At 64.9% G+C, this 108,690-nt stretch carries 126 protein-coding genes (2 of these 126 only partly in view); 77 read left to right on the top strand and 49 right to left on the bottom strand.

Annotated features, from left to right (window positions below; translation table 11 throughout):
* Positions 1-5, bottom strand: the 5' end (the start) of a protein-coding gene (locus BSY18_RS03205; RefSeq protein ID WP_054136118.1) for a CsbD family protein. It extends 178 nt beyond the left edge of the window; the window shows 5 of its 183 coding nt (coding positions 1-5); the start codon lies at positions 3-5; the stop codon falls past the left edge of the window.
* 51 nt (positions 6-56) lie between these two features.
* Entirely contained in the window at positions 57-485 is a 429-nt protein-coding gene (locus tag BSY18_RS03200) for an EVE domain-containing protein (protein ID WP_069049630.1), read from the bottom strand.
* Between the two features lie 68 nt (positions 486-553).
* Between BSY18_RS03200 and BSY18_RS03195 the strand changes: the two genes are divergently transcribed.
* Positions 554-1,492 (top strand): isopenicillin N synthase family dioxygenase, encoded by a 939-nt coding sequence (locus tag BSY18_RS03195; RefSeq protein ID WP_069049629.1) that lies wholly within the window; start codon positions 554-556, stop codon positions 1,490-1,492.
* Between the two features lie 131 nt (positions 1,493-1,623).
* Here the strand turns inward: BSY18_RS03195 and BSY18_RS03190 are convergent, their stop codons facing one another.
* The 3 genes from BSY18_RS03190 to BSY18_RS03180 are packed head-to-tail and all read right to left on the bottom strand — an operon-like array spanning position 1,624 to position 4,595.
* A complete protein-coding gene (locus BSY18_RS03190) occupies positions 1,624-3,090 on the bottom strand; it encodes an SPOR domain-containing protein (RefSeq protein WP_069049628.1) in 1,467 nt (488 codons plus the stop codon).
* A 41-nt stretch (positions 3,091-3,131) separates the two neighbouring features.
* A complete protein-coding gene (locus BSY18_RS03185) occupies positions 3,132-3,851 on the bottom strand; it encodes a hypothetical protein (protein WP_069049627.1) in 720 nt (239 codons plus the stop codon).
* A 27-nt stretch (positions 3,852-3,878) separates the two neighbouring features.
* Positions 3,879-4,595 carry a ParA family protein gene (locus BSY18_RS03180; protein WP_054136113.1) on the bottom strand — a complete coding sequence of 239 codons (717 nt, stop codon included), beginning with the start codon at positions 4,593-4,595 and terminating at the stop codon, positions 3,879-3,881.
* Positions 4,596-4,862: 267 nt separating this feature from the next.
* Here BSY18_RS03180 and BSY18_RS03175 point away from each other — a divergent pair, with 267 nt between their 5' ends.
* A complete protein-coding gene (locus tag BSY18_RS03175) occupies positions 4,863-6,074 on the top strand; it encodes an SPOR domain-containing protein (RefSeq protein WP_236823435.1) in 1,212 nt (403 codons plus the stop codon).
* A 53-nt stretch (positions 6,075-6,127) separates the two neighbouring features.
* On the opposite strand, the gene BSY18_RS03170 is transcribed toward BSY18_RS03175, so the two are convergent.
* The 3 genes from BSY18_RS03170 to rplU all read right to left on the bottom strand — a co-directional run bounded on the left by BSY18_RS03170 (position 6,128) and on the right by rplU (position 7,619).
* Positions 6,128-6,667, bottom strand: coding sequence for a GNAT family N-acetyltransferase (locus tag BSY18_RS03170; protein ID WP_069049626.1), 540 nt, complete (start codon positions 6,665-6,667; stop codon positions 6,128-6,130).
* A 181-nt stretch (positions 6,668-6,848) separates the two neighbouring features.
* Positions 6,849-7,124, bottom strand: coding sequence for a 50S ribosomal protein L27 (gene rpmA / locus BSY18_RS03165; RefSeq protein ID WP_026091630.1), 276 nt, complete (start codon positions 7,122-7,124; stop codon positions 6,849-6,851).
* A 27-nt stretch (positions 7,125-7,151) separates the two neighbouring features.
* Positions 7,152-7,619 carry a 50S ribosomal protein L21 gene (rplU, locus tag BSY18_RS03160; protein ID WP_054136111.1) on the bottom strand — a complete coding sequence of 156 codons (468 nt, stop codon included), beginning with the start codon at positions 7,617-7,619 and terminating at the stop codon, positions 7,152-7,154.
* 301 nt (positions 7,620-7,920) lie between these two features.
* Between rplU and BSY18_RS03155 the strand changes: the two genes are divergently transcribed.
* The 3 genes from BSY18_RS03155 to BSY18_RS20895 all read left to right on the top strand — a co-directional run bounded on the left by BSY18_RS03155 (position 7,921) and on the right by BSY18_RS20895 (position 10,574).
* Positions 7,921-8,460 carry a hypothetical protein gene (locus BSY18_RS03155; protein ID WP_054136110.1) on the top strand — a complete coding sequence of 180 codons (540 nt, stop codon included), beginning with the start codon at positions 7,921-7,923 and terminating at the stop codon, positions 8,458-8,460.
* Between the two features lie 87 nt (positions 8,461-8,547).
* The gene (locus BSY18_RS03150) at positions 8,548-9,450 is read left to right on the top strand and encodes a hypothetical protein (protein ID WP_069049625.1); all 903 of its coding nucleotides are present in this window, start codon (positions 8,548-8,550) and stop codon (positions 9,448-9,450) included.
* A gap of 149 nt (positions 9,451-9,599) precedes the next feature.
* Positions 9,600-10,574 (top strand): glycine-rich domain-containing protein, encoded by a 975-nt coding sequence (locus BSY18_RS20895; protein WP_069049624.1) that lies wholly within the window; start codon positions 9,600-9,602, stop codon positions 10,572-10,574.
* A gap of 78 nt (positions 10,575-10,652) precedes the next feature.
* On the opposite strand, the gene BSY18_RS03140 is transcribed toward BSY18_RS20895, so the two are convergent.
* Genes BSY18_RS03140 through surE form a run of 3 tightly spaced genes read right to left on the bottom strand, consistent with a single transcriptional unit; the run spans position 10,653 to position 13,678 of the window.
* Positions 10,653-11,702, bottom strand: a complete 1,050-nt coding sequence (locus tag BSY18_RS03140; RefSeq protein ID WP_069049623.1) for a potassium channel family protein — start codon at positions 11,700-11,702, stop codon at positions 10,653-10,655.
* An 8-nt stretch (positions 11,703-11,710) separates the two neighbouring features.
* Positions 11,711-12,844 carry a M23 family metallopeptidase gene (locus tag BSY18_RS03135; protein ID WP_069049622.1) on the bottom strand — a complete coding sequence of 378 codons (1,134 nt, stop codon included), beginning with the start codon at positions 12,842-12,844 and terminating at the stop codon, positions 11,711-11,713.
* Positions 12,845-12,895: 51 nt separating this feature from the next.
* Positions 12,896-13,678 carry a 5'/3'-nucleotidase SurE gene (gene surE, locus BSY18_RS03130; RefSeq protein WP_069049621.1) on the bottom strand — a complete coding sequence of 261 codons (783 nt, stop codon included), beginning with the start codon at positions 13,676-13,678 and terminating at the stop codon, positions 12,896-12,898.
* 267 nt (positions 13,679-13,945) lie between these two features.
* On the opposite strand from surE, the gene sseA reads away from it, so the two are divergent.
* The 3 genes from sseA (at position 13,946) to BSY18_RS03115 (ending at position 17,492) form a co-directional block, all read left to right on the top strand.
* Positions 13,946-14,782 carry a 3-mercaptopyruvate sulfurtransferase gene (gene sseA, locus BSY18_RS03125; protein WP_054136105.1) on the top strand — a complete coding sequence of 279 codons (837 nt, stop codon included), beginning with the start codon at positions 13,946-13,948 and terminating at the stop codon, positions 14,780-14,782.
* Positions 14,783-14,949: 167 nt separating this feature from the next.
* Positions 14,950-16,179 (top strand): cystathionine beta-lyase, encoded by a 1,230-nt coding sequence (gene metC, locus BSY18_RS03120; RefSeq protein WP_069049620.1) that lies wholly within the window; start codon positions 14,950-14,952, stop codon positions 16,177-16,179.
* Complete coding sequence (locus tag BSY18_RS03115) at positions 16,176-17,492, top strand: mechanosensitive ion channel family protein (RefSeq protein ID WP_069049619.1); 1,317 nt, start codon at positions 16,176-16,178, stop codon at positions 17,490-17,492. The genes metC and BSY18_RS03115 overlap by 4 nt, the downstream gene beginning before the upstream one ends.
* A gap of 124 nt (positions 17,493-17,616) precedes the next feature.
* Here BSY18_RS03115 and BSY18_RS03110 read toward each other — a convergent pair whose 3' ends face one another.
* The 4 genes from BSY18_RS03110 to BSY18_RS03095 form a co-directional block, all read right to left on the bottom strand.
* Positions 17,617-18,372 (bottom strand): hypothetical protein, encoded by a 756-nt coding sequence (locus tag BSY18_RS03110; protein WP_083231282.1) that lies wholly within the window; start codon positions 18,370-18,372, stop codon positions 17,617-17,619.
* 167 nt (positions 18,373-18,539) lie between these two features.
* Entirely contained in the window at positions 18,540-19,094 is a 555-nt protein-coding gene (locus tag BSY18_RS03105) for a GNAT family N-acetyltransferase (protein WP_069049618.1), read from the bottom strand.
* A gap of 159 nt (positions 19,095-19,253) precedes the next feature.
* Positions 19,254-19,751, bottom strand: coding sequence for a glycine zipper 2TM domain-containing protein (locus BSY18_RS03100; RefSeq protein WP_069049617.1), 498 nt, complete (start codon positions 19,749-19,751; stop codon positions 19,254-19,256).
* 345 nt (positions 19,752-20,096) lie between these two features.
* Complete coding sequence (locus BSY18_RS03095; protein ID WP_069049616.1) at positions 20,097-21,230, bottom strand: zinc-binding dehydrogenase; 1,134 nt, start codon at positions 21,228-21,230, stop codon at positions 20,097-20,099.
* 97 nt (positions 21,231-21,327) lie between these two features.
* Between BSY18_RS03095 and BSY18_RS03090 the strand changes: the two genes are divergently transcribed.
* A complete protein-coding gene (locus BSY18_RS03090) occupies positions 21,328-21,870 on the top strand; it encodes a pseudouridine synthase (RefSeq protein ID WP_069049615.1) in 543 nt (180 codons plus the stop codon).
* On the opposite strand, the gene BSY18_RS03085 is transcribed toward BSY18_RS03090, so the two are convergent.
* The gene (locus BSY18_RS03085) at positions 21,871-23,037 is read right to left on the bottom strand and encodes a cupin domain-containing protein (RefSeq protein WP_069049614.1); all 1,167 of its coding nucleotides are present in this window, start codon (positions 23,035-23,037) and stop codon (positions 21,871-21,873) included.
* A 41-nt stretch (positions 23,038-23,078) separates the two neighbouring features.
* Positions 23,079-24,131: a phage shock protein operon transcriptional activator gene (gene pspF / locus BSY18_RS03080; RefSeq protein ID WP_054136096.1), complete on the bottom strand. Its 1,053-nt coding sequence runs from the start codon at positions 24,129-24,131 to the stop codon at positions 23,079-23,081.
* A gap of 162 nt (positions 24,132-24,293) precedes the next feature.
* On the opposite strand from pspF, the gene BSY18_RS03075 reads away from it, so the two are divergent.
* The 10 genes from BSY18_RS03075 (at position 24,294) to BSY18_RS03030 (ending at position 28,100) form a co-directional block, all read left to right on the top strand.
* Positions 24,294-24,494: a hypothetical protein gene (locus tag BSY18_RS03075; protein WP_054136095.1), complete on the top strand. Its 201-nt coding sequence runs from the start codon at positions 24,294-24,296 to the stop codon at positions 24,492-24,494.
* Between the two features lie 132 nt (positions 24,495-24,626).
* Complete coding sequence (gene pspA / locus BSY18_RS03070; protein WP_054136094.1) at positions 24,627-25,322, top strand: phage shock protein PspA; 696 nt, start codon at positions 24,627-24,629, stop codon at positions 25,320-25,322.
* Between the two features lie 4 nt (positions 25,323-25,326).
* A complete protein-coding gene (gene pspB / locus BSY18_RS03065) occupies positions 25,327-25,629 on the top strand; it encodes an envelope stress response membrane protein PspB (RefSeq protein ID WP_054136093.1) in 303 nt (100 codons plus the stop codon).
* Positions 25,626-26,033: an envelope stress response membrane protein PspC gene (gene pspC, locus BSY18_RS03060; protein WP_054136092.1), complete on the top strand. Its 408-nt coding sequence runs from the start codon at positions 25,626-25,628 to the stop codon at positions 26,031-26,033. The genes pspB and pspC overlap by 4 nt, the downstream gene beginning before the upstream one ends.
* A 50-nt stretch (positions 26,034-26,083) precedes the next feature.
* Entirely contained in the window at positions 26,084-26,404 is a 321-nt protein-coding gene (locus BSY18_RS03055) for a hypothetical protein (protein ID WP_069049613.1), read from the top strand.
* 53 nt (positions 26,405-26,457) lie between these two features.
* Entirely contained in the window at positions 26,458-26,727 is a 270-nt protein-coding gene (locus BSY18_RS03050; protein ID WP_231562345.1) for a hypothetical protein, read from the top strand.
* A gap of 29 nt (positions 26,728-26,756) precedes the next feature.
* Positions 26,757-27,011 carry a hypothetical protein gene (locus tag BSY18_RS03045; protein WP_054136089.1) on the top strand — a complete coding sequence of 85 codons (255 nt, stop codon included), beginning with the start codon at positions 26,757-26,759 and terminating at the stop codon, positions 27,009-27,011.
* 32 nt (positions 27,012-27,043) lie between these two features.
* Positions 27,044-27,313, top strand: coding sequence for a hypothetical protein (locus tag BSY18_RS03040; RefSeq protein WP_054136088.1), 270 nt, complete (start codon positions 27,044-27,046; stop codon positions 27,311-27,313).
* A gap of 51 nt (positions 27,314-27,364) precedes the next feature.
* Positions 27,365-27,607: a hypothetical protein gene (locus BSY18_RS03035; protein ID WP_054136087.1), complete on the top strand. Its 243-nt coding sequence runs from the start codon at positions 27,365-27,367 to the stop codon at positions 27,605-27,607.
* A 55-nt stretch (positions 27,608-27,662) separates the two neighbouring features.
* Positions 27,663-28,100: a SufE family protein gene (locus BSY18_RS03030; RefSeq protein ID WP_069049611.1), complete on the top strand. Its 438-nt coding sequence runs from the start codon at positions 27,663-27,665 to the stop codon at positions 28,098-28,100.
* A gap of 34 nt (positions 28,101-28,134) precedes the next feature.
* On the opposite strand, the gene BSY18_RS03025 is transcribed toward BSY18_RS03030, so the two are convergent.
* On the bottom strand, positions 28,135-28,578 hold the full coding sequence (locus BSY18_RS03025; protein ID WP_150126193.1) for a hypothetical protein: 444 nt from the start codon (positions 28,576-28,578) through the stop codon (positions 28,135-28,137).
* Between the two features lie 383 nt (positions 28,579-28,961).
* Between BSY18_RS03025 and hslO the strand changes: the two genes are divergently transcribed.
* From hslO to queC, 3 genes are all read left to right on the top strand, one after another.
* A complete protein-coding gene (gene hslO / locus BSY18_RS03020; protein ID WP_069049609.1) occupies positions 28,962-29,864 on the top strand; it encodes an Hsp33 family molecular chaperone HslO in 903 nt (300 codons plus the stop codon).
* Between the two features lie 176 nt (positions 29,865-30,040).
* The gene (locus tag BSY18_RS03015) at positions 30,041-30,457 is read left to right on the top strand and encodes a DUF3617 domain-containing protein (RefSeq protein WP_069049608.1); all 417 of its coding nucleotides are present in this window, start codon (positions 30,041-30,043) and stop codon (positions 30,455-30,457) included.
* Positions 30,458-30,640: 183 nt separating this feature from the next.
* Positions 30,641-31,324: a 7-cyano-7-deazaguanine synthase QueC gene (gene queC / locus BSY18_RS03010; RefSeq protein WP_431521357.1), complete on the top strand. Its 684-nt coding sequence runs from the start codon at positions 30,641-30,643 to the stop codon at positions 31,322-31,324.
* A 114-nt stretch (positions 31,325-31,438) separates the two neighbouring features.
* On the opposite strand, the gene BSY18_RS03005 is transcribed toward queC, so the two are convergent.
* Positions 31,439-31,771 (bottom strand): hypothetical protein, encoded by a 333-nt coding sequence (locus tag BSY18_RS03005; protein WP_150126192.1) that lies wholly within the window; start codon positions 31,769-31,771, stop codon positions 31,439-31,441.
* Positions 31,768-32,472, bottom strand: a complete 705-nt coding sequence (gene lipB / locus BSY18_RS03000; RefSeq protein WP_069049606.1) for a lipoyl(octanoyl) transferase LipB — start codon at positions 32,470-32,472, stop codon at positions 31,768-31,770. The genes BSY18_RS03005 and lipB overlap by 4 nt, the downstream gene beginning before the upstream one ends.
* A 109-nt stretch (positions 32,473-32,581) precedes the next feature.
* Between lipB and BSY18_RS02995 the strand changes: the two genes are divergently transcribed.
* Positions 32,582-33,343: a glycerophosphoryl diester phosphodiesterase membrane domain-containing protein gene (locus tag BSY18_RS02995; RefSeq protein WP_069049605.1), complete on the top strand. Its 762-nt coding sequence runs from the start codon at positions 32,582-32,584 to the stop codon at positions 33,341-33,343.
* Here BSY18_RS02995 and BSY18_RS02990 read toward each other — a convergent pair.
* On the bottom strand, positions 33,340-33,927 hold the full coding sequence (locus tag BSY18_RS02990; RefSeq protein ID WP_069049604.1) for a GNAT family N-acetyltransferase: 588 nt from the start codon (positions 33,925-33,927) through the stop codon (positions 33,340-33,342). The genes BSY18_RS02995 and BSY18_RS02990 overlap by 4 nt on opposite strands.
* 67 nt (positions 33,928-33,994) lie before the next feature.
* Here BSY18_RS02990 and BSY18_RS02985 point away from each other — a divergent pair, with 67 nt between their 5' ends.
* Together BSY18_RS02985 and BSY18_RS02980 are read left to right on the top strand one after the other, a co-directional pair.
* Positions 33,995-34,276: a BrnT family toxin gene (locus BSY18_RS02985; protein ID WP_069049603.1), complete on the top strand. Its 282-nt coding sequence runs from the start codon at positions 33,995-33,997 to the stop codon at positions 34,274-34,276.
* Positions 34,236-34,526 (top strand): helix-turn-helix domain-containing protein, encoded by a 291-nt coding sequence (locus tag BSY18_RS02980; RefSeq protein ID WP_150126191.1) that lies wholly within the window; start codon positions 34,236-34,238, stop codon positions 34,524-34,526. The genes BSY18_RS02985 and BSY18_RS02980 overlap by 41 nt, the downstream gene beginning before the upstream one ends.
* On the opposite strand, the gene BSY18_RS02975 is transcribed toward BSY18_RS02980, so the two are convergent.
* The 3 genes from BSY18_RS02975 to BSY18_RS02965 form a co-directional block, all read right to left on the bottom strand.
* A complete protein-coding gene (locus tag BSY18_RS02975; RefSeq protein WP_069049601.1) occupies positions 34,527-35,222 on the bottom strand; it encodes a hypothetical protein in 696 nt (231 codons plus the stop codon). It lies immediately after the preceding gene.
* 69 nt (positions 35,223-35,291) lie between these two features.
* Positions 35,292-35,690 carry a bactofilin family protein gene (locus BSY18_RS02970; RefSeq protein ID WP_054136075.1) on the bottom strand — a complete coding sequence of 133 codons (399 nt, stop codon included), beginning with the start codon at positions 35,688-35,690 and terminating at the stop codon, positions 35,292-35,294.
* A 28-nt stretch (positions 35,691-35,718) separates the two neighbouring features.
* Positions 35,719-36,903 (bottom strand): M23 family metallopeptidase, encoded by a 1,185-nt coding sequence (locus BSY18_RS02965; RefSeq protein WP_335617678.1) that lies wholly within the window; start codon positions 36,901-36,903, stop codon positions 35,719-35,721.
* A 258-nt stretch (positions 36,904-37,161) separates the two neighbouring features.
* On the opposite strand from BSY18_RS02965, the gene BSY18_RS02960 reads away from it, so the two are divergent.
* The 13 genes from BSY18_RS02960 (at position 37,162) to BSY18_RS02900 (ending at position 47,514) form a co-directional block, all read left to right on the top strand.
* Positions 37,162-38,442: a glutamate-5-semialdehyde dehydrogenase gene (locus BSY18_RS02960; RefSeq protein ID WP_069049599.1), complete on the top strand. Its 1,281-nt coding sequence runs from the start codon at positions 37,162-37,164 to the stop codon at positions 38,440-38,442.
* Positions 38,443-38,485: 43 nt separating this feature from the next.
* The gene (locus BSY18_RS02955; protein WP_069049598.1) at positions 38,486-38,776 is read left to right on the top strand and encodes a CopG family ribbon-helix-helix protein; all 291 of its coding nucleotides are present in this window, start codon (positions 38,486-38,488) and stop codon (positions 38,774-38,776) included.
* Positions 38,776-39,060, top strand: coding sequence for a type II toxin-antitoxin system RelE/ParE family toxin (locus BSY18_RS02950; RefSeq protein ID WP_054136072.1), 285 nt, complete (start codon positions 38,776-38,778; stop codon positions 39,058-39,060). Before BSY18_RS02955 ends, BSY18_RS02950 begins: the two co-directional genes overlap by 1 nt.
* Positions 39,057-39,701, top strand: a complete 645-nt coding sequence (locus tag BSY18_RS02945; RefSeq protein WP_054136071.1) for a nicotinate-nucleotide adenylyltransferase — start codon at positions 39,057-39,059, stop codon at positions 39,699-39,701. Before BSY18_RS02950 ends, BSY18_RS02945 begins: the two co-directional genes overlap by 4 nt.
* A 256-nt stretch (positions 39,702-39,957) precedes the next feature.
* On the top strand, positions 39,958-40,272 hold the full coding sequence (gene rsfS / locus BSY18_RS02940) for a ribosome silencing factor (protein ID WP_150126357.1): 315 nt from the start codon (positions 39,958-39,960) through the stop codon (positions 40,270-40,272).
* 49 nt (positions 40,273-40,321) lie between these two features.
* Entirely contained in the window at positions 40,322-40,744 is a 423-nt protein-coding gene (locus BSY18_RS02935; RefSeq protein WP_069049597.1) for a 23S rRNA (pseudouridine(1915)-N(3))-methyltransferase RlmH, read from the top strand.
* Between the two features lie 6 nt (positions 40,745-40,750).
* Positions 40,751-41,959 carry a murein hydrolase activator EnvC family protein gene (locus BSY18_RS02930; RefSeq protein ID WP_069049596.1) on the top strand — a complete coding sequence of 403 codons (1,209 nt, stop codon included), beginning with the start codon at positions 40,751-40,753 and terminating at the stop codon, positions 41,957-41,959.
* A 243-nt stretch (positions 41,960-42,202) separates the two neighbouring features.
* The gene (locus tag BSY18_RS02925; RefSeq protein WP_069051658.1) at positions 42,203-43,576 is read left to right on the top strand and encodes a S41 family peptidase; all 1,374 of its coding nucleotides are present in this window, start codon (positions 42,203-42,205) and stop codon (positions 43,574-43,576) included.
* Positions 43,577-43,633: 57 nt separating this feature from the next.
* Positions 43,634-44,140, top strand: coding sequence for a disulfide bond formation protein B (locus BSY18_RS02920; RefSeq protein ID WP_054136067.1), 507 nt, complete (start codon positions 43,634-43,636; stop codon positions 44,138-44,140).
* On the top strand, positions 44,137-44,685 hold the full coding sequence (locus BSY18_RS02915; protein WP_069049595.1) for a demethoxyubiquinone hydroxylase family protein: 549 nt from the start codon (positions 44,137-44,139) through the stop codon (positions 44,683-44,685). The genes BSY18_RS02920 and BSY18_RS02915 overlap by 4 nt, the downstream gene beginning before the upstream one ends.
* 80 nt (positions 44,686-44,765) lie before the next feature.
* A complete protein-coding gene (locus tag BSY18_RS02910) occupies positions 44,766-45,359 on the top strand; it encodes a hypothetical protein (protein WP_054136065.1) in 594 nt (197 codons plus the stop codon).
* Positions 45,360-45,475: 116 nt separating this feature from the next.
* Complete coding sequence (locus tag BSY18_RS02905) at positions 45,476-46,003, top strand: PH domain-containing protein (RefSeq protein WP_054136064.1); 528 nt, start codon at positions 45,476-45,478, stop codon at positions 46,001-46,003.
* Entirely contained in the window at positions 46,000-47,514 is a 1,515-nt protein-coding gene (locus BSY18_RS02900; protein WP_069049594.1) for a PH domain-containing protein, read from the top strand. Before BSY18_RS02905 ends, BSY18_RS02900 begins: the two co-directional genes overlap by 4 nt.
* Here the strand turns inward: BSY18_RS02900 and BSY18_RS02895 are convergent.
* Positions 47,507-48,016 (bottom strand): DUF2306 domain-containing protein, encoded by a 510-nt coding sequence (locus BSY18_RS02895; protein ID WP_069049593.1) that lies wholly within the window; start codon positions 48,014-48,016, stop codon positions 47,507-47,509. The genes BSY18_RS02900 and BSY18_RS02895 overlap by 8 nt on opposite strands.
* A gap of 98 nt (positions 48,017-48,114) precedes the next feature.
* The gene (locus tag BSY18_RS02890) at positions 48,115-48,294 is read right to left on the bottom strand and encodes a DUF1674 domain-containing protein (protein ID WP_054136061.1); all 180 of its coding nucleotides are present in this window, start codon (positions 48,292-48,294) and stop codon (positions 48,115-48,117) included.
* A 152-nt stretch (positions 48,295-48,446) separates the two neighbouring features.
* On the opposite strand from BSY18_RS02890, the gene htpX reads away from it, so the two are divergent.
* The 5 genes from htpX (at position 48,447) to purH (ending at position 55,033) form a co-directional block, all read left to right on the top strand.
* Positions 48,447-49,328: a zinc metalloprotease HtpX gene (gene htpX / locus BSY18_RS02885; protein ID WP_171900162.1), complete on the top strand. Its 882-nt coding sequence runs from the start codon at positions 48,447-48,449 to the stop codon at positions 49,326-49,328.
* A 218-nt stretch (positions 49,329-49,546) separates the two neighbouring features.
* Positions 49,547-50,833, top strand: a complete 1,287-nt coding sequence (locus BSY18_RS02880) for an RsmB/NOP family class I SAM-dependent RNA methyltransferase (protein ID WP_069049592.1) — start codon at positions 49,547-49,549, stop codon at positions 50,831-50,833.
* Positions 50,834-50,928: 95 nt separating this feature from the next.
* On the top strand, positions 50,929-51,591 hold the full coding sequence (gene rpe, locus BSY18_RS02875; RefSeq protein WP_069049591.1) for a ribulose-phosphate 3-epimerase: 663 nt from the start codon (positions 50,929-50,931) through the stop codon (positions 51,589-51,591).
* Positions 51,588-53,438 carry a heparinase II/III family protein gene (locus BSY18_RS02870; RefSeq protein ID WP_083231280.1) on the top strand — a complete coding sequence of 617 codons (1,851 nt, stop codon included), beginning with the start codon at positions 51,588-51,590 and terminating at the stop codon, positions 53,436-53,438. The genes rpe and BSY18_RS02870 overlap by 4 nt, the downstream gene beginning before the upstream one ends.
* A 5-nt stretch (positions 53,439-53,443) precedes the next feature.
* A complete protein-coding gene (gene purH / locus BSY18_RS02865) occupies positions 53,444-55,033 on the top strand; it encodes a bifunctional phosphoribosylaminoimidazolecarboxamide formyltransferase/IMP cyclohydrolase (RefSeq protein WP_069049590.1) in 1,590 nt (529 codons plus the stop codon).
* Positions 55,034-55,207: 174 nt separating this feature from the next.
* Here purH and BSY18_RS02860 read toward each other — a convergent pair whose 3' ends face one another.
* The 6 genes from BSY18_RS02860 to BSY18_RS02835 form a co-directional block, all read right to left on the bottom strand.
* Positions 55,208-56,137, bottom strand: coding sequence for an electron transfer flavoprotein subunit alpha/FixB family protein (locus tag BSY18_RS02860; protein WP_069049589.1), 930 nt, complete (start codon positions 56,135-56,137; stop codon positions 55,208-55,210).
* Positions 56,134-56,883 (bottom strand): electron transfer flavoprotein subunit beta/FixA family protein, encoded by a 750-nt coding sequence (locus tag BSY18_RS02855; RefSeq protein ID WP_054135454.1) that lies wholly within the window; start codon positions 56,881-56,883, stop codon positions 56,134-56,136. The genes BSY18_RS02860 and BSY18_RS02855 overlap by 4 nt, the downstream gene beginning before the upstream one ends.
* 288 nt (positions 56,884-57,171) lie before the next feature.
* Positions 57,172-58,371: an ADP-forming succinate--CoA ligase subunit beta gene (gene sucC / locus BSY18_RS02850; RefSeq protein ID WP_069051654.1), complete on the bottom strand. Its 1,200-nt coding sequence runs from the start codon at positions 58,369-58,371 to the stop codon at positions 57,172-57,174.
* A 161-nt stretch (positions 58,372-58,532) separates the two neighbouring features.
* Positions 58,533-58,871, bottom strand: coding sequence for a hypothetical protein (locus tag BSY18_RS02845; RefSeq protein ID WP_069049588.1), 339 nt, complete (start codon positions 58,869-58,871; stop codon positions 58,533-58,535).
* Complete coding sequence (ppa, locus tag BSY18_RS02840) at positions 58,871-59,410, bottom strand: inorganic diphosphatase (protein ID WP_054135455.1); 540 nt, start codon at positions 59,408-59,410, stop codon at positions 58,871-58,873. The genes BSY18_RS02845 and ppa overlap by 1 nt, the downstream gene beginning before the upstream one ends.
* A 57-nt stretch (positions 59,411-59,467) precedes the next feature.
* Positions 59,468-61,429: a M61 family metallopeptidase gene (locus tag BSY18_RS02835; protein WP_069049587.1), complete on the bottom strand. Its 1,962-nt coding sequence runs from the start codon at positions 61,427-61,429 to the stop codon at positions 59,468-59,470.
* A gap of 258 nt (positions 61,430-61,687) precedes the next feature.
* Between BSY18_RS02835 and hisS the strand changes: the two genes are divergently transcribed.
* From hisS to BSY18_RS02815, 4 genes are all read left to right on the top strand, one after another.
* Positions 61,688-62,935, top strand: a complete 1,248-nt coding sequence (gene hisS / locus BSY18_RS02830) for a histidine--tRNA ligase (protein WP_069049586.1) — start codon at positions 61,688-61,690, stop codon at positions 62,933-62,935.
* Positions 62,936-63,077: 142 nt separating this feature from the next.
* A complete protein-coding gene (gene prfA, locus BSY18_RS02825) occupies positions 63,078-64,166 on the top strand; it encodes a peptide chain release factor 1 (RefSeq protein ID WP_054134381.1) in 1,089 nt (362 codons plus the stop codon).
* A gap of 184 nt (positions 64,167-64,350) precedes the next feature.
* Positions 64,351-65,196, top strand: a complete 846-nt coding sequence (gene prmC / locus BSY18_RS02820) for a peptide chain release factor N(5)-glutamine methyltransferase (RefSeq protein WP_069049585.1) — start codon at positions 64,351-64,353, stop codon at positions 65,194-65,196.
* Between the two features lie 309 nt (positions 65,197-65,505).
* Entirely contained in the window at positions 65,506-66,402 is an 897-nt protein-coding gene (locus BSY18_RS02815; protein ID WP_236823434.1) for a DUF4167 domain-containing protein, read from the top strand.
* Positions 66,403-66,507: 105 nt separating this feature from the next.
* On the opposite strand, the gene sciP is transcribed toward BSY18_RS02815, so the two are convergent.
* Entirely contained in the window at positions 66,508-66,807 is a 300-nt protein-coding gene (gene sciP / locus BSY18_RS02810; RefSeq protein WP_017670538.1) for a CtrA inhibitor SciP, read from the bottom strand.
* Positions 66,808-66,814: 7 nt separating this feature from the next.
* Positions 66,815-67,234, bottom strand: a complete 420-nt coding sequence (locus BSY18_RS02805) for a hypothetical protein (protein WP_150126190.1) — start codon at positions 67,232-67,234, stop codon at positions 66,815-66,817.
* A 140-nt stretch (positions 67,235-67,374) separates the two neighbouring features.
* On the opposite strand from BSY18_RS02805, the gene mnmA reads away from it, so the two are divergent.
* Together mnmA and BSY18_RS02795 are read left to right on the top strand one after the other, a co-directional pair.
* Complete coding sequence (mnmA, locus tag BSY18_RS02800; protein ID WP_069049582.1) at positions 67,375-68,511, top strand: tRNA 2-thiouridine(34) synthase MnmA; 1,137 nt, start codon at positions 67,375-67,377, stop codon at positions 68,509-68,511.
* Between the two features lie 80 nt (positions 68,512-68,591).
* Positions 68,592-69,899: an alginate export family protein gene (locus BSY18_RS02795; RefSeq protein ID WP_083231278.1), complete on the top strand. Its 1,308-nt coding sequence runs from the start codon at positions 68,592-68,594 to the stop codon at positions 69,897-69,899.
* An 11-nt stretch (positions 69,900-69,910) separates the two neighbouring features.
* On the opposite strand, the gene BSY18_RS02790 is transcribed toward BSY18_RS02795, so the two are convergent.
* Entirely contained in the window at positions 69,911-70,282 is a 372-nt protein-coding gene (locus BSY18_RS02790; RefSeq protein WP_069049581.1) for a hypothetical protein, read from the bottom strand.
* 29 nt (positions 70,283-70,311) lie between these two features.
* Between BSY18_RS02790 and BSY18_RS02785 the strand changes: the two genes are divergently transcribed.
* Positions 70,312-71,433, top strand: a complete 1,122-nt coding sequence (locus BSY18_RS02785; protein ID WP_083231603.1) for a serine hydrolase domain-containing protein — start codon at positions 70,312-70,314, stop codon at positions 71,431-71,433.
* 57 nt (positions 71,434-71,490) lie between these two features.
* On the top strand, positions 71,491-72,102 hold the full coding sequence (locus BSY18_RS02780) for a twin-arginine translocation pathway signal protein (protein ID WP_069049579.1): 612 nt from the start codon (positions 71,491-71,493) through the stop codon (positions 72,100-72,102).
* A gap of 64 nt (positions 72,103-72,166) precedes the next feature.
* On the opposite strand, the gene BSY18_RS02775 is transcribed toward BSY18_RS02780, so the two are convergent.
* Together BSY18_RS02775 and pdxH are read right to left on the bottom strand one after the other, a co-directional pair.
* Positions 72,167-72,976 (bottom strand): PhzF family phenazine biosynthesis protein, encoded by an 810-nt coding sequence (locus tag BSY18_RS02775; RefSeq protein ID WP_069049578.1) that lies wholly within the window; start codon positions 72,974-72,976, stop codon positions 72,167-72,169.
* Positions 72,973-73,551, bottom strand: a complete 579-nt coding sequence (gene pdxH / locus BSY18_RS02770) for a pyridoxamine 5'-phosphate oxidase (protein ID WP_069049577.1) — start codon at positions 73,549-73,551, stop codon at positions 72,973-72,975. The genes BSY18_RS02775 and pdxH overlap by 4 nt, the downstream gene beginning before the upstream one ends.
* Before the next feature lie 130 nt (positions 73,552-73,681).
* Here pdxH and BSY18_RS02765 point away from each other — a divergent pair, with 130 nt between their 5' ends.
* The 10 genes from BSY18_RS02765 (at position 73,682) to BSY18_RS02720 (ending at position 83,543) form a co-directional block, all read left to right on the top strand.
* Entirely contained in the window at positions 73,682-74,143 is a 462-nt protein-coding gene (locus BSY18_RS02765) for an ABA4-like family protein (RefSeq protein ID WP_069049576.1), read from the top strand.
* 79 nt (positions 74,144-74,222) lie between these two features.
* A complete protein-coding gene (locus BSY18_RS02760; protein ID WP_069051652.1) occupies positions 74,223-75,152 on the top strand; it encodes a DnaJ C-terminal domain-containing protein in 930 nt (309 codons plus the stop codon).
* 14 nt (positions 75,153-75,166) lie between these two features.
* Positions 75,167-76,060 (top strand): YihY/virulence factor BrkB family protein, encoded by an 894-nt coding sequence (locus tag BSY18_RS02755; protein ID WP_069049575.1) that lies wholly within the window; start codon positions 75,167-75,169, stop codon positions 76,058-76,060.
* Positions 76,061-76,070: 10 nt separating this feature from the next.
* On the top strand, positions 76,071-76,874 hold the full coding sequence (gene fabI, locus BSY18_RS02750; protein WP_069049574.1) for an enoyl-ACP reductase FabI: 804 nt from the start codon (positions 76,071-76,073) through the stop codon (positions 76,872-76,874).
* A gap of 53 nt (positions 76,875-76,927) precedes the next feature.
* A complete protein-coding gene (locus tag BSY18_RS20565; protein WP_083231276.1) occupies positions 76,928-77,458 on the top strand; it encodes an OB-fold protein in 531 nt (176 codons plus the stop codon).
* A gap of 33 nt (positions 77,459-77,491) precedes the next feature.
* Positions 77,492-77,746: a DUF2442 domain-containing protein gene (locus BSY18_RS02740; RefSeq protein WP_069049572.1), complete on the top strand. Its 255-nt coding sequence runs from the start codon at positions 77,492-77,494 to the stop codon at positions 77,744-77,746.
* 97 nt (positions 77,747-77,843) lie between these two features.
* Positions 77,844-78,914, top strand: coding sequence for a chorismate synthase (gene aroC / locus BSY18_RS02735; protein ID WP_069049571.1), 1,071 nt, complete (start codon positions 77,844-77,846; stop codon positions 78,912-78,914).
* Positions 78,915-79,059: 145 nt separating this feature from the next.
* Complete coding sequence (locus tag BSY18_RS02730; protein WP_082382209.1) at positions 79,060-80,409, top strand: spinster family MFS transporter; 1,350 nt, start codon at positions 79,060-79,062, stop codon at positions 80,407-80,409.
* Between the two features lie 41 nt (positions 80,410-80,450).
* On the top strand, positions 80,451-82,235 hold the full coding sequence (locus BSY18_RS02725; RefSeq protein ID WP_069049570.1) for an SLC13 family permease: 1,785 nt from the start codon (positions 80,451-80,453) through the stop codon (positions 82,233-82,235).
* 69 nt (positions 82,236-82,304) lie between these two features.
* Positions 82,305-83,543: a dicarboxylate/amino acid:cation symporter gene (locus BSY18_RS02720; RefSeq protein ID WP_069051651.1), complete on the top strand. Its 1,239-nt coding sequence runs from the start codon at positions 82,305-82,307 to the stop codon at positions 83,541-83,543.
* Between the two features lie 9 nt (positions 83,544-83,552).
* Here the strand turns inward: BSY18_RS02720 and BSY18_RS02715 are convergent, their stop codons facing one another.
* From BSY18_RS02715 to BSY18_RS02705, 3 genes are all read right to left on the bottom strand, one after another.
* Positions 83,553-83,975 (bottom strand): hypothetical protein, encoded by a 423-nt coding sequence (locus tag BSY18_RS02715; protein ID WP_083231275.1) that lies wholly within the window; start codon positions 83,973-83,975, stop codon positions 83,553-83,555.
* Positions 83,976-84,052: 77 nt separating this feature from the next.
* Positions 84,053-85,213: a M14 family metallopeptidase gene (locus tag BSY18_RS02710; protein ID WP_069049569.1), complete on the bottom strand. Its 1,161-nt coding sequence runs from the start codon at positions 85,211-85,213 to the stop codon at positions 84,053-84,055.
* Positions 85,210-85,797, bottom strand: a complete 588-nt coding sequence (locus tag BSY18_RS02705) for a DUF4136 domain-containing protein (protein ID WP_236823433.1) — start codon at positions 85,795-85,797, stop codon at positions 85,210-85,212. The genes BSY18_RS02710 and BSY18_RS02705 overlap by 4 nt, the downstream gene beginning before the upstream one ends.
* Positions 85,798-86,088: 291 nt before the next feature.
* Here BSY18_RS02705 and ykgO point away from each other — a divergent pair, with 291 nt between their 5' ends.
* Together ykgO and BSY18_RS02695 are read left to right on the top strand one after the other, a co-directional pair.
* On the top strand, positions 86,089-86,214 hold the full coding sequence (gene ykgO, locus BSY18_RS02700; RefSeq protein WP_003046794.1) for a type B 50S ribosomal protein L36: 126 nt from the start codon (positions 86,089-86,091) through the stop codon (positions 86,212-86,214).
* A gap of 110 nt (positions 86,215-86,324) precedes the next feature.
* Complete coding sequence (locus BSY18_RS02695) at positions 86,325-86,948, top strand: HAD family hydrolase (protein ID WP_069049568.1); 624 nt, start codon at positions 86,325-86,327, stop codon at positions 86,946-86,948.
* Positions 86,949-86,993: 45 nt separating this feature from the next.
* Here BSY18_RS02695 and pyk read toward each other — a convergent pair whose 3' ends face one another.
* The gene (gene pyk / locus BSY18_RS02690; protein ID WP_054134401.1) at positions 86,994-88,451 is read right to left on the bottom strand and encodes a pyruvate kinase; all 1,458 of its coding nucleotides are present in this window, start codon (positions 88,449-88,451) and stop codon (positions 86,994-86,996) included.
* A gap of 111 nt (positions 88,452-88,562) precedes the next feature.
* Between pyk and BSY18_RS02685 the strand changes: the two genes are divergently transcribed.
* From BSY18_RS02685 to ruvB, 10 genes are all read left to right on the top strand, one after another.
* Complete coding sequence (locus tag BSY18_RS02685; protein ID WP_083231274.1) at positions 88,563-88,886, top strand: DUF1244 domain-containing protein; 324 nt, start codon at positions 88,563-88,565, stop codon at positions 88,884-88,886.
* 66 nt (positions 88,887-88,952) lie between these two features.
* Positions 88,953-89,198 carry a DUF2312 domain-containing protein gene (locus tag BSY18_RS02680; protein ID WP_054134403.1) on the top strand — a complete coding sequence of 82 codons (246 nt, stop codon included), beginning with the start codon at positions 88,953-88,955 and terminating at the stop codon, positions 89,196-89,198.
* A 22-nt stretch (positions 89,199-89,220) separates the two neighbouring features.
* Positions 89,221-89,715: an arsinothricin resistance N-acetyltransferase ArsN1 family B gene (locus BSY18_RS02675; RefSeq protein WP_069049566.1), complete on the top strand. Its 495-nt coding sequence runs from the start codon at positions 89,221-89,223 to the stop codon at positions 89,713-89,715.
* Positions 89,716-89,784: 69 nt separating this feature from the next.
* Positions 89,785-90,528 carry a YebC/PmpR family DNA-binding transcriptional regulator gene (locus BSY18_RS02670; RefSeq protein ID WP_054134405.1) on the top strand — a complete coding sequence of 248 codons (744 nt, stop codon included), beginning with the start codon at positions 89,785-89,787 and terminating at the stop codon, positions 90,526-90,528.
* 46 nt (positions 90,529-90,574) lie between these two features.
* On the top strand, positions 90,575-90,979 hold the full coding sequence (locus tag BSY18_RS02665; protein ID WP_069049565.1) for an endonuclease domain-containing protein: 405 nt from the start codon (positions 90,575-90,577) through the stop codon (positions 90,977-90,979).
* Positions 90,980-91,462 carry a crossover junction endodeoxyribonuclease RuvC gene (ruvC, locus tag BSY18_RS02660; RefSeq protein WP_069049564.1) on the top strand — a complete coding sequence of 161 codons (483 nt, stop codon included), beginning with the start codon at positions 90,980-90,982 and terminating at the stop codon, positions 91,460-91,462.
* A gap of 37 nt (positions 91,463-91,499) precedes the next feature.
* Positions 91,500-92,099: a Holliday junction branch migration protein RuvA gene (gene ruvA / locus BSY18_RS02655; protein ID WP_069049563.1), complete on the top strand. Its 600-nt coding sequence runs from the start codon at positions 91,500-91,502 to the stop codon at positions 92,097-92,099.
* Positions 92,100-92,145: 46 nt separating this feature from the next.
* Complete coding sequence (locus tag BSY18_RS02650) at positions 92,146-92,397, top strand: ribbon-helix-helix domain-containing protein (protein ID WP_069049562.1); 252 nt, start codon at positions 92,146-92,148, stop codon at positions 92,395-92,397.
* Positions 92,390-92,692: a type II toxin-antitoxin system RelE/ParE family toxin gene (locus tag BSY18_RS02645; protein ID WP_162892564.1), complete on the top strand. Its 303-nt coding sequence runs from the start codon at positions 92,390-92,392 to the stop codon at positions 92,690-92,692. The genes BSY18_RS02650 and BSY18_RS02645 overlap by 8 nt, the downstream gene beginning before the upstream one ends.
* Entirely contained in the window at positions 92,689-93,711 is a 1,023-nt protein-coding gene (ruvB, locus tag BSY18_RS02640; RefSeq protein WP_069049560.1) for a Holliday junction branch migration DNA helicase RuvB, read from the top strand. Before BSY18_RS02645 ends, ruvB begins: the two co-directional genes overlap by 4 nt.
* 7 nt (positions 93,712-93,718) lie before the next feature.
* Here the strand turns inward: ruvB and BSY18_RS02635 are convergent, their stop codons facing one another.
* The 3 genes from BSY18_RS02635 to BSY18_RS02625 all read right to left on the bottom strand — a co-directional run bounded on the left by BSY18_RS02635 (position 93,719) and on the right by BSY18_RS02625 (position 97,800).
* Positions 93,719-94,438, bottom strand: coding sequence for a 2OG-Fe(II) oxygenase (locus tag BSY18_RS02635; RefSeq protein WP_069049559.1), 720 nt, complete (start codon positions 94,436-94,438; stop codon positions 93,719-93,721).
* 93 nt (positions 94,439-94,531) lie between these two features.
* Positions 94,532-95,620: a PepSY-associated TM helix domain-containing protein gene (locus BSY18_RS02630; RefSeq protein WP_069049558.1), complete on the bottom strand. Its 1,089-nt coding sequence runs from the start codon at positions 95,618-95,620 to the stop codon at positions 94,532-94,534.
* Positions 95,620-97,800 carry a TonB-dependent receptor gene (locus tag BSY18_RS02625; protein ID WP_069049557.1) on the bottom strand — a complete coding sequence of 727 codons (2,181 nt, stop codon included), beginning with the start codon at positions 97,798-97,800 and terminating at the stop codon, positions 95,620-95,622. The genes BSY18_RS02630 and BSY18_RS02625 overlap by 1 nt, the downstream gene beginning before the upstream one ends.
* 190 nt (positions 97,801-97,990) lie before the next feature.
* Here BSY18_RS02625 and BSY18_RS02620 point away from each other — a divergent pair, with 190 nt between their 5' ends.
* Together BSY18_RS02620 and BSY18_RS02615 are read left to right on the top strand one after the other, a co-directional pair.
* Complete coding sequence (locus BSY18_RS02620) at positions 97,991-98,740, top strand: 2OG-Fe(II) oxygenase (protein ID WP_069051649.1); 750 nt, start codon at positions 97,991-97,993, stop codon at positions 98,738-98,740.
* A 38-nt stretch (positions 98,741-98,778) separates the two neighbouring features.
* The gene (locus BSY18_RS02615) at positions 98,779-100,551 is read left to right on the top strand and encodes a tetratricopeptide repeat protein (protein ID WP_069049556.1); all 1,773 of its coding nucleotides are present in this window, start codon (positions 98,779-98,781) and stop codon (positions 100,549-100,551) included.
* A gap of 150 nt (positions 100,552-100,701) precedes the next feature.
* Here BSY18_RS02615 and BSY18_RS02610 read toward each other — a convergent pair whose 3' ends face one another.
* Positions 100,702-103,593: a TonB-dependent receptor domain-containing protein gene (locus BSY18_RS02610; protein ID WP_236823432.1), complete on the bottom strand. Its 2,892-nt coding sequence runs from the start codon at positions 103,591-103,593 to the stop codon at positions 100,702-100,704.
* Between the two features lie 405 nt (positions 103,594-103,998).
* On the opposite strand from BSY18_RS02610, the gene BSY18_RS02605 reads away from it, so the two are divergent.
* Entirely contained in the window at positions 103,999-104,496 is a 498-nt protein-coding gene (locus tag BSY18_RS02605) for a hypothetical protein (RefSeq protein WP_069049554.1), read from the top strand.
* 67 nt (positions 104,497-104,563) lie between these two features.
* Here the strand turns inward: BSY18_RS02605 and BSY18_RS02600 are convergent, their stop codons facing one another.
* The 3 genes from BSY18_RS02600 to xseA all read right to left on the bottom strand — a co-directional run bounded on the left by BSY18_RS02600 (position 104,564) and on the right by xseA (position 107,282).
* Positions 104,564-105,484 (bottom strand): M23 family metallopeptidase, encoded by a 921-nt coding sequence (locus tag BSY18_RS02600; RefSeq protein ID WP_054134420.1) that lies wholly within the window; start codon positions 105,482-105,484, stop codon positions 104,564-104,566.
* A gap of 4 nt (positions 105,485-105,488) precedes the next feature.
* Entirely contained in the window at positions 105,489-105,692 is a 204-nt protein-coding gene (locus BSY18_RS02595; RefSeq protein WP_069049553.1) for a DUF2093 domain-containing protein, read from the bottom strand.
* Positions 105,693-105,806: 114 nt separating this feature from the next.
* A complete protein-coding gene (gene xseA, locus BSY18_RS02590) occupies positions 105,807-107,282 on the bottom strand; it encodes an exodeoxyribonuclease VII large subunit (RefSeq protein WP_069049552.1) in 1,476 nt (491 codons plus the stop codon).
* Between xseA and purD the strand changes: the two genes are divergently transcribed.
* Positions 107,281-108,549, top strand: a complete 1,269-nt coding sequence (gene purD / locus BSY18_RS02585; RefSeq protein ID WP_069049551.1) for a phosphoribosylamine--glycine ligase — start codon at positions 107,281-107,283, stop codon at positions 108,547-108,549. The two genes, xseA and purD, sit on opposite strands and share 2 nt — an antisense overlap.
* Before the next feature lie 137 nt (positions 108,550-108,686).
* Here the strand turns inward: purD and BSY18_RS20890 are convergent, their stop codons facing one another.
* Positions 108,687-108,690: the 3' portion of a hypothetical protein gene (locus BSY18_RS20890; protein WP_150126189.1), read on the bottom strand. It continues 263 nt past the right edge of the window; only the last 4 of its 267 coding nucleotides appear in the window; its start codon lies off the right edge, out of view — the gene reads right to left on this strand; its stop codon occupies positions 108,687-108,689.

Below are 108,690 nucleotides of genomic sequence, written 5' to 3'. Positions count from 1 at the left end.
CCCATAAAATGCTCCTTCGTCAAAACGCGAGGCCGCGTGCCTCGCTTCAGGAACATTTACGCGGTGGTGGAAGGGGCGTTCCCTGCCATGCGGATGATTTCCGCCCACTCGTCCGGCGCGATCGCTGCCACCGACAGCCGCGACTGGCGCAGCATGGCCATGTCGGCGAGCGCGGGCCGCGCTTTCATCGCCTTGAGCGACACTGGTCTTTTGAGCGGGTACACCGGTTTCACCTTCACTGCGACCCAGCGTCCAGTGTCGTCCTTGGGATCGGGAAAGGCTTCGGCGCTGACTTCCATCACGCCGACCGCCTCCAGCCCGGTGCGCGAGTGATAGAACAACGCCAGGTCTCCTGCCCGCATGGCCTTGAGATTGTTGGAGGCCTGCGCGTTGCGCACCCCGTCCCAGGTGCCCTCGCCCGCCTTTACCAGATCGGCCCAGCCATATTCGTCGGGTTCCGATTTCATCAGCCAATATTGGGTCATGATTTTTCCCGTCAGCACGCCTACATGGGGCAAATATCGTCATCCCCTCAGCTATTGCGGACCGCATCATGATACAACTGCCCATTCTCTCGCTCACCGATGAACCCGCCGAACTGGCGCGCAAGCTGGGCGACAGCTTTTCGACCTATGGCTTTGCGATGATCAAGGATCACGGGCTGGATCCGGCGCTGGTCAAGCAGGGCTGGCAGAAGACCGAGCAGTTCTTTGCGCTGCCGACCGAGGAAAAGCGCCGCTATTATGACGCCGAGGCCGGCGGCCAGCGCGGCTATACACCGTTCGGTACCGAAATCGCCAAGGATGCCAAGGCGCACGATCTCAAGGAATTCTGGCATGTCGGGCGCGAGATCGACCCCGCCAGCCCGATCGCGCACACCATGCCCAGCAATGTCTGGCCAGAGCGTCCCGAGGGTTTTCGCGAGACCTTCGAACCGCTGTTTGCCGAGTTCGACCGGGTGGGCAACATCATCCTGTCGCGAATCGCGGTGTATCTGGGGCTCGACAAGGACTGGTTCCTGCCCGCGGTGCACGAGGGCAATTCGATCCTGCGGCTGCTGCATTATCCGCCGATGGACGCTGCGCAGGGCGAAGAAGGCGCGATTCGCGCGGGCGCGCACGAGGACATCAACCTGATCACGCTGCTGCTGGGCGCTGAAGAAGGCGGCCTGGAAGTGCTGGCACGCGACGGATCATGGATCGACATGCGTCCGCCCGAAGGCGCGCTGGTGGTCAATGTCGGCGACATGCTGCAGCGGCTGACCAACCACGCCCTGCCCTCGACCACGCACCGCGTGCGCAACCCTGCGGGCGACCGGGCGAAGTACAGCCGCTATTCGATGCCGTTCTTCCTCCACCTGCGCTCGGACTTTCCGATCCGCACGCTCGAAGGCTGCATCAGCGCAGAAACGCCCAATCGTTATCCCGAGCCGATCCTGGCGGACGACTATCTGCACCAGCGGCTGGTGGAAATCGGGCTGGTGAAGGCCTGAGGGCTTAACGCCAATAGACCACAGATTCGTTACTCCCGCCAAAGCGGGGGTCCCGCTTGTGGCGCGAGTTCAGAACACAGGCGAAATTCCCGCCTGCGCGGGAATAACAGCAAGAATGGACGTACCGCCTCTCAGCGGCGTGCAGCAATCTGCGTGCCGCCGGGCTTGGCCGGGACCGCGCGGGCGATGATGCACTCGCCCCCTGCAGAGCGGACCTGTGCGCACATGGCACGGGCGCTCTTTTCGTCGGCAAAGCCGTTGGCCGTCAGACGGTGCAGGGTGCGACCGCCGACATTGGCGGGCACGGCAGCCTTGGAGAACGAGGCCAGATCCTTGTGCTTGGCGCTGTAGCCAGCCCAGGCACGATTGGCGTTGGCCGGATTCGAGAACACGCCGAGTTGCACCGCAAACGCGCCGCCGCTCACCGGAGCGAAGCTGGCCTTCTGGAAGACTGCAGGCGATTGGGCGGCTTTGGGAGCCACAACCTTAGCAGCGACCACCGTTGGCGCAGCCGCGCGAACGGGGCTCTCCTGCTCGACGATCGGTGTGCGCGCGGCGACTTGAACGACCCTGCCGTCGCGCGTCTTGCGGATCGCTTTGGTGCGGTAATTGCCCGGGAGCGGCTGCACGATTTCACGCGCCACCAGCAACGGCGCCAGAATGGCGCGCGGCTGTTCTGCAGGTTCGGCAGCGGCCACAACGACAGGCGCGGCATCGGCATAGACGGACGCGGGTGCGGCCTCGACGCCAGCCAGCTCCATTGGGCTGTCCTGAACCGGGGGAAGTTCGATCGGACCGGCAGCGGGCGCAGCCTGCGCCATGGCCTGCTGGCCGATCTCGGTTGCGGCCTGCGCCATCGACGGCGTGGCGGAGAGCGCCAGCTGCACCGGCTGACCGGGGTCAAATTCGACCGGGCTAACGCCCAGCACCGATGCGACGCGCTGAACATGCGCCTGCGGGTGCGCCATGCGCGCCCATTCGGTGATGCGCTCCTGCGCGACCTTGGGGTCGAGATCCTGTCCGACCATCAGCTGCGCCTCGCGCCAGCGGCCATCAAGGGCATAGGCAAAGGCGAGGTTCTGGCGGACCTTGGAAGAGCTATCGCCGCTGCGGATCTGGTCGGAGAGCACGTCGACGCCGAGCGCGGTATCTCCGGCCAGCGCCATCGCCAGGCCATAATCGCTGGCGGGAATGCTATCACGATGTTCGCGCAGCAACGCCTGCGCCGCCTGGCCGCGACCTTCGGCAACATGCATCAGCGCCAGGCTGATCACCGTGCGCGCGCTCTGGTCGCCCAGCGCGAGTGCATCGTCAAGGCTCTGGCGCGCCGAGGAAAACCGGCCGTTGGCAAGATAGGCCTGCGCCAGCATCGTGCGCAGATCGGCGTTGCGGGGATCGAGCGCGACGGCAGCTTCCGCCTTGGCCAGCGCCTTTTCGGGCTTGCCGGCGTCGAGCGCCTTCTGGGCGTTGCTGGACAGGCTTTGCGGACGGCCGCCGCCAGAGCTTGCCGAGCAGCTTACCAGCACGCTGCCGACCAGGATGGTCGATGCGGCCAGTTTCAGCATCAGTGCCCTGTTCATCTTCGTTCCGCTCGTCATAGCCATTTCCCTCTTTGCCAGGCCCGACCCGCTCATCAGTTTCAACGCCCTGCCGATCGCGGCACGCGACCAGCCAGGTCCTCTATCTCGGGTATTTTGGTTAACAATTCGTCAAGTGCCGCGGTCAGCAGCTGCTGCGCCGACTGGCCGGTCACCGCGCTGGCAAGCCGAAGCTTGAGATGGCGGTCGGCGTCTAGCCGCAGGGTGAAGGCCGCGCGGCGACCCGCCGGAACCGCAGCGATGACCGCATCCACCGGGACCGCCACCTTGCGCTTGCGCACCGACAGCACCTGGGCCGGAGCTTCGAGCTGTTCGATCACGGCTTCAGTCTGGGCTTCAGCCTGGGCTTCGGGCTCGACCGGCATTGCGGCGACCGGCTCTGTCATGCGCTCGGCAATCTCTGCCTGTTGGCGCACCACATCAGGCACGATGGGCACCAAAGGCTGGGCCATCGCATCGGCAGCCGCAACTGCCGCGGCATGATCGGCGGCATTCGCAGCCGGCGCATCAGGGATCGCGCCTGCCAGCAGATTGCCATAATCGGGAGCATGCTCGTCATGCGCCGGATCGACATCATAGCCCATGTCGTTCCAGCCCAGATCGTCCTGTCCGGTATAGTCGTCATCCGGGCGCGACTGCGACAGCATGCCGCCCATCTGGCCCAGTCCTTCCAGCCCCTGGCGGCGCATGGCAGGGCGTGCGGCGCCCTTGCGCGCCAGCAGACCGGATGAAAGCGACGCGATCGGTTTGGGTTCGGCCATAAAGCTCATCCTTGCCCCCGTGCTCGCTTACGATCCCGCCACGCGGCGACCGAAGCCACCCATCGGGCGGATGGCACCGGGGATCACGGGTGCATTGGGCACGGCAAAAACCGTGCGGCGGAAGTTCTTCTCGAGCCGGTCGGAGATATAGGTCCACAGCGCGCGCACCTCGGCGGCGGACTTGCCGTTGGGATCGACCTCCATCACGGTGCGGCCGTCGATCATCGAGGCGGCAAAATCGGTGCGGTGGTGCAGCGTCGTCGGCGCGACGGTGCCGTGCTGCGACAGCGCGACGGCGGCCTCGGACGTGATCCGGGCCTTGGGCGTGGCGGCGTTGACGACGAAGATCAGCGGCTTGCCCGCGCGCTCGCAAAGATCGACCGTGGCGCCCACGGCGCGCAAATCGTGCGGACTGGGCCGGGTCGGCACCACGATCAGCTCGGCGACCGAGATCACCGACTGGATCGCCATGGTGATCGCAGGCGGAGTATCGATGACCGCGAGCTTGAAGCCCTGCTGGCGCAGGATCGAGAGGTCAGCGGGAAGCCGCGCCACGGTGGTCTGCGCGAATGCCGGATATTCGGGCTCGCGCTCGTTCCACCAGTCGGCCAGCGAACCTTGCGGATCGATATCGATCAGCACCACCGGGCCATCGCCTGCCAGCTGCGCCTGCACGGCGAGATGACCCGACAGGGTCGTCTTGCCGGATCCTCCTTTTTGAGATGCCAAAGCGAGTACGCGCACTCAAACCCCCTATTCGGTCCAATCGGTCAGGGGTGAAAATGCGCCTGGGGCACCTAATTTTGGGTTAACGCTGCGCTGTGCCGGAATAGGGCAGTTGCCGGATACTGCCGCATTTGTGCGGGTTGATCGCGTCATCAACGCTTTGCTAATATGTCGTTAGGTATAGCGATTTACGCATGTAACGACCGGTAAGCCCCGCTTGCCGCGCAAAACCGGCCTGATATGGTCGAACCGAGGCTTTACCATATGCGATGGAGCAAGACCCGCATGGCACATTCCACAAAATTTTCGCGCACCCGCCTGATGCTGGCGACCGCCCTGCTGGCGATGGGGACGGCGACGCCCGCGCTCGCCGACGTCAAGGCCGGGGTCGATGCGTGGGAGCGCGGCGAATTCGACAAGGCCGTCACCGAATGGCGCGATCCCGCAGCCAAGGGCGACCCCGATGCCCAGTTCAACCTGGGCCAGGCGTACAAATTGGGCCGCGGCGTGCCGATGGACCTGAAGCTCGCCGAAAGCTGGTACAAGAAGGCCGCCGATCGCGGTCATGTCCAGGCAGCGGACAATTACGGCCTGGTGCTGTTTCAGGACAACCGCCGCGACGAGGCGATGCCCTATATTCGCGCCTCATCCGCCAGGGGTGAGCCCCGCGCGCAATATGTTCTGGGTACCGCGATGTTCAACGGCGATATCGCCGAGAAGGACTGGGTGCGCGCCTATGCGCTGATGACCCGCGCCTCGGCGCAGGGCCTGCCCCAGGCCTCGCGCAGCCTGGCAACGATGGACAAGTACATCCCGCTTGCCGATCGCACCAAGGGCACGCAGCTTGCAGCCCAGCTTGAGCGCGAAGCCACAGCCGAGCGTCAGAAGCTCGCGGGCGCCGCTGCCGGGCTCGGCATCGATCCCGCCACTGGAGCCACCTCGAGCGCAAAACCGGTGATGGCAGCAGCGGGCCCGACCGCCGCGCCAAACCGGCGCAAGCCCGGATCGAGCTCGACCATCCAGACCACCAGCCTGCCGCCCTCCAATGTCAACGGCTCGGTGATCCCTGCCATCCCCTCCAGCCCGACCGGCACGGCTGCCAGCGCGGGCGTGGACTTCGCAACCATGGGCGCGCCTTCGGGCTCGACCTCGGCCCCGGCGCCGCGGGCCACCGCACCGGCCTCGATGCCAGCCCAGGCGCCCGCCAGGGCACCGGTTGCCGCTCCGGTTGCTGCCGCCAGCGCCGCACCTGCCGTCGCCGCGAGCGGTGACTGGCGCATCCAGCTTGGCGCGTTCAGCGACGAAGGCCGCGCACGTGGCCTGTGGTCCGGCCTCGAACGCCAGAACGCCGCGCTCAGCGGATTGCAGCCCTATCTGGTCAAGGCCGGCGCGGTCACCCGGCTGCAGGCAGGCCCCTTCGCCACCCAGGCCGCCGCGAAAAAGGCTTGCGACAGCGTCGCGAAATCCGGCCAGGCCTGCTTTGCTGTAAAGAAATAGGGGGTTACCCCATTACCTCTCCCCTCCCTCTTGCGGGAGGGGAGAATTAACCTTCACGCCGCCAGCGGTCGTTCCACCTCCGCCATGTCGCTTTCCAGCGCATATTCGCTCGCCATCGCGTCATAGCCCCGGCCTGCGCTGAAGCGCGGGCGGGTGACGCCGGTGGGACGGAAGCCAAGCCGCCGCAGCACCGCGCCAGAGGCCGGATTGTCGATATAATGGCTGGCGACCAGACGCCGGTGGCCCAGCATCCAGGCGTTGGCGATCACCGCGCGCGCCGCCTCGGTGGCATAACCCTGCCCCCAATGCTCCCGCGCGATCCAGTAGCCGAGCTCTGCCTCGCCATCGCGTTCGCCAAGGCCGCAGCTGCCGACCAGCGTCTGCCCGGCATCGCCCGGCAAAGTGAGCAGAAAATGCGGATAGCGGGGATCCTGGGTGCTCGCGGCGAAGGCCTGCGCGTCTTCGCGCGAATAGGGCCAGGGCGCGCGGGCGAGATTGCACACGATTCCCTGATCGTTAAGCGCCGCGAACAGGCCTTCGGCATCTTCTGGCCAGACCGGCCGCAGCAACAATCTTTGCGTTCTTGCAAACATTATGTCTCTCCTGTGTTACCCGCGCCCATGCCACCCGAAGGTGACAGGCTCGAGTCAAAGCCGTGACAGGGAGACAAAAAGAAAGGGAGATGGGACGGACCCCATCTCCCTGTCATCTGGTCCGGTGCTCGGCACCGGCCGGGGTCATCCCTGTGAGGGACGACCCGTCATCGATCGTCCGTTATTCGGCGGCCATCGCCATGGCTTCGGCCACGACCGATACATATTTGCGGCCAAGGCGGCCTTCGTGAAACTTCACGCGGCCTTCGGTGAGCGCAAACAGGGTATGGTCCTTGCCCATGCCGACATTGGCGCCGGCATAGACCTTGGTTCCGCGCTGGCGGATAATGATGTTGCCACCAATCACCGGCTCGCCACCGAACTTCTTCACGCCAAGACGGCGACCTGCGGAATCACGACCGTTGCGCGACGAACCGCCAGCTTTCTTATGTGCCATTTTTCAAAACTCCTTGTGCGCGCGCTATCAGGCGTTGTCGGCCGACGAATCGGCTTCGGGCTTGGCGGCGGCCTTCTTCGGTGCTGCCTTCTTGGCCGGAGCCTTTTTGGGAGCAGCCTCAGCGGCGGGTGCGTCTGCAGCGGCTTCCACCGGTGCTTCGGTCTTGGCGGCGGCCTTCTTCGGCGCTGCCTTCACTGCTTCGCCAACGCCCAGAATGCGCAGGATCGTGTGCTGCTGGCGATGGCCGAGCTTGCGACGATAGTTGTGGCGACGCTTCTTCTTGAAGATCACGACCTTGTCGGCCTTCGCCTGCGCGATGATCTCGGCAGAGACGACCACACCGGCCAGATCCTTGGATTCGCCACCGTCACCGGCGAGCAGAATGTCACTCAATGCGATGACGTCGCCAGCCTCTCCGGCCAGCTTTTCCACTGCGATTTTATCTCCGGCTGCAACGCGATACTGCTTGCCGCCTGTGCGCACGATAGCGAACATGGGTTGTCTCGTTTCTGTTTGCTTCAAATCGGTTCCGGGCACGCAATTTGCGATATCCAAACCTTTGACCCGACTGTTGCCAGAACCGAATCAGCAGAGTGAAAACCGCTGCCCTGCGACGGGATGTCCCGCGCCGGAAAGCCATGCCCGTTAGGTGAAACTGCCGGGGCTGTCAACCATGGCAGCGGCTTTTTTGGCCGTTGCCCACCTGACAATCGACGCTCTCTTAGCCCTGAGTCCGCCAGGATGACAAGCCCATAAGCATTGCGACACGCCCTCGCCTCCCGTAGATGGATTGGCCATGAAACATGTTGCCTCCTCCTCGCTGCTGTCGCTCTCGCTCAGCCTCACTGCCCTGCTGGGCGGCTGCCTCGAACCGATGGCCGATCGCCCCTCGCTGGCGCGGCGCGATGTCGAGCTGCGCGACCGGCAGGCCGAGGCCAAGGCCCCGCCCCCGCCGATCGAATCCGTCACCGACCCCGCACTGGCGCGCGATCTGACCGCGCTGCTGGCCCGCGCCGACAAGGCCGAAGCGGATTTCGCTATGGCGCGCTCCGCCGCGCAGCAGGCGGTAGCAGCCGCCAAGAACGCCAGCGTCGGCAGCGAAGCTTGGTCGGTGGCACAGACCCGGATCAGCGCGCTGGATGCCCCGCGGCGCGAGCTCACCCAGCTGCTGGGGGATCTGGAAGTCCTGTATGTTGCGAGGCTGGAAAAGGAAGCGGCGGGCGAGATCAAGGCGGGCGGTGCCGCGCAGGTCGAACAGACCCGCAGCCATGTGCTGGCCCTCGTCGACTCGCAGGACAGCGTGATCACCATGTTGAAGTCCGGCCTCGCCAGCTGAATCAGCGCCGCCTGGCGGAGTTAACATCAAGGCAACCCTTCCATTGGTCGCACGTACAGGGTGGACCAACCGATAAGGATCGCCCCAATGAAGTCATTCTACACCGCTACCGCCGCCGCTGCCCTGATGCTGAGCGGCAGCGCCGCCTTTGCGCAGAGCAACACCACCAACGATCAGCAGCCTTCGCGCCAGCAGGAGCGTCTGAACTCGATCTTCGGCGCGCTGTTCGGTGATCGCACCGGATCGACAGGCTCGATCGAGGCACAATGGTCGCTGGGCCGCACCCCGCTGGCGACGCAGCGCGGACAGTTCGAAAGCCGGATCGATTCCGAGGTGCGCGCGCGCACCATCGACCAGCGCACCGGCGCGCAGCTCAAGTCCGACTATTACGATCTGGTGCAGCTCGAAGCGCGCTACGGCGCCGATCGCCGCTTCACGCGGCAGGAGCAGGCCGAGCTTGCGGAACGCTATACCGAGCTGACCCAGGTGATCACCGATGGCGGCTATGCCAATGACCCGGGCAACGACATCGGCATCTCGATCGCCGAAGGCCAGAACGAATTCTACCAGCGCGTCGATGCGCAGGTGTCCTCGCGACGCATCACGCGCGTGGCAGGTGCCAGGCTCAAGACCGATTATGCATCGCTTGTCCGCACCGAAGCGAACTATCTGCGCGATGGCCGGGTGACCGAGCAGGAGCGCGACGACCTGTACACCAGGCTCGAAGCGCTCGATGCGCGGGTTGGCGACATGGTCAACAGCGGCGGCGGCAACACCACGCAGACCCCGCGTGCACGCCTCGATGCGATCGCCCGCGCCCTGCCCTCGAGCGGCCTGTCGGCCAGCGCGCAGGCACAGCTTCGGGTCGAGCATGAGGATATCTCGCGGCTGGAAGCGGCCTATGCCCGCATGAACGCCACCGCGGACGAGCGTGCCTATGTCGAGCGTCGTCTGACTGATCTGGAAAACCGCGCCCGCATCCGCCGCTGATCCCGGCCCGGAGCTGAATCCGTAAGAACGGGGCCATCCGCACATGCGCGGGTGGCCCCGTTTTGCGTTCCGCTCCATTTTACATCCTGGATTGCCGGTCGCCTCCTTCCGGTATAGCCTGCTTCTTCCACGACAGCGGGAGGGCGGTTATGGGCACCATCGACGATTCGATCTGGCGGGCGCTGGATGCAATGCGCATCGAGCCTGCGGGTGCCTCGCTGACCTTTACCAAAAGGCTCGCGCGGGAAAACGGCTGGTCGCGCCGGCATGCCGCCGCTGTGGTCGAGGAATACAAGCGCTTCCTGTATCTCGCGGCGACAGGCACATCGCCGGTCACCCCGTCGGACCAGGTCGATCAGGCCTGGCACCTGCATCTGGCCTATACCCACCATTACTGGGGCGAGCTGTGCGCGCGGATCATTGGGCGCCCGCTGCACCATGGCCCAACCGCAGGCGGGGGCGCCGAGGGGCGCAAGTATCGCAGCCATTATGCGCAGACCCTGGCGCGCTATCGCGACACCTTCGGTGCCGAGCCCCCGGCAGAGATCTGGCCAGCTGCCGAACTGCGCTTCGGGACGCGGTATCAATGGGTCGACCGGTCACGAAACTTCGTGCTGCCGCGGCGATCGGTCTCGGTTGCGGCGCTGGCAGGAGGCGCGGCGCTGCTTGCGGCCTGCACTGCGCTGGCAGCAGACACCGCCGTCGTGCAAGGATCGCCGGTGTTCCGGTCGTTCTTCAACGGCGTTCAACGCTCCGATCTCGGCTTTTTCGGGCTGGTGCTGCTGATTTTCATCGGGATCGCCGTCATGGCCAGCATCATCCGCCGGTTGCGCGCACGACGCGGCGCGCCGCAACAGGATGCCTTGCGCAGACGCAATGCCCGGCGCGGCTCGACTGACAGCTCGGACGGATCGGGCGCGATCTTCGACATCTGGTCGGGCGGAGGCGCGGGCCCTGGCGCAGCCGCAGCAGGCGGCGCGGCGTTCATGGCTGGCGGAGGCGATTTCGGCGGCAGCGGCGCGGATGGCGACTGGGACGGCGGCGCAGACAGCGACAGCGGGAGCGACTCGGGTGGTGACAGCGGGTGCAGCGGCTGCGGCGGAGGCTGTGGCGGCGGGGACTGACGCCTGGAACACAGGCGCGCCGCGTTGCCCCTCTCCCCCGCAAACAAGCGGGGAGAAATTCAGTTCAGGAACCGCCCCTCAATCGTTCGCCATCGTCACCGGCGGGCGGCCATCGCCCTGGGTGATCACGACCACCAGGTCTCCGGCGGACAGGCTGGCGCTTTCATCGTCCCAGAAGCCGTAGGGCTTGCCGTCGCGATAGATGCGCACGCCCACGCCATCCTTGATGTCCTTGAGCGGCAGGCCGACCTCCTCGGGGCGCACCATCCGCTCGATCAGCACCACCCGTCCGCTCGACGAGGCAAGGTCCGCCAGGTAGCTGCTGATATGCGGGCCCTGGCACGAGCCCGCGAGCAGCAATCCGGCGAAGCTGACCGGATTGATCACGGTGTTGGCCCCGGCCTGCCGCGCCAGCAGCTCGTTGTCGGCCGCGCGCACCACCACGCTGATCGGCACGTCGGGGGCCAGATGGCGGATGGTCAGCACGATCAGGATCGAGGTATCGTCACGCCCGGCCGAGACGATCGCCGAGCAGGCCCGGTCGATGTGCACATCCCGCAAGGTTTCGTCGCGCGCCGCGTCGGCGTTGAGCACGTTGCACCCCATGGCTTCGGCCCGGGCGAGCGAGGGCTCATGCTGGTCGATCACCACGATGCAGCCGGGTTCGGTGCCGCGCGCGATCAGTTCGCGCACTGCTTCCGAGCCGCTGGTGCCAAAGCCCAGCACGACAATATGCCCGGTCAGGCGCTGCTGGATCCTGCTCATCTGCCATTTTTCCCATGTGCGCTTGAGGACGAAACTATAGGCTGTGCCCACGAAGATGAAAATGACCGCGACCCGCACCGGCGTCACCACCACCGATTCGATCAGGCGCGAGCGGTCGGACACCGGCGCGATATCGCCAAAGCCGGTGGTGGTGACCGAGATCATCGTGAAATAGACGACATCGAGAAAGCTGATCTCGTTGTCGAAATTGTCCTTGAGCCCAGCGCGGTCGAGCCAGTGGATCAGGATGACCAGCGCGATCAGGAAGAACGCAAAGCCCAGCCGCAGGGCGACATCCGCCAGCACCGGCAGACGCGCGGCGCGTTTCAGCAGCGCCCTTGGCTTGATGTCGCTGTCGGCCACGTCTGCAATCAGCTCCTCGGCAGGTACAGCAGCGGATCGACAGGCTTGCGGTCCTTGCGCAGCTCGAAATGCAGCTTGGGAGTGTCGGCAAAGCCGCTCTGCCCCGCAGCGCCCAGCACCTGCCCGGCCTTGACCGCCTGTCCGCGCGTGACATCGATCCGCTCGGCATGGCCATAGGCGCTGACCCAGCCATCGCCATGGCTGATCAGGATCAGTCCGCCATAGATCGCGACCTCGCTTCCGGCATAGCTGACCACACCATCGGCGGCTGCACGGAATGGAGCGCCGCGCGTGGTGGTGATGTCGATGCCGTTGCTGATCTGACCCTTGCCGACCGGGCCGTAGCGGGTGAGCAGCGGGCCGGTGATCGGCCAGTTGAACTTGCCCGCAAAGGCTTTTGGCACCGAGACCGGGACCGCGGCAGAGACAGGCGCGCGCGCTGCGTTCGCTGCAGGCACGGGTGTTCCTTCGGCAATCGCGGGCTGGCTGCCGGTGACCACGTCGTCGATGTTCACCACCAGCGCGCCGATCCGGCTCGGCTTCGAGGAGGCCGCGGCGCTCGGGCCGGAGCCGGCGGGCGCAGCCGCGATCGCGGTGGCACCTGCGGGCAGCTTGAGCCGCTGGCCGATGCGCAGGATATACGGTTCGGTGAGGCCATTGAGCGCGACGATATCGCTCCACGCGACACCATAAGCGTGCGCGATGGCGATGCCGGTCTCGCCCTGCGCGACCGCATGATAGCGTCCGCCGGGTATGGTCAGTTGCTGCCCGGGACGCAGCATATAAGGCGCGCTGAGGTCGTTGGCGGCGGCGATCGCTTCCGATCCCGCGCCTGTGCGGTTGCCGATGCCGCGCAGCGTATCTCCCGGCTGCACAACATAGACCGTGCCGATGACATCCGATGCGCTGGGGCTGACGCTGCGGCTTGTCCACACCGGGGCGTCGCTGCCGACGACCTCTGGCTCGGACGGCGGCCTCGCCTGGGTCCCGGCCTCGGTGATCTCGGGCTGCATGCCCTGTTGGCTGACCCCGCCGGGGATGCAGCCGGAAAGCGCGATTGCGCCCAGAGCTGCGGACCAGGCCGCTGCGGACCTTACAAGACTGCGCGTTTCACCCCTCGCCATGACGTCAACTTCTAGCATGAACTTTACGCTTTACCACTGCTTACGCGGCGCAAACCGCCGGTTGCGACTTCAATTCTTATCAAATGTTGCGGACAGAGCCGAACCCAGCGCGCCCATGGATTCATAATGCGTCAGGTCCAGGTGCAGCGGCGTCACCGCGACATAGCCGTCGCGCACCGCCTCGAGATCGGTGCTGTGCGCGGGGGTCTGCTCGACCGCACCCAGCGCGAACCAGTGATATTCGAACCCGCGCGGATCAGTGTTGGTGACGATCTTGAGCCGTCCGTAATCACGAAAACCCTGGGCGACCACGCGCACGCCGCGCACCTGATCGGCCGGGATCGCGGGGAAGTTGATGTTGATCAGCGTGCGCGCAGGCATCGGCTGGGCAATGATCGGACGCAACACCTTCTCGCCCCAGGTGGCGGCAGCGTCGAACGAGACGTCGAGCCCGGCGCCTTCGCGGGCATAGACCTGGCTGAGCGCGATCGACGGGATGCCTGCCAGCGCGCCTTCCATCGCGGCAGAGACGGTCCCCGAATAGGTCACGTCCTCGCCCAGATTGGCGCCGCGGTTGACCCCGGACAGAATGAGATCGGGCGGGGTGTCCTGCATCAGCCGGGCGACCGCCATCATCACCGCATCGGTCGGCGTGCCGGTGACCGAAAAGTGCTTCGGGCCATGAGTGTGCACGCGCAGCGGACGGGTCAGCGTGAGCGAATGGCCCGCCCCCGATTGCTCCTCTGCCGGCGCCACGATCCAGACATCGTCGGATAGCGCTGCGGCGATCCGGATCAGCACCTCAAGCCCCGGCGCGTTCACGCCATCATCGTTGGTCAACAAAATACGCATGGCGGCACCTGGCTCCTGATGAATGCGATGCCACCCCTATCGCCCTGCGCGCGGCACCGCCACCATCGATGCACATGATTGCAACATATGCAAAAAAACTGGCGCCTCGTTCCCGTTGCGACTCGACGCGCCCTGCCCGACACGATAATGTTGATGGTGCAGCGCAACAAAAACACGGCATCCCGGCTGAGCAACCAGCCGGGTTTCCCGTCTAAAAAGGCGGGAAAAAGCCAATAAGGGCGCAGACTCGCAGAGGGAGACACAAACATGGATTCGCTGGTTTCAACCGAATGGCTCGCCAACGAAATGGGCGCCTCTGATCTTCGCATCGTCGATGCGTCCAAGTTCCTGCCCGACACCGGTCGCAGCGCGCTTGCCGAATATGAAGCCGGTCACATTCCGGGTGCGGTGTTCATGGACCTCGAGGAGTTGGTCGACAGCAACTCGCCCATCGACAACACCCTGCCACCTGCCGAGAAATTCGCCAGCCGCATGCAGTCGCTCGGCCTGGGCGATGGCAGCCGCATCGTGCTCTATGACGACAGTCCGCTGAAGTCCTCTGCCCGCGCCTGGTTCATGCTCACCATGTTCGGCGCGCACGCGGTCGCGATCCTCGATGGCGGCATCGCCAAGTGGAAGGCCGAAAGCCGCCCGATCAAGACCGGCAAGGAAACGCTGCGTCACCGCCACTTCACCGTGTGGGAAGACAAGAAGAACGTCCGCACCAAGGCCGACATGCTGGGCAATCTGCACAGCAAGGGCGAACAGGTCGTCGATGCGCGCCCTGCCGCCCGCTTCACCGGTGCCGAGCCCGATCCGCGGCCCGGGATCGCCGCAGGCCACATTCCCGGTGCGGTCAATTTGCCGCACAGCTCCCTGTTCAACCCCAATGGTACCTGGAAAACGGGCGACGACCTCAAGGCTGCGTTCGAGGCTGCCGGTGTCGATCTCGACAAGCCGGTGGTCACCACCTGCGGCTCGGGCATGACCGCCAGCGTGGTCGCCTTCGGCGCGCACCTGCTCGGCAAGACCGACGTCGCGCTGTACGACGGCAGCTGGAGCGAATGGGGTGCCGATAACGATACCCCCAAGGCGCTGGGATGACACGGATTTATCCTCTCCCTTTACGGGAGAGGATACCAACGCCTTGGCAGATTGCTGCCTAGGCGACGTTGGAGAGGGCCCGCCCCCTCTCCCACTGCGACTAGGCCCGCCCAGGCGGACCAAGTCTCGTTGCCCTCTCCCGCAAGGGGGGAGGGCGGAGGTAGCACATGCCCAAGCCCACCGATCCGCAATCGCCCGCCACGCGCCTCGTTACCGGCGGCCGGCGCGCGGAGTGGACGGGCACGGCGGACCAGCCGGGCGCGGTCGTCAGTCCGCCGGTGTGGCGCGCCAGCACGCATCTCTATCCCGATACTGCCGCGCTCAAGTCCGGCCCCAAGACCAACGAAGACGGCCGATTTTTCTACGGCCGCCGCGGCTCTCCCACCCAATGGGCGCTGGCCGAAGCGCTGACCGCGCTCGAGCCCGGCGGGCATGGCACGATGCTCTACCCTTCGGGCGTTGCGGCGATCACCGGCGCGCTGCTCAGCGTGCTGTCGCCCGGCGACGTGCTGCTGATGACCGACAGCGCCTATGATCCGTCGCGCAATTTTGCCGACGGATTTCTCAGGCGGTTCGGGATCGAAACCCGCTATTACGACCCCACCATCGGTGCGGGGGTTTCAGCGCTGATCTGCGAGCGGACCCGCGCAATCCTGATGGAAAGCCCGGGCAGCCTGACCTTCGAGGTGCAGGATGTCCCCGCGATCTGCCAGGCAGCGCGCGCAGCCAACCCCGATATCGCGCTGCTGATCGACAACACCTGGGCGACCGGGCATTTCATGCCCGCGCTGGCGCTGGGCGCAGACATGAGCATTGTGGCCTGCACCAAGTACATCGTCGGCCATTCGGACGTGATGCTGGGATCGGTCACCACCACCGAGCGGTTCTATCCCCGGCTGCGCCAGACTGCGCAGGCGCTGGGCACGGTCGTCTCGCCCGACGATGCCTGGCTGGCGCTGCGCGGATTGCGGACGCTCGACGTGCGGCTGCGCCAGCATCAGGCCTCGGCGCTCAAGATCGCGCGCTGGCTGTACGCGCAGCCCCAGATCGCGCGTGTGCTCCACCCCGCACTCCCCTCCTGCCCCGGCCACGAAGTATGGCAGCGCGATTTTACCGGCTCGTCCGGGCTGTTCTCGTTCGTCCTGAATGGCGGCAGCGATGCGGCGCGTGCAGCGCTGATCGACACGCTGACATTGTTCGGCATCGGCTACAGCTGGGGCGGGTTCGAAAGCCTGGCGATCCCGGTCGATCCGGCGCGCTGCCGCAGCGCGACATCCTGGCCGCCCGCAGGCGAGCCCAACGCACTGGTCGTGCGCCTGCACATCGGTCTGGAAGACCCCGACGACCTGATCGCCGACCTTGCCAAGGGGCTGGCAGCGTTTACCATGACGGCATGAACGAGGCAATCACGACAGCTTTTCTGCGTTGGGGATGGATCCGCCGCCCCGATGATCTGCAATATGTCGAAGGCGTGCTTGCCGCGCTGATCGCGACCACCGCGCTGATCGTCGGCTGGGGGCTCAGCCGCCTCGTCTATCTGCGGCTTGCCGCGATCTGGGAACGGCGCGCAGGCTACGAAAGCCCGCTCGCACGGCGCCGCATCCGCGACATGGTGCGCCGCTTCACCACCGCGATGCTGATCGGCATGGCGCTCAATCTCAACGACTGGAGCCTGATCGCCTCGGTCGTCTTCGGGCTGACGCTGGCGATCTCGCTGGCGCTGTTCGTCAACGACCTCGTGCGCGGCGTGCGGATGCCCGACTGGCTGGGCACGTTCCTGGGGCTGGCGACCTTGGTCTCGATCCTCGCCAGCATGTTCGGCGGGCTCGATCCGATCACCATCGCGATGGACCGGGTGGGCTTCAACCTCGGGCAGAAGCGGTTCTCGCTGCTCTGGGTAGTCACCATCGCGGTCACGGTGCTGGTGCTGTACACCGCCGCCCGCGTCGTCAACCGCATCGCTGGGCACATCATCGGCAGCAGCGACGGGCTCGACCCGACGCAGAAGCTGCTCGGGCAGAAGATCGCGGGCGTCGTGGTCATCGTCATCGCCTTCTTCATCGGCATCGATGCGCTGGGGATCGATCTGACCGCGCTCAGCTTCTTCTCCGGGGCGTTCGGCCTCGCGATCGGTTTCGGGCTGCAGAAGACCATCGGCAACCTGTTTGCAGGCATCATCCTGCTGCTCGACCGGTCGATCAAGCCGGGCGATGTCATCGCGGTGGGCGACAGCTTCGGCTGGGTGAACAAGATCGGCGTGCGCGCGGTCTCGGTGATCACCCGGGACGGCAAGGAGCACCTTATCCCGAACGAGGACCTGATGACCACTGCGGTCGAGAACTGGTCCTATTCTGACCGCAACGTGCGCATGCGCATCCCGGTGGGGGTCGCCTATACCAGCGACATGCAGCTGGTGCAGGAACTGCTCTACCGCGCGGTCGATGAATCGCCGCGCGTGCTCAAGGACCCCGCGCCGCGAATCTGGATGACCGACTTCGGCGACAACGCGGTCAACTGGGAAATCCGCGCGTGGATTTCAGACCCCGAGGGCGGCATGGGCAACATCCGCGGCGATGTGCTGATGCGGGTGTGGAACCTGTTCCAGGAAAACGGCATCGAAATCCCGTTCCCGCAGCGGGACCTGTATATCAAGGAAATGCCGGGAATGGGTGGGACTGATATTCTTGCTCCAGCGCCCAGCGAAGCATGATGTCATTGTAACTCATCGTCACCCCCGCGCACGCGGGGGACCCGCTTTTGCCAACGATCAGTCAGAAGCGGGATTCCCGCGTTCGCGGGAGTGACGGCTTAAATGCTATTCCTGACGTTTGAAATCACCGCCCGCCGTTCGCGACGATATCCACTTCGGTGCCGCCATTGGCCATCGGCTTGAGGAACAGCACATAGGCCGCCTCGCCCTTGGTGCCGCCCAGCACATGGTCGGCGCCGCGCAGCTGGTACTCGGCCGAATAGCCGCCGCGCCGTGCCTTGGTGTAATAGAAATCGACCACGTTCTTGAGCGCGGCGGGCGTGGTGAAGTTGACCACGCGGATGTTGCACTGGCCCTTGTCGATGCCGGCGGCCTCTTTCACATTGGCGCGCGGATAGATCGCGAAGTCGGACGGCATGCGGTTGGCCCAGGTCATCGCGTAATCGAGTTTGCCGGTGCATGCGCCGCTCTGCTGCGCGGCCTTGGCGCCCAGCGTGCTGCCCTGGTTGCAATCCTTGCACTCTTCGTCCGCGACCTTCTTGGGCTCCGGCGCCTTCATCAGGCCGCGCGGGCCGATCGCGGCGGCGGCGGCCTTCTCGACCGCGGCAAGCTGGCCCTTGGGGATGCCGGCCGACGGCACCGAGCCATCGCTGCCCTCGGCGAGCACGGCGTTGCGGTTGGATTTGTCGACCAGATCGGGATCGACGAGGATCTGGTCCTCGAGCGCACCCTTCATCGCAGGATCGGCGGCATCGGCGAGCAATGCTGCATCCTCGTTCTGCGCGGCGGTGTCGTCGGCATTCTGGCAGGCGGCGAGCACCAGGGTGGCGGCGCCCAAAGCCAGCAGTTTGCGCGACATCGCGAAGGAACGGTGTGCCATGGCAGAAGTCCTCATCATCAAACGGAAGCCCGTCGCTTTAGGACAAGGCTCTTAGCATTCTGTTAGCCATGCCCGGCTTGGCGCAAGGCTGTCCCGGCAAAAGAGGGTTAACCCCTCTGCTTTGACGCCCCAGCCTGTCCCAAACCGGGATTCGGCCGCAAGCCGTTTCAGTATCGGACAAATTTCTTGCGGTTTTCCTGCCACTCGGCCTTGGACTGGCCATAGCTGTCGACCGGAAAATCCTGATACGGCTCGGGCAGCCGGGTCGGGCCCTGGTTGGTCGAACCCAGCCTTTCTGCGAGCGCGATCGAGGCTGCGTTGTCGGGATCGATGGTGTGGATCACGGTGTCCCAGCCCAGCAGATCGAACGCATAATCGATCGTCGCGACCGCGGCTTCGAGCGCATACCCCTTGCCTGCATGGCTGCGCATGACCCCCCAGCCGACTTCGGTGCCCGGCCAGCCATCGGGCTGCCACGGACCGATGCGGCCGATCCACTGGCCGGTGTCGCGGGTGATCAGCGAGAACATCGCAAAGCCGCGAATGTGCCAGGCGCCCGCCATCGAGCACAGCCCGCGCCATGCCACCGCGCGCGGCTGCACCCCGCCCAGATAGCGCATCGTCTCTTCATCGGCGGAAAATTCGGCCCAGGCTTCAAAGTCCTCGGGGCCCGGCGGGCGCAGGATCAGGCGCTGGGTCACCAGTATCGGTCCGTTGATCATCGCGCATCCTCCCGGCTGTGTCTGAGGCTGCGGGGATAGGCAGCGCCACGCCGGTTGGCAAGCCGTGGCCCACAAACGCGAAACCCCTCCCCGCCTTGCGGCGGAGAGGGGTCTCCCCGTTCACCTTGCTCTCATGACAAGAGCATGGGCGAAAGCTGGTTAGCGGCAGCTGTAGCCGTTGCCGCTGTTGCGATCGATCGTGCGGCCGAGCAAAGCGCCGCCGATGCCGCCGATGATCGCGCCGACGGTGCGGTCACCGCGTCCTGCGATCTCGCTGCCGGCAAGGGCCCCTGCCGCGCCGCCGATCAGCAGGCCGGTGGTGCCGTTGTCACGGCGGCAGTAATACCGGCCGTCGTTTCCGCGCCAGGACTGCCCGTTCCAGCCGCGCACCGCGCGACGGTCGAACCTGCGGTCGAAGCGACGATCGTTGCGATCGTCCCAGCGACCTTCGCGACCGTAATAGCGGTCGTTGTCGTAACCGCGGCGCTGCCAGTCATTGTCATAACCGCGCCACTGATGCGCGATGGGCGCCTGATGGGTCACGCCGTAAGCCGAGGCGGCGCTGGGCGCCGAGTGGGTGAGCGGAGCCGCCATGGCGGGCGCTGCGGAAAGGGTGACTGCACCGGCAGCGGCAGCAGCAAAAAGAAACTTCTTCATAGTCTGTCTCCCTAGAGACCGGGACAGCGCCGATTCGCCATCCGTTGTGTTCATGTTTAAGGGAGCGAAGGTGAACGGATTGTGGAAGGGTCGTTCATGTTGCAGCAGGGTTTTTTGAACGAGCGACTGCCTCTAGCGGCATGCAGCGCGCTCTGCGCCAAAGATTTCGTCACCCCCGCGAAAGCGGGGGTCCCGCTTCTGCGCCAAGGTTTTCGAGAAAGCGGGATTCCCGCGTACGCGGGAATGACGATGGGGAAAAAATGCCCCGACGTACTGATCATCTGTATATGGGGCTCGGCGGCAGGCGGGCAAGGGATGTCCCCTGCCCGCCTCCGCCGGGACCGATTACTTCTGCGGGCAGATCAGGAACTTTTCGCCCGTGGTCTTGGCATAATAGCGCGCGACCACATCCGCCTGCAGCGCCTGTTCCAGCGAAAGTTCGTCGGTATAATGGCTGGCAAAGGTGGTCTTGAGCTCGTCTGCCACCCGGGCGCGCAGACGCATGGCGACATCGCCGCCCGCCTTGGCGAGGAAGTTGGGCAGCAACCAGCCGCCCACGCCCCAGGCCATGCCATAGGCACGGTTGAGCACGGTGGGCGAGGTGTCCAGCCCGCCATAGAGATAGACCTGCTTGTGCTTGACCGAACCATAGATGCTGTAGGCGCCCGGGGTGCGTGCCGCGGCAGCTTCCATCGCAGCCAGGATGTTGGACGCGAGCTCGCCGCCGCCCGTCGCATCGAACGCCAGCGTCGCGCCGGTGGCGTGGATGGCATCGACCAGATCGGCCTTGAAGCTCTCGCTGCTCGAATCGACGATATGCTTCGCGCCCATGTCGCGCAGCAGCTGCGCCTGTTCGGGCTTGCGCACGATGTTGACGAGCTCGACGCCATCGGCTGCGCAGATGCGGTTGAGCATCTGGCCGAGGTTCGAGGCGGCAGCGGTATGGACCAAGGCGGTGTGGCCTTCCATCCGCATCGTCTCGACCATCGACAGCGCGGTCAGCGGGTTGACGAAGCACGAGGCTCCATCGCGCGCGGTGTGGCCGTCCTTGAGCGGCAGGCACATCATCGCGGGTGCCTTGCGATATTGCGCGTACATGCCGCCGCCCATCACCGCGACGACCTTGCCCATCAGGCTCTGCGCATAGTCGCCAGAGCCTGCAGCCACGACCGTGCCTGCGCCTTCATTGCCCACGGGCAGCTGCTGTCCGACGCGCGCCTTCATCACGCCCATGCCCTGCGGCGAGACGGGAGCGGTGAGCCGGGTGTGTGCTCCGGTGCCCGAAGAGGCCGCCTTGGCCATGCTGGCCCAGCCGAACATCACGCCCTGATCGGACGGGTTGATCGGGGTGGCCTCGACGCGGATCAGGACCTCGTCGTCGCCAAGCTCGGGCATGGGCTTTTCCACCAGTTCCATGGTCAGTTCGCCTTCGGCGCTGACGGTGGAGATCATTTGCAGGTAACTTTGGGGAAGGGTCATGAAAGTGCCTCTCTCGATTATGGTTGTTGTGCGATGCACCCATGTGCCAAGCCTTGGGCGATTACGCCACCCTTGCAGCGCAGAAAGTCGCATCTCCTTGTCCCGGCTCATCCTGTTCAACAAACCCCATGGCGTGATCTGCCAGTTCAGCCGGGATGGCGACCGCCCGACTCTGGCGGATTTCGTCGACGTTCCGGGCGTTTACCCCGCCGGGCGGCTCGATCATGACAGCGAAGGGCTGGTCCTGCTCACCGCCGACGGCCGCCTGCAGGCCAGAATCGCCGATCCCAAATTCAAGATGGCGAAGACCTATCTGGTGCAGGTCGAAGGCACGATTACCGAGGACGCGCTCGCAGCCCTGCGCAAGGGCGTGCAATTGAAGGACGGCATGACCCGCCCCGCCGAGGCGAGCGCGATTGCCGACCCCGATCTGTGGCCGCGCGATCCGCCCGTGCGCTTCCGCAAGACTGTCACCGATGGCTGGATCAGTCTCACCATCCGCGAGGGCCGCAACCGGCAGGTGCGGCGGATGACCGCGGCGGTGGGCTTTCCCACCCTCAGGCTGGTGCGCTGGGCAGTGGGGCCGTGGTCGCTCGATGCATTGCCGCTCGGCCAGTGGCGCGAGGTGGATGCGGACTGATCAGCCGTCTGCGTCGTCCCCATCATCGTCGTCGTCAACGAACGCGACGCTCCCCATGTTGCACAGCGCCAGCAGCAGTTCGCACGCAGCATCGCTCACGGTGTCGAGCGTGAGGCTGTCGTTGGCGCAGATCGCCTCGGCGAGCCCGGAAGTCTCCGCCCCGCATTCGAACGTTTCGCCGTCAACGAACAGCATCAGCGCATCTCCACCTTCGCGCACAAAGGCAAACCGGCTGGCAGGGTTCCGTTGAAGCTCCATCTGCTGCTCGATAGCCTCTCGGATATCGTCAAGGCTCAGCGGCTCTTCGGGGCGCCAGTCGATATCGGGATATTTGCGCGTGCTGCTCGATGCGCCGAACCAGCGCGCGAACCGCTGCCTGTCGCCCAGGGCCTCGAGCACCATCGCCTGCAGCCGATCGAGCGCATCGGCGCCGATCTCGCCGGGGTTGGCCTGGAGCGCGAGGCCGGGGTCGGCATAGCGGTCGTCCTCGCTCAGGTCCTCGAGCAGATGATCGTTCCAGTCGCCGATCAGTTCGGCGCGCGAGGGCGCACGAAAGCCGATCGACAGCGTCATGCAATCGTCACCCAAAGCGATGCCGTTGTGCGACACCCCGGGGGGGACATAGAGCATGTCGCCGGGCTCGAGCACGAACTCCTCGGTCGCTGCAAAGTCGCGCAGCAGCTTGAGATCGCCATGCGGCAGCAACGGGCTGTTCTCGTCGCACATCGCGCCGATCTGCCAGCGCCTGCGCCCCTGCCCCTGGATCAGGAACACGTCATACTGATCGAAATGCGGCCCCACCCCGCCACCGTCGCTGGCAAAGCTCACCATCACGTCATCGACGCGCCAGTTGGGGATAAAGCGAAACGAAGCCAGCAGCGCGGCGACCTCTGGTACATGATGGTCGACCGCCTGCACCAGCAAGGTCCACGGGTTCGATCCCAGCGACGCAAAGCGCTCTTCGGCCAATGGCCCATGCTCGACGGCCCAATCGGGGCCGGCCTGCTCGATCAGCCGAGCCTCCACCTGCGGCTCGCACGCCAGCCCTGCCAGCTCATCGGCTTCGACCGGGCACTGCCATTCATCCCACGGGTTGCGGATCAGCAACGGCGCGCGCTGCCAATGGGTGGCGAGGAAATTGGCGGGATCAAAATGGGCAAGCTTCATCCTCCCCCCTTTTCAGCCGGCCGCAGCCGCGTCCAGCGTTTTCACCCCAGCAGGTCGTGCTTCTTGAGGCAGTGGCGCAACTGGTCGTAGCTCAGCCCCAGCGCCTTGGCTGTCTGGCGCTGGTTGTAGCGGTGACGGGCGAGCGCGGCCTGCAGGATGCGCTTTTCATGCGCGTCGACCGCACCGCGCAGATCGTCCACCGCGTCGAAGTTCATCGTCTGGTCGAGTGTTGCGCGGACGCCCGAGTCCGACAGAGCGGCGTCGATTACCTCGTCGCAGGGCGAATCCGCTGCGGCCGGGCGCCTTGAGGGCTGCGGCTTCCACGGGGATTCGAACGGATCGAAGACGATATGGTCCACCTTGCGGTCGGGATCATCCCAGCGATAGACCGCGCGCTCGACGACGTTGCGCAGCTCGCGGACATTGCCCGGCCAGCTGTGGCGCTTCATCGCCTCGGTCGCCATCGCGCCGAAACCCGGCCAGTCGGGCCAGTCGAGCTCTGCCGCCATCCGCCGCCCGAAGAAATCAGCGAGCACCATGACATCGCCCTCGCGCACCCGAAGCGGCGGCAAGGTCACCACCTCGAACGAGAGGCGATCGAGAAGGTCGGCGCGGAAGCGGCCCTGGTCGACCAGCTCGGGAAGATGCTCGTTGGTGGCCGCGACGATGCGGACATCGACCTTGATCGCGCGCGAAGAGCCGATGCGGGTGATCTCGCCATATTCGACCGCGCGCAGCAGCCGCTCCTGCGCAGCGGAGCTCAATGTCGCGAGTTCGTCGAGGAACAATGTGCCGCCATCGGCCTCCTCGAACCGCCCTTGTCTCGCGCGGGTGGCGCCGGTGAACGCGCCTGCCTCGTGCCCGAAAAGTTCGGCCTCGATCAGCGTCTCTGGAAGCGCGGCGCAGTTCAATGTGATCAGGGGGCCATCCCAGCGCGAGGACAGGCGGTGAAGGCGCTCGGCGATCAGTTCCTTGCCCGTGCCGCGCTCGCCGATGACCAGCACCGGGCGGTTGAGCATTGCGGCCCGGCTTGCGCGTTCGACCGCATCCAGAAAGGCGCCTGACTCGCCAATGAACTGATTGCCCCGTTCCATGACCCAAGGAATAGTGCAGAATCCCAACACATGGCAATCCCAACCAACACGCGGCGCATTGGAATTTTCCAAACTCTTGTTTTTCCAGTGTTTTTCAAACTGGCACGCACCCTGCAATGTAGCAGGCAACACCGACACACAGCGGTACAAGGGAGAAAGCAAGTGCGTTACGCGAACCAGTCCAACGACCAGCCGGCACAGGAAGACAGCGTCTTCAAGTCCACCCTGGTTACCACGGTCGCGGCGCTGATGCTGGTCACTACGCTGTTTGTCACCGCATTCGCCAGCATCGAGGCAGCCGCCTCACCCGCCCGCCCGGCGGTCGATGCCGGCAAAATGGTTTCCGTCCGGTATCTTGCCTGACGGATCTGGCCGGGACGCTTACCCCCCCTTGCCCCGTCCCGGCCAGCCTCTTCCAACTGAAATGCAAATGGGGGTAAGGTGGATCAGGATCAGGATCCGGTCCACCCGACCTTAACGAACGGAGTTTTCGCCATGGGAATTTTCTCTCGAACCCGCGACATCATTGCCGCCAATGTTACCGAGCTGCTCGACAAGGCCGAAGACCCGGCGAAGATGATCCGGATGATCATCCTCGAGATGGAGGAAACCCTGGTCGAAGTCCGCGCATCGGCCGCGCGCACCATTGCCGACCAGAAGGAAATGAAGCGCCACGTCGGCAAGCTGGAACAGCTGCAGGCCGACTGGACCGACAAGGCCGAGCTGGCGCTGTCCAAGGACCGCGAAGACCTCGCCCGCGCTGCTTTGCTCGAAAAGAAGAAGGCCGCCGATATGGCTGATCAGCTCAATGTCGAAATCAACGTGCTCGACGATGCGCTGCGCGCTTCGGAACAGGACATCGCCAAGCTGCAGGCAAAGCTGCGCGAAGCCCGGATGCGCCAGAACAACATCATGAGCCGCCTGGAAAGCGCCGAGAACCGCGTCAAGCTGCGCACCATGTACAATGGCGACAAGGTCCGCGAAGCATTCAGCCGCTTCGACCTGCTCGAGCGCCGCGTCGACATGGCCGAGGGCCGCGCCGATGCACTGGGCATGGCCGAGGATGAGCGCGGCGAGCGCAAGGCACTGGGCCAGCGTAGCCTGGACGACGAATTCGCCGCCCTCGCCGGATCGGACAAGGTCGACGAAGAGCTCGAGGCGATGAAGCGCGCCCTGAAGAAGGAGGGCTGATCCGATGGAAGACATCCTGGTCCCCATCTTCGTCGTCGGCATGCTGTTCATCGGACTGCCGTGGCTGATCTTCCACTACATCACCAAGTGGAAGACCGCAGCGACGCTTACCAGCTCGGACGAGAATCTGCTGGAAGAACTCCACGCCATGGCGCGTCGTCTCGACGATCGCATGGACACCGTCGAACGGATCATTTCCGCCGACAACCCCGACTGGCGCCCGGCGCGGCTGACCAGCGCGGATGACCAGGACGATTACGGCCTGGAACAAGTTGAGCGCCTGCTGAAGGAAAGGGTAAGGAAATGAGCCGGTTGGACAAATACAGCTACGACGCCCCCGCACCGCGCAAGACGAAGTTCTATCGCAACAAGCAGAACGGCAAGCTGATGGGCGTCTGCGCAGGCATCGCCGACTACACCGGGATCGATGTCGTGTGGATCCGCGTGGCCGCGGTGCTGCTAACGCTGATGACCGGCTGGGTGCTGATGGGATATCTGGCCATGGGCTTCCTCGCCGAGAAGAAGCCGGCGCACCTTTACACCGATGATCAGGACCAGAAGTTCTGGCAGGGTGTGCGCCAGTCACCGGGCCGCACCGCCCGCGACGTCAAGGCCCGCTTCCGCGAGATCGACCGCCGCCTGGCCGATGTCGAGCTGTTCTACACCGCCAAGAACACCCGGCTGGCCGACGAGATCGAAAGCCTGCGCTGAGCAGCAGGATCGGGCAGCCATCATCAACAACAAGGTTTCAGGAGACTATCATGAGCTGGGGTGGACCGGGTTTTGTCCTCGCGATCATCATGCTGTCCATGGGGGCCTGGGTGATCACCACCTGGATCCGCGCCAAGCATGGTTATCCGCTCGAAGATCAGTGGACCGGCAAAGTCATTGAACGAAGCGATCCCGACGCTGATCGAAAAATATCGCTGCTCACCAACGAAAACGAGCAACTGACGGGAAAGATCGGACGGCTGGAAGAACGGATCGCAGTGCTGGAACGCATCGCCACCGACGCCAACAGTTCGAGCAACCGCCTGGCCGATGAAATCGAACGGCTGAGAGTACAGAAGGACCGCGCATAATGGAAAAGCTGGCACTCATTGAAGCTCTTGCACCGGTTCTGGTTGCTGGCTGCATGATGATCACCTTCGGCTGGGTTGCCACAACCTGGCTGCGCATCAAGAACGGCTATCCGCTCGAAAGCAGCTGGGGCAAGGCGATCTATCCCAAGACCGACCAGGAATCGGTCGAGCGGATCAAGTTGCTGAGCCAGGAAAATGCACAGCTGCGCGCCGAGCTGGGATCGATCAAGGACCGTCTGGGCAACGTCGAGCGGATCGTCACCGATGATGCGCACCGCCTGACCCACGAGATCGAGGCACTGCGCGACAAGCGCGCGAACTGAACCGGACTGCCATAAGGGGGCATGAAACGATGTTCGATTTTATCTGGGCCGCCATCCCGCTTGCACCATTTGCCATTGGCGGGCTCGCCATCTGGACCCACCACAAGCGCAAGACGCTGGAGCTGGAAGTCGAGCTGACCAAGGCGCGCGCGATGGAGCGGCCGCAGGTGAGCGACAAGCTCGAACAGCGGGTCCGCACGCTGGAACGCATCATCACCGATGGCCGCGGCCGCGACGACCTCGCCCAGCAGATCGAGGATCTGCGCGAGAAGCAGCTGAGCTGAACCACTGAAGACTGTTTGAGGGAAAAGGCATCATGAATCCGTTTGAAATGGTGATCGGCATCGTTCTGATCGTGATGGTCGCGAATGTCATGAAGGCCCGGTACAAGGCCAAGCACGGCATCCTGGAAGACGAGCACGGCAATGAGCAACTCGCCAGGCCTGCCGACACCGGCGAAGCATCGCGCCTGCGCGAGGAAGTGCGATCGCTGAAGGAGCGGGTACAGGTGCTGGAACGCGTGATCACCGATCAGCGCCAGACCAGCGACCTCAGCCTTGAAATCGAGAAACTGCGCGACCGCTGATGCGGCGCATGAACCACCAACCGGGCGGCGGGGGCCGTAAAGGGTAATATCATGGAAAGCGCCTATCTCTATCTGACGATAGCCACATCGGCCTTGCTGGCCATTGCACTGGTCTCGTCCACCGCACTGCGCGGCTGGCGCGACTGGCTGGCGTTCAAGCGCCACGAAATGGAGGCGCACAGCCCGTCGCTGGGTGACGGCGGATCGCCCTCGACCCATTCGCGGATCGAAATCGCCGACCTGAAAGAACGCATCCGCAAGCTGGAAGCGATCGCCGCCGGGGTGGAGCTGTAAGAATTGCCGGTCGCTGCGGGGTGACTTTGCCCCGCAGCATAGCTATCTGCCCCCCATGACAACTCCCTCGCCCACGCCCACGCCCACGCCAAAGCTGGCCGATCTGGCCGAAGAATATGAATTCCTCGACGCCGATGATCGCTATCGGTTGATCATCGATCTGGGCCGCACGCTCGATCCGATGCCCGAGGCGCTCAAGACCGACGCGACATTGGTCCGCGGCTGCTCCGCCTCGGTCTGGGTCTACCCCACCCGCACCGACGATGGGTCCTTGCATTTCCTTGCCGACAGCAACGCCGCGATCACCAAGGGCATCATCGCCCTGGTGCTGCTGAGCGTGCAGGACAGGGCGCCGGCAGAGGTGGCCGCTGCCGATATCGAGGGCGCGCTCGCCCCGTTCGATCTGAAGAACCAGCTCTCGTCGAACCGCACGCAGGGCATCCCCAACATGATTGCGCTGATCCGCGAGACGGCGGGACGATATACGGGTTAGGCCCGAACGGAAAAAAGATCGTCAGGCGCTGGCGTTAGCCCGGGTCCACTCCGGAGGGCACATCGCGGACCAGTTGCAGCGCGGAATGTTCGTCCGCATCCCCTTGGCGATAGGTTTCCGTCCGCGCAATCCGGCCCAGATTGGAAAGGTCGAAACCCAGCGCGATCAGATGGGATTCGTGCAAGGGATCGAGGTCCGTTGCATCGCGAAAGGTCCATTCGAGGCTCTTTCCGCCCGCTGGCACCGAAGCCACCAGGCGTGGCTGATTTCCCTGCGGACAATAATGCGTCGCGAGCAGATCAGGCCCGTCGCGATGGTAAAGCGTCATCGAATGCGGCTGATCACCCCGCAGCCACTCCTCGACCAGAACGCTTCCACCCGCAGTCAGCGAGAACCGGATGCGCAATGGCGATTGCGGCTTGTCGACCTGACGCCAAATGCCGACCAGGCTTTTCAGCTCCGCAAAACTCGCCGCCACCGGGTCCTGCGCAGGATCCTGTGCTGCGGCTACCGGCATAGCGCCCAAACCGAAACCCAGCAAAAAGACCGTCGACCATAGGCGTTTCATAGTGTCCTCCAGTGGAATTCAGTCGGCAAATCCATGCCTTGATCCTGTAATGGCCAACCGGCCGTCCGTCAGCGGAATATGACATCCGGGCGCAATCGCAGCGAGAACAGACACCTGGCCTCCTTCGGACTGTGCAGCACCACAACGCTTTCGTCACCCCCGCGAAGGCGGGGGTCCCGCTTCTGCGCGAACGTCAGCCACCAAGCGGGATTCCCGCGTTCGCGGGAATGACGGCATTGGGCAATCGGAACGCAGGTTTGACGCCAGCCCCTCGCCACACCATATAGCGCCCCATGACATCCCCCTTCGAAGCCCTGCCCGTCCATTTCACTCTACCTGCCCGCGATGCGCGCGGCCGTTTCGTGCGGCTCGACAGCGTGCTGCGCGAGATTCTCGCGGCGCATGATTACCCGACCTGCATCAAGCTGGTGCTGGCCGAGGCGATCACGCTCGCCGCGCTGATCGGCTCGCTGATGAAGCAGGATGGCGGCCAGGTAACCATTCAGGCGCAGACCGAGGGCGGCATCGTCGAGTTGCTGGTGGTCGATTATCGCGGCGGCGAGTTGCGCGGGCATGTCCGCTTCGATGCCGAGCGGCTGGCGCGGCTGGGCGCCAACCCCTCGCTGTTCGCTTTGTTCGGCAAGGGATATCTGGCGATGACCTTCGACCAGAGCTTCGGCAAGGGCCGCTATCAGGGCATCGTGCCCTTGGACGGGGATTCGCTGTCGCAGGCGTGCGAGAGCTATTTCACCCAGTCCGAACAGGTGCCGACGATGATCCGCATCGCGATCGAGAGCGACGCCACCGGCTGCCGCAGCGCGGGCTATCTGGTGCAGCACCTGCCCGAGGGCGAGGAAGGCCGCGAGCGGCTGCATGTTCGGCTCGACCATCCCGAGTGGGAGCATGTCTCGATCCTGTCGAGCACGCTGACGCATTCGGAACTGCTCGATCCTGCCGTCGATGGGCGCGACCTGCTGTGGCGGCTGTTCCACGAGGAGGACGAGGTCCGCGCCGAGGATGGCGTCGCGCTGGTCAAGGGTTGCCGCTGCAATCTCGACCATATCCGCGATGTCATCGGCCGCTTTCCGCCCGAGGAACAGGCCGAAATGGTCGGCGATACCGGCACAATCGTGGTCGACTGCGCCTTCTGTTCGCGCGCGTTCCATATCGATCCTCCGGCTGCGACGCCGGGCTGAAAGCGCGTTTTCATCCAAGACGGGGCCGCAAACCTGCCATAATTGTCGGCTGATTTGGCCATCATTCGCCTGTAAGCCCTCCAGATTGCCTGGGGCAAGAAACCTGTATCGGGTCGCACTCACTTGACTGTTCCTGCCGCCTTGGGGTGCGGGGACCAACGATAGGGTTACACCAGATGACGATGCTTCACCTTCGCTGGAAATGGATGGCCGTTGCCGCTGCTGCGGCGGGGCTTGCCTGCGTTCCTGCCCCCGCTCAGGGCCCCGAACTCGCCATGCTCAACAAGGTCCAGCCGGGATTGTGGAATTTGAAGGAACGCGGCAGCGCGCAGAGCGCCGACAAGATCTGCATCCGCGACCCTCGCAAGCTGCTCCAGCTGCGCCACAAGGACGTCCAGTGCAGTCGCTTCGTTGTTTCGGACGAGCCCGACGAAGTGACCGTCACCTATCGCTGTGCCAGCGGCGGGTCGGGTCGCACCACGATCAAATATGAAGGCCGCGGGCTGATCCAGATCGATTCGCAAGGCATCGCACAGAACTCGCCCTTCGCCATGACGATGGAAGGCCGCTACGCGGGCGCTTGCGGCGGCTGAACCCCTGCGCGGGCTGAGACCTGCACGTTTTCTTAACCACATCGGGTGTAGAGCAGCCGGGTGCCGGACTCGGTACGCTTTCCTCCATTCAGGTCTTAACGACCTCACTGGGCCGCCGGACACGTCCGCGCGGCCCGATTTTTTGGTTTGCCCGAGATGGCGCGGCGCAATATGCGCAAAGCCATGACCCAGCCTCAGAAAACCGCCGTTGTCCTGCTCTCGGGAGGGCTCGATTCCATGGTCTCTGCCGCGCGCGCGATCGAGCAAGGCTTTGCCGTTGCCGCGCTGACCATCGACTACAACCAGCGCCACCGGGTCGAGATCGAGGCGGCGCGCAAGATCGCCGCGCATATCGGCGCGGTGCGGCACATCGTGCTGCCGCTTGACCTGCGCCAGTTCGGTGGATCGGCGCTGACCGACGATATCGACGTACCCAAGACCGGGGTCGGCGAAGATATCCCGGTGACCTATGTGCCCGCGCGCAACCTCATCTTCCTGTCGCTCACGCTGGGCTGGGCCGAGGCGCTGGGCGCGCGCGACATCTTCATCGGGGTCAACGCGCTCGATTATTCGGGCTATCCCGATTGCCGCCCCGAATTCATCCAGGGCTTCGAGCGGCTGGCCGACCTCGCCACCAAGGCGGGCGACCAGGGCGAGCCGTTCACCATCCACGCGCCGCTGCAGTTCCTCGGCAAGGCCGAGATCGCCGCCGAGGCCGCGCGGCTGGGGCTCGATCCGGGTATGAGCTGGTCATGTTATGACCCGACGCCCGAGGGCAAGGCATGCGGCCTGTGCGACAGCTGCCGCCTGCGCAAGGCGGGCTTCGCCGATGCCGGGCTGGTCGATCCGACAGTGTACGCGGCCTAGATCAAACCAGTCCCAGTTTCGTCATTCCCGCGAACGCGGGAATCCCGCTCTTGTCGAAACACCGGCGCAAAAGTGGGACTCCCGCGTTCGCGGGGGTGACGGCTCAAGTGGAAATTACTCCGCGATCGACCCTTCGAGCGCGGGCTCTGCCGGAGCGGGCGCGGGCGCGGGGGCGGCCTGCGGGGCATAGCTCGACAGCGCGCGCTCGGGAGCGGTGGGCGCAGCCTCGCCGGTCACGCCCGGCACCGGCGGTAGATCGGCGGGGTCGGCGAGCGGCGCATCATTGGGCAGCAGTTCCAGATCGGGCAGCTCGTCGCTGATCGTGCCTTCGGGCGCGCTGCCTTGCGCGACCGCTGTGCTGTCTGCAGCCTTTTCCTGGCATCCGCCGAGCGCGAGCCCCGCTGCTGCCAGCGACAGTCCCAGAAAGATCGGCTTCACCATCATCATGTCTCCTGTACCGCAGCTGCTTGGCACGTCCCGCCCAGGCCTGCAAGAAAGCGCGGGGCCTGCGCTGCGAGCGCGGCGTCGAGATCGGCCATGGTGGCAGCGATGCCGAGATCCGCGAGGCTGGTCACCGGATATTCGGCAATGCCGCACGGCACGATGCCGCCGAAATGCGTCAGGTCCGGGTTCACGTTGACCGCAAAGCCGTGCATCGTCACCCAGCGCCGCACCCGCACGCCGATCGCGCCGATCTTGGCTTCCTGCCCATTGAGCGTGTCGGTCCAGATACCGATCCGTCCCTCGGCGCGGCGCGCAGACACGCCCAGATCGCCCAGCGAGGCGATCACCCAGTCTTCGAGCGCATGGACAAAGCAGCGCACATCCCTGCCCCGCTGGCGCAGATCAAGCAGCACATAGCCCACCCGCTGGCCGGGGCCATGATAGGTATACCTCCCGCCGCGCCCGGTATCATAGACCGGGAACTGCTGGCTGAGCAGCTCGGCGGGATCGGCGCTGGTGCCGCCGGTGTAGAGCGGCGGATGCTCGACCAGCCAGATCAGCTCTTCCGCCTCGCCCGCCTCTATGGCGCGGTTGCGCTCCTCCATCGCGGCCAGCGCCTGAGGATAGGGGAGCAGGCCCGGTTCGATCCGCCATTCGGGGATTGCCGCCTCGCCTGTCTGTGCCGTTGCTTTGGTCGATGCCATACTGCCCTTGCCTTCCAGCCCGGAGCCCGGCGCCAAATGCCTTGCGCGCTGTGCCCGTGCCGTTTAGCGCAGGCCTTTAATCGCTTTAGGCAGTGAGGCCAATCCCGCCATGACCCGCAAGCTCGATCTTTCCGCCTGCTGGAACGACGTGATGCACCTGTTTCGCGCCAATCGCGAACTGCTGCTGAGCGTGGCCGGGGTGTTTATCCTGTTGCCGGGGCTCGCCTTTGCCATGTTCTCGCCCCCGCCGGTCAGCGCCCCCGACGCGACGCTCGAGACGATCTACCAGGGGATGCAGCAGTTCTACACCGACAATATCTTCTGGATCATCCTGATCGGCCTTGCCAACGGCTTTGCCAGCGTGGTGATGCTGGTGCTGATCCTCGACCGCGGGCAGCCTTCGGTAGGTGAGGCCATGCGCCGCGGGCTGTCCATCCTGCTGCCCTATTATGCGATGGGGATTTTGAGCGGGGTGATGGTGTTCTTCGGCTCGCTGGCCTTTGTGCTGCCGGGCATCTACATCTTCATCAAGCTGCTGGTAGCAGGCCCGGCGATGGTGGCCGAGCGCAACTACAAGATCACCGCGGCGCTGCGCCGTTCCTGGGCACTGACCAAGGGCAACAGCGGCCGCGTGCTGGTGTTCGTGCTGGTCGTCGCGGTCACCGCCTTCTTCGTCTATCTGACCTCCGTGACCGTGATCGGCCTCGTCATCCGGCTGGGCGTCGGGGGCGACATGGCCGAAACGCTGACCACGCTGGTCGATGCGGTGCTCAGCATGTTCCTGAGCGTGCTGATGGTGTGCGTCTATGCAGCGCTCTATCGGCAGTTGGCCGGCCCCGCGGCCGAGGACGTCGCCGAAAGCTTCAGCTAAATCAGAGGGACGTGCGGCGCAGCCTCGCGCGGGATCAACCCGGTGAGGCGCGGGTCGCCCATGACCTCGATCTCGCGCGCGATCGGCACAAACCCTTGGGCGATGTAGAAACCCGGTGCGCGCGGATCATCCAGCGTGCAAGTGTGCACCCACACCCGCTCGACCCCAGTTCGCCAGGCCAGCGTCAGCGCCTGCGCCATCAGCCAGCCGCCGAACCCCTGGCCGGTCAGCTGCGGGATCAGCCCGAAAAAGGCGATCTCACAGGCCCCGGATTGGCGAAAATCGAGTTCGAGCAGCCCCACCTCGATGCCCTGAGGGTCGAGCACCGCGAAGATCTCGACTGCCGGGTGATGAACGATCGCGGTCAGCGCGTCGTCCGAAAGCAGCAGCCGCGAGAACCACAGCCACGGCTCGCCCACCCTGCGATAGAGCATGCGGTACTTGTCCGCTGATGGCGCCTGCCAACGCTTGAGCCGCAGCGGGACCGGCTTGAGCGGCCGTGGGCGCGGGCGGGCGCGCATCTCAAAATGCGTGACGATAGTGGCAAGCTTGCCGGGCGCGACGGGGGTGAAGTGCGATGTCATGCCCCTGCTCTAGCCAGAGACGCCCTGCCTTGCCATCCCTGTGTGATTCACATATCATAAGCGACCGATGGACATCGCATTCGATCCCGCCAAGGACGAGGTCAACCGGTTCAAGCACGGTGTACCCCTCGCGTTCGGCAAACGGGTTTTCGATGATGCGCAACTCGTTCTTCTGCCGACGATCCGCTTGGGGGATGAGGAAGAGCGATTCAAGGCCATCGGCCTGGTCAGCGGCAAACTGTGGACCGTCATTCACGTTTGGCGGGGCGACACATGCCGCCTGATATCGGTAAGAAGGAGCAATTCTGGTGAACAAAGAGACTATGATCGCTATTCCGGCAGACCCTAACGATCCGGAAGATCGGGACGTAAGCGTTGCCGGACTGGAACGGGGGCTGATGGGTCGCCGGATCCGCATGCTGCGCAATCGGCTGGGCATGAGCCAGGACGAGTTTGCTCGCGCCTATGGCATTCCGCTCGCCAATATCCGCCAGTACGAGATCGGACGGCACATGCCGCCGCCCGCGGTGCGCGCCTATCTCAAGGTCATTGCCGCGGAACCCGAACTGGCAGCCAAGGCGATCGCCGACGCGGCCTGATCAGCGAAAGACGCAGTTCACGCCCGACCACAGGTTGGTCACCTTGGCCTTGGGTCCGGGGCCATCCAATATGCCCGAAAGCCCGGCGGCGTTGAACTCGGTGCCCAGCGTCGTCTGTTCGATCGTCGCATCATAGACATCGAGCAACTGCGCGCGGCTCGACCCAATGCCGATGCCGCTGATCGTGGTGAGCTTGGGCGCAGGCTGGCCCGTTGCGGGCTTGGTAGGCTTGGCGGGAACCGCAGCGCCAGCCTCATCGAGCGCCCAGCCGGCGAACAGCCCATCGAGCGAATACAGCGTCAGCCCGTCATCCCAACTCAAATAACTCAGCGGGCCTGCACCACATTCTTCGTTGCGACCCGCCTTGGCCGGACCCTTGAGCTTCTCTGCAACCAGCTTCAGCTGCGCCTGATCGACTCCGAACGCCAGCGGCCGTGTCGCGCCGCTTTTGGGATCGACCAACCGCAGCCCCTCGCCATCTAGGCTGATCACCGGCGGGTGACCCGATGCTGCCGGATTGCTCTCTGCCCCGCCCTCGCCCGGAAGCGCGATCGCCGGATGTCCCGGTGGCAGGTCGATGCCCTGATGCGGATCCTGCGCAGCCGCGGCCCGTTTCTCCGGCTCGGCCTGGCAAGCGGCAAGCAGGGTCGCGGCCAGCAAGGGCAGCGCGGCGAGGATCGGGCGGGTTGGTGTCATGCCCGCATGATTAAGCGGGCTCAGCGCTCACGCAAAGCGGCATTTTGCAGCGGCGATGCTTTGGCGGCGTCAGTTCGACAGCAAAAGCGCCGGGCGGTCCTCGCCCGAAGCGGGGTTGGCGAGCGTGGACGCTGCGGAATGGGCGACCTTGCTCTTGTGACGGAACTGCCCATCGACATGACCACCCTGCTCGATGGTGATCGTCTCGTAGCTGACGTCACCAGTCACCTGCGCGCTGGCGGTGATCACCAGATCGCGGGCATCGACCGATCCGGTCACATTGCCTGCGAGTCGCGCGGTCTCCGCAGTGATCGCGCCGTGGATGCTGCTCGATTCGCCCTGCACCAGCGAGGCACAGCTGATATCGCCTTCCACCCGGCCATCGATGTGCAGATCGACCTTCGCCGAGATGTTGCCGGTGATCACCACATCGGAGCCGATCACGGAGAAAGTGGAATTACCGACCATGCTGGATCCTGACCTGGCTGAGCGGGCGTTAGCGGGTGGCGTCGTCGGTCCGCTGTTCGGCGACGGCTTGGATCTTGAGAACATCTCGGTTGGCCTCCAGAAACGGGCGGGGGTTCATGGCACGGTCGTTGTGGCGCACTTCAAAGTGCAGATGCGTGCCGGTGGACCGGCCGGTGCTTCCCATGCCGCCCAGGCGTTCACCCTTGTCGACCTTCTGCCCGATGCGGACGCCGATCGAGGACAGGTGGGCATAGCGGGTCACGAGGCCGTTGCCGTGCGACACTTCGACGCAATTGCCATAGCCGTTCTTCACGCCCGCGAAAACGATCTTGCCCTGGGCCGCTGCGAGGATGGACGAGCCGTGCGCGCCCTTGAAATCGATGCCGCTATGGAGCGCTGCCGCGCCGGTGAACGGATCGCGGCGATAGCCGAAGCCGCTGGTGATGGCCGGAGCCAGAGCCGGCGCGCCCGAAGGGATGGCGACAAGGCCCCGCTCGAGCGCGTCCATGCGCGCCAGCGTCTGGCCCAATGTCGTGAAGCGACGGTCGAGCCGAAGCGCGCCCGAGCTCTTCAGCGGAATGAACGGACCACCCTGGGCGGACGCGCTGGCGCGTGCGACGCTGTCCGGATTGAGGCCGAATTTGCGAATGGCCTGTTCGGCGGCGCTGGCGCGCACTGCCGCGGCCTTGGTCAGTTGCTCGACAAAGGCGATCTGGCGGGCTTCCATGCGGGCAAGCCCTGCTGCCTCGGGAACCATGGCGCTGATCTTCTTGGCCGTCTTGGCCGCCTCGTCGCTGCTGCCCTTGGTGGCATCACCCACCACGGTGGTGGCATCCTCGCTGGCGGCCTGCTCGCCGATATAGCTGGTGACGATGTCTTCGAGAAATGCCTGGCGCTTCTCCAGGTCGGCGGCGACTTCGTTGACCGAGGAGCGATAGGCGGCAACGCGGCTGGCGGAGCTTTCGACCTGCGCCTGCTTGGCCACCAGCGCCAGCCGCTCCGCGCTGATGCTGTACTGGCTGACCAGCATGGCAAGCGTGACCAACAGCCACAGCAGCAGCGCAGCAGCAATCGCGCCCGCAACCGCCATCTGCAGCCGCGCCGAAACCTTCACGAATTTGATCTGCCCCTGCGACCGCATGAAAAATTCGCGATCAGGGAACCATTGCGCAAGCGTATCGGTAACACGCTTGCGCACCATTGAAATGCGCACGACCCGTTCGACCCTAAAATTAACCCCGAAGCGCGGCTAGCAAAGCGAATCGGGGTTGGCGAATCGACTCCCTCGTGATTGCCACGAGTCGGACGAGTCGTGCGATGAACCGCATTTCGAAGTGAATTTTTCGCAATTGAAGCGACATTCAAGCTGTCAAAACCTCCGTGCAATCGGTTGCGAGTCGTTTTTTTCCTATCCAGCGGGGTTGCCGAGTCGCGGCTTGGAACCACTGCCTTGCGCTGTTACAGGCGGGGTATGTTGACCGCCGCCCCCTCCACGCCCGAACTGACTGCTGTCCAGATCATCGATCGCTGCTGTGAGGACGCGCGCCAGGCATCGACCAGCCTCAAGCAGATGAGCAACACGGCCAAGGCCGAAGCCCTGCGCGCCGCGGCCAAGGCCTTGCGCGCCGACACGGCGGAGATCCTTGCAGCCAATGCCCGCGACTGCGAGGCCGGAGCTGCACGCGGGCTTACCCCTGCCCTGCTGGACCGGCTGCGGCTGGACCCGGCACGGCTTGCCGCGATCGCCGACAGCGTCGATGCCGTCGCTGCACTGCCCGATCCGGTGGGTGAGGAAATCGACCGGCGCACCGCGCCTGCGGGCATGACATTGCGCCGGGTGCGCGTGCCGATCGGGGTGATCGGGATCATCTATGAAAGCCGCCCCAACGTCACCATCGACGCCGCTGCCTTGTGCGTGCGGTCGGGCAATGCGGTGATCCTTCGCGGCGGCAGCGAGGCGATGCACAGCAACCGCGCGCTACACGCCAGCTTTGTGCGCGGGCTCAACGGCGCAGGGATCGGCGCATCGGCGGTGCAACTGGTGCCGACCCAGGATCGCGATGCCGTCGGTGCGATGCTCGCGGCCAGCGGCGGAATCGACCTGATCATCCCGCGCGGCGGCAAGTCGCTGGTCGCGCGCGTTCAGGCCGATGCGCGCGTTCCCGTGCTCGCGCATCTCGACGGCATCTGCCACAGCTTCGTCCATGCGGCCGCCGACCCTGATATGGCCAAGGCGATCGTCGTGAATGCCAAGCTGCGTCGCACCGGAATTTGCGGGGCGATGGAAACGCTGCTGATCGACCGGGACTATCCCGATTCTGCGTCCTTGCTCGCCGCGCTGGCCGATGGCGGTTGCGAGGTACGCGGCGACGATATGGTGCTTGAGCTCGAACCACGTGCAGTCTCGGCGAGCGACGAGGACTGGGGAACCGAATATCTCGACGCGATCGTCTCTGCGGCGTTCGTCGACGGGCTCGATGGCGCGCTCGCCCATATCGCGCGGCACAGCTCGGGCCACACCGATGCGATCATCACCAGTGATGCTTCCGCCGCCGCGCGGTTCCAGGCCGAAGTCGACAGCGCCATCGTGATGGTCAACGCCTCGAGCCAGTTCGCCGATGGCGGAGAATTCGGGCTGGGCGCGGAGATCGGAATCGCCACCGGGCGGCTGCACGCACGCGGACCGGTCGCGCTGGAGGGGCTGACGACATACAAATGGCTGGTCGAAGGAACGGGTCAGGTTCGCGCCTGATCGCCGGTTGCCGCCAACGCGTATACATTGTATACATGCGCCCATGAGCAAGTCCCAGGTCATCACCGCCCGCATCGATCCCGAAGTCATGGCGCTCGTCGATCGCCTCGCCGCCGCGCAAGGCCGCAGCCGTAGCTGGCTCGCCGCCCGCGCGATCGAAAAGATGGCCCGCGCCGAAACCGCGTTCCTGGATTTCGTCAAGGAAGGCGAGGATGCGATCGGGCGCGGCGACTATCTGACCCAGGAGCAGATGGAGGAGTGGATCACCGAGATGAAGGTGGGCGCCAGAGCGAAGATCGCTGCCCAGAAGCATGAGCGAGATGAAGCAGCCTGATGCAAGTAAAGTGGTCGCTGCCAGCGCAGGCTGACTTTCTCAAATTTTACGAGAGCGCTCTTGAGCAAGACCCGACCTACGCTCTCAATATCGTCGAGGCGCTTGAGGCAGCGATTTCCCGATTGCTTGAATTCCCGCGGCTGGGATCTCCTGTCGGAGCGTCGGGTCATCGCAAATGGCGAATGAAGAAGGCCCCGTTTTTGATGATCTATGCTGTCGAGGACGATGGATTGCACATCCTGCGCGTCTATCACGAGCGCCAGGACTGGGGTCTGCCTGAATGAACAACCGTCCCGTTCGCACCGGCCTGCTCGGCGGATCGTTCAACCCGGCGCATCGCGGACACCGCGCGATCAGCCTGTTCGCGATGGAAGCCTTGGGGCTCGACGAGATCTGGTGGATGGTCAGCCCCGGCAACCCGCTTAAGGCCGGCGCATCCGACATGGCCAGCCTCAAGGCGCGGCTCGCGTCTGCGCGCAAGATGAGCCGCCGCAGCCGCATCCGCGCCACCGCGATCGAATCGCAACTGGGCACGCGCTACACCGTCGATACGCTTTCAAAACTGCGCAAACGGCATCCCAGGCGCGAGTTCATCTGGATCATGGGCGCGGACAATCTGGCCAATTTCCACCGATGGCACCGGTGGCGCGACATAGCGCGGCAAATGCCGATTGCAGTCATCGCCCGGCCCGGATATGATGGAGGTGCCATTACGGCCCCCGCAATGGCCTGGTTCGGGCATCGTGTCCGGCCCCGGGACCAGGCAAGTGACTGGACACGATGGAGTATGCCGGCGCTCGTGCAGCTGCGCTTTCGTCCTGATCCGCGATCTGCCACTGCCTTGCGCAGGGGTGATCCCGACTGGTCCCTGGATTACGCCGATGCAATCGTGCGCGATGCAGTGACCCGGCAGGTCCTAGCGTGACGGCCCCAGCCGGACCTTCATCCATCCCTTGCCGGGATATGTTTTCAACCCCTCACCCTGTGCCTTTCTCGCGGTCGCCGTTCCGGCGCCGGACCCATGATCAAGCGTATTTTCGCAAGGAGTTCCATTGACCAATCTTTCTCCCACCCCGACCGGCACCGCCCAGCCCGGTACCGCCCAGACCGGCGCGGTTCGCCCGTCCCACCGGACCGCGGAAACGCAGCTGGCCGAAGCCACCGAACTGCATGCGCTGGTGATGCAGTCGCTCGACGACGATCAGGCGCAGGAAGTGGTCTCGATCCCGCTCGCCGGCAAAAGCAACATCGCCGATTTCATGGTCATCGCCTCGGGTCGCTCGACCCGCCAGGTCGCGTCGATGGCGCAGAAGCTCGCCGAGAAGATCAAGCAGTCCGGCGGCACCGCGCGGATCGAGGGGCTGACCAATGCCGATTGGGTGCTGATCGATGCCGGCGATGTCATCGTCCATCTGTTCCGCCCGGAAGTGCGCACCTTCTACAATCTGGAACGCATGTGGGCTTTTGGCGACGCGCCGGAAACGCCCAACGCCTGATCCGTACACGCGGATCCAGCACTGACCCGTCCAGGCAGGATGATCGTCTATGCGCCTGCACATCATCGCGCGCGGCAAGATCGGCCGGTCGCCCGAGGCCGAGCTGGTGCAGCGCTATGTCAAGCGCATCCAGTGGCCGCTGGCGATCACCGAGCTGCCTGACCGCGGCGGCACGGTACCGCCGCCGGTGCAGGGCAGCCGCACCGTGATGCTCGATGAACTCGGAAAGCAGATGACGTCGATCGACATCGCTCAGGCGCTCGGACGCTGGCGTGATGACGGCGTGCGCGAAACCCGCTTCCTGATCGGCGCGGCGGATGGCTTTGACGATGCCGAGCGCGAAGGCGCCGACCTGCTGATCGCGTTCGGCAAGGCGACCTGGCCGCACCTGATGGCGCGCGCGATGCTTGCCGAGCAGCTCTACCGCGCCACAAGCATCCTGGCCGGCCATCCCTATCATCGCGAGGGCTGAGCGGTCGTGCGGCGCCCCCTTGCCCTGTTGCTGGTGGCAGGCGCGCTGATCGTCGCTGCGCTGCCGGGAAGCGCTGCCCCCGTCCAGCGCGGGGTCGATCTGCTGGAGCAGGAACGCGCCGCACTCGCCCGCTCGCTCGCCGACGCCAGGGCCGCCGCGCGCCGCAGCCGCCAGCTCGAACAGCAGGCCGAGGCCGCCACCGAAGCAGCCGACAAGGCGCGGCGCGATGCGCGCGCGCTGGCATCGCGGGTGCAGGAGGCCGAGGCCGAGATCGCTGCGGCCGAGGCGCGGGTGAAGATCATCGCCACGCTGCAACGCGCGCAAAGGGCGCGGCTGGCCAGCCGCCAGCAGCCGCTGGTAAGGCTCACTGCGGCGCTGCAATCGCTGGCCCGCCGCCCCACCATGCTCGCGCTGGTCCAGCCCGGATCGATCGACGACATGGTCCGCGTGCGTGCGGTGCTGGCCACCACCCTACCCCAAGTCGAGGCACAGACCGCGCTGCTGCGCAAGGACATCGCCCGCTCCGCCGATCTGGCCGCACAGGCCAGGCGCGCCACCCGGCTTCAGCGCGATGGTCGCAGGGAGCTGGCCAACCGGCGCGCCGCGCTGGCGCGGCTCGAGGCCCGGTCGCGCGCGCAGTCGCGCCAGCTCGCCAGCACATCGGCGCTGGAGGAAGAGCGGGCGCTGGGGCTCGGCGAACGCGCACGGGATCTTGATGCGCTCGTCGGCGATATCGAGGCGAGCGGGTCGTTGCGCGCGCAGCTGGCGGCGCTGGACGGCCCGGTGCTGCGCCCGCCCCGACCGCAACAGTCGCAGGTCGTCGAAAACGCGCCCGTCGCGACCCGCAGCGCCCGCCCCGCCTATCGCCTGCCGGTGATGGGAGCGATCGTCTCTGGCTTTGGCGAGGTCGCGACCACCGGGGTTCGTTCGCGCGGGCTCACCGTCGCCGCGCGCCCCGGGGCGCAGCTGATCGCGCCCGCCGATGGCCGGATCGGGTTTGCCGGTCGCTATCGCGGGTTCGGGCGCATCGTCATCATCGAGCATGTCGGCGGCTGGACCAGCCTGATCACCGGAATGGACAGTACCGCGCTCAAGGTGGGTGAACGCGTCGCGCAGGGCGATCCGATCGGCCGCGCGGGCGACAACCGTCCCCGGATCACGGTCGAGCTGCGCCGCAATGGTCGCCCGATCGACATTGCCGCGCTGATCAGCTGAGAGCCTGCCATTCACCTGCCAGAAAGGTGCCGACGTTAGCGTAGACCGCTGGTCGAAGCGGATCGGTTCTTGATGGCAAAGCATCTGGCATTTTGCTGCGCAGACGCCTAGATTATATCCACCGCGTTTTGGGGAATGCGTGACGATCATTGCCTGGGGAGTGCTCTGGCCATCCGCGATGGCCGGGCCATCGCGACCCGGGCCGAAGTCCAGACCGGTTCAACAACAAGGTTGCGTTTGATGATGAAGTCCCGCCTCGCCCGAGTTTCCGCAATTGCCCTGGCCGTCGCGCTGGTGCCCGTGGCGACATCGGCCATTTCGCAAGTCGAATCCGATACCCAGGCGGAGATTTCGCGCTTCGTCGATATCTTCGAGCGGGTGAAGACCGATTATGTCGAGCCGGTGGACGACGACAAATTGGTGCGCGGCGCGATCGACGGCATGCTCGCCAGTCTCGATCCGCACAGCAGCTATCTCGATGCCCGCGATTTCGCCAATCTGCGCACCCAGACCGAAGGCATGTACGGTGGCCTGGGTCTGTCGGTGACGATGCAGGACGGCGCGGTCAAAGTGATCGCCCCCACCCGCGAGACTCCTGCCGACAAGGCCGGGATCAAGGCGGGCGACTATATCACCCATCTCGACGGCAAGCTGATCTATGGCGGTACGCTCGACGATGCGGTTGACCAGATGCGCGGCGAACCGGGCACCTCGATCAAGCTCACCATCGTGCGCGAAGGCCGTGACAAGCCGTTCGACGTCAGCGTCACCCGCGCGATCATCGACTTGAAGCCTGTCACCTGGGAGGTGAAGGACGATATCGGCATCATAACCATCGCCAGCTTCACCGCCAGCGTCGGTGCAGATGTCGAAGAGGCGGTGCAGGGCATCGAGGCAAAGCTGGGTCGCAAGCCCACCGGCTATGTGCTCGACATGCGTTCCAACCCCGGCGGGCTGCTCGACGAAGCCGTCGCGGTGTCGGATGCGTTCCTGCAGAAGGGCGAGATCGTCTCGCAGCGCGGCCGCCACAAGGGAGATATCGAACGCTATTATGCGCGTCCCGGCGACGTCATCAATGGCGCGCCGCTGATTGTTCTGGTCGATTCGGGCTCCGCCTCAGCTTCCGAAATCGTCGCAGGCGCGCTGCAGGACCATCGCCGCGCATTGGTGATGGGCGAGCGCAGCTTCGGCAAGGGATCGGTGCAGACGCTGCTGCCGCTGTCGCGCACCACCGCGCTCAAGCTCACTACCGCACGCTATTTCACGCCCTCGGGCAATTCGGTGCAGGAAGGCGGGATCGAACCGGATATCGCGGTTCCGCAGCTGTCCGACCCGGATTACAAGACCCGGATGAAGCTGCGCGAATCCGATCTGCGCGGGCATCTGATCAATGAGATCGGGCTCGATGACAAGGATCTGGAGGTCGACAAGCTCGCCGATCCGCGTTTCACGATGACCACAGAGCAGCTCAAGGAAAAGGGCATCGAGGACTTCCAGCTCTATTACGCGCTGGCAACGCTGCAGCGCACCACGCTGGCGAGCGCGCGGCTGGCTGCAACCCGCGGCCTTCCTGCGCGTTCCACTGGTGCGGCCCGTCCGGTGACTCGCCGCAACTGAGCATCAGCGTTCAGGATGCTGCAGTTTTCCTTGCTTGTTTCGGGGGCCTGATCTGACATGACTTCGCGCGCGCCGCGTATCGCTGCCTGGCTGGCACTGCTAATCCCTGCATTCCTGCTCGGGGGGGCGCTGGTCAGCCAATATGTCTTCGGGCTTTACCCGTGCGAGATGTGCTACTGGCAGCGCTGGCCGCATTGGGCTGCGCTGGCGCTGGGCGGCATTGCGGTGCTCTCGGTGCGGCGCGTACAGGGCCTGGCCGTTGGCATGGCGGCGCTTGCCGCGATCGCCATCGCCACCAGCGGGCTGATCGGCGGATTTCACGCCGGAGTCGAATATGGCTGGTGGGAAGGCCTTACCAGCTGCGCCACCTCGGTGCCCGCAGGGGCCACCACCGACGACGTGCTCAACTCGATCATGGCAGCGCCTCTGGTACGCTGCGACGCGGCGCCCTGGTCGATGTTCGGCATCTCGCTCGCAGGCTATAATTTCCTCTTGTCGCTGGCCGGGGCGGCCGCCATCTATCTGCTGCTACGCCGCAAACAGCCGGGAACCATAGTCGCATGACCCACCAAAACGAGCCGCTCAACCCCGCCAGGCGCGAGATCGATCTTTCCGAGATGATCCGGGTCAACCAGGCCGGGGAATATGGCGCGACCCGCATCTATGCCGGCCAGCGCGCGGTGATGGGCGATACCGGGCCCGAGGCGCGTGCGATCGCCGGGATGGCTGAGCAGGAAGAGGTGCACCGCGCGTTCTTCGACCGGATGATGGCCGAGCGCGGGGTCCGCCCTACCGCATTGCAGCCGTTCTGGAATGTCGCAGGCTTCGGCCTCGGCGCGGTAACCGCTTTGATCGGTCCCAAGGCGGCGATGGCCTGCACCGTCGCGGTCGAGACCGAAATCGACCGGCATTATTCCGAGCAGCTGGACGAACTGGGTGACAGCGATCCCGAGCTCAGCGCGGCGATCGCGAAATTCCGCAACGAAGAGCTTGAGCACAAGGAGCGCGCGCTGGCCGAGGGCGCCGAACAGGCGGTGGGCTATCCCGTGATGAGCGCGGTGATCCGCATGGGCTGCCGCGCGGCAATCGCGCTTTCCAAGCGTATCTGATCTGGCCAAAGCGTCACGCCTCGTTCATGCACGGGCGGATACAGGCCGACACTGCTGATCTGATCTTGAGGAGACTGACGATGAAGACCGGAACCCTGGCAGCCCTGCTGCTTATTGGAACGGCCTTCGCCGCGCCGGCCTCCGCTCAGGATGCTGCTGGCGACAAGGTGGTCCAGAGAATCGTTTATGGCAGCGATGCCTGCGAGCCTTCGACCAACCCCAATGAGATCGTCGTGTGCATGCGGATGGACGAGCAGGAGCGCTATCGCATTCCCGAGAAGCTGCGCAGCGACCCCAATTCGATCGCCAACACCTCGTGGACCGAGCGGGTCCGCTCGATGGAAACGGTCGGCAACTTCGGCACCGACAGCTGCTCGCCGGTCGGCGCGGGCGGGTTCACCGGCTGCAGCCAGCAGCTTGGCCTGGCCGCACGGCTCGAGAAGAAGACCAGCGAGGAAGTCGTTGCAGGCCGCCTGATCGAGGAAGAGCGCCAGCGCCGCCTGTCCAACATCGATGCTGATGCTGCCGCGGTCGAAGCGCGTGAAGATGAAATCGCCGCCGAACTGGATTCGCGCAAGGCCGAGCGCGAAGCGGCTGCCGCCGCGATGCGGGCGCAAGCCGATGGCCTTGAACCCGAGCGCAAGCCCGAGCCGGAAACCCCCTCGCCCGAATAAGCGCGTCCGCGCCCGGCGATCTACCGACTTGCGCGACTAACACACCTCGCCCATATAGGGTGCGGGCGAAGGCCATCGGCCTTTGCCTCGGGCCTTATTCGGGAGTGGGTTGGAGCATGTCGTCATCCTTGGCCGAGATATTCGATCAGCCGGTCCCGTCGGTGTCGGCGCTCGACGCCGGTCTGCAACCGGTCGAGCCTGCCTATCGCAACGTCATCCGCATCATGACCGCTTTGGTGGTGCTGGCTGTGGTGGTGGGGGCTGGAGTGGTCGAGGTGGTGATGCATGTCAAAGGCGGCATGCAACAGGGCGCGGTGCTGGCACCGGTGCTCGCGTTCGGTGCGTTCGTGATTGTCTTCCTCCCCCAGCGCAAATGGCGCCGCTGGGGCTATAGTGGCGCCGACGAACAGCTTCGAGTGGCGCGCGGCTGGCTTTTCCGCACCGATACCATCGTGCCGTTCAAGCGCATCCAGCATATCGATGTGGCACAAGGCCCGGTCGAACGATTGTTCGGCCTCGCCAGCCTCACGGTGCACACCGCAGGCACCCACAATTCGATCGTCACCCTGCCCGGCCTGACCCGCCCCGATGCCGAAGCGATGCGCGACGCGATGCGGCTGCACATCCGCCGCGAGGCAGAATGAACGGAACGCTGATCGCCCCGCAGCCCGTCCCGATCGCCGACACGGCGACCGAACGGCGGCTGCACCCGCTGACCCTGCTGCTCAACCTGTCGCGCCAACTGCCCCAGGCGATCATCGGGCTGATCGCACTGCGACTGAGCGGGCCGGACGAAATCCGCGGCTGGGTCGCGCTGATCGCCTTCTTTGCGATCGTCGCGATGTTCGGCACCGAATTCTGGAAATGGTGGCGCTTTTCCTATCGGCTGGGCGAGGAGGAACTGCGCATCGCCAGCGGCATCATCAGCCGCAATGTCCGCTCGATCCCCTACGAACGCATCCAGGACGTCAATCTGGAACAGGGCCTGCTCGCCCGGATGCTGGGCATGGCCAAGGTGCGGCTGGAAACCGGGAGCAGCGGCAGCGGCGATGAAGGCGTGCTCGATTCGGTCGATCTGGCCGAAGCGAGCCGGTTGCGCGATGTCATCAGGCTGCGCAAGGCGGCGCAGGAGACCGCCGAGCCTGCAGCTGAAGCCGCGCCGGAATTCACGCATGCCGCGGCCGAAACCAGGCCGATGTTCGCGATGGACACCCGCCGGGTGCTGACCGCCGGCGTGTTCAATTTCTCGCTGGTGTTCTTCGCGCTCGTTGGTGCACTGGTCAACAATCTCGATTTTCTGCTGCCGGGCGATATCTGGGATCCGCGCCGACTGCTCGATATGCTGGGGCTGGAGGACCTGTTTGCCGCGCTCGACATCGCCGCCCGAGTGATGTCGATCATCGCTGCGCTGTTCAGCCTGCTGGTGATCGGGCTGCTAGGCGGCGTGATCCGCACGGTCTTGCGCGAACACGGCTTCCGGCTCGACCGCACCGAAACCGGGTTTCGCAGGCGGCGCGGGCTGATCACGCTCACCGATGTGGTGATGCCGCTGCACCGCATCCAGGCTGCGGTCATCGCCACTGGCCCGCTGCGGCGACGGCTGGGCTGGTTCGAACTCAAGGTCCAGAGCCTCGCCAGCGACAGCGACAAGGAAAGCGACCACGCCATCGCTCCGCTGGCGCATGCCGATGAGGTGCGCGCGATACTGAACGAGACCGGTATCCGCTGGGACACCGATTATCCCGAGATGCAGCCCGTCGACCCGGCGATGTGGTGGGTGCCGCTGGTGTTCGCGCTGCCTGTGCCGATGATCGGCATCGGCGTATCGGCGACCTTCGCCAATCCGTGGCTGTTTCTGCTCTATGCGCTGCTGCCGGCCGTGCCCCTGTGCAGCAGGCTGCACTGGCGCGCGCACCGGTATGCGCTGGAAGGCACGCAGCTTTATGTCCGCGACGGCTTCTGGGCGCAGCGCCTGACGCTGCTGCCGCTGCGCCGGGTGCAAAGCGTCGACATCACGCAGAGCGCGGTGGGCCGCTTCATCGGCCTGGCCGAGATCGAAATCGGGGTTGCCGGACGGTCATCACCGGTCACCATCCACGCCATCCCGCTGGATGACGCGATCGCGCTGCGGAGCCGCTTGCTCGCACTCAGCTGAACAGCCAGCGGCCCAGCATCCGGTCGAAGGGGAAGGTGAAGAACCCGGCGATCAGCAGCGCCCCGAACACCATGCCGCGCACTGCGCTGCGGTGACGGGCGATCTCGTGATTGCGCGCGGTCCACCAGATGATCGGCACCTGGATCACGGTCCAGACGGACAGGATATGAATCACGCTGAACCCGCCCCATTGGTTGGTGCGGATGCCGAACGACAGCGCGGCGGTGGAGAACATCGCCAGCACCCAGATGGTGCCGAGCCGGCGGTGGCTGCGGTCGCCGCGCGGGCGCAGCAGCATCACCGGGGTCAGCGCCAGCGCGATGGTGATGGTTGCCAGATGCAGCAGGATGAACGGCGGCACTTTCGCCAGACCGTCCACGCCCTTGGTCACCGCGACGATCACGCACCCCAGCAGCAACATTGCCGCAAGCGCCATCACCTGTTCGAACCGATCGGGCGCGAGCGTGCGCGGCCCGACGGGCGATCCTGCTAAACTGGCCATGATGGACTTGCCCCCGTTGCCCCTGTGATCGGATATGGACCGATCACAGCGGGGTGCGCAAACGAATTCCTCACCCGGAAAGGTCAGGATTGGGGGCGTCAGAAATCGATCGCGATGCCTTTGAGCTCCCAGTCGCCGAACCGGGTCGGGCCGCGTGCGGCCTCTTCGGCCTGATCGTCGGAAATCGGCTGTGGCGCGGGAACGGGGACGGACTTGGCCCAATGCGCAGGCGGCTTGACGTGATCGGGACGACGGGTTGCGCGGGGAGTTTCGGGCATGGAAGCGGATCCTCGTGGTGTTTAGCGTCTGGGCGCAGGCCCGATTGAAAGCGGCGCGCGCGATATTACATCTGATGAAGGCAATATGGGGCAGACCACCCGAATGTGAAGCGGTTGGCTGCGCCGGTGCAAAAGGATTGAAGAGAAGAACGATGAACGGGATGAAGACCACCATGCTGCTGGCAGCGCTGACCGCGCTGTTCATGGCGCTGGGCTACACGCTGGGCGGATCGGGTGGTGCGGTGTTTGCGCTGCTGTTTGCGGCGGGCATGAACCTGTTCACCTTCTGGAACGCCGACAAGATCGTGCTCAAGATGCACAACGCGGTCGAGATCGACGCGCAGAGCCATCCGGATTTCTACAATCTGGTCGCCCGGCTTGCCGAGCGTGGCCGGCTGCCGATGCCGCGCGTCTATGTCATTGATCAGGCCGCACCCAATGCGTTCGCCACGGGCCGCAACCCCGAGAATGCCGCCGTCGCCGCCACCACCGGTCTGCTCAATATGCTCAGCCGCGACGAGATCGAGGGCGTGATGGCGCATGAGCTGGCGCATGTGAAAAACCGCGACACTTTGATCATGACCATGGTCGCGACGATTGCGGGCGCGATCTCGATGCTCGCCAATTTCGGGCTGTTCTTCCGCGACGACAACCGCAACCCCTGGGCGGCAATTCTCGCGGTGATCGTGGCGCCGTTCGCGGCGATGATCGTGCAGATGGCGATCAGCCGGACGCGCGAGTTCGGCGCGGACCGTGGCGGCGCGGAGATCAGCGGCAAGCCTATGGCGCTCGCCTCGGCGCTGGCACGGATATCGAGCCAGGCACAGCGCATCCCCAACCCGGTGGTCGAGCGCAATCCGGCTGCGGCACAATTGTATATCGTGCCCTCGGGCGTGCGGGCACTGTTCTCGACCCACCCCGACACCGGCGACCGCATCGCCGCGCTGGAAGCGATCGCGCGCGACATGGGGGGTGCGCCTGCCCCCACGCAGCCACGCCGCGGCAGCGCGCTCGACCCGCTGGGGCGGGGGTGACAGTATCGCAAATCCTCCCCGAACTTGTCTCGGGGAGGGGGACCGCCGCCCGTAGGTCGGGGGTGGAGGGGAAGCGAGATGGAACAGCGGCTGAGCGGGATCACTATCCCGCCACCCCTCCACCACCCGCTGCGCGGGCGGTCCCCCTCCCCCAGCAAGCTGGGGGAGGATTTGATTATGGGCTTAACCCAGCATCGATTTGCGCCTAACGCGCCCCGATGACCAACCGCACCCCCGCTCCCGAGGCCACCCCCGGCCTTCCCTCCCGCCAGGCCGCCCTGCGCATGCTCGATGCCGTCATGCGGCGGGGCGAGTCGCTGGATACAGCGCAGCATGCGGCGTGCCAGGGGATCGATGAGCGATCCGACCGTGCGCTCGCGATGGCGATCGCCGGCGAAGTGCTGCGGCATCTGCCCGGGCTCGACCTGATGATCGACAGCATGACCCGGCTGCCGCTGGCCGACGATGCCAAGGCGCGGATGGTGCTGCGGATCATGCTCGCGCAGACCCTGGTGCTGGAAACCCCGCCGCATGCGACGATCGCCACGGCGCTGCCCTTGCTGCAGGGCGGCCCGCGCAAGCTGGCGCATGGCGTGTTCGGCAGCCTGATGCGCGCAGGTGTCACCCTGCCCGCGCCCGAGCTTCCGCCCGCCACCGCGCATCGCTGGCAGGCGGCCTGGGGCGATGGCATGGTCGAGGCCGCAGGCGTTGCTCTGGGCACCCCGCCGCCGCTGGATCTGGCGCTGGCCGACTCCGCCGGAACCGATGCATTGGCGCAGGAACTCGGCGGCATCAGTCTAATGCCAGGCCATGTCCGGCTGCAGCGTGGCGGCGCTGTCGAACTGATTCCCGGCTTCGAAGCGGGCGGCTGGTGGGTGCAGGACATCTCGGCGAGCCTGCCCGCGCGCCTGCTAGGCACGAGCCGGGGCGGGCACGTGCTCGATCTGTGTGCCGCGCCTGGGGGCAAGACGATGCAGCTGGCCGCCGCCGGCTGGAATGTCACTGCGCTCGACAATTCCGAAAAACGCCTGCGCCGCCTGCGCCAGAACCTCAAGCGCACCGGGCTGGAGGCGCAGACCGTCACCGCCAACCTGCTCGAATGGCGCCCCGACGAGCAGGCCGATGCGGTGCTGCTGGATGCGCCGTGCAGCGCCACCGGAATCTTCCGCCGCCACCCCGACGTGCTCTATCGCATCGCGCCGCGCCATATCGAGGAGCGCGCCGAACAGCAGGCGGTATTGCTCGATCGTGCCTCCAACTGGGTCAAGCCCGGCGGCGTGCTGGTCTATGCCGTGTGCTCGCTGGAACCAGAGGAAGGCGAAGCGGTGATCGACCAGTTCCTAGCCGCCGACAGCCGCTTTGCGATCGATCCGGTCCGCGCCGACGAGCTGCCGGCAGGAGTCGCGCCCGACGCCCTCGGGCAGGTGCGCACGCTGCCCGGTATGCTCGCCGAGGCAGGCGGACTGGACGGGTTCTTCATGGCCAGGCTGCGCCGCACGGCATAAATTGCATCGCCTGTCCGGTGATGGGCCAAATCATGTGGAAAAGCCTGCGGACAAACCTTGCTCCACCAGATGTTGAGGGTTAAGCGCCTAAGCCTATGTCGCAGCCCCCACTGATAGCTCCGTCGATCCTCTCCGCCGATTTCGCGCGTCTGGGCGAGGAAGTCCGCGCGATCGATGCTGCGGGTGCCGACTGGATCCACATCGACGTGATGGACGGGCATTTCGTCCCCAACATCACCATCGGCCCTGCCGTGGTGAAGGCGCTTCGCCCGCACACGACCAAGCCGTTCGACGTCCATCTGATGATTTCACCGGTGGACCAGTATGTCGAAGCCTTTGCCGACGCGGGCGCCGACATCATCACCGTCCATCCCGAGGCCGGCCCGCACATCCACCGCACCGTCCAGCTGATCAAGTCGCTGGGCAAGAAGGCAGGCGTGGTACTCAATCCCGCCACTCCCGCCAAGATGCTCGATTACCTTATCGATGATGTCGATCTGGTACTGGTGATGAGCGTCAACCCCGGCTTCGGTGGCCAGAGCTTCATCTCCAGCCAGTTGCGCAAGATCGAGGCGATCGCCAAGATGATCGCGAAGACCGGGCGGCACATCGATCTGGAGGTGGACGGCGGCATCGATACGGTCACCGCGTCCCAGGCGGTCAATGCAGGGGCCAACGCACTGGTTGCGGGCACCGCGACCTTCAAGGGCGGCCCCGACCATTACGCCGCCAACATCCGGGCGCTCAAAGGCCAATGACCGAAGCCCTGTCCGATAGCCGCCGGACAGGCGCCCTTGCTGCCCAGGCCAGCGAATCCGAGCGGCAGTTGCCGATGATAGGCAGCGATGTGACAGAAACCCGACCCGACCTGATCCACGCCAGCGAATCCGATGCGCAAGGCGAGCGCAAGCAGCTCATCCGGCTCGAGAACGACCGCGGCCTTTCGCTTACCGAGAGCGTGGTGCATTATTTCTATCGGCTGACCTGGCGCACGCCGCTGCACAAATTGCGGCTCAAGGGCCGCTCGCCGCTGCGGTTGCTGGCCGCGCCCGACGATCCGTTCACCGGCGATGCGCGGCGCGGCAAGGCGATCCGCGCGGGGCATTTCCAGATCGCAGGCGCGCGCATCCCCACCACCAAGCTCGATTATGCCAGCCTCAAGGCACCCGATGAGGCGATCGATTACATCCACAGCTTTGCCTGGCTGCGCGACCTTGCCGCTGCGGCCCCGCGCGAGACCTGCGTTCCGATTGCCGAGTCGCTGGTCGATCACTGGCTCGACGCGCATCTGGAAACCGTCTCCGATCCCGCCTGGCGCGCCGATATCGCCGCGCGCCGCATTCTCAACTGCGCCGCGCACGCGCCGCTGATCCTGTCGAGCAGCGACCTGGTGTACCGCTCGCGCGTGCTGCGCAATTTCGCCAGCACCGCGCGGCACCTCGACCATGTCGCCGACAAGGCACCCGAGGGGCTGGCAAGGCTGACCGCATGGACAGGCGTGGTCGCAGCCGCGCTGCTGCTCCCCGATGGCGAGCCGCGCCGCATCTTCGGCGAGGCAGGCCTCAAGCGCGCGATCGAAACCTTCATGGGTGAGGATGGCGGCGCGTTGTCGCGCTCGCCGCTGGCGCAGATCGAGGCCATCCGCGTGCTGGCGATGCTCAAATCGGTGTATGCCGCGCGCAATGAATTGCTGTCGCCGATCATCGAGCTGGCGCTGGGCCGCGCGGTTCCGGCGTTGCAGGGGCTGACCCATCATGATGGCTCGCTGGGCAGCTGGCAGGGTTCAGCCGCGATCCCCGCAGAGGCGATGACCACGCTGATCCGCGCCACCGGCGTCCGCTCGCGCCCGCTGCGCCAGGCACGGCACTGGGGCTTCCAGCGCATTCCCGCCGGACGCACGGTGGTGCTGGTCGATGCCGGAACCCCGCCGATGGCGCGGCACGCGGTCACCGGCTGTGCCTCCACCCTCGCCTTCGAGATGAGCCACGGCCCGCACCGGATCATCGTCAATTGCGGCGGCGCGGGCGTGCTGCCTGCCGACATTCCTGCATCGCTGAGCCGGGGGCTGCGTGCCACCGCCGCGCATTCGACCTTGTGCCTCGACGATACCAACAGCACCGCGGTGCTGCCCAAGGGCCAGCTCGGCAAGGGCGTTGGGCTGGTCGAACTCGACCGCCGCGATACCGACGATGCGGTGCGCCTCGACATGAGCCATGACGGCTATGCCAAGCGTTATGGCCTCACCCATCGCCGCCTGCTGGTCCTGCGCTCAGACGGACGCGAACTGCGCGGCGAGGATGTATTGCTGCCCGCCGCAAAGCGCGGCTTCGGTCGCAGCAAGCCTTCCGAGATGCCGTTCGCGATCCGCTTCCATCTGGGGCTGGATGTCGAGGCGCACCTGGCGAGTGATGGTATGGGCGTGTTCCTGCGCATCGCCGATGGCTCGCTGTGGCAATTCCGCTCGGCATCTGCCAGCGTGACTCTTGAAGAAAGCCTGTGGGTCGATGACCGCGGGCAAATCCAGCCCAGCCAGCAGATCGTGCTTACCGGATCCGTGTCCAGCGGCGGTGGCAATTATGGCTGGCTGCTCAAGCATATGGGATAACCGAAGTGACTGATATTGCGATCAAACGCGCGCTGCTTTCCGTCTCGGACAAAAGCGGTCTGGCGCAACTCGGCGCAAGCCTTGCGGCGCATGGCGTCGAACTGGTCTCGACCGGCGGCACTGCCAAGGCGCTGCGCGATGCGGGCCTTGCCGTGCGCGACATCTCGGAAATCACCGATTTCCCCGAGATGATGGACGGCCGCGTGAAGACCTTGCACCCGATGGTGCACGGCGGACTGCTCGCGGTGCGCGACAATGCCGAGCATGTCGCCGCTATGGCAGCGCACGGCATCGGGGCGATTGATCTGGTGGTGGTCAACCTCTACCCCTTTGCCGCGACCGTCGCCAAGGGCGCCGAGCGCGACGAGATCATCGAGAATATCGACATCGGCGGGCCCAGCATGGTGCGTTCTGCGGCCAAGAACCACGCGTTCGTCACCATCGTCACCGATCCTGCCGATTATGCGACGCTGACCACCGAGATGGAGGCTGGAAACGGCGCGACCACCCTCGCGTTCCGCCGCAAGATGGCCGCCAAGGCCTATGCCGCAACGGCAGAATATGACGCGATGATCGCCAGCTGGTTCGCCTTTGCCGACCAGGGCGAGATGTTCCCCGAAAAGCTCTCTGTGCCCTTCCGCAAGGGTCAGGCGCTGCGCTATGGCGAAAACCCGCACCAGAGCGCGGCGCTGTACCTGCCCGCCTTCGCGCCGGGCGGATCGCTCGCCGACCACCGCCAGGTGCAGGGCAAGGAGCTGAGCTACAACAATCTGAACGACGCCGACGCCGCGCTCGAGCTGGTCGCGGAATTCCGCGATGGCCCGCCCACCGTGGTGATCGTCAAGCACGCCAATCCGTGCGGCGTTGCGAGCGGCGACGATCTCGTAAGCGCCTACAAGGCGGCTTTGCAGTGCGACAGCGTCTCGGCCTTCGGCGGCATCATCGCGGTCAACCGGCCACTCGACGGCCCGACGGCCGAAGCGATCAGCGACATCTTCACCGAAGTCGTCTGCGCGCCCGATGCGGATGACGCCGCCAAGGCCGTGTTCGCCAAGAAGAAGAACCTGCGCCTGATCCTCACCGGTGACCTGCCCAACCCTGCGCGCGGCGGCATGGGCCTGCGCACCATTGCGGGCGGCGCGCTGTTCCAGTCGCGCGACAATGGCCGGATCACCCGCGACGACCTCAAGGTCGTGACGAAGCGCGCTCCGAGCGATCAGGAGCTGACCGACTGCCTGTTTGCCTGGACCGTGGCCAAGCATGTGAAGTCCAACGCCATCGTCTACGCCAAGGACGGATCGACCGCAGGCATCGGCGCCGGCCAGATGAACCGCCGCGATTCAGCGCGCATCGCCGGTGCCAAGGCGATCGAAGCGGCGCAGACCTATGGCTGGTCCGAACCGCGCACCAAGGGATCGTCGGTCGCCTCCGACGCCTTCTTCCCCTTCGCCGACGGGCTGCTAGCGGCGGTCGAGGCCGGCGCGTCGGCCGTGATCCAGCCCGGCGGGTCGATGCGAGACGACGAAGTGATTGCGGCCGCCGACGAGGCAGGCCTGGCGATGGTCTTCACCGGAATGCGCCACTTCCGGCATTGATGGCGGCCGGGGCCTATCGATGGGCTCAGGCTCAGCGGACGCCAGAAGACCGGGTCATCTAGCCTCATCCGCTCAACCTGAGCCTGTCGAAGGTGTCGCCTCCACCCTAACCTGCAAACAAAAACCCCGGCGGTTGCCCGCCGGGGTTTCGTATTTTCAGGAACCAGCCGCAGCTCAGAGCTTGCCGGTGAGCTCCGGAACCGCGGTGAACAGGTCCGCGACCAGGCCAATGTCGGCGACCTGGAAGATCGGAGCGTCCTCGTCCTTGTTGATGGCGATGATGGTCTTGGAGTCCTTCATGCCCGCAAGGTGCTGGATCGCGCCGGAGATGCCGACCGCGACATAGACTTCGGGAGCGACGATCTTGCCGGTCTGGCCGACCTGATAGTCGTTGGGGACATAGCCCGCATCGACCGCAGCGCGCGACGCACCGATGCCGGCACCCAGCTTGTCTGCCAGCGGGGTGATGACTTCCTCGAACTTCTCGCCCGAACCCAGCGCACGACCGCCCGAGACGATGATCTTGGCGCTGGTCAGTTCAGGACGCTCGCTCTTGGCGATCTCGGCGCTGACGAAAGTCGACAGGCCCGAGTCCGATGCTCCGCCCACCGCTTCGACCGTGCCCGAACCGCCTTCGGTCGCGGCCTTTTCGAACGCGGTGCCGCGCACGGTGATCACCAGCTTGGCGTCCGACGATTCGACCGTAGCGATGGCGTTGCCGGCATAGATCGGACGGGTGAAGGTCTTGGGGCCTTCGACCGAGAGAATGTCCGAGATCTGCATCACGTCGAGCAGGGCAGCAACGCGCGGGGCGATGTTTTTCCCGGTGGTGGTGGCGGGCGCGAGGAACGCATCGTGGCTGGCCATCAGGCTTGCCACGAGCGGCGCGACGTTCTCAGCCAGGCCATTTGCGAGCGAGGCATCGTCGGCGAGGTGGACGGTGGCGATACCGGCGACCTTGGCGACCTGATCGGCAACCGCCGCGCAGCCCGAGCCTGCGACCAGCGCGTGCACTTCACCCAGCTTGCTGGCCGCCGTTACGACAGCCAGCGTTGCATCCTTCATGACCGCATTGTCATGTTCAACCCAAACGAGCGTCTTCATGCGCCAACTCCCATTTCCTTGAGTTTGCCGACGAGCGCGTCGACATCTGCAACCTTGATCCCGGCGCTGCGCACCGGCGGCTCGGTGACCTTGAGCGTGGTCAGGCGCGGAGCGATGTCCACGCCGTAATCCGCCGGGGTCTTCACATCGAGCGGCTTCTTCTTCGCCTTCATGATGTTGGGCAGCGAAGCATAACGCGGCTCATTGAGGCGAAGGTCGGTGGTGACGATCGCCGGTGTCTTGAGCTTGACCGTCTGCAGGCCGCCATCGATTTCGCGGGCGACGGTGACACTGTCGCCTTCCACCGCAACGGTGTTGGCGAAGGTCGCCTGGCCCCAGCCGAGCAAGGCTGCGAGCATCTGGCCGGTCTGGTTGCTGTCGTCGTCGATCGCCTGCTTGCCCAGCAGGATCAGGCCGGGGTTCTCTTCCGCAGCGACCTTGGCAAGCAGCTTGGCAACCGCCAATGGCTCGACGGTCTCGTCGGTCTCGATCAGGATCGCGCGATCGGCGCCCATGGCGAGCGCGGTGCGGAGCGTTTCCTGCGCCTTGGCAGGGCCGACCGACACGGCGATGACTTCTTCCGCATTGCCCGCTTCCTTGATGCGCAGCGCCTCTTCGACGGCGATTTCGTCGAACGGGTTCATGCTCATCTTGACGTTGGCGAGGTCGACACCCGACCCATCCGCCTTCACGCGCGGCTTCACGTTGTAATCGATAACCCGTTTCACGGGCACAAGGATCTTCATGGCGCTTCCTTCCCTAATGATCGTGAGACAGATTTAGTTTCCGTTCACGTAAACGTCAAGTGGTGCAGTCGCTGGTGGAAGCGCTGCTCCCCTCCTCTCCCTTTACGGGAGAGGATATGGAGACTTGGCAGTCCTGATCGTGTCGAAGGACTGCCCAGTCGGAATTGGAGAGGGTCGGCGGTTGCAACACAACGCTGCCACCGCGACACCCTCTCCCAGCTTCGACTAGGCGCTTGCAGCGCCAAGTCTTCGCAACCCTCTCCCGTCAAGGGAGAGGGGCCACATGCATCAAGCCGCCTGCTTGACCTGTGCGACGATCTTCTCGGCAGCGTCGCCCAGATTGTCGGCGCTGACGATCGGCAGGCCCGAGTTGGCCAGGATGTCCTTGCCCTGCTGCACGTTGGTGCCTTCCAGGCGCACGACGAGCGGCACCGACAGGTTCACTTCCTTGGCCGCAGCAACGATACCTTCGGCGATGATGTCGCACTTCATGATGCCGCCGAAGATGTTGACCAGAATGCCCTTCACGGCGGGATCGGACAGGATGATCTTGAACGCCGCGGTCACCTTTTCCTTGCTCGCGCCGCCGCCGACATCGAGGAAGTTGGCGGGGAACATGCCGTTGAGCTTGATGATGTCCATCGTCGCCATGGCAAGGCCTGCGCCATTGACCATGCAGCCGATGTCGCCATCGAGCTTGATGTAGGCGAGGTCATACTTGCTGGCCTCGACCTCCATCGGGTCTTCCTCGGTCTCGTCGCGCAGCGCTTCGACATTGGGGTGGCGATAGAGCGCGTTCGAATCGAAGCTCATCTTGGTGTCGAGCACCAGAAGCTTGCCGTCTTTGGTTTCGACCAGCGGGTTGATCTCGAGCATCGCGCAATCGAGGTCCATGAACGCGGTGTAAAGCTGCTGGGCAAGCTTGGCAGCCTGCTTGTTGAGATCGCCCGACAGCTTGAGCGCGAACGCCACGGCGCGGCCGTGATGCGGCATGAAGCCCTGTGCCGGGTCGATGGTGATGGTGGTGATCAGCTCGGGAGTGTCGTGCGCAACGGCCTCGATGTCCATGCCGCCTTCGGTCGAGACGATCATCGCGACGCGGCCGGTCTTGCGATCGACCAGCATCGAGAGATAGTATTCGGCAGCGATATCAACGCCATCGGTGACGTAGAGGCGGTTGACCTGCTTGCCCGCATCGCCGGTCTGGATGGTCACCAGCGTGTTGCCAAGCATTTCGCCGGCGTCCTTGCGGACATCGTCGATCGACTTGGCGAGGCGGACACCGCCCTTGGCATCGGCACCCAGTTCCTTGAACTTGCCCTTGCCGCGTCCACCGGCGTGGATCTGCGCCTTGACGACATAGAGCGGTCCGGGGAGCTTTTCAGCGCCTGCAACGGCCTCTTCGACGGTCAGCGCGGCGTGTCCGGTGGGGATGCCGATGCCGTATTTCGCGAGCAGTTCCTTGGCCTGATATTCGTGGATGTTCATGAAGGATCCCATGCCTTTCTGAGCGGGCCGGGCGTGCGACTCACAAGCGGTCGACACCAGGCCATTAAGCGGTCGATGAACGGTTGTGAGGGGCGCTAAAGCATAGACGCGCCCTAAAGGAAACCCTGCAATCGCTTGAGCAGAGCTGTGTGTTGCGACAGTCAGTTGCGCACTGTGCAAACCAGCCCGGACGAGCTGACAACCGCCAGGATCTCCGGATCGCGCAAGGCGCGGGTAAGCCGCAGGAATTCTTCAAAGTCGCCAGCGCGTTGAAGGCGCCCCAGCCGGCCCAGCCGCTGGAGCTGCGCCAGCGACAGCCGGTCGACCATGCGCCCTGCCATGCAGGCGGAGACCGGACGGCTGAGCCCGGTTCTCTCGAGCGCGGTGCGGGTGCGCGCCTCGGGCGTCGCACAGCCTGCCAGCAACGCGGCAGAGACGACGCCTGCCACCAGCGCCCGCATGGGCGGCAGTGTGCGGCGCGTCCCTGCCCCGAGCCGCATCAGCCTGCCTTGTGCTGCTGGGCGCGTTCGATCGCCTCGATGATCACCTGGCGCGCTTCGGCAGCGTCGCCCCATTTGCCGATTCGCACCCACTTTTCGGCTTCCAGGTCCTTGTAGTGGGTGAAGAAGTGCTCGATCTGCGCGAACACGATGTCGGGCATGTCGTCCTTCTCGCGCACATCGGTGTAATAAGGGAAGGTCGCGGTGTCGGGGACGCAGATAACCTTTTCATCGCCGCCATGCTCGTCTTCCAGGTTCAGGACGGCAATCGGACGTGCGCGCACGACCGAGCCGGGCATGAACGGCGAACGCGCAATCACCAGCGCATCGAGCGGATCGCCATCGGGCGACAGCGTGTGCGGGATGAAGCCGTAGTTGGCGGGATAGCGCATCGGCGTGTGCAGGATGCGGTCGACAAACAGCGCGCCCGAGGCCTTGTCGAACTCATACTTCACAGGCTCGCCGCCCGTGGGCACTTCGATGATGACGTTGACGTTGTTCGGCGGATTCTTGCCGGTCGGAATCTGATCGATAAGCATAAGGATGGAGGCCTTTGTTCTGGTTTGCCGCTGAACGACGTGCCCGTTCTTCAGCGTTCAGCGGGTTTGCGGCGCAAGCAGCCGGTCAAGGCCGGTTTCGCCCTGCCCCGTCTTGCGGAGCGCCGGATAGCGCAAGCCGCCGGTATAGGAAAGCGTGGTTTCGCGGTAGCGTTTGCCGCGCTTGACCAGCAGTTCGACCTTGCCGCCCTGGCTGGTGGACGCGACCGCAGCCTTGAGCATCTCGGCCGAGTAATCGCGCCCGCCAACGCCGGTGATCTGGTCGCCCACCGTCATCCCGGCATCAAAGGCGGAACTGCCCCAGATGACCTGCGCGATCTTGCCGTCCTTCTCGACAACCAGCCCGATCGAATGGCTGAGATCGGAAGCACCCGACGCCGCCTCGCCCGATCTGATATAGGCGCTGGGCTCGGCGACATAGACCAGTTCATAGCCGCCCAGCACCAGACCCTGCTTGGGCGCCTCTGTGGTCACCTGATAGACGCGGCTCTGCAGGAACGCCTGCCAGTCATAGGGCTGGACCGCGTTCAGCGCGCCGACGACATCGGGCAGTTCATAGGTCACCACGCCCCAGTCGCCTTCACGCCCGCCAAAGAAGCTGCGCGCAAAGTCCTGCAGCGACCGGGTGTTGCCCGATTCGCGGCGGATGATCTGGTCGGCTTCCAGCCATACCAGCATGCCCTCGTTGTAGTAATCCTCGCTGCGCTGCCAGCTCGCCCACCCCTTGGGACGGCGCGCGGCGATGATCGGATCGTGCGCGGTGTCCACCAGCGGCCGCCAATCGCGCCCGGTGCGGCGATCAAGCCCGGCAGCGATGTTGGCGAAGGCGTCAAGCGTCTCCTGATAGCTGAACAATCCGGAGCGCGCGCCCAGCACATAACCCCAGAACTGGGTCTGCCCTTCATACACCCACAACAGGTCATCGCGGCTGGGCTGGCGGAAGTCGGGCGCCCAGATGCCCTGCGGACGGCGGTGCTTACCGTTCCAGCTGTGCGTCATCTCGTGCGGCAGCAGGTTGCGCGACCCCGGACCCTTGGCCCAGTCGGTGAAATAGCCGGTACCTACCCCGTTCTCGCTGCTGCGATGATGCTCGATGCCGATTCCGCTCATCTCGTCGGACAACGACAGAAGGAAGTCGTAGCGGTCATAGTGCCGCACGCCGAACAGGTGCTCGGCCTCTGTCACCAGCCGTTTGTGCGCCTCGATCTGGTCGGGGGTGGCGGCGAGGAATTCGGGTGCGTCGGCAACGACGTTGAGCGTGACCTTGTCGGACAACGGCCAGCTCTTGAAATGCGCGCCCGCAAACATCGGGCTGTCGACCAGAGTGTCGAAATCGACGCGTTCATAGGCGATCTTCGCGCCGCCAGGACTGTTTGAGCTGCGCTTGGCGCGCATCGCGCTGCCCGCCTGCCAGCCGGTGGGCCAGGTGACGATCGCATCGACCGGAATGTTGCGCGCGAAATAGCCCGCCGGATACAGCGAGACGTTGTTCCAGCGCAGGTTCATCATCTTGGGCGCGACCACGACGCGGCCCTGGTTGGCCGCGGTGGGGCTGACGAACTGAAAATTCGCCACCACCTCGCGCGCGCCGGACGGCACGGTGATGTGGAAGGCGTTCACGTCGAGCGAATCGCGCTGCCAGGCGAGCGGCTTGCCATTGGCCGAGAATTTGAGGCCGACCAGCTTCTCGATCTCGCCGCGCGGGGCATGATTGCCCGGCAGCCATTGCGGATAGAGCAATGTGAACCGCCCGGCCGTGCGCGCCTCTGGCGGCACGGGGATGGTCTGCTTCATCGAGAAGATGGCGCGGTCGATATCGGTCGCATCCACCTCCAGCGTCATCACCCCTGGGAAGGCGATGTCGCGCGCTGCGGGAACGATATCCACGATCGGCTGCGGCTGAGGCGCACTGTTCTGGGCGAAGACAGGCGCGGCGGCCAGCGAGAGCGCGAGGCAGGAAGCGGTGAGGAAAAGACGCAAGTGTTCGACCCTTCTAATCATTTCAGATCCTCTCCGGCACGAGGAGGGAGACCGCGTAGCGGTGGAGGGGAAGCGGGATTGCGTCTTTTGGCAGACAAGGCGCAATCCCGCTTCCCCCCCGTCAGCCCTGACGGGCTGCCACCTCCCCGTACCGGGAGAGGATTTGATGGCGCTTGCGATCCGGCGACCGGCAATTGGGCCGCACCATAACCCCCTGTCCCAAAAAAATGCACCCGCCTGTTTGGCGTCCGACCAAAAAGTCGCTAATGGCGGCGAAATATGGGCAAAATTACAACACCAGGCGCGATCCGCGGGACGCAGGACATCTTCGGGCAGGACCAGGAGCGGTTCGGCCATGTCGTCGATACGTTCGATCGCGTGCGCCGTCTCTACAACTTCCGCCGGGTCGAGATGCCGGTGTTCGAGGCAACCGCGGTGTTCGCCCGATCGCTCGGCGAAACCACCGATGTCGTCAGCAAGGAAATGTACTCGTTCGACGACAAGGGCGGCGATTCGCTGACCCTTCGGCCTGAATTCACCGCGGGCCTCGCGCGCGCGTACCTCACCAACGGCTGGCAGCAATATTCGCCGCTCAAGCTTGCGACGCACGGCCCCCTGTTCCGTTATGAGCGCCCGCAAAAGGGCCGCTATCGCCAGTTCCACCAGATCGATGCCGAGATCATCGGTGCAGCCGAACCACAAGCAGACGTCGAACTGCTGGTGATGGCCGACCAGATCCTGCGCGAGCTTGGCATCACCGAAGGCGTGACGCTGCAGCTCAACACTTTGGGCGATACCGCCAGCCGCGATGCCTGGCGTGCCGCGCTGATCGAGCATTTCCGCGCACATGGCGGCGATCTGTCGAAGGATTCGCAGGACCGCCTCGAGCGAAATCCGCTGCGCATCCTCGACAGCAAGGAAGCGCAGGACCGCCCCATCGCCGACAGCGCGCCCGATATCGACGCCTATCTCACCGACGAGGCGGGTGCTTTCTTCGAAAGCGTGACGAACGGCCTCGACGCCGCGGGTGTCGCCTGGACGCGCAATGCGCGACTTGTGCGCGGGCTCGATTACTATCGCCACACCGCGTTCGAGTTCGTCACCGACCGGCTGGGCGCGCAGGGTACGGTGCTCGGCGGCGGGCGCTATGACGGGCTGATCGAGAACCTCGGCGGGCCTCACACGCCTGCGGTTGGATGGGCTGCTGGGATCGAGCGGCTGGCGATGTTGTGTGACGATGCCGTGCTCGGCGGCGGGCTCGACGTCATCATCGCGCTGGAGGACGACCGCGCGCTCGCCGATGCCACGTCGGCGCAGGCCACCTTGCGCAACCACGGCATTTCGAGCGACATGATCGCCACCGGCTCGCCGCGCAAGCGCTATGACAAGGCGGCAAAGATCAACGCCAGCCTGCTGATTTCCTTCCAGCACGACGGCGCGGCAGCCAAAGCGAACATCAAGGCTGCGCCGGACAGCGAACTGCACGCAAGGGTTGCCGCGCTGCTGCAGAGTAGCGCCAGCAACTGATGCCCCCTGCCTCGCCTTCCCCCACCTTTCGTCGCCCCCCTGAACGTGTTTCAGGGCCCGTTTCTCCCCCCGCGTGTTGGATGGATGGGGCACGATGGGTCCTGGAACAAGTTCAGCATGACGAAGATTGCGAGCGTCTGCCATGACCCGCATCTCGCCCGAACGCATCGCGCAGATCGAGGCGCGGTATCAGGAGCTGCAGGCGCGGATGGCGTCGGGGGCGCTCGATGGCGAGGAGTTCGTGCGCACCTCGAAGGACTATGCCGAGCTCGAGCCGGTCGCGCGCGCGGCGGGCGAGGTGCGCCGGCTGCGCGCCGAGCTGGAAGTACTCCAGGGCCTGATCGCCGCGCCCGAGTCCGAGCCCGAGATCATCGAGATGGCCGCCGAGGAAGCGCAGGACCTGCGCGAGCGGCTGCCCGCAGCCGAACAGCAACTGGCCATCCAGCTGCTGCCGCGCGATAGCGCCGACATGCGCCCGGCGATGCTCGAAATCCGCGCAGGCACGGGCGGCGATGAGGCCGCGCTGTTCGCGGGCGACCTGTTGCGGATGTATTCGCGCTTTGCCGAAGAGCAGGGCTGGCGGATCGAGATCATGTCGGCCAGCGCTTCGGATGTCGGCGGCTTCAAGGAGGTCATCGCCTCGGTCAACGGCGCAGGCGTGTTCGCCAAGCTGAAATACGAAAGCGGCGTCCACCGAGTGCAGCGCGTGCCGGTGACCGAAAGCGGGGGGCGGATCCATACGTCAGCGGCCACCGTCGCGGTGCTCCCCGAGCCCGAAGCGGTCGATATCCAGATCAACGACAACGACCTGCGCATCGATGTCTATCGCGCGTCGGGATCGGGCGGGCAGCACGTCAACACCACAGACAGCGCGGTGCGCATCACCCACCTGCCCTCTGGTCTTGTCGTGACGCAGCAGGACGAAAAGTCGCAGCACAAGAACAAGGCCAAGGCGCTCAAGGTCCTGGGCGCACGGCTGTACGAGCTCGAGCGCAGCAAGGCCGCCGCGACCGAGGCCGATGCGCGCAAGTCGATGGTCGGGTCAGGCGACCGGTCCGAACGCATCCGCACCTACAATTTCCCGCAAGGCCGGGTGACCGACCACCGCATCAACCTGACATTGCACCGGCTCGACGAGATCCTGGCGGGTGCGGGGCTGAGCGAACTGATCGACGCGCTTACCGCGCAGGACCAGGCGAGCCGGCTTGCCAACATGGAGATGGCGGGGTGATGGGTCATCGCTGCGCTGCCGGTGAGCCTTTGCGCTACAGGCAGACATCACTGATTCAGCTGAGGACCGGTCAATGCCGTACGCCCTGTCAAACCTCCGCTCAGCCCGAGCTTGTCGAAGGCACCGCTATACGGCCGGCGTGGGTGCGCGGCCTTCGACAGGCTCAGGCTGAGCGGGGTTGGTGATGACCATCGCAGAGGCACTGCGCGAGGCAACGCAGACGCTGGCTCGCGTCTCCGACACCCCGCGGCTCGATGCCGAACTGCTGATGGCGCACACCTTCGGCATCTCACGCAGCACATTGCTGCTGAACCGAATGCGCGATGACGTTCCAGCTGCATTCGCCGCGTTGATCGCCCGCCGCTCGGCGCATGAGCCCGTGGCGTATATCACCGGAAGGCAGGACTTCTGGACACTGACACTCAAGGTGACGCCGGCGGTGCTGATCCCGCGCGCCGACAGCGAGACGCTGATCGAGGCGGCGATCAGTGCCCTGACCGAGCGGCCGCCAGCGCGAATCCTCGACCTTGGCACCGGATCGGGGGCACTGTTGCTCGCGGCGCTCGCGCAGTGGCCAGACGCGCAAGGCGTCGGCGTCGATGCCAGCGCCGACGCGCTGGCCATCGCGCAGTCGAATGCCACCGCGCTCGGCTTTGGCAATCGCGCCAAGATGCTGCCTGGCGACTGGCGCCACCCCGGCTGGCAGCAGCCCCTGCCCGGCCCGTTCGACCTGATCGTGTGCAACCCGCCTTATGTGGAGACCACCGCTGCGCTCGCGCCGCAGGTGATGGAACACGAGCCGCACTGCGCGCTGTTTGCAGGCGAAGACGGTCTGGATGATTATCGCATCCTCATCCCCGCGCTCCCCGCACTGCTTGCGCCGCAAGGCATCGCGATCCTCGAGATCGGCGCGGGCCAGCGGGAGGATGTTGCTGCGCTGGCAACCGCAAGCGGCTTTGCCGTGGATTGCCGACAGGACCTCGCCGGACACGACCGCGCACTGATATTGCGTCCCGGAAGGCCGGATTGATATTTCGCTTGGCAAGGCATTGGCGACCCGCTACCACCGGGACAGCAAGGCAGGTGACGTTGGCAGATGGCCCGTCACGCTTGCTGACCCCAGTCATCTTATTAGGGCAGCTATCAAGGCCACTCAAAGCGGATGAAAGGCTTGGGACGCGCCGCGCACCACAAGGTGTCGGGCTGCACGGGCGCGCAGAGGACACGCAGGCAATTTGCGACTGATAAGGAAGCGTCTAAATTGAACAACAATCGTGGAACGAGCCGTCGTCGCGGCCGTGGCAATAACCGTCCGCAGCCCACTGGCCGGAGCGGTGGCATGGACCAGGGCAACCGCATCGACAGCCGGGCGCGTGGCAATGCCACCCAGATGCTCGAAAAATACAAGAAGATGGCGCACGATGCGCAGATGAACGGCGACCGCGTGGCCACCGAATATTATCTGCAGTTTGCCGATCACTATTTCCGCGTGCTCGCCGACAACCGCGCCCGGCAGGACGAATATCGTCGTCCGCGCGAGGACCAGGGCCGCGATGCCGGCGGCGATTACGCCGATGACGATGACGACAACGGCGGCTATCCGGGCCAGGGCAACAGCCAGCGCGGCTACACCTCTTCGCTCGATCACGCCGACGAACAGTCGCGCGGCAATCAGGATGACGATCAGGACGAAGGCGACGACGACAACCGTGGCAATATCCGTCCGGTCAGCCGTCAGAACGAGGGGCGTCAGAACGAAGGCCGCCAGAACGACAGCCGCCAAAATGATGGCCGCCAGAATGAGGGCCGTCAGAATGAGGGCCGTCAGAATGAGGCGCGGCGGGAACGGCGTCCGCGCGAGGACCGTCCCGACCAGCGCGACACCAATCGCGATGCCAACCGCAACGACGATGCCGGCGGCGAGCGTCCGTCGCGCCAGCGCAACGAACGCACGCTGCGCCCGCAGCCGCGCGACGATGCTTCGCAGGCGCCCTCGCCCGCAGCATCGAGCGATGGCGACCAGGCACCGCCGCGTCGCGGCCGCGGTCGTCCGCCCCGCGCTGTCGAAGCATCAGAAGGCAACGGCCTGGATCCGATGATCCTGCCGCCCGCCATCGGTGCCGCGCCCGAGACAGCCTCTGCCGACTCCGAAGCGGCCAAGCCCAAGCGCCGCGCAGCTCCGCGTCGCAAGGCCGCGGAATCGGGCGATGTCGAAGCAGCCGCAGCCGATAGCTGAGGCGTCGGATTTCCTGCCCCCGACGGGGCAGGAACCGCAAACGAGAAAGGGGTGCGATCCGGCATGGATCGCACCCCTTTCTCGTTTGCGGTTACCCGGCCGGTTTCAGTAGCGCTGCTGGCGCTCGTACAGATCGCGGTAATGCTGGATACGGGTCACCCTGAGGCCGGGCATGCCCGACCGGTCGACAGCCCGCTGCCACGAGGCGAATTCTTCCAGCGTCAGATCGTAACGCTCGCACACCTCGTCGATGGTCAGCAGCCCGCCATTGACGGCAGCCACGACCTCGGCCTTGCGACGAACCACCCAGCGCTTCGTGCCGGGGGCCGGCAGATTGTCCAGCGTCAGCGGCTCGCCGAGCGGACCGATGACCTGTGCTGGTTTGATTTTCTGATTCTCGATCATCATGTCCTCAAAAGGCCTGATTTGTAAAAAGGGGTGCGTGGGAACGGAGTAACCGAGCGGCTTTGCGATTGACTGAAGCAGAATGGTAAACGTCAGTTTCACCTTGCTGCTGCGCCACGCCGAACCGGTCGAGCGCCACGGCAAAGTGCGGATTGAAGCTTCCCCTGGCAACATGGTCGGCACTGCCGGTACCGGCAAACAGCGCCATCAGCGCATCCTTGCCAGGACGCGCAGCAGGCTCCGCCAGTCGGCCATGCCTGCGCGCCATCACCGGCGCGAAGGCCAGCACGCGCAGGATGTCCATATCCAGCCGACGCAGGCTGATCGCAGCGCTGCTGACCGGAATGGGCGTGTCGTGGGGGAAGTTCATTTCCATGTTGAGCCGTCTACCAACCAATCCGTAAGAGCAGGTAAAAGCTGCCTTCATCGCTGATTAGCCTTGGTTAATTCGGCATGACCAGCGGGGAGAGAGCCCCGGATTTCCGCCATTTCGAAGCCGAAAGGAACCGGCAAAATTTTGCCGGTGCGGGGTGGCAGAAAGCTGCCGCGACCGCTACATGATGCCCCATGAACGCCCTTCCCACCCCCGATTTCCAGCTGAACGGCGATATGAAGGCCCGGCGAATCGTCGTGGCGATGTCGGGCGGAGTCGATTCGTCGGTGGTCGCAGGGCTGGCCGCGGCAACCGGCGCGGAAACGATCGGCATCACACTGCAGCTTTATGATCATGGCGCAGCGGTCAAGCGCGCAGGATCGTGCTGTGCCGGGCAGGATATCCGCGATGCGCGCGCGGTCGCCGATCGCCTCGGCATATCGCATTACGTGTTCGACCATGAAAGCCGCTTCCGCGAATCCGTGGTCGAGCGGTTTGCCGACGAGTATATGGCGGGACGCACCCCGATCCCCTGCATCCAGTGCAACATGGGGGTGAAGTTCACCGACCTGCTGCAGATGGCGCGCGATCTGGGGGCCGATTGCCTCGCCACCGGCCACTATGTCCGTCGCATGACGGGTAGCGATGGCCGCTCCGAACTGCACCGCGCGCTCGATCCGGCGCGCGACCAGAGCTATTTCCTGTTCGCGACCACCGATGCGCAGATGGATTTCCTGCGCTTCCCGCTGGGCGATCTGCCCAAGCCCCAGGTGCGCGCGCTGGCGCAGCAGATGGGGCTGATCAATGCGGCCAAGCCCGACAGCCAGGACATCTGCTTCGTCCCCGATGGCGATTATGCCTCGGTGGTGCGCAAGGTCCGCCCCGATGCCGACACCGGCGGGACGATCGTGCACATCGACGGCCGCGTGCTGGGCGAGCACAAGGGGCTGATCCATTTCACCATCGGCCAGCGCAAAGGGCTCGAGATCGGCGGCCAGCCCGAGCCGCTGTATGTCGTGAAGCTCGATGCCGCGACGCGGCGCGTCGTCGTCGGCCCGCGCGAAGCGCTGGCGACCCGGGCTGCGCAGATCGTCGACATGAACTGGATCGGCGGCGCCTATGAAGGGCCGATGGAGGTCAAGGTACGCTCGCTGGCCAAGCCCGCGTCCGCGCGCATCGAGGGCACCGGTGCCGACCGGCGGCTGGTGTTCCTGCGACCCGAATACGGCGTTGCGCCGGGACAGGCAGCGGTGCTCTATGCCGGCACCCGCGTGCTCGGCGGCGGCTGGATCGCCAGCACCGAGCCGGTCGAGCCCGCACTCGCCGCCTGAAGCGGTTCGCTCTCAACAATCCACGCCAGTTGGGCTATCCCGGTCATCAGGGGACGAGTGTGCGCATATTGCCAGCCTTGATGATGACAGCGGTAGCTAAGCTGGCCTCCCCGGTGTGTGCGCAGGCGCCCGCAGAGGACGGCCTGACCATCTCGGGCACCGTGCGCGTCCGCTATGAAATGCTCGAGGGCCAGTACCGCCCCGCTTTGCCCCCGCGCGACGATGCCCTCACAACCCAGACCGCGATCGCCCTAGATTATCGCAGCGGGCACTGGCACCTGTCCGCCGAGTTGATCGATGCGCGGGGCTATTGGATCGATGCACCCGGCGCCGTCAGCACCAGCGAGGTCGACGCGATGGAGCTCAGCCGCGCCTCGATCGCCTATCGCGACGGCCCGGTCGAGATCACCGCGGGGCGGCTGCATCTCAATCTGGGTTCGCGCAGGCTGGCGGCGCGCAACGCGTTCCGCAACACCACCAACAGCTTCACGGGGCTGCGGCTGGACTGGCACGGGCGCAGCGGCGACACGCTGACCGCCTTCTATACGCTGCCGCACACTCGGCTGCCCTCCGACCGGGCGGCGCTGATCGACAACCGGGTGCGCTGGGACCGCGAGAGCTTCGACCTTGCCTTCTGGGGGGCGCATTACACCCGTCCCGACCTGTTCGGCGGCATCACGCTGCAGGCGAACGTCTTCCGCCTGAACGAGCGCGACGGCGACAACGGCCCCAACCGCAATCGCCAGTTGCTCACCGCAGGTGCGCGGCTGCATCGCGCGCCGCAGGCGGGGAGCTGGGATATCGACATGGAGGGCGCGGTGCAGACCGGCAGCATCCGCCAGTCGATCGCGCCGGGAGCGCCCCGCCAGGATGTCCGCGCGTTCTTTGCGCATGCAGAGCTTGGCTTCAGTCCCGACCTGCCGGGGCATCCGCGGATTTCGGCGCTGTTCGATATCGCCAGCGGGGATGATCCGCGCAGCGCGAGCTTCACGCGGTTCGACACGCTGTTCGGCGCGCGCCGCTGGGAATTCGGACCCAGCGGGATTTTCGGCGCGCTGGCGCGGACCAACATCCTCGCGCCGGGGCTGCGGCTGGAAACCGCGCCCGCCCCGCGCTGGGACGTGATGGCGCTGTGGCGTCCCACCTGGGTGCACAGCCGCCGCGACCGGTTCAGCAACACCGGCCCTGCCGACCCGACCGGCACACCCGGTCGCTTTGCAGGGCATATGATCGAGGTCAGGCTTGGCCATTGGCTGGTCGAGAACAGACTGCGGCTTGAGGCTGGCACGGCGGTGCTCACCAGTGGCGCGCTGCTGGAGACTGCACCCAATGCGCCGCGGTTCGGCGATACGCGCTATGCCTATGGCCAGATGACAGTGAGCTTCTGATCCTTTGCGGATCAGCGCACTGCCTCGCGCTCCTTTTCGGTCATCAGCACGCAGCCCCAGCCCTGGCGGTATTCCGCGCTTTCGCTGGCCATCAGCGGAACCGTGGCATCGATTCGCTTGGCATTGCCGGCTTCGCTGAGGCTGACGATCTCCATCCCCGGCTCGAGATCCTTCTCGCAATCGTCGAGGCCGCGCCCGCCGATATAGCGGCACGAGCACACCACGCGCGCAGAATAGGCAGCGCCGGTCTGGCTGTAGGCGCGCATTGCGGGCAGAGCATAGATGATGGCCGCGACCAGCAGCAGCGCCAGCGCCAGCAGCACCCATTTGACCCTGCCGCGCCCGCTGCCGCCCTGCATTGCGCTGATATTTCGAGTTGCCATTGATCCCCGCCTGATTGATGGAAGCACGCATGAAGCACCGCATCCTCCTTGCCCTTGCCGCAACCGGCCTTCTGGGCGCAACCGCTTTCAGCCTTTACGGCATCGAGAGCAAGGCCGCCGACGGCGGCGAGACGATGATCGCGGCGGTACCGGGCGTGTCGACGGAAGCGCTGAGTGCCGAGATCGACCGGCTGTTTGCCGAAGACGAGATGGAAGAGACCCGCGCGCTGCTGATCGTGCGCGGCGGCGAGATCGTCGCCGAGCGTTATGCGCCGGGCTATGACCGCGACACCCGTTTCATCAGCTGGTCGATGGCCAAGAGCGTGACCGCGGTGCTGGTCGGGCTGATGGTCGCCGATGGCAGGCTGGCGCTCGATGCCCCCGCCCCGGTGCCCGACTGGCAGCGCCCTGGCGATCCACGCGGCGCGATCACGCTGCGGCACCTGCTGCACATGGCATCGGGGCTGCAGCATACCGAGGCAGGCGATCCACCCTATGAATCTGACGAGGTGCGGATGCTGTTCCTCGACGGGCGCAACGACATGGTACGCTATGCCGCCAGCCAGCCGCTGGAGGCCGAGCCCGGATCGAAGTTCGAATATTCGACCAACACCACCGTGATCCTCAGCGACATCATCACCCGGCAGCTGACCGACAGCAAGGACCCCGAGGTCCGCCGCCGAGCCATGCTCGACTATATGCGCGGGCGGCTGTTCGAACCTCTGGGCATCACCTCGATGGTACCGGAGTTCGATTCCTCGGGCACGATGATCGGCGGATCGATCATCCAGGGCAACGCGCGCGACTGGGCGAAGTTCGGCGAGTTCCTGCGCAACAAGGGTTCGATCGCGGGCAACCAGTTCCTGACGCGCGGCTGGGTCGATTTCATGCTCACCAGCTCGCCCAACAATCCGACCTATGGCGGACATATCTGGCTCAACAAGCCGAACGCCGCCGGGCAGCGCAAGATTCTCTATCCCGATCTGCTGCCCGGCGACGTCTTCGCGGCGCAGGGCCATCTGGGCCAGTTCGTCATCGTCAGCCCCAGCCAGCGGCTGACGATCGTGCGGCTGGGCAAGACGCAGGACAACGAACTGGACCCGGTCAAGGCGCAGCTCGGCAAAATCGCGGCGCTCTTCCCCAGGGGATAGGCGGATCGGCCGCGGTCTGGCACACTGCGCCCCGGACTGGGAACTGGGGGACACGGCATGGGCTGGAGCAAACGGAGCGCTGTCATCGCAGCGATGGTGATGGTGACGATGGTGCCGGCCTATCCGGCGCTGGCGGAAACGGCATCGCATGACGCAGCGGCGCAGGCGGGATCGCCTGCACCTTTCGTCGCGGCGGATTTCCAGGTGCCAACGCTGGTCGAAGCGCCCGGGTTCAAGGTCGTCCCGCTGGGCCCCGAACTGGTCGATATCGATTTCGCAGCCTACATGTCCTCGATCGAGCACCTGCAGACGACCTTCACGCGGTCCACAAGCTGGCCGCACGCCAACGTGTCCGCCGCCGATGCGATGAAGGACATGCAGACCGAGCAGGCGCGGTTCGCCAAGCGCGAGTCCTTCGCCTATGCGGTGCTGACCCCCGACGGCAAGCGCGAGCGCGGCTGCGTCTATGTCTATCCCAGCGAGGTTCCGGGATATGACGCGGTGGTGACGATGTGGGTCACCAAGGCCGAGTTCGATGCAGGCTTCGATGCGGAGCTTTACGCCTGGGCGACCGAGTGGGTGGCGAAGGAGTGGCCGTTTGCGAAGGTTGCTTATCCCGGACGGTCAATCGACTGGGCGACCTGGGATGCGAAGGTGGCGGCGAAATAGGCTTCCATATGAGCTGAACACAAGCGCTCTCCCCTCCCGCCTGCGGGAGGGGAGAAACTTGAGATCAGCGCAGCCGAAACGTCCCCGTCACCACGGTGACGCAATGGCCGCCGAGCACCGCGCGGTCGCTGTCGAGCGTGCAGTGCAGCAGGCCGCCGCGCTTGCTCGCCTGGAATGCGGTGAAGCTGCTGCGCCCCAGCCGTGCCGCCCAGAACGGGGTGAGCACCGCGTGCGCCGATCCCGTGACGCTGTCCTCATCCACCCCTGCCCCCGGCACGAACACCCGGCTGAGCACATCGGTGTCCTTGCCCGGCGCGGTGCAGATGAACTGGTGATCGCCCAGCGCAGCCAGCGCCTTCATGTCCGGCGCAAGCGCCACCACGTCATCGGCATGGTCGAACAGCAGCACGTGATAATCGCCGGGATAGACATGATATTCCGCCGGAAGCGCGCCCAGCGCCGACGTCCAGTCGGGCAGCGGCGCCGGCGATGGCGCATAGGCAGGCAGCGACAGCGCCAGCCGATCGCCGTCGCGTGTCACCACCAGCACGCCCGCCTTGCGCGTGGCGAACCGCACCGTGTCGCCGGCAAAGCCATTCTCGAAGGCATAATGCCCCGATGCCAGCGTCGCATGGCCGCACATCGCGATCTCGACCGCAGGCGTGAACCAGCGCAGCTCGTAATCGGCATCCTCGCTGTCGCTGGGCACGATGAACGCGGTCTCGGCGAAGTTGTTCTCCTCACCGATCGCCTGCAGCACCGCATCGTCGAGCCAGGCATCGAGCGGCATCACCGCTGCCTGGTTGCCGGTGAAGGGCCGGTCGGCAAAGGCATCGATATGGCAATAGGGCAGCGTTGCGGGCAATTGGGTCATGGGTACAGCAGTCCTTCATCCCAGCCGGTGGAAGTGCGGGTGAACACCCGGCGGTGGTGCAGCCGGTGGTCGCGATCCTCCCAGAACTCGATGCGCTGCGGCACGACACGAAATCCTGACCAGTGCGGCGGGCGCGGCACCTGGCTTTCGGCGAACCGCGCTTCCACTTCGGCAAAGCGCTGCTCGAAGATGGCGCGCTCTGGCAGTGGCCGCGACTGGTCGGATGCCCAGGCACCCAGCTGCGAATCGCGCGAGCGGCTGGCGAAATAGGCATCGGCCGTCGCATCGTCGACCGGCTCCACCGGGCCTTCGATACGGATCTGGCGGCGCAGCGATTTCCAGTGAAACAGCAGCGCAGCATTCGGATTGGCGAGCAGTTCGCCTCCCTTGCGGCCCTCGTAATTGGTGTAGAACACGAACCCGTCGGGACCGTGACCCTTGAGCAGCACCATCCGCACCGAGGGGTACCCGGCTGCATCGGCAGTTGCGAGCGCCATGGCGTTGCTGTCGTTGATCTCGGTCTCGCGGGCGCGCCCATACCATTCGTCGAACAGTGCAAAGGGATTGTCAGCCATAATCTTGCATCCTGAAGGTGCCGGTTTCATTGACTGCCTTAATTAGATAAGACAGTGCAGTGGTGTCGGTGCGTCTTAGCGCGCAACGCGCTGGCGATGAACAGGATTTTGCAAAAGGGCTTTGCATCCGATGTGGGAGCAGATTTTCGGGGCCGCCAACCTGCTGGCGATGATCGCCTGGGTGGTGCTCATCCTGGGGCCCCGGCGCGAGATCGTGATGCGCGCGCTCTTCTTCGGTCCAATGCTGATGCTGGCGCTGGGCTATGTCACCGGGCTGACGCTTGTTCTGACCGGGGCGGTTCCGACCGGCGGCGGCGCGAACTTTGCGTCGATCGAAGGCGTGCGCAGCATCTTCTCGAGCGACCCGGGAGTGACGATCGGCTGGGTGCACTATCTCGTTTTCGACCTGTTCGTCGGGCTGTGGATCGCGCGCAATGCCGACGCCCATGGGCTCGTTACGCTCAAAGGCCGGCTGATCCAAGCGCCGATCCTGTTCTTCACCTTTGCCGCTGGGCCATTCGGACTGGCGCTGTATATCGCGCTGCGGGCAATTTTTTTGCGCGGCCGCTCGGCTCATCTGATACCGGCTTGAAAATAGCCCTGCCCCAACCCCAGATATTGTTGTAAATCGGCAACAATGGACATTCTCACCAACGATGGCGACCACATTCATGGCTGATCCCTATGCAATTCTCGGCGTGTCCAAGGGCGCGAGCGAAAAGGACATCAAGAGCGCGTACCGCAAGCTCGCCAAGGAACTGCACCCCGATTACAACAAGGACAATGCGGCAGCCGCAGCGCGCTTCTCCGAAGTGACGCGCGCCTATGACCTGCTTTCCGACAAGGACAAGCGCGCGCGGTTCGACCGGGGCGAAATCGATATCGACGGCAATCCGGCGGCGCCGTTCGGATTTGGCGGTGGCGGCGGCGGATTTCGCCAGCAGGGCCGCGGGAACGAGAATGCGGGTTTTTCGGGCTTCGGCAATGACGGCGTCGACTTTGCCGATATCTTCGACGGGCTGTTCGGCGGGCTGGGTGGCGGCAGCACCTATCGCGGCGCGGGCCGCAGCAGCGCGCCCAAGGGCGCCAATGTCGCCTACAAGCTGGCGGTCGATTTCACCGATGCCGCCGCGCTGAAGCCGCAGCGGATCACGCTGGCCGATGGCAAGACCATCGATCTCAAGCTCCCCAATGGCGTCGAGACCGGCACCAACATGCGCCTGTCCGGCAAGGGCCAGCCCGGCCCCGGCGGCGCGGGCGACGGCATCGTCACCATCGAGGTGCGTAGCCACCGCTTCTTCCGCCGCGATGGCGACAATGTCCGGCTCGATCTGCCGATCACGCTCAAGGAAGCCGTGGCCGGCGGCGAGGTGCGCGTGCCCACCGTCGATGGCGCAGTGATGATGAAGATCAAGCCCGGCAGCCAGTCGGGCCAGCAGATGCGCCTCAAGGGCAAGGGCTTTCACGGCAAGACCGGAGTGCGCGGCGACCAGATCATCGAGCTCCAGATCCGCCTGCCCGAGGGCGGCGATGCCGCGCTGGCGCAGTTCGTCGAGGGCTGGCAGGCCGATTACGACCCGCGTTCAGGCCTGATGGCCTGAACCGACCGCCAGCAATGCCGCTTACCGATCTGTTGAACCCGCACCACCTCCAGCGCGCCTATGCCAAGTCGCTGAAGATCGTCCGCGAGGTCGTGGGCAACGTTGCTGTCCACGGCGGGGTGGTTGCCGGCAATTTCGCGTATCTGGCACTGCTTACCATCTTTCCGTTTTTCATCGTCGCCGCCGCGATGGGCGGAGTGTTCGGGCGCAGCGAATACGGCCAGCAGGCGGTCAACGCCTTTCTCGCCGCGGTTCCGCCCAGCACCGCGTCGGTGATCGCAGCACCGATGGAATCGGCGATGAGCGCGCGCACCGGCCCGCTGCTGTGGCTTGCGGTGATCGTCGGGCTGTGGACCACCGGCAGCCTGATCGAAACGATCCGCTCGCTGATCCGCCGCGCTTATGGCGCCACCTCGGACAAGCCGTTCTGGCGCTACCGGCTGGGGTCGATGGCACTGATCATCATCGCGGTGATCGCCACCATGCTGGCGCTCAGCATGCAGGTTGTGCTGGTGGGGGCGGCAGAAGTGATCGCCGCCAGCTTCCGCTTTCCCGAAGACGCGCTGTCGCTGGTCGCCTTCAGCCAGCTGTTCACCTTTCTGGTGCTGCTCGGCATGCTGTATCTGGTGTTCGGAATGCTCACCCCGACGGTCTATCGCCGCGCAGGCCACCCGATCTGGCCGGGCCCGCTGTTCATCAGCATCTGGTGGATGGTGAGCCTTTCGGTGCTGCCGTTTTTCCTCAGCAATTTTGCCGACTACGACCTCACTTATGGCAGCCTTGCAGGCGTGATGGTCAGCCTCATTTTCTTCTTTCTCATCGGCCTTGCTATGGTAATCGGGGCCGAACTCAACGCGGCCATCGCCCGCGCGCGAGGCGGTGTGTCGCAAGCAACAGCTATTGAATAAGGATATCTCCATGAACGGTTTGATGCAGGGCAAACGCGGCCTGATCATGGGCCTGGCCAACAACAAGTCGCTGGCCTGGGGTATTGCGCAGCAGCTTGCCGCGCAGGGCGCAGAGCTGGCCTTTTCCTATCAGGGCGAGGCGCTGGGCAAGCGGGTCATCCCGCTCGCGGCTGAACTGGGCAGCGATTTCACCTTCGAATGCGACGTGTCGGACATGGACGCGCTCGACAGCGCTTTCGCCACGCTGGCGACACGCTGGCCGACGATCGACTTCGTCGTCCACGCGATCGGATTTTCGGACAAGAACGAGCTGCGCGGCCTGTATGTCGACACCAGCCTCGACAATTTCCTGATGACCATGAACATCTCGGCCTATTCGCTGGTCGCGGTTGCCAAGCGCGCCCGGCCGATGATGCCCAATGGCGGATCGATCGTGACCTTGAGCTATTACGGCGCCGAAAAGGTCATCCCGCATTACAACGTGATGGGTGTCGCCAAGGCCGCGCTGGAGGCGAGCGTCAAGTATCTCGCCAACGATCTGGGGCCGGAGAACATCCGCGTCAACGCGATCTCCGCAGGCCCGATCAAGACGCTGGCGGCGAGCGGCATCGGCGATTTCCGCTACATCCTCAAGTGGAACGAATACAACGCCCCGATGCGCCGCAATGTCACGATCGAGGATGTCGGCGGCGCTGGCCTCTATCTATGCTCGCACCTGTCCTCGGGCGTCACCGGCGAAACCCATCATGTCGATGCCGGCTATCACGTTGTCGGCATGAAGCAGGAAGACGCCCCGGACATCGCGCTTGACTAAAATTGAAAGGCAATGAAATATAGGCGATAATATTTAGACAGGAAGCAATTTGCATGAATACGGAAGCAACCGAGCAAGCCCCCAAGAAAAAACGGGGCTGCGGCTTCTGGATATTGGTTGTGCTTGGAGTGTTTGTTGGCCTGGCTGTACTCGGCTCGCTATTACCGAAACCGACCCCTGAAGAGCAAGCTGCCTTGGCTGCCCAGCAACTCAAAGACGAGCAAGAGGCTGCTCAACAGGAGCAAGCCGAAGCTGAAGCCGAACGAGCAAGCGCGATGAAGGTGACGGCTTCCGAGCTTTTTGGTGCGTACCAGGCTAATGAAATGGCTGCTCAAAAAGCATTCGAGGGCCGACTCTTGGAAGTGTCCGGCACCGTTGATGGAGTCGAACTGGACTTCAGCGATGACCCTGTTGTTAAACTGAAAACACAGAACCAATTCATGCCGGTGAGTGTATATTTGACTGACTCAACCAAGGATCAAGCTGCTGAGCTACGCAAAGGACAGAAAGTGACTTTGCTCTGCCGCGAAATTTCTGAAGTCATATCAATGCCACAATTAAAAGAATGCACATTGGCACCGTGAGGAGTTATTCAATTTACTCGAGGCCCGCCTGCAATGGCTAGTGCCATTAGCCCGACATCCGGCCGGTGCGATGAGGACACCCTGTGGGTGAACCTGTCTGACGGGCGCACCATCGGAGTACCACTGGCGTGGTTTCCCCGGTTGCTCGACGCGACGCCGGAACAGCGTGGGGCGGTTACGCTGTCCCCTGCCGGGCTGCATTGGGAAGAGATTGATGAGGATATTTCCGTTGCAGGCCTGATTGCGGGACGGGGTGACATGACGCGGCCCTCGTCGCGCGCGGCATAGGCTGACCGCACCGACGCAGCGAAAACGTCTATCTGGACAGTGCAGCCGCAATCCCGCAAAGCGCGGGAAATCATCCTGTGCCTGAACGGACTTACCCATGAGCTTCAACACCTTTGGCCGCGTGTTTCGCTTCACCACCTGGGGGGAAAGCCATGGCCCTGCGCTGGGCGCGGTGGTGGATGGGTGCCCGCCGGGGCTGACCCTCAGCGAAGCCGACATCCAGCCCTTCCTCGATGCGCGGCGCCCCGGCACCTCGCGCTTCACCACACAGCGGCAGGAGCCCGATGCGGTTCGGATCCTCTCGGGCGTGTTCGAAGGCCGCACCACCGGCACCCCGATCTCGCTGATGATCGAGAATGTCGACCAGCGCTCCAAGGATTACAGCGAGGTCGCCAAGGCCTATCGCCCCGGCCATGCCGATTACGCCTATGACCGGAAATACGGATTTCGCGATTATCGCGGCGGTGGCCGGTCGAGCGCGCGCGAGACTGCGGCGCGGGTGGCGGCAGGCGGGATTGCCCGGCTGGTGATCCCCGAAGTGACTTTGGTCGCCTATGTCGCCGAACTGGGCGGCGACAGCATCGACCCTGCCCGCTTCGACGCCGCCGAGATCGCCCGCAATCCGTTCTTCTGCCCCGACCCCGAAGCCGCAAAGCGCTGGGAAGCGAAGGTCGATGCCGCGCGCAAATCGGGCAGCTCGCTGGGCGCCGTGGTTGAATGCGTTGCCACCGGCGTTCCTGCCGGCTGGGGCGCGCCGCTCTATGCCAAGCTCGACAGCGAGCTGGCCGCCGCGTGCATGTCGATCAACGCGGTCAAGGGCGTCGAAATCGGCGACGGCTTTGCCGCCGCGCGGCTGAGCGGCGAGCGCAATGCCGACCCGATGCGCCCCGGCGCCGATGGCGATCCCGAATTCCTCGCCAACCATGCCGGCGGCATTGCAGGCGGCATCTCGACAGGCCAGCCAGTGGTGGTGCGCGTCGCCTTCAAGCCGACCAGCTCGATCCTGACCCCGGTCGAGACAATCACCCGTGATGGCGACGCCAGCGAGATCGTCACCAAGGGCCGCCACGACCCGTGCGTCGGCATCCGCGGCACTCCGGTGGTCGAAGCGATGGTGGCGCTGGTTCTTGCCGACCAGAAGCTGCTGCACCGCGCGCAATGCGGCTGATTGTGGCGGGTCTGACACCCTCCCGTTGACGTAAACGTCACAATTCGTCGAACAGCGATTGCCACCCCAACGGTTCTGGGTCTAGCATCCCTCCAACAGCAGCCGCACGCCCGCAGGGGCGCCAAGCGGCGCGACAGGAGAGAGAATGACCGTAACCCGCACAGGCGCAGGAGATACCCTGCCGCCGGCCGGATTGGCCGTAACCGCAGCGCCTGCCGCCACTGCCCCGACCTACACCGCCATGCCCCGCACGATGCTGTGGACGCTGATGATCATCTACATCTTCAATTTCCTCGACCGGCAGATCGTCTCGATCCTGGCCGAGCCGATCAAACGCGATTTCGGGCTGAGCGACACGCAACTGGGGCTGATGACCGGGCTCGCCTTTGCGTTGTTCTACACGCTGCTTGGCATTCCGATTGCGCGCTATGCCGACCGCAGCACCACCAACCGGGTGTCGCTGATCGCATGGTCGGTGGCGATCTGGTCGGCGATGACGATGGCCTGCGGCGCGGCGCGCACCTTTCCGCAACTGCTGCTGGCGCGCGTCGGCGTGGGCGTTGGCGAAGCCGGGTGCACGCCTGCTGCGCACTCGCTGATCAGCGACAGCGTGCCACCGGAGAAACGTTCGTCCGCGATCGCGTTCTATGGCCTCGGCATCCCCATCGGATCGCTGCTTGGGATGGTGATCGGCGGTGGTCTCGCCGATGCCTATGGCTGGCGCACCGCGTTCATGGCTGTGGGCCTTCCGGGCCTGGTGCTGGCGGTGCTTGTGCCGTTCCTGATGAAGGAACCGCGCCGGGTCGGCATGGTTGCCGGGGACCGGATGCCCAAAGCCAAGGTGCAGGTGCCGGTGGGCGAAGCGCTGCGCGAGCTGGCGACATCGCGATGTTTTGTGCTGCTGTGCCTGGCAGGCGGGCTGATCGCCTTCCTGTCCTACGGCAAGACCGTCTGGGTATCGGTGCTGTTCATCCGTAATTTCGGGCTCACGCCTGGCGAGACGGGCCTGTACCTCGGCGTCTCGCTGGGTGTGGCGAGCATGATCGGCACCTGGGGCGGCGGCAAGCTGGCAGATCACTTCGGCAAGCGCGATCGCAAGCATATGCTCACCGGTCCCGCCATCGCCATTGCGGTGGCTGCACCCATGCTTTTCCTCGCCTATTCCGCCAGCGACTGGCGCGTAGCATTGGCGTTGCTGATCCTGCCGACCGCGATGAACATCATGTATTACGGCCCGGTCTATGCCTGCGTCCAGGGGCTGGTGCGGCCTGAACTGCGCGCGGTGGCCGCATCGGTCATGCTGTTTTCGCAGAACCTGATCGGGCTGGGCCTGGGCCCGTTGCTGTTCGGCGTGATGTCCGATGCCTTCCAGCCGCTGGCAGGCGCCGACAGTGTCCGCTGGGTGCTTTATGGCGCAGCCTGGCTGGGCCTGATCCCCGCCTTTCTGTTCTGGCGCGCGAGTTTGAGGCTGACACGGGAACTCAAGAGCGGGTAAAGCGTGATCGAGTGACGTGGTGAAGGGGGACCACACAGCCGATGGAAGACATCCGCCTGTTCATCGAAACTTGGCAGGCCCAGATCGGTCTTGTCATCCTGGGGCTGATGTTCGTCGGCTTTGTTATGGAACGCTTCCCCGCCGCGGTGATTGCGATCCTGGGCGCGTGCTCGTTCCTGTTCCTGGGCATCATCGATTCCAAGCAGCTGTTTTCGGTTTTCTCGAATAGCGCGCCGATCACCATCGGGGCGATGTTCATCCTGTCGGGCGCGCTGCTGCGCACCGGCACGATCGACGCGATCGCCGGCGCGATCATCCGACGGGCGGGAAAGCACCCCCGGCTGGCGGTCGGCGAGATGTTCCTTGGCGTCTATGTCGCCTCGGCGTTCATGAACAACACGCCGGTGGTGGTGGTGATGATTCCGATCATCCTCAAGCTGGCGCAGGCGACCGGCTATTCGGCGAAGAAGCTGCTGATCCCGCTCAGCTTCATCACGATCCTGGGCGGCACCACCACGCTGATCGGCACCTCGACCAACCTTATCGTCGATTCGGTGGCACGCGGCAGCGGGCTCGCGCCGTTCGGAATCTTCGAGATCACACCTTATGGTCTGGTGGCGGGCGTTTCCGGCATGATCATGCTGGGGCTGTTCAGCGCCTGGCTGCTGCCCAAGGACGATCTGGGGCCCAGCGACGGCAACACCAAAGACGAGCTGTTCCTGACTGAGTTGACCATCCGGAACGCATCGGTTCTGAAAGGCAAGGCGCTGGCAGAAACCGCCATCGGCAAGCGCGCCAAGATTGCAGTGACCGCGATCAAGCGCGATGGCCGCTATCTCCGACATAACCTGGCCGCAGAGGTTCTGCAGCCGGACGATGTCATCGTTATCCGGACCGATCTGCCCGAACTGATGTCGCTGCGCAAAAGCGCGGACTTCAAGGTCGGCATCGTGCGCAAGGGTGATGTCGGCGCGATGGGCGAAGTGGTGGTGGAGGCGATGGTCGCGCCCAGCCATCCCAGCATCGGCAACCGGTTGTACGACATCCCCTTCCTGTCGATGCTTAACGTGCGCATCCTGGGCCTCAGCCGCTTTCGCAACCTGCCCCGCTCCGATCTGCCCAACGCCAAGATCCATGCTGCCGACAAATTGGTCGTGACCGGGTCGAAGGCGGACATCGCGCGGATGTACGAGAACCCCAATCTGTTCGGCGTTGCCAGCACCAGCGCGCGGGCCTTTCGCCGCGACAAGGCGCCGCTGGCGATCGGTGCGCTGGCCGCCGTCGTGCTGCTCTCGGCGTTCAACGTCGTCGCGATCGAGGTGGCCGCGATCCTCGCGGTCGGCTTCATCCTCATCGCGCGCTGCATCGATGCCGAAGAGGCGTGGGGTTCGATCGACGGCAATGTGCTGGTGCTGATTTTCGGCATGCTCGCGGTCGGGCTGGGGCTCGAGCAGGCAGGCAGCGTCAACATCGTCGTCGATGCGCTCGCGCCGTATCTGGACGATGTTCCGGTCTGGGCGGTGGTGTTCGCGGTCTATGTCCTTTCGGTGCTGCTGACCGAGATCATCACCAACAATGCCGTCGCGATCATCGTCACGCCCATCGTCATCAAGCTGGGTATGGACCTTGGCATCGATCCGCGCCCGCTGGTGATTGCGGTGATGTTCGCCGCGTCGGCGAGCTTTGCCACCCCGATCGGCTATCAGACCAACACCCTCGTCTATGCCGCTGGCGGATATCGTTTCACCGACTTCTTCAAGGCCGGTATTCCGCTCACTATCGGGGTTGGCCTCGCGACCTGCTTTGCCATCGTTGCGCTGAGCTGAGGTGCTGCTGCGCTTGCGGTGAGTGCCCGCGATGTCTAGCGTCGGGTGCTCTGGTTGAGCAGAGGAAGCATTTTGGGTTTCTGGTTTCGTATTCCGCTTTGGCAGCGCGTTATCGCTGCCCTTATCCTCGGCGTCATTACCGGGCTCATCTGGGGTGAAGGCGCGGTCGCGATAAAGTGGATCGGTGACCTGTTCATCCGCGCGATAAAGATGCTGGTCGTTCCGCTGATCTTTTTCTCGCTGGTGGCGGGCGTGGCCTCGATCGGCGATCTGCGCAAGCTGGGTGCGGTCGGTGGGCGCGCGATGCTGCTGTTCCTCGTCACCGGCCAGCTGGCGGTCATCCTGGGCCTCACCATGGCCACTTTGGCCAAGCCGGGAATGGGCGTGGATGCCAGCCTCGCCGGGGTGACGCAGCCCCCTGCCCCGCCCCAGACATCCGCAACCGAGATGATCCTCAAGATGGTGCCGGAGAACGTCGTCGAAGCCATGGCGACGATGGATGTGCTGGCGCTGATCGTGTTCTCGCTGCTGCTCGGCATCGGCATCCTGATGGCGGAAAAGGACGGCAAACCGGTCGCGAAGATCTTCGATTCCGGCGCGATCATCATGCAGAAGGTCACCATCCTGGTGATGGAGCTGACCCCCTTTGGCGTCTTTGCCCTGATGGCCTGGGTCGCAGGGACGTTCGGGTTCGAGGGACTGATCCCGCTCGCCAAATTGGTGGCGCTCAATTACATCGGATGCGCGATCATCATGCTGGTCATGTATTCGGCGATGATCAAGTTCATCGCCCGGCTGCCGGTGATCGATTTCTTCCGCGGCATGATCGACGCCATTGCGGTGAGCTTTTCCACCGCGTCATCCAACGCCACTCTGCCCGTCACCTTGCGCTGCACCCAGCGCAACCTGGGGGTATCGCCCAGCGTGTCGAGCTTTGTCGTGTCATTGGGCGCGACGATCAACATGAACGGTACAGCGATGTATCTGGGCCTAGCCACGCTGTTCGGTGCGCAGATCTTCGGCGTCGATCTCAGCTGGGGGGATTATGCGATGATCGCGGTGACATCGACGCTGGGCGCGGTGGGTGCTGCAGGCATTCCGGGCGCCGGGCTGATCATGATGGCACTGGTGTTCGGATCGGTGGGCGTTCCGCTGGAAACGATCGCGCTGGTGGCGGGCGTCGACCGCATCATGGACATGATCCGCACCACCACCAACATCACCGGCGATGCCGCCATCGCGGTCACCGTCGCGGCGATGACCGGCGAGCTCAACCGCGGAGAAATGATCTCGGACGACGACGTCTGAGGCAGACCGCTATTTCGCCTTCTTGACCAGCTTGACCGGAGTGAATTCACCCAGCCCGCAGCTGGCGCCAGGCATCAGCCCGCCGCCCACGTTCTGCAGCACGGTGATGATGTCGACATTGCACAGCTGGGTGAGCGAGGTCGAATAGGTGAAGGCGCGATCAAAGCCCAGGCTGCCGCACTGGTTGGGCAGCTGGTTGCGATACACCCGGCCACCCGACAGGATGAAATCGATGGTGCGATCGTCGCGCACCTGGGTGCTCCGGATCTGCGAAAGGTTGATGCAGCTCACCGGCTCGCCCACCACCTCCGCGGCGGGGACCTTCGATTTCTTGGGCGCGGCATCCTGTGCGTTCGCCAGCGGCTGCAGCGCGAAGAGCGCAGCTCCCGTGGCGATCAATCCGGCAGCGATCAGACGACGGTGAAGCGGCATGGCGGCGGTCCTTCAAGTTCTGGCCATGCCAACAATGCCTCAACGCGCCTTGCTTGGCCATGAACAAAGGACGGCGTTCAGCCCGCCACCATTTCCGCCAGAACCGCCAGGCAATCATGCGCCAGCAGCTTGGAACGCTCCGGGCTCCAACCCTGGTCGGGATCGGGCAGGTCGTCATTGTCCTTGAACGGCATTTCCAGCGTCATCGCCACGCAGCCATGCGAAGCGCCGAACCGTTCGGCCAGCTGGTTGGTCGACATCGACAGATTGGCCCGGCCCGCAGGTGCGCGCGGATAGCCCTGCTTCGTCTGGAAATCGGGCGTGCGGCGGGCCAGCAGATCGCGATAGCGCTCGTAGCGAGCGCCCTGGTCCTCGGTCCACGAAGGGATGCCGTCAAAGCCCGCGATGAACACATGCGGGATGGCCTCGTCGCCATGCACGTCCATCGCCCAGTGAACTCCGGTTGCGTCCATGGCATTGCGCACGCACAGCACTTCGGGGCTGCGGTCGGCGCTCGGCTCATGCCACTCGCGGTTGAGATTCACCCCTGCGGCATTGGTGCGCAGATGGCCGCGTGCAGAGCCGTCGGGGTTCATGTTGGGCACGATGTGCAGCGTGCACTTGCTGCGCAGCAACCGCGCATGCGGGTCAGCCGGATCGGTGAGCTTTTCAAGCGCGCCTTCCATCCACCATTCGGCCATGCTTTCGCCCGGGTGCTGGCGGGCATAAAGCCACACCTGCACCGGGCCTTCGCCCATTTCCAGGCAGTCGATCGGCTGGCCTTCGATGCTGAGTCCAAGCTCGCGGTGGCGCACACCGGCGCGGCTGGCGATCTCGGCGACCAGATCATGGTGCCGTTCGATCGAATAGGGAGCGAAATAGGCGAACCACGCGACCCCGCCGGTCATCTGATAATGGATCGTCAGCGTGCCGGCATCAGCATCATAGGAAGTATCCGTCCGCCCCCAGAAATCGCGATCCTCGCTGACGCAGGCCCGGTATCCGGGCCATCCGCCCGGATATGCCGACTCCTTCAGACCCGTGATCACCAGCTCGAGCTCATCACCCGGCTGTGCCGCCACACGGAAATGGAACCACTGGAAGAAGTCCGAATCCTTGTCCTTGCGAATCGCAAGTTCGGCCCGAAACTTGCCGGTTGGCGTCGGGGAAACCGATTGGACGACGATGTTACCGGAATCGAAAGCGCAAGAAATGCTGGGAATTTTGGTCTGGGTCATGGGACCTTGATAGTCGCTCCGGATTCGCCGGGGAACCCAGTAAACAGCCCCTGCGCAAGTTTGGCGGCGTTGAGCTGGGTCTCGGCCATCGGCGTTCCAGCCTTCGCTTCCACCGAGGCGCGCCCTTCCCACAGCACCACGCCGTCGCCCGAGCGGATGTTGGCGAACAGCTCGGTGGCGATGCGGTCCTTGGGCCGTCCCCCCAGATTGATGCCGATGCCGACGCCCAGACCCGATCCGAATCCACCGGTCCCGCCCCCTACACCCACGCTGACGGGATTGCGCTCACCCCCTGCGGGCGAGAGCACCATCCGCTCGATGCGAACCGTCGCGGTCTGCACATCGCGGCCGCTGCCGGCTCCCACCGGGAGCACCTGATAGCCGACGCGTTCCAGCTCTCGCTCCACCGCGGCGGCATAGCTGCGATATTCCAGCGAGCCCGCGTCCATGCCATCGCCTGCGGTCACGCGAATCGATCCGCGGCCAAGTTCGCTCGCACGGTCGGGCGAAACAAAGCGGACGGCCTCAACCGGTCCGGCAGGCGACACGCAGGCACCTGCCAGCAACGCCGCGGCGGCGGCCATACTGACCGCAATGCTGCGGGATGTGCATGAAAAGCCCATGATGTTCGCGCCCTTTCCTGTTTCAGCGAGCCTTGCCCGCATTGTTGCTGCCTAACGCAACCTGTGATGAATGACCAATGAAGCGCATAAAAATCCGTTCCATCCCCGGCAGCGATGCTTGACTTTGCCTGCCCTGCCACGTATCCGCGCCGCTTTCCGGCATGGAAGCTCCAGCACGGCATTCGCGTGACATACGCGGGGTCGCAAGGGGCTTTCGCTGCATCAGAAGTTTCAATCAAGGGCCTGAACGTCATGAAGATTCGCAATTCGCTGAAGTCGCTCAAGGATCGCCATCGCGACAACCGCGTGATCCGTCGTCGCGGCCGCACCTATGTGATCAACAAGACCAACCGTCGCTTCAAGGCCCGCCAAGGCTGATCCGGCAGCGGCGCGCCCATCGGGCCGCGCCGTGTCTTGAAGCTGCGATTTTCATGCAAAGGCTCCGGCAGGCTCCGGGGCCTTTTGCTTGCGTGCGCGAGGGGGATCAGATGCAGCCGGTCGACACCATCATCTTCGACGTCGGCAATGTCCTGTTCCAGTGGGACATCCGCAACCTCTACGCCAGGCTGATCGATGATCCGGCCGAGCTCGACCATTTTCTCGGCAATGTCCTCACGCTCGACTGGCATGACCAGCACGATGCGGGGCGCCCGATCGCTACGATGATCGATGAACTCGCCGCAGAGTATCCGCAGCATGCCGCGCTGATCCGCCTCTACGAGCCGCGCTGGCTGGAGACGATTCCCGGGCCGGTACCGGGCATGATCGATCTGGTCGAGCAACTCGCGGTGCGCGGAGTGCCGATCTACGGCATCACCAATTTCGGGTCCGACCTGTGGCGCAAGTTCCGCCCCACCGCGCCGGTGTTCGACCTGTTTCAGGACATCGTGGTTTCGGGCGACGAGAAGATGGTGAAGCCCGACGCTGCGATCTATCGCCTCGCCATCGACCGCTTCGGCATCGACCCAGCGCGCACCCTGTTCATCGACGACCGCGAGGCGAACATCCAGGGCGCGATCGCCTGCGGCCTGCAGGGGCACCTGTTCCGCGATGCACCTGCCCTCTATGCCGATCTGGCGGCTCGGGATGTGTTCAACATCGCGACGATCTGATTTCAGGGCAGAGCGGCGGTATGTTTGGCGCCTGCAGCTCGCTGATCAGTCCTTGTAGCCCTTGAGCTCCTCGCCGGTCAGCGTGACGATGTGCAACACATTGGTCGATCCCGGCGTACCGAAGGGCACACCCGCCAGCGTGATGATCCGGCCGCCGGCCTCGCCAAAGCCGTGGCGCAACGCCATGCGCTTGCCCTTGCCGATCATCTCCTCGAAGCTGCCGATGTCGCGGGTCACCACCGGATAGGCACCCCAGAGCAGCCCGACGCGGCGCGCGGTCTCGCGCGACGGGGTCAGCACCATCACCGGCACCGACGGCCTCTCGCGCGACACGCGCCGCGCGGTCGAGCCGGACAGCGTGAAGCACACGATCGCGCTCACCCGCACGGTGTTGGCGATCTCGCTGCACGCCGCCGACAGCGCATCGGCCGTGGTCGAATCGGGCAAGGTCTCGATGAAGTGCACGCGCGCGGCATAGCCGGGGTCGCCCTCCACCTGGGTGGCGATGCGGTCCATCATGCCGACGGCGAGCTCCGGCCAGTCGCCAGCAGCGGTTTCGGCCGACAGCATCACCGCGTCGGCGCCGTCGTACACCGCATTGGCGACGTCCGAGACTTCGGCGCGGGTGGGCGACGGGCTGGTGATCATCGATTCGAGCATCTGCGTTGCCACCACAACCGGCTTGCCCGAGCGGCGCGCGGTTTCGACGATGCGCTTCTGCATCACCGGCACCTCTTCGGGCGCCATTTCCACGCCAAGGTCGCCGCGAGCGACCATCACTGCGTCGGAAAGCTCGATGATCTCTTCGAGCGAATTCAGCGCGGCGGGCTTTTCGATCTTGGCGATCAGTGCCGCGCGTCCGCCGATCAGGCTGCGTGCTTCGGCGACGTCATCGGGCCGCTGGACGAAGCTCAATGCGATCCAGTCCGCGCCCATTTCGAGCGCGAACGCCAGATCGCGCCGGTCCTTCTCGGTCAGCGCCGCCATGGGCACCAGGCTGTCGGGCACGTTCAGCCCCTTGCGGTCCGAGATGAAGCCGCCGACCTCGACCGAGCACAGGATTTCGCTCTCGCCGGGACGCAGCACGCGCAACACCATCTTGCCGTCGTCGATCAGCAGCCGCTGGCCCTTGTCGAGCGCGGCGAAAATCTCCTTATGCGGCAGATATGCGCGCTCGTCATTGCCCGGCGCGGGGTTCGAATCGAGCGTGAAGTGCTGGCCGTGCTTGAGGAAAGCCTTGCCGCCTTCGAACGTTCCGACGCGCAATTTCGGACCCTGCAAATCGCACAGGATGGTGATCGGCCGCTGCAGTCTGGTTTCGATCTGGCGGATGGTATTGATCGTCGCGGCGTGGGTAGCATGGTCGCCATGGCTCATGTTGACGCGGAAGGCATCGGCCCCTGCCCGGAACAGCCTTTCGATCATTTCGGCGCTGCTGCTGGCCGGACCCAGCGTTGCGAGAATCTTGACCTTGCGGCTGCGCTTGGCGATAGTCTTGCTCACTCAAATCCCCTGGACTGGTCTGCGCCGCAACCGTTTGCGTTGTGACGAAATATCTATGCGATGCTTAGGCCAGTGCGTCACCAATCGCAAAACCGTTCTGGAAATAATCTGATGACCAATTCCGTTCCCGCCCCGCCCATGGATGTCGACATCCCCGACGAGGTCGCTGCCCAAGCCTTTCGCCGCCTGGTGCGCCACCTGCGCCACCGGCATGATGCGGAAAACATCGACCTGATGGGGCTCGCCGGTTTCTGCCGCAACTGCCTGGCTGACTGGGTGCAGGAAGCAGGCGGCGCCGAGGACCGCGATGCTGCGCGCCGCCTGATCTACGGCATGGACTTTGCGACATGGAAATCGCGCTATCAGGGCGAGGCCAGCGAAGAACAGCTTGCCCGGATGAAGGAAAGCGTGGCGAAGAACGCCGACCACCCTTAAGGGAGCGGTCCACCATTTTGCACCGGGAGATTCGCCCGGCGCCCCACCCGAAATGAAAGACATATCATGAGCGAACCCATCATGTCGGCTGACGATCAGCTGCGCCTTTTCATCGAGCGTATCGAGCGTCTGGAAGAAGAGAAAAAGGGCGTCGCCGATGACATTCGCGACACCTATGCCGAAGCGAAATCGCAAGGGTACGACCCCAAGATCATGCGCCAGATCGTGCGCCTGCGCAAAATGGAACCGCATGACCGCCAGGAAATGGAACTGATCCTCGACACCTACAAGGCCGCTCTCGGCCTTGGCTGAGACCCTGGTCTGAACCGGCACGATGGCGGCGCTGCACATCCGCGATGCCACTGCGGCAGATGGCGCAGCGCTTGCCGCCCTCTACGCGCCGTTCGTGACCGACAGCTGGGTCAGCTTCGAGACACAGGCGCCCGATGCCGCGGAGATGGCCACGCGGATTTCGAGCCATGGCAGTTCGCACGGCTGGGTGGTTGCGGAGCTGGATGGCGCAGTCATGGGCTATGCCTATGCCAGCCCGCACCGGGTCCGCGCCGCCTATGCCACCTCTGCCGATATCGCGATCTATGTCGCGCCAGCCGCACAGGGCCAGGGGCTCGGCCGCGCACTGTACACCGCGCTGTTCGAACGGCTGCGCAGCCGCTCGATCCACGCGGTGTTCGCCGGGATCGCGCTGCCCAACCCGGCAAGCATCGCGCTGCACGAGGCGATGGGTATGTTGCCCGTGGGCATATACCGCGAGGTCGGCTGGAAGCTGGGCGGCTGGCGCGATGTCGGCTGGTGGCAGCGGTTGCTATGAACCATCTGGCTGGTGTAAAGGCGCGCACCAGCATTCGCATCACCTCAACTGAACAGGCAGAAATCCGCCATGGCAGGCCATAGCAAATTCAAGAACATCATGCACCGCAAGGGCGCGCAGGACAAAAAGCGCTCGGCGATGTTTTCCAAGCTCAGCCGCGAAATTACCGTGGCCGCCAAGATGGGCATGCCAGACCCTGACATGAACCCGCGCCTGCGGCTCGCGGTCAACGCGGCCAAGGCGCAGTCGATGCCCAAGGACAACATTCAGCGCGCGATCGACAAAGCATCGGCCGCCGGCGGCGAGGATTACGAAGAAATCCGCTACGAGGGTTATGGCCCGGGCGGCATTGCGCTGATCGTCGAGGCGCTGACCGACAACCGCAACCGCACCGCGACCAATGTCCGCACCGCGTTCAGCAAGAACGGTGGCAACTTGGGCGCGTCCGGCGCGGTGAGCCACGGCTTCGACCGCATGGGCCTGATCACTTATCCCGCAAGCGCAGGCGACGAGGAAAAGGTGCTCGAGGCCGCGATGGAAGCGGGCGCGGAAGACATCGAGTCGACCGAAGACGGCCACGACATCTGGACCAACATGGAAGACCTGCACGCGGTCTCCGGCGAGCTGGAAAAGGCCCTGGGCGAAGCCGAGAGCGTCAAGCTCGCCTGGCGCCCGCAGGTCCGCGTCGATGTCGCCGAAGCCGACGCGCAGACCCTGTTCAAGCTGATCGACGCGCTCGACGATGACGACGACGTCCAGACCGTCTGGGGCAATTATGAGGTTTCGGACGAGGTGATGGAGAAGCTGGGATAAGCTTGAAGAAAGCCCCTCCCCTTCAGGGGAGGGGTTGGGGTGGGGAATGGACAACAGCATTCGCTTGTCGCTGTTCGCAAATGAGTTGCGCAACAACCCGACACCCTTGGAGATTATCCTCTGGAAATATCTCAAAGGCTCACAGTTGGGCGGCTACAAATTTCGTCGCCAATCCGTTATCGGCCCATTTATTTGCGATTTTCTGTGCCCGTCGAAAGGGCTGATGGTTGAAGTTGACGGTGACACGCACGACGCCGTGCGAGACGCCAAACGGGATGCCGCTCTGGCTGAACTTGGATATTTCACCATGCGGTTCACTAACTATGAAGTAAGCCAAAGCCTTGAAGGGGTCTTGGACTTGATCCTGGCAAAGCTGGACACCCTCCCAGATCGTTGGCCTGGCAAGTTGCTTCCCCACCCCAACCCCTCCCCTGAAGGGGAGGGGCTTTAGATGATCATCCTAGGCATCGACCCGGGCCTTGGCACCACCGGTTGGGGCGTGATCCGGTCCGAGGGCAATCGCCTGAGCCATATCGCCAACGGGCAGATCAAGACCAACGCCAAGGCGGCCCTGCCTTCTCGGCTGCTGGAGCTCGACACTGCGTTGGCGGCGGTCATTACGGATTATGATCCCGACAGCGCGGCGATCGAGGAAATCTACGTCAACAAGAACCCGCAATCGACGCTGAAGCTCGTTCAGGCGCGCGGGGCCCTGATACTGGGACTCGCGCGGGCGGGCCTGAGCGTCGGCGAATATGCGCCGCGGCTGATCAAGAAGGCGATCGTCGGGACCGGCGCTGCCGAAAAGGCGCAGATCGACGCGATGGTGCAGCGGCTGCTGCCTGGCGTGCAGATCGCCGGGCCCGATGCGGCGGACGCGCTCGCGGTGGCGATCACCCACGCGCATCTGGCGGGGTACGAAAAACTGCGCTAACCCCCTCCTCTCCCGCGCAAGGGGAGAGGGAAAACAGATGATCGCAAAACTCACCGGAACGCTCGACAGCATGGGGCACGATCACGCGGTGATCGATGTCGGCGGCGTCGGCTATCTGGTGTTTGCTTCCTCGCGCACCCTCTCAGGTCTGGCCGCCAAGGGCGACAAGGTCGTGTTGCACACTGAAATGCAGGTGAGCGAAACCGACATGCGGCTGATCGGCTTTGCTTCGGCGAGCGAGCGCGACGGCTTTCGCCTGCTCACCGGCGTGCAGGGCGTGGGATCGAAGGTTGCGCTCGCCATCCTGTCCGCGCTCACCCCCGAAGAACTCGCGCGCGCCGTGGCACAGGGCGACAAGGCGATGATCGCCCGTTCGCAAGGCGTGGGCCCCAAGCTGGCGCTGCGCATCGTCAACGAGCTCAAGGACAAGATGGGTGCGATGTCGCTCGGTCCTGCCGGCATCGGCATCCCCGCCCTGGTCGGCAACCACGCCGCCGACGCGGTCTCGGCGCTGCAGAACCTGGGCTTCAAGCCCGCTGATGCGGCAAGGGCCGTGGCGGGGGCGGAAGAGGATCTGGGCGACGGCGCGAGCCTCGATGCGCTGGTCCGGCTGGCGCTGAAGAAGGCGGCGCGGTGAAGCGCCATTGCTGGACTTGAACTCGCTTTGGGATATAATTTAAGGCATGGCCGAACTCACCATCTCCATCCCACCTGCGTTGAAGACCTGGGTAGATGCTCGTGTCGCGCAGGGACTTTATTCAGACGCCGCGGACTATGTGCGCGCCCTAGTGCGGCGGGATCAGGAACAGGCAGCAGAAGACAGCGCCTGGTTGAAGGCACAGATAGACGAGGGACTTAAATCCAGGGTGCTGGACAGCGAGCCGGAGGACGTTCTCGACGCAATCATGGCCGAAGACCCCGATCTGCGTGGTTAGGCTGCGTATTGCTGAGGCTGCGCAGCACGATCTGCGCGACATCAGGATTTACAGCAAGGCGGCATTCGGCGCTGCCACCACCCGCCAATATCTGATCGGTTTGCGGGCGACCTTTACCCTGCTGAGGGAAAGACCGTTCATCGGTACATCAGAGGAACATCTGGGTTTCGCAATACGCAGTTTCGGGTACAAGGCGCATCGCATCTACTTTCGCAGCGCGGATGACGAAGTTCTGATCGTTCGCATTCTGCACCATGCCAGAGACGTGCCTAGGATAATGACCTCAGAGCAATGACCACAGACCGCCTCCTCACCCCAGACCGCATCCCTGAAGACCAGGATGCCGCGCTGCGCCCCAAGACGCTGGCCGAGTTCATCGGCCAGGCGGCGGCGCGTGATAATCTGCGTGTGTTCATCGAGGCGGCACGGGGGCGGTCCGAGGCGCTCGACCATGTGCTGCTGTTCGGCCCGCCCGGCCTCGGCAAGACGACGCTGGCGCAGATCATAGCGCGCGAGATGGGCGTGGGCTTTCGTGCAACCTCGGGCCCAGTGATCGCCAAGTCGGGCGATCTGGCGGCGCTGCTCACCAACCTTGAAGAAGGCGATGTGCTGTTCATCGACGAGATTCACCGTCTCAATCCGGTGGTCGAGGAAGTGCTCTATCCCGCGATGGAAGACCGCGCGCTCGATCTGATCATCGGCGAAGGCCCGAGCGCGCGCAGCGTACGGATTGACCTGCCCGCGTTCACGCTGATCGGAGCTACGACCCGGCAGGGACTGCTGACCACGCCCTTGCGCGACCGTTTCGGCATCCCGGTGCGGCTCAATTTCTATACCGTCGGGGAGCTCGAGGCGGTGGTGACGCGCGCCGCGCGCCTGCTGGGGCTGGGAATCGCTGCCGATGGCGCGACCGAGATTGCCCGCCGCGCACGCGGAACGCCGCGCGTTGCCGGACGCCTGCTGCGCCGGGTGCGCGATTTCGCCAATGTGGCGGGCCAGCCCACCGTGGATGCGCTGGCAGCGGACGCAGCCCTCACCCGGCTTGAGGTCGACAAGCTGGGGCTCGATGCGATGGACCGGCGCTATCTGATGATGATCGCCGATATCTATCGCGGCGGCCCTGTTGGCGTGGAAACGCTGGCGGCAGGCCTGTCCGAGCCGCGCGACACGATCGAGGATGTGATCGAGCCCTATCTCATCCAGCTGGGCCTGATAGCACGCACCGCGCGCGGCCGCTGCCTCAATGCGCGCGGGTGGAAGCATCTGGGCCTCAACCCGCCCGAAGGCGCACAGGAAGGCCTGTTCGACCTGTGACGGCCGCTCAGCCCCGCAGCCAGCCGGTCACCGCATAGCGCCGATAGGCCGCGGCGCGAGTCACTTCAGAAACGCTGTGCCGCTGGGGAACTGCAAAGACATCGAGCGTGTTGAAGCCGGGCATTTCGCCATGGCTGATCGTGCCCTGCTCGCCGTGAAACAGAAGCTGGCCGCCCCATTCAAGCCGCCATTGCGGGGTCAGACCCAGCACGAACGCTGCAAGGCGCGCCTTGCCTTCGACCGCGTCATCGTGCTCGGTGAGGAAATCCCCGGGCGAATAGGCCGTGGCCTGCGCATCGGCGAACCGGATGCCGCGTATCCCGGTGATGTCGCGCAGCAACCCGATCACCTCAGGCGACGACATGAACGTGGCGAACGCCGTGAGCGGATCGGGGCTGGCCATCCGGGCAACCGCGTCATCGGGGACGCGAATGCTTTCGTAGCGGAACTGGAAGCCGTTGCGCGCTCCGGCATAGACCGCCTGATCCAGCGCCGCGGCGCGCGTCGGCTCCATATGCGAGCGGACATCGCGGCTCAGTTCATACAGCAACTCACCCGAATTGATCACCTGCATCCAGTCGCTGCGATCGCGCAGCAGTTGGTGCAGCATCCGGGCCGCGTCGTCGGCGAGGAAGCCGCGAATGCGCACCCGGCCCAACCGCTTGAAGGTCTGGCGCAGGTGAGGAGGTTTCAGGGCAGGGTTAAGGCAGTATGAGGTCGCAGTCATCCCTGCTCCATGGACCCTGAATACCGCTGTTGCAAGTCAGTTGCATAAACGTCTGAACTGAGATCGAAAAGGCGGTTTTTCTGCCGCCTTTGGCTACTCGACCGTGACGGGACGGCGCGACTCTGCGTGGCGAGTCGATGGCCTGCGGCGGAACCAGAAGGTCCAGACCGTGAGCGATCCCAGCAACGTCAGCGCCAACCCCACCAGCGTCATCACGAGTCGATAGGGCAAGCCGCCCACCTTGGCCGCGTGCAGCGGATAGAAGGTGTTGAACCATTGCACCTGCGAGGGCAGCAGCAGCGCGTTGCGCGCCTCGATCAGCCGACCGGTATCGGATGCAAACCACAGCATCGTGCGGCCGTTGGGAAGCCATTCCTCGGGCTGCTTCATCCGCATGGTAATCGGTCCACCATCCTGCTTCGGCAGGCTGATCAGCCGGATTTCGGCATCGGGGAAAAGCTGGCGCGCGGTGCGCACGATCTGGCGCCAGTCGGGTTGGTCGGCCAGCGGCGTGGGCGCAGGCTCGGGCGCCTTCAGCGCCGCACCAATGGTGGCGGGCGCAGACGGACCCAGCACCAAGGCTGCCACCGGGCGGAAGATCATGCTGGTGCCGGTGAAGATGGCGAGCAGAAGCAGCGGCGCGAGGACCACGCCCATATCCCGGTGATGCCACAGGATCGCTGGACGCGTGAGGCGCGACGGCAGCAGCCTGAAGCGGAAGGTCCGCCGGGTGCGCCACCACAGCACCAGCCCGCTGAGCACGAAGAACAGCCCGCACAGCCCCGCGAGCCCGATCAACCACTCCCCGGTATCTCCGGCGAGCAGATGGTGGTGCAGATCGAACAGGAACAGCTCGGGCCGTCCCCACACGGTGTCCCACCGGCTCACCACGGCGCCGCTCTGATCGGTATAGGCGCCGCTGCCATCGGCATAGGTCAGCCGGTTGAGGCCAAGGCTTTGGGTGGCGAACAGCACGCTGCCGGGGCGCGAATGCGGGTCTGCCATGATCGCCTCGAGCGCGCCCACGACCGCGGCGTTGTCGGCAACCTGCGTGTCATGCGCATGGGGCAGCATGATCCAGGCGTCGCGGTGCAGCAGCACCGTGCCGCTCAGACCCAGCATCGCGAGCACAAGCCCGATGAGCCCGCCGGTCCAGCGGTGAAGCCAGTCCAGCTGCCGCATCAGAAGCGCATGTCCCAGGCCAGCGTCATATTGCGGCCGCGCCCGGCAAAGAACGACAGGTTGTCGGTCGGCAACCGGGCATCGCTGTTGTAATCGATATACTGGCGGTTGAAGATGTTCTGCGCGCTCAGGATGATGCGGCCTGGGCCGACTTGATAGCCCAGATAGGCATCGGTGAGCGTATAGCCGCCGAAGTCGTTGCGCGGATCGCGCACCAGCCCGTCAAAGGTCCGCGAGAAATAGACTTGGGTCTGCACCCGTGCCGATACCCTGCCCCGGTCGAAGCTGGCGGCCAGATTGAGGCGGTCGGGCGAGATGTTCGTACCATCCAGATCGGTATCGACCCGGTCGTCGGCATTGGTATCGCTGCGGCCCAGGATATGAGCATAGCCGGCGGAAAGGCGCAGACCATCGATCGGCATCGCCACGCCCAGATTGAGCTCGAGCCCCTCGATCTCGACGCGCTGGCGCTGCACGTCGAATATCCCGTCAGGCCGGGCGACGAGCAGCTGCCCGCGCGAGCTCGTAGACCAGAAATAGGTGACGCTGGCATCCACCGGCCCGCGCTTCACCTCGGCGCCGATCTCGCGGTTGTTCGAGATGATCGGGCTGATATCGAGGAAGTTGTCGAGATCGACCCCCGGCGCGCCGATCGCGCGGGTGATGCGGCCGACATCTGGAACGGTAAAGCCCTCGGCATAGCTGGCGTAGAAGCGGATGCCCTGCGCCGGTTCTACGATCACCCCGCCGTTCAGCAGCACGTCGTCGAACTTTGGGCTGCCGCCGGAGACCAGCACTCCGCCGCGCGGGTTGGTGGTGGTGGCGAGCGTGGTGTAATCGCCGATCCTGATCTCGACATTTTCCCAGCGCGCACCACCCGCCAGCCGGACCAGCCCGTCGAAGAGCTTGAGATTGGCCTGCGCAAACGGCGCGAGGCTGCGGAACTCGGTGGGTGGCACCCAGACGCGGTTGGTGGCGATCAGCCGCTGCTCGGTGGTATCGAACAGCGCGTCGAACCCGACGATCGCGGTCAGGTCTTCGAAGCCCGGGACTGCACGTTCATAGCTGATCTTGCCGCCCAGCTTGCGCGAGCGGTTCTGCGACTGGTCGAACAACGTGCCGACCGGGGCAATGCGGACATCCTGAAAGGCCGCGATCGGGCCGAGCTCTCCGCCAAACGTGTCGCGGCTGCGGTTGAAGAAGATCTGGCTCACGAAATTGCCGCCGCCAAGATCGGTATCGGTCAGCGACAGCGCAACGCTTTCGGTGCGGTTCGCGGCGGGTATGCCCGGCGGCGTGCCGCGCGCCGCAGTGGTGGGCACGCCGGTCAGCCGGTTGCCCGGCACCGCGACGAACTCGCCATCGCCCTTGAGCTCGTAGCGGCTGGCCATCAGGTCGAGTCGCGCGGTCGTGGAAAGCGCATAGCCGAAGCGCCCGAACAGCGAGACCGCATCGGAGGTCTGTGTCTCGCCCTGGGTGAGGTTGAGGCCGATGCGGCGGCCGCGCGCATCGAAGAACACGCCGCGCCGTTCGTAGGACGCCCCGACCGTGGCATCGAAGCGGTCCGCCTTGTACTGCACAAGCCCCGCCGCCTTGGCGCCGAACCCGTCCGAACGGACATCGCCATCGGCTGAACCCTGCAACAGCACCCTGCCGGAAATTCCCTCCTGCATGGGTGCGCCCACGGTCACCTGGTTGACGATGCCACCGGTTCCGCCGATCCCCTGCAGCGCATTGGAACCATAGATCAGCTCGACCCGGTCGACGAAAAAGCCATCGATGGTGAAGCCGTCGCGGCTGCCATCGCGCAGCGGGGTGGACTGGGGAATGCCGTTGATCGCATAGAGCGGCGAACGGCCGCGCAGCGTCTCCCCTGCCCCCGACAGCTTGCCACGCGTGGGCGAGAAGGACGGCGTGAGCGCCGCAACGGCGTCGGTGACCGATCCGGACAGGATGATCTGCTGGTCAAGCGCTTCCTTGCCGATGATATCGATTGTCAAAGGCAATGCACTGGGCGGCAGCACCGTGCGCGCTGCAGTGACCACGATATCGGCCTCCTCGGCCCCAGGTGATCGCTCTGCCGCCGAGTCTGCCGCTCGATCGGCCTCAAAATCCTGCGCAAGAGCGGGGCTCACCCATAATGTTGCCAGCCAGAAGCCCGCCAGCTTTCCCAGTTTCATCTCATTCCCCAATCTGGGCAGGCTGTTAGCAACGCCCAAATGCTATTGCAACAGATTCGCATTCTCGTGTGCATAGTCTCTGCTGTTGCTGGTCAAGGAGAGGCTGCGCGGTGATGCGAGGGTTGAGGGGGCGGCCCTGGCCCGCTATGCATGGGGCAAGGCCAGCACTCTTGAGGAAGGCACTGTTGACATGTCGGCTGCCACGGCTGCTCCGCTGCATCTTCTGGCCTTGAACCCGGCGCTGGACCGGGGTGCCCTGGCGCGGGACTTTGCCGTCAACCAGCGGCTGCAGATCCGCGATGTGCTCGAACCCGAGGCCGCACGCGAGCTGCGCAAGATCCTTGCGCAGCACACACCCTGGGGCCTGGCCTGGTCGGCAGGCAACGATGGCCCGCATGGGCGCCGCCCCGACGAGATGGCTGCGCTGCCCGCCGCCGAACGCCAGCGCATCGCCCAGAGCGTGGCCGATGCCGCACAGCGCGGCGATTACGCCTTCAGCTTTGCACGCTACCCGATCCTCGATGCCTATCTCGGGCGCTGGGCACCCGATTCCGCGCACGACATCCTGCTCGAGCATATCAACGACCAGCCATTTCTCGATCTGATCCGATCGGTCACCGGGATCACCGAGCTGATCAAGGCCGATGCGCAGGCGACACTGTTTGCTCCCTCGCAGTTCCTCGGCCTGCACAGCGACAGCCATGTCGGCGAAGGATGGCGCATCGCCTATGTGCTCAGCCTTGCGCCCGATGACTGGAAGCCGGACTGGGGCGGCTATCTCAATTTTCTGGATGATGACGGCGACATCATTGTGGGCTACCGGCCCCGGTTCAACAGCTTGAGCCTGTTTGCGGTGCCCCAGCCGCATCTGGTCAGCTATGTCCCCCCCTTCGCGCCGGTCGGGCGACTCTCGATCACCGGCTGGTTTCGTGACAGATAGAGCGACGCAAACGCCGTACCTCAAGGAATGAGTTTTTGATGCAGGATTTTCAACGGCGGTTCATCGCCGCGCAGCAAGCCTATGCCGCCGGCAACATCGCCGAAGCCGAACGGCTGCTGGACCAGGTCGAGCATATCGGCGGCCCGAATGCCGATGCCTTTCACCTACGCGCGCTGTGCCGCAAGCAGCAGGGCGACCTCGCCAGCGCGGCGAGCCTGTTTGCGACCGCACACCAACACCAACCGCACGATGTGCAGATCCTGGGTAACTGGGGCAACATGCTGGTTGCCGCCGGCGATCATTCTGCGGCTCTCGCAAAATATGACCGCGCGCTCGAGATCGACCCGGGCTTTGCCGATGCGCATTACAATCGCGGGCTGGCGCTGCATCGCATGCAACGCCATTCCGACGCGCTGGCGACCTTCGACTGGCTGCTCGATGCGGGGCATGCCTCCGCCAAGGTACATTCCGCGCGTGGTGCCGTGCTCAAGGACATGGAGCGCCCGCAGGAGGCGATCGCCGCGTTCGATCAGGCGCTGGCGATCGATCCCGACCGTAAGGTCGCGCTCGCCGGTCGTGCCCGGATGGCGCTGGAAACCGGCGCCGCGGACGCGAAGGACCGCCATATCGCGGCACTGCAGCGATCGCAGGGCGACCGAGTGCTGGTGCTGGGCATTGTCCAGGCGATGATGGAACAGGGCGACAACAGCGGCCTCGACGTGCTGGAAGACGTGCTCAAGCAAGACCCGCTGTGGCTCGAAGGGCATCACGAGTTCGCCAAGATGCGCGCCGAGATTGGCGAGGGCGACGCTTATGTCGACCATATCCACGAGGCGATCGGCCGGTTCCCGAAGCACCCCGGGCTGTACGAAGCATTGGCCGCCGTCCAGGCCTCGGCCGGCGAATTCGAGCCTGCGCTGAAGACCTTGCATGATGGCGAGCGTCAGTGTGGCGCGCAACAGGGCTGGCTGTTCGAACTCGCACGGCTGGAGGGCGAATGCGGACGGTTCGACCGCGCCGCCGCCATGCTCGCGGCGCTGCCCGAAACCGATCTGACGCGGTGCACCCGTGGACGCATAATGCTGGGGCTGCGCAGGCCGGATGAAGCGGGATCGCTGCTCGAAGCGCTCGTCGCGCGCGCCCCCGACGACATCGTCGCCTGGGCGTATCTTGGCCTCGCCTGGCGTCTGACAGGCGATCCCCGACATGAATGGCTTTCGGGACAACCGGGCCTGGTGCACGCACGCGCGCTGGACATCGATCCTGCAACGCTCACCGATACCGCCGATCTCCTGCGGTCGATCCACACCGCGCGATCGCACCCCGTCGGCCAGTCCTTGCGGGGAGGCACGCAGACCCGGGGCCGGCTGTTCTGGCGGCAGGAACCACAGATCCAGGCGCTGCTACAGGCGATCGAGGCTTCGGTTGCCGCGCATTGGGCAAGCCTGCCGCCGCGCGACGCAACCCACCCACTACTCAAGCACCGCGGCGAGAGCCTCGCCATCGCGGGTTCGTGGTCGGTCAGGCTGACGGACTCGGGCTATCATGTCGCGCACATCCATCCGCAGGGCCTGTTGAGCTCGGCCTGCTATATCGTGGTGCCGCAGGAAGCCGACGGCCCGGACAAGGCGGGTTGGCTGGAGGTTGGCGCTGCGCCGACCGAGCTAGGCCTCCCGCTAGACCCGCTGGAGACGATCCAGCCGGTCCCGGGACGGCTGGCGCTGTTCCCCAGCTACATGTTCCATGGCACCCGCCCCTTTGCCCAGGGCGAACGGATGACCGTCGCGTTCGACGCGGTCCTCAGCCGCTAAACCTCTTTCCATCGCTGGCACCAAGGCCTTCCGGGAGTTTTCCCGGGGGCTTTGCTGCGCCCGGTTATCCCCGACCAACCCCGGGCGGCGGGCACAAAAAAATGGCGGCGAACCGAAGTTCGCCGCCATCTCTTCTAGGTTTGAACCCGATCAGAAGTTCAGACGTGCGCTCACGAAGAAGTCACGGCCGAGCGGATCGTAGAAGCCGGGGACGTTGTTGCCCTGCTCCTGCGCCGTTCCGAGAACCACGGGGGTCTTGTTGAACAGGTTGTTCACACCGGCGGTCAGCTGGAAGTTGTCCGTCACGGCGAACGAGCCGGTCAGGTCAAAGTAGTTGAACGCGCCAACGCGACGGTTCGGGAACAGAGCAGGATCCTGCTCGGTGCGAACCAGACCGTTGAAGGTGTTGATGATGCGGCTGTCGATGCCGGGGCCGTTATAGCGCCAACGCAGCGAGATCTGAGCCGGACCGTCAACATAACCCAGACGGGCGGTGTGACGCCATTTCGGCAGAGCGATCGTGCCTTCACCAATCGTGACCCGCTCGGGGATCGCAGCCACTGCAGTGGTGCGATATTCGTCGAGATAGGTTCCGAGGAAGAAGAAGGTCAGGCGCGATTCGTCCGAACCGGTGAGCGAGAAGTTCAGCGGGATGTTGTAATCCACCTGAATATCGACGCCCGAGGTCGCCAGCTTTGCGATGTTGGCCGACAGCACCGGAGGGTTACGTCCACCCGAGGTCTCGCCGAGTGCACCCGTGGTCGGGTTGCGCTGACCGGCGAAGATCGAGCAGATCGGGTTGGTCAGATCCTGAGCCACGGTGAAGCAGAGCTGCAGAGCGCTGTTCAGACCACCACCGAAGGTCGAGATCGTGTCCTTCACCTTGATGTTGAAGTAGTCGACCGTGATGTTCAGGCGGGGGATGAAGCTCGGACGAATGACCGCACCAATGGTGAAGGTGTCCGAGGTTTCTTCGCCCAGGTTCGGGTTGCCGCCGAACTGTGCCTGGATCTGCTGGTTCGGCTGAACTGCAGTGGTGAACACGTTGCCAGCCGGCACGCCGTTGGCGACGCAGAGTGCGCGAATGGCTGCCGTCTGCAGCGCAACCGGGGTACGGCTCGAGCAGGGATCGATTGCCTGCGGGAAGCCGACCGACTGGCCGCCGAACAGATCCTGCACGTTCGGTGCACGCACCGCACGCTGATACTGACCGCGGAAGGTGATGTCCTGGATGGGAGCGAATTCACCGCCACCAGCATAGGTCCACACACCGCCGACGTTATCGAGCGAGTAATCCGAGTAACGCGCAGCACCGGTCAGTTCCAGACGGTGGATGAAGGATTCATTCACCAGCGGGATACGGAGCTCGGCGAACACTTCCTTGGCGTTATAGTTACCACCGGTCGGCTGGCCGGCGTTGAAGCCGATCACGTCGCCCGAAGCAAGGAAGGTATCGGGCGTGTACGAAGCCGAAACGCGACGATATTCACCACCGACTGCGAAACCGATCGGTTCCGAGTTGCCGAAGATGCTTCCGAGCGTGCCGCTGATCGAACCGACGATGTTCTGGAGATCCGAGGTTTCCAGGTTGGTCGAGTTGATCGTGACGTAACGCAGCGCGGCGGGATCAGCCAGACCCTGACCGAACACGTTGAGCGGTACGCAGCCAGCAGCGCGGGCAGCAGCATCGCGGCAGCGGGTCACGCCACCAACGGTTTCGGTTTCCAGAGTGGCGCGATAACGGCTGACCGAAACGTTGCCCTGCTGGAACTGCGTGTTCTCGGTACGCGAGTACATGTAGTACAGGTCGTAGTTGATGTTGCTGACGATTTCGCCACGCAGACCCGTCATGATGCGGAATGCCGAGCGACCCTGGCTCGAGTTACGCGGACCGGACTGGTTGAAGCGGAAGCCGACGTTCTGGGTCGAACGACCAAGAGCCAGATCGGCAGGCGTTGCAGCAGCAGCCAGAGCAGCCTGGGTTCCTGCGTTGAAGAACGGGCTGTTGATCTGCAGGCTGGCAGCGATGCCGCCCGGGGTCGGAGCCAGTTCCTGGTTCACCTTGCTGTTGACATAGCTGACTTCAGCATAGGCTTCGATGCCGTCGGTGATCTGGAAGTTACCATAACCGCCGAACAGGTAACGTTCCTGGGGCAGCTGCAGGTAGTTGTCGGGTGCGAAGTTGTACAGATCTTCGGGGTTCAGGAACGGACGCGTGCCGCCACCGGTCGGGTTGAAGATCAGGCCGTTGCCGCCGCCAACACCGGGCAGGGTTGCGATCGGGGTCGAAGCCGAACCGCCGGGAACGAGACCGATTTCGCCGCCACGAGCGACGCAGGTGCCCAGAGCACCGCCGAGGCTGACGCCAACGCCGGTTGCGCGATCGGTGGTTCCAGCGCGGACGCAGCCGTCACCGGCAGCGAAACGCGAATAGGCGCGGGCGCCCTGGAAGATCGATTCACGACGCAGGTAGTTACCATAAATGGTGACCTGGCCGCGGCCGTCTGCAAACGGAGTGCCGATTGCGAAGTTCACGTCATAACGTGCGCCATCGCCCTTGCCGGTCAGCGAGTAGTTGCCGCCCAGGATGATGCCGTCGATGTTCTGACGCAGACGGAAGTTGACGACGCCTGCGATCGCGTCCGAACCGTAAACGGCCGACTGACCACCGGTCACAACGTCAACGCCTTCGAGCAGGAACTGCGGGATGGTGTTCAAGTCGACGATCTGGTTGGTATCATAGAACATCCAGCGGCGGCCGTTGACCAGCACCAGGGTACGCTGTGCGCCCAGGTTACGAAGGTTCAGCGTGGCTGCGCCGTTGCCGGGGTTGTTCGAGAAGCTGGTCACGCCAGGCAGAACCTGCGGCAGGGTGTTCAGCACCTGTTCAACGTTGGTGGCGCCAGAGAGCAGGAATTCTTCGGCGGTCACAACAGCGGTCGGGCTGGTGGAGCTGAGGTCGGTACGGGCGATACGCGAACCGGTAACCACGATTGCCTGGTTATCCGATGCCGCGCTTTCATCCGATTGATCCTGCGCCATCGCAGGTGCTGCAAAGCTGCCAGCTGCTACCAGCAGGCTGCTCGTCAGCAGGCCGAGTTTGAAACGAGACGTCATGCTTTTTTCCCCTTGGAGCGTCGCCGTCGAGAGCGACCGTCTTTTGAAAAAATTATGGTTGGAAAGGCATTTTCACCCTTCTTGAGCCTTGCTTACGCAAGAACGCGTTGAAAACGCAACACTGCTCGCCCCTCCGACATACTGTTTCCATGGGGCTGTAGCAAAAAGGTCACAGAAAGCGTCGCAGCCGCTTTGTTCGTTAACAAATCCTCTCTTGCGCAAGCTCAAAAGCGGCTTCAGGGTGTCGGTCCACAGTCCGGAGCAAAGCTTATGTCAGCGATCAGGCAACGTCATTTTTCGGCTCTTGCCGCCCTCTCCGTTGTGACCGTCATGGCCATGGCCACCCCGGCCCAGGCACAGAAGAAGTCCGCTGGGGCAGATCCCGGACCGGTGTTCGAGGGCATGCTACAATGCCGGACGATCACCGATGATTCTGCCCGGCTCGCCTGTTTCGACCGACAGGTCGCCGCCTTTGCCGATGCCCAGAAGACCGGCGAGGTGATCGTCGCTGAACGCAAGGTGGTGGAGCAGGCGCGCGAATCCGCGTTCGGCCTTGCGGTGGGGGAAAGCACCCTGCTGCGCGGACCCGATGGAGAGCCGCTCAAGTCGCTTTCGTCCAAGATCACCGGGCTGCGCCCCCTGCCCGGCAGCGGCCGTCTGTCGATCACGCTGGAGAATGGCAGCCGCTGGGAGCAGACCGATCCGCCGAGCTACATCTTTTCGCCCAAGCCCGGCCAGATGCTGGTGATCGATCGTGGAGCGATGGGTGGCTACAGGGCCAAGATCGAAGGCCGCACCGGCTTTACCCGGGTCCGCCGGGTGGAGTGATCGCGTCGGCGCGCGAAGTTGCGCGCCAGTTACTTGCAATCACTGATGGCCAATCACTGACGGCCAATCACTGGCCCATTGGCGGAACCAGCATCTGCGGGTCGATCCGCGCCTCGTTCCACTTCATGCTCCAGTGCAGATGCGGGCCGGTTGCGCGCCCGGTCGCGCCGATTCGGCCGATCTGCTGGCCCTGGCGCACGCGCTCGCCATCCTTCACGTCGATCGACGACAGGTGCAGGAAGGCGCTGTTGAGCCCCATGCCATGATCGATCATCAGCAGATTGCCTTCGAGCGAGAACGGTGTCTGCGCAGCCAGGATGACCACGCCGTCCGCCGGTGCCATCACCGGCGCGCCGACTGGCCCTGCGACATCGACACCGCTGTGGAAGCTGCCGGGCTCGCCCGCATAGATGCGCTGCGACCCGAAAATCCCCGACACCCGCCCCGTGGCAGGCCAGATGAACGGCTGGCGCCAGCCGGCGCTGTCCGAACTGCGCAGCCGCGCGGCAGCGATCAGCTCGAGCTCGGGCTTGCGCCGCGCCATGAACGCTTCGCTCGGCACCCCGCCGCGTGCGGCGACCGCGATGAACTCGCGCCGCCAGGATCGCGGCTCGATCGAGAGCGGCTCGCTCACCACCTCGCCATCGTCAAAGCTGACGGTCAGCACGCCCAGCGGCGGCGCATCGCGGTTGAACCCCAGCAGGAACTGGCCGTCCTCGGCCAGCGGCACCTTCACCCCGTCCAGATCCAGCCCGACCACACCGCGGGGCGCAGTGCCACGCAGCAGCGCGCCCTGCACGGGTGCGCCGCTCAGCCGGATGCCGCTGGTCAGCGGACGCACCGCACCAAAGGGACGGGTGAGAAAGTCGGGTCCGCTGGCCTGCGTGGCCGCAGAAGGCGTGTCCTGCGAGGCGGGCGCGGCTTGGCCGATCGCGGGACCGGCAAGCGCCGCGGCGATCAGGCTCAGCGCGATTCCGCCCCGCGCCACAGGTTCAGCCCTGCCCCAGCGCGGCGCGCACCGAAATCTCGCAGCTGGCATAAGGCTCCTGCCGCTCGACGTTCCAGTAGCGCAGCTCTTCCAGATCGATCTTCTGCCCGGTTTCGGCGCACAGCACATGATCGCCAGGGCTGAGCAGACGAAAGCCGTTGGGCATATAATGCAGGCGCGCAGCCCGATCGCGGTTGGACATCAACATCTAAAGATCATGCTCCATCAAATCTGTATCGCAGGTTTACCGCTCTGTCGGCGGGTGCCCTGCCCTTGACCTGCAGCCTATAACAATGCGCGCCGAGGTGCAAATTGCGCCCGGTCAGAACAGGCTGGACTGGCGCGGTTCGGTGGCCTGCGGTTTCGGACGAGCCGCAGCCGGCGGTGTGCGCGGCGGTGGCGACACCGGTCCATCGGCGGGCACGACATCGAGCACCCCGTCACGAAAATGCAGCGCCAGGCTGGGCTCGCGCTGGGCTGATGCGCGATCGAGCAGCGTGCGGCCATCGGCAGCCGTCACCCGGGCATAGCCGCGCTGCAGCGGCGCGTCGGGGTCAAGCTGCGCCAGAACCCGCTCGAGCCCGGCCAGTCGCTCGCCAGCCCGCGTGGCGATCCGCTCGAGCATCGCCGGATCGAGCTTCAGCCGCGAAAGCCGCTCGCGCGCCAGGCCAGCACGCGCATCGAGCACCGCTGGCCGCAATGCGCCCGAAGCGCGCGCGAGCGTACCGCGCGCATCGGCGAGCCGCAGGCCCAAGGCCGCGCGCAGCCGCTCGCCCAGATCGTCGGCGCGCTGCTGTTGCGGGCTGAGCAGGTCCTGCAGTTTCGGCAGCCGCTGCGCGCGCGCCTCGAGCCGCTCGCGCGCCAGCCCCTGGGTACGGTTGATCGCCCGCGTGGCGCGAAGGCCGAGCTCGCCCAGACCCGCCAGCAGATCGGCGCGCACCGGCACCGCCATTTCGGCTGCAGCCGTCGGGGTTGGCGCGCGGCGGTCGGCGGCGAAATCGGCGAGCGTGGTGTCCGTCTCGTGCCCAACGGCTGAGATCACCGGGATCGGGCTTTCGGCTATCGCGCGGACGACGGGTTCCTCGTTGAAGGCCCACAGGTCTTCGATCGAGCCGCCACCGCGCGCAACGATCAGCAGGTCAGGCCGCCTGTCCTCGGGCATCGCGCTGAAGCCGCGCACAGCCGCTGCGACCTGCGCAGCAGCGCCCTCGCCCTGCACCAGCACCGGCCACACCAGCACATGGCTGGGGAAGCGGTCCGCCAACCGGTGGAGAATGTCGCGGATCACCGAGCCGGTCGGCGACGTCACCACCCCGATGGCGCGCGGCAGAAACGGCAGCGCGCGCTTGCGTGCGGGATCGAACAGCCCCTCGCCCGCCAGCCGCGCCTTGAGCTTTTCGAACAGCTGCATCAGCGCGCCCTCGCCCGCGAGTTCGAGCGATTCGATGGTGATCTGGTACTTCGAACGTCCGGGAAAGGTCGTCAGCTTGCCGGTGGCGATGACGTCGAGCCCATCTTCTGGCGCGAAATTCAGCCGCTGCGCCGTACCCTTCCAGATGATCCCGTCGATCAGCGCCTTGTCGTCCTTGAGCGCCAGATAGCAATGCCCTGACGCCGCGCGCTTGAATCCCGAAATTTCACCGCGAATCCGGACATGGCCAAAGCGGTCCTCCACCGTGCGCTTGAGCAGGTTCGAGATTTCCGACACCGACAGTGGCGGAGCGTTGTCGCCCGGCGCCATCTGGGCTAACAGCCCGCCGGAACGCGAGTTGGCATCATCTGAAAAGGGGTCGGGCATGAATATCCTGTTGGTGGGGAGCGGTGGCCGCGAGCATGCCCTGTGCTGGAAACTGGCGCAATCCCCGCAGGTGGAAAGCATCTTCGCCGCGCCCGGAAATCCGGGGATAGCCGAGCATGCACAATGCGTTGGCCTCGCGGTGTCCGATCATCCGGCGGTTGTCGCGTTCTGTGCGGAACATCGCATCGGGCTGGTCGTAATCGGGCCTGAAGCGCCTCTCGTCGACGGCCTTGCCGACAGCCTGCGCGCTGCCGACGTGCCCGTGTTCGGGCCCTCCGCGAAGGCCGCGCAGCTCGAAGGCTCCAAGGGCTTCACCAAAGCCCTGTGCGACCGCGCGGGCATCCCCACCGCGCGCTATGTCCGCGCCAGCCATGCCGCAGAGGCCCGCGCGGCGCTGGCCGATTTCGACCTGCCTGTCGTGATCAAGGCCGATGGGCTGGCGGCGGGCAAAGGCGTGATTATCGCCGAAACCGCTGAAGAGGCCGACGACGCCATCGGCCATATGTTCGCCGGTGCCTTTGGCGATGCCGGGGCCGAAGTGGTGATCGAGGAATTCATGGTGGGTGAAGAAGCGAGCTTCTTTGCGATCACCGATGGCAGCGCGATTGTCGCCTTCGGATCGGCGCAGGACCACAAGCGCGTGGGCGAAGGCGATACCGGGCCGAACACCGGCGGCATGGGCGCCTACAGCCCTGCCCCGGTGCTGACAGCGGCGCTGGAGGCCGAGGTGATGGAACGCATCATCGCGCCGACCGTGGCAACACTCGCCGCCGAGGGGATGCCCTATTCGGGCGTGCTGTTCGCCGGACTGATGCTGACCAGCGAAGGCCCCAAGCTGATCGAGTATAACTGCCGTTTTGGCGATCCCGAATGTCAGGTGCTGATGACCCGGCTGCAGAGCGATCTGGCCGGGCTGCTGCTGGCGACCGCGAAGGGCGAGCTGGCCAGCTGCCTCCCTCCCCGGCTGTCGGATAACTATGCGCTGACCGTGGTGATGGCCGCCAAGGGCTATCCCGGCACGCCCGAAAAGGGCGGCGCGATCACGCTGGGCGATGTCGGCGGTGCGAAGGTCTTCCACGCAGGCACAGCGCTCAAGGACGGTGCGCTTGTCGCCAATGGTGGCCGCGTGCTCAACGTCGTCGGCACTGGCAGCAACGTCACCGAAGCACAGGCCGCCGCCTATGCTGCGGTCGACGCCGTCACCTTCCCCACCGGCTTCTGCCGCCGCGACATCGGCTGGCGCGAAGTGGCCCGCGAGCGGGGTTAATCGCAAACGCGACATTTCACCGAAATCAATCTTTCTGATCTCTCATACTTGCATTCCTTCTATGCAAGTGCGAGCAGAGATAGCATTGATTTTAGACGGGCTGCATAGTGAAACTATATCAATTCATGGGCAGGAGGTCAG

It is taken from the genome of Blastomonas sp. RAC04 (assembly GCF_001713435.1).
Taxonomy (GTDB): Bacteria; Pseudomonadota; Alphaproteobacteria; order Sphingomonadales; family Sphingomonadaceae; genus Blastomonas; species Blastomonas fulva.
The sequence above is the reverse complement of the archived record's forward strand: the minus strand, read 5'-3'. Positions and strand labels throughout refer to the sequence as shown.

Bases quoted from the DNA above. Each gene is read 5' to 3' on its own strand.
- BSY18_RS03200 (WP_069049630.1), bottom strand. From the start codon at position 485: ATGACCCAATATTGGCTGATGAAATCGGAACCCGACGAATATGGCTGG.
- BSY18_RS03195 (WP_069049629.1), top strand. From the start codon at position 554: ATGATACAACTGCCCATTCTCTCGCTCACCGATGAACCCGCCGAACTG.
- BSY18_RS03190 (WP_069049628.1), bottom strand. From the start codon at position 3,090: ATGACGAGCGGAACGAAGATGAACAGGGCACTGATGCTGAAACTGGCC.
- BSY18_RS03185 (WP_069049627.1), bottom strand. From the start codon at position 3,851: ATGGCCGAACCCAAACCGATCGCGTCGCTTTCATCCGGTCTGCTGGCG.
- BSY18_RS03175 (WP_236823435.1), top strand. From the start codon at position 4,863: ATGGCACATTCCACAAAATTTTCGCGCACCCGCCTGATGCTGGCGACC.
- BSY18_RS03170 (WP_069049626.1), bottom strand. From the start codon at position 6,667: ATGTTTGCAAGAACGCAAAGATTGTTGCTGCGGCCGGTCTGGCCAGAA.
- rpmA (WP_026091630.1), bottom strand. From the start codon at position 7,124: ATGGCACATAAGAAAGCTGGCGGTTCGTCGCGCAACGGTCGTGATTCC.
- rplU (WP_054136111.1), bottom strand. From the start codon at position 7,619: ATGTTCGCTATCGTGCGCACAGGCGGCAAGCAGTATCGCGTTGCAGCC.
- BSY18_RS03155 (WP_054136110.1), top strand. From the start codon at position 7,921: ATGAAACATGTTGCCTCCTCCTCGCTGCTGTCGCTCTCGCTCAGCCTC.
- BSY18_RS03150 (WP_069049625.1), top strand. From the start codon at position 8,548: ATGAAGTCATTCTACACCGCTACCGCCGCCGCTGCCCTGATGCTGAGC.
- BSY18_RS20895 (WP_069049624.1), top strand. From the start codon at position 9,600: ATGGGCACCATCGACGATTCGATCTGGCGGGCGCTGGATGCAATGCGC.
- BSY18_RS03135 (WP_069049622.1), bottom strand. From the start codon at position 12,844: ATGCTAGAAGTTGACGTCATGGCGAGGGGTGAAACGCGCAGTCTTGTA.
- surE (WP_069049621.1), bottom strand. From the start codon at position 13,678: ATGCGTATTTTGTTGACCAACGATGATGGCGTGAACGCGCCGGGGCTT.
- sseA (WP_054136105.1), top strand. From the start codon at position 13,946: ATGGATTCGCTGGTTTCAACCGAATGGCTCGCCAACGAAATGGGCGCC.
- metC (WP_069049620.1), top strand. From the start codon at position 14,950: ATGCCCAAGCCCACCGATCCGCAATCGCCCGCCACGCGCCTCGTTACC.
- BSY18_RS03115 (WP_069049619.1), top strand. From the start codon at position 16,176: ATGAACGAGGCAATCACGACAGCTTTTCTGCGTTGGGGATGGATCCGC.
- BSY18_RS03110 (WP_083231282.1), bottom strand. From the start codon at position 18,372: ATGGCACACCGTTCCTTCGCGATGTCGCGCAAACTGCTGGCTTTGGGC.
- BSY18_RS03105 (WP_069049618.1), bottom strand. From the start codon at position 19,094: ATGATCAACGGACCGATACTGGTGACCCAGCGCCTGATCCTGCGCCCG.
- BSY18_RS03100 (WP_069049617.1), bottom strand. From the start codon at position 19,751: ATGAAGAAGTTTCTTTTTGCTGCTGCCGCTGCCGGTGCAGTCACCCTT.
- BSY18_RS03095 (WP_069049616.1), bottom strand. From the start codon at position 21,230: ATGACCCTTCCCCAAAGTTACCTGCAAATGATCTCCACCGTCAGCGCC.
- BSY18_RS03085 (WP_069049614.1), bottom strand. From the start codon at position 23,037: ATGAAGCTTGCCCATTTTGATCCCGCCAATTTCCTCGCCACCCATTGG.
- pspF (WP_054136096.1), bottom strand. From the start codon at position 24,131: ATGGAACGGGGCAATCAGTTCATTGGCGAGTCAGGCGCCTTTCTGGAT.
- pspA (WP_054136094.1), top strand. From the start codon at position 24,627: ATGGGAATTTTCTCTCGAACCCGCGACATCATTGCCGCCAATGTTACC.
- pspB (WP_054136093.1), top strand. From the start codon at position 25,327: ATGGAAGACATCCTGGTCCCCATCTTCGTCGTCGGCATGCTGTTCATC.
- pspC (WP_054136092.1), top strand. From the start codon at position 25,626: ATGAGCCGGTTGGACAAATACAGCTACGACGCCCCCGCACCGCGCAAG.
- BSY18_RS03055 (WP_069049613.1), top strand. From the start codon at position 26,084: ATGAGCTGGGGTGGACCGGGTTTTGTCCTCGCGATCATCATGCTGTCC.
- BSY18_RS03050 (WP_231562345.1), top strand. From the start codon at position 26,458: ATGATGATCACCTTCGGCTGGGTTGCCACAACCTGGCTGCGCATCAAG.
- BSY18_RS03045 (WP_054136089.1), top strand. From the start codon at position 26,757: ATGTTCGATTTTATCTGGGCCGCCATCCCGCTTGCACCATTTGCCATT.
- BSY18_RS03040 (WP_054136088.1), top strand. From the start codon at position 27,044: ATGAATCCGTTTGAAATGGTGATCGGCATCGTTCTGATCGTGATGGTC.
- BSY18_RS03035 (WP_054136087.1), top strand. From the start codon at position 27,365: ATGGAAAGCGCCTATCTCTATCTGACGATAGCCACATCGGCCTTGCTG.
- BSY18_RS03030 (WP_069049611.1), top strand. From the start codon at position 27,663: ATGACAACTCCCTCGCCCACGCCCACGCCCACGCCAAAGCTGGCCGAT.
- hslO (WP_069049609.1), top strand. From the start codon at position 28,962: ATGACATCCCCCTTCGAAGCCCTGCCCGTCCATTTCACTCTACCTGCC.
- BSY18_RS03015 (WP_069049608.1), top strand. From the start codon at position 30,041: ATGACGATGCTTCACCTTCGCTGGAAATGGATGGCCGTTGCCGCTGCT.
- queC (WP_431521357.1), top strand. From the start codon at position 30,641: ATGACCCAGCCTCAGAAAACCGCCGTTGTCCTGCTCTCGGGAGGGCTC.
- BSY18_RS03005 (WP_150126192.1), bottom strand. From the start codon at position 31,771: ATGATGATGGTGAAGCCGATCTTTCTGGGACTGTCGCTGGCAGCAGCG.
- lipB (WP_069049606.1), bottom strand. From the start codon at position 32,472: ATGGCATCGACCAAAGCAACGGCACAGACAGGCGAGGCGGCAATCCCC.
- BSY18_RS02995 (WP_069049605.1), top strand. From the start codon at position 32,582: ATGACCCGCAAGCTCGATCTTTCCGCCTGCTGGAACGACGTGATGCAC.
- BSY18_RS02990 (WP_069049604.1), bottom strand. From the start codon at position 33,927: ATGACATCGCACTTCACCCCCGTCGCGCCCGGCAAGCTTGCCACTATC.
- BSY18_RS02985 (WP_069049603.1), top strand. From the start codon at position 33,995: ATGGACATCGCATTCGATCCCGCCAAGGACGAGGTCAACCGGTTCAAG.
- BSY18_RS02975 (WP_069049601.1), bottom strand. From the start codon at position 35,222: ATGACACCAACCCGCCCGATCCTCGCCGCGCTGCCCTTGCTGGCCGCG.
- BSY18_RS02970 (WP_054136075.1), bottom strand. From the start codon at position 35,690: ATGGTCGGTAATTCCACTTTCTCCGTGATCGGCTCCGATGTGGTGATC.
- BSY18_RS02960 (WP_069049599.1), top strand. From the start codon at position 37,162: ATGTTGACCGCCGCCCCCTCCACGCCCGAACTGACTGCTGTCCAGATC.
- BSY18_RS02955 (WP_069049598.1), top strand. From the start codon at position 38,486: ATGAGCAAGTCCCAGGTCATCACCGCCCGCATCGATCCCGAAGTCATG.
- BSY18_RS02950 (WP_054136072.1), top strand. From the start codon at position 38,776: ATGCAAGTAAAGTGGTCGCTGCCAGCGCAGGCTGACTTTCTCAAATTT.
- BSY18_RS02945 (WP_054136071.1), top strand. From the start codon at position 39,057: ATGAACAACCGTCCCGTTCGCACCGGCCTGCTCGGCGGATCGTTCAAC.
- rsfS (WP_150126357.1), top strand. From the start codon at position 39,958: ATGCAGTCGCTCGACGACGATCAGGCGCAGGAAGTGGTCTCGATCCCG.
- BSY18_RS02935 (WP_069049597.1), top strand. From the start codon at position 40,322: ATGCGCCTGCACATCATCGCGCGCGGCAAGATCGGCCGGTCGCCCGAG.
- BSY18_RS02925 (WP_069051658.1), top strand. From the start codon at position 42,203: ATGAAGTCCCGCCTCGCCCGAGTTTCCGCAATTGCCCTGGCCGTCGCG.
- BSY18_RS02920 (WP_054136067.1), top strand. From the start codon at position 43,634: ATGACTTCGCGCGCGCCGCGTATCGCTGCCTGGCTGGCACTGCTAATC.
- BSY18_RS02915 (WP_069049595.1), top strand. From the start codon at position 44,137: ATGACCCACCAAAACGAGCCGCTCAACCCCGCCAGGCGCGAGATCGAT.
- BSY18_RS02910 (WP_054136065.1), top strand. From the start codon at position 44,766: ATGAAGACCGGAACCCTGGCAGCCCTGCTGCTTATTGGAACGGCCTTC.
- BSY18_RS02905 (WP_054136064.1), top strand. From the start codon at position 45,476: ATGTCGTCATCCTTGGCCGAGATATTCGATCAGCCGGTCCCGTCGGTG.
- BSY18_RS02900 (WP_069049594.1), top strand. From the start codon at position 46,000: ATGAACGGAACGCTGATCGCCCCGCAGCCCGTCCCGATCGCCGACACG.
- BSY18_RS02895 (WP_069049593.1), bottom strand. From the start codon at position 48,016: ATGGCCAGTTTAGCAGGATCGCCCGTCGGGCCGCGCACGCTCGCGCCC.
- BSY18_RS02890 (WP_054136061.1), bottom strand. From the start codon at position 48,294: ATGCCCGAAACTCCCCGCGCAACCCGTCGTCCCGATCACGTCAAGCCG.
- htpX (WP_171900162.1), top strand. From the start codon at position 48,447: ATGAACGGGATGAAGACCACCATGCTGCTGGCAGCGCTGACCGCGCTG.
- BSY18_RS02880 (WP_069049592.1), top strand. From the start codon at position 49,547: ATGACCAACCGCACCCCCGCTCCCGAGGCCACCCCCGGCCTTCCCTCC.
- rpe (WP_069049591.1), top strand. From the start codon at position 50,929: ATGTCGCAGCCCCCACTGATAGCTCCGTCGATCCTCTCCGCCGATTTC.
- BSY18_RS02870 (WP_083231280.1), top strand. From the start codon at position 51,588: ATGACCGAAGCCCTGTCCGATAGCCGCCGGACAGGCGCCCTTGCTGCC.
- BSY18_RS02860 (WP_069049589.1), bottom strand. From the start codon at position 56,137: ATGAAGACGCTCGTTTGGGTTGAACATGACAATGCGGTCATGAAGGAT.
- BSY18_RS02855 (WP_054135454.1), bottom strand. From the start codon at position 56,883: ATGAAGATCCTTGTGCCCGTGAAACGGGTTATCGATTACAACGTGAAG.
- sucC (WP_069051654.1), bottom strand. From the start codon at position 58,371: ATGAACATCCACGAATATCAGGCCAAGGAACTGCTCGCGAAATACGGC.
- BSY18_RS02845 (WP_069049588.1), bottom strand. From the start codon at position 58,871: ATGCGGCTCGGGGCAGGGACGCGCCGCACACTGCCGCCCATGCGGGCG.
- ppa (WP_054135455.1), bottom strand. From the start codon at position 59,410: ATGCTTATCGATCAGATTCCGACCGGCAAGAATCCGCCGAACAACGTC.
- BSY18_RS02835 (WP_069049587.1), bottom strand. From the start codon at position 61,429: ATGATTAGAAGGGTCGAACACTTGCGTCTTTTCCTCACCGCTTCCTGC.
- hisS (WP_069049586.1), top strand. From the start codon at position 61,688: ATGGGCAAAATTACAACACCAGGCGCGATCCGCGGGACGCAGGACATC.
- prfA (WP_054134381.1), top strand. From the start codon at position 63,078: ATGACCCGCATCTCGCCCGAACGCATCGCGCAGATCGAGGCGCGGTAT.
- prmC (WP_069049585.1), top strand. From the start codon at position 64,351: ATGACCATCGCAGAGGCACTGCGCGAGGCAACGCAGACGCTGGCTCGC.
- BSY18_RS02815 (WP_236823434.1), top strand. From the start codon at position 65,506: ATGGACCAGGGCAACCGCATCGACAGCCGGGCGCGTGGCAATGCCACC.
- sciP (WP_017670538.1), bottom strand. From the start codon at position 66,807: ATGATCGAGAATCAGAAAATCAAACCAGCACAGGTCATCGGTCCGCTC.
- BSY18_RS02805 (WP_150126190.1), bottom strand. From the start codon at position 67,234: ATGAAGGCAGCTTTTACCTGCTCTTACGGATTGGTTGGTAGACGGCTC.
- mnmA (WP_069049582.1), top strand. From the start codon at position 67,375: ATGAACGCCCTTCCCACCCCCGATTTCCAGCTGAACGGCGATATGAAG.
- BSY18_RS02795 (WP_083231278.1), top strand. From the start codon at position 68,592: ATGATGACAGCGGTAGCTAAGCTGGCCTCCCCGGTGTGTGCGCAGGCG.
- BSY18_RS02790 (WP_069049581.1), bottom strand. From the start codon at position 70,282: ATGGCAACTCGAAATATCAGCGCAATGCAGGGCGGCAGCGGGCGCGGC.
- BSY18_RS02785 (WP_083231603.1), top strand. From the start codon at position 70,312: ATGAAGCACCGCATCCTCCTTGCCCTTGCCGCAACCGGCCTTCTGGGC.
- BSY18_RS02780 (WP_069049579.1), top strand. From the start codon at position 71,491: ATGGGCTGGAGCAAACGGAGCGCTGTCATCGCAGCGATGGTGATGGTG.
- BSY18_RS02775 (WP_069049578.1), bottom strand. From the start codon at position 72,976: ATGACCCAATTGCCCGCAACGCTGCCCTATTGCCATATCGATGCCTTT.
- pdxH (WP_069049577.1), bottom strand. From the start codon at position 73,551: ATGGCTGACAATCCCTTTGCACTGTTCGACGAATGGTATGGGCGCGCC.
- BSY18_RS02765 (WP_069049576.1), top strand. From the start codon at position 73,682: ATGTGGGAGCAGATTTTCGGGGCCGCCAACCTGCTGGCGATGATCGCC.
- BSY18_RS02760 (WP_069051652.1), top strand. From the start codon at position 74,223: ATGGCTGATCCCTATGCAATTCTCGGCGTGTCCAAGGGCGCGAGCGAA.
- BSY18_RS02755 (WP_069049575.1), top strand. From the start codon at position 75,167: ATGCCGCTTACCGATCTGTTGAACCCGCACCACCTCCAGCGCGCCTAT.
- fabI (WP_069049574.1), top strand. From the start codon at position 76,071: ATGAACGGTTTGATGCAGGGCAAACGCGGCCTGATCATGGGCCTGGCC.
- BSY18_RS20565 (WP_083231276.1), top strand. From the start codon at position 76,928: ATGAATACGGAAGCAACCGAGCAAGCCCCCAAGAAAAAACGGGGCTGC.
- BSY18_RS02740 (WP_069049572.1), top strand. From the start codon at position 77,492: ATGGCTAGTGCCATTAGCCCGACATCCGGCCGGTGCGATGAGGACACC.
- aroC (WP_069049571.1), top strand. From the start codon at position 77,844: ATGAGCTTCAACACCTTTGGCCGCGTGTTTCGCTTCACCACCTGGGGG.
- BSY18_RS02730 (WP_082382209.1), top strand. From the start codon at position 79,060: ATGACCGTAACCCGCACAGGCGCAGGAGATACCCTGCCGCCGGCCGGA.
- BSY18_RS02725 (WP_069049570.1), top strand. From the start codon at position 80,451: ATGGAAGACATCCGCCTGTTCATCGAAACTTGGCAGGCCCAGATCGGT.
- BSY18_RS02715 (WP_083231275.1), bottom strand. From the start codon at position 83,975: ATGCCGCTTCACCGTCGTCTGATCGCTGCCGGATTGATCGCCACGGGA.
- BSY18_RS02710 (WP_069049569.1), bottom strand. From the start codon at position 85,213: ATGACCCAGACCAAAATTCCCAGCATTTCTTGCGCTTTCGATTCCGGT.
- BSY18_RS02705 (WP_236823433.1), bottom strand. From the start codon at position 85,797: ATGGCCGCCGCCGCGGCGTTGCTGGCAGGTGCCTGCGTGTCGCCTGCC.
- ykgO (WP_003046794.1), top strand. From the start codon at position 86,089: ATGAAGATTCGCAATTCGCTGAAGTCGCTCAAGGATCGCCATCGCGAC.
- BSY18_RS02695 (WP_069049568.1), top strand. From the start codon at position 86,325: ATGCAGCCGGTCGACACCATCATCTTCGACGTCGGCAATGTCCTGTTC.
- BSY18_RS02685 (WP_083231274.1), top strand. From the start codon at position 88,563: ATGACCAATTCCGTTCCCGCCCCGCCCATGGATGTCGACATCCCCGAC.
- BSY18_RS02680 (WP_054134403.1), top strand. From the start codon at position 88,953: ATGAGCGAACCCATCATGTCGGCTGACGATCAGCTGCGCCTTTTCATC.
- BSY18_RS02675 (WP_069049566.1), top strand. From the start codon at position 89,221: ATGGCGGCGCTGCACATCCGCGATGCCACTGCGGCAGATGGCGCAGCG.
- BSY18_RS02670 (WP_054134405.1), top strand. From the start codon at position 89,785: ATGGCAGGCCATAGCAAATTCAAGAACATCATGCACCGCAAGGGCGCG.
- BSY18_RS02665 (WP_069049565.1), top strand. From the start codon at position 90,575: ATGGACAACAGCATTCGCTTGTCGCTGTTCGCAAATGAGTTGCGCAAC.
- ruvC (WP_069049564.1), top strand. From the start codon at position 90,980: ATGATCATCCTAGGCATCGACCCGGGCCTTGGCACCACCGGTTGGGGC.
- ruvA (WP_069049563.1), top strand. From the start codon at position 91,500: ATGATCGCAAAACTCACCGGAACGCTCGACAGCATGGGGCACGATCAC.
- BSY18_RS02650 (WP_069049562.1), top strand. From the start codon at position 92,146: ATGGCCGAACTCACCATCTCCATCCCACCTGCGTTGAAGACCTGGGTA.
- ruvB (WP_069049560.1), top strand. From the start codon at position 92,689: ATGACCACAGACCGCCTCCTCACCCCAGACCGCATCCCTGAAGACCAG.
- BSY18_RS02635 (WP_069049559.1), bottom strand. From the start codon at position 94,438: ATGACTGCGACCTCATACTGCCTTAACCCTGCCCTGAAACCTCCTCAC.
- BSY18_RS02630 (WP_069049558.1), bottom strand. From the start codon at position 95,620: ATGCGGCAGCTGGACTGGCTTCACCGCTGGACCGGCGGGCTCATCGGG.
- BSY18_RS02625 (WP_069049557.1), bottom strand. From the start codon at position 97,800: ATGAAACTGGGAAAGCTGGCGGGCTTCTGGCTGGCAACATTATGGGTG.
- BSY18_RS02620 (WP_069051649.1), top strand. From the start codon at position 97,991: ATGTCGGCTGCCACGGCTGCTCCGCTGCATCTTCTGGCCTTGAACCCG.
- BSY18_RS02615 (WP_069049556.1), top strand. From the start codon at position 98,779: ATGCAGGATTTTCAACGGCGGTTCATCGCCGCGCAGCAAGCCTATGCC.
- BSY18_RS02610 (WP_236823432.1), bottom strand. From the start codon at position 103,593: ATGGCGCAGGATCAATCGGATGAAAGCGCGGCATCGGATAACCAGGCA.
- BSY18_RS02605 (WP_069049554.1), top strand. From the start codon at position 103,999: ATGGCCATGGCCACCCCGGCCCAGGCACAGAAGAAGTCCGCTGGGGCA.
- BSY18_RS02595 (WP_069049553.1), bottom strand. From the start codon at position 105,692: ATGTTGATGTCCAACCGCGATCGGGCTGCGCGCCTGCATTATATGCCC.
- purD (WP_069049551.1), top strand. From the start codon at position 107,281: ATGAATATCCTGTTGGTGGGGAGCGGTGGCCGCGAGCATGCCCTGTGC.
- xseA (WP_069049552.1), bottom strand. From the start codon at position 107,282: ATGCCCGACCCCTTTTCAGATGATGCCAACTCGCGTTCCGGCGGGCTG.